Genomic DNA, 111002 nt, shown 5'->3' with positions numbered 1-111002 from the left:
TAGCCGGGGCGCGGACGCCATTTTCATGTGCGCCATGGCTGCCTATGACCGTTGGCCGACTGATTTTTTCCCGATCATGGATGGGGTCACGCACGCAGCCGAGATGGCCGGCGCAAAACTGATCGTTCTGGGAAATCTCTATGGATACGGCGCAAATGCCAAGGGCCAGCTTCGCCCCGATCTGCCGCTTGATCCCACCTCGCGCAAGGGCACCGTGCGAACCATAATGTGGCAGCGAGCCCTTGGCGCCGGTGTTCCCGCCATTGAGGTTCGTTCCAGCGATTACCTTGGATATGGCGCAGTCACCTACTTCTCGATTTTGGCATTGCCTTCTCTGTTGGAGGCGAAACCCGTTACCTTCCTGGGCAATCTTGATGCGGATCATGCCTGGACCTTCACCAAGGACGTGGCCAGAACACTTGTAGCCGCCTCATCCTATGCTGGAGAATGGGGCCGTGCATTTCACGTTCCGTCCCAGCATGCTTCGCCCCGGGACATCATGCGGAAGACCTCGGCGATGCTGGGAAAAAAACTTCCCGAAGTCAGCACCTACTCGCATGCCCAGATGGACGCGTTGGGGATGCACGAACTCGTGGAAATGAGCTACCTCTTCGAAAGTCCGCTGCTAGTCGACTCCTCCGATTCCGAGGCAATCCTCGGAGTGTCGGCGCAAAGTATCGATGTCATGATTGCCGACACCCTTCGCGAACATATCTAGTTGCATGCGGATGATGGCTGGCATGGCTGACCCGTTTCAGGCTGCCACGAGGCGGGCCAGCAGTGACGCGGCATCGGTGCCAGCCACGCCAAGGTCGCGGACGCTGCTCATGTGGTTGGCCGCTGCAAGGGTCGTGCGTGAAACATCCAGTCCTTGTTGCTCCAGGTGGTCCGCATAGATTGCGGCCTGGCTGTGGAAGGGGGGCGTTTCCTCGGCTCCGACCGAGATTTCGACGGCCACCGACGGATCGCAGATTTTGCTGATTGGCGAGAACCGGCGGACCTCTTCGTCTGTGATCGCAATCTCGCTGGCAAGGAATGACGTCTGCAATGGTTTCAGGTCGTAGAGGCCGCCAAGCAGCAGTGCGGCTCTGATGCCGGATGGCCGGCTATCGTCGTCAAAAAGCATCGTTGCCAGATGCGCTCCGGCTGAATGACCGCTAACGGTCAGCCGGCCGGGATCGCCCCCATAGTCCGCGATGTGGGAGCCTATCCACTGTCTGGCGCGGCGTACCTGGTCCACGATCGCCGCCATTCTAACGGCGGGCATGAGGGCGTAGTCGACAATGACCGCGATCGCACCTGCAGAGGTAATGGTCTCGGCGACATAGGAATAGTCGCGTTTGGAGAACATCCTCCAGTAGCCACCATGGATGAACATGTGCACCGGCCGGTGCTCGCGTTTGCCTTTCGGGAAGAACAGATCAACGGTTTCAGTTGCATCAGATCCATAGGCTACTTCTGCGACCATGGGTATGTTCGCCCTGCTTTGTGTGCTGCGGCGAACAATCTCGGCGACGATGGTGTCGAACTCGGCCACGTGATCACGAATGCGGAACGGATCTTTTTGCATCGTATCTGCTCAGATGGTCACGGCGATGTACTTCGCCTCCATGAACTCGGCAACGCCGTGCTTCTGCCCACCTTCGCGGCCCAGTCCGCTCTGCTTGACCCCGCCAAAGGGCGCCGCAGGATCCGACATCAGGCCGCGGTTCAGGGCGATCATGCCCGACTCGATCTTCGATGCCACACGCATTCCCCTGGCCAGGTCGCGCGTATAGATGTAGGCGGCGAGACCGTATTCGGTGTCGTTGGCCTTTGCGATCACTTCCGCCTCGCTGTCGAAGCGCAGAAGCGGAGCCACCGGACCGAATATCTCCTCATGGGCCATGACGGCGTCAGGGGGCACGTCGCGAAGCACTGTCGGCGGGTAGAAGTAGCCCTTGCCTTCGGTGATCGTCCCTCCGCACAGAACCTTGGCGCCACGGGCAACTGCGTCCTGGACGAGCCGATCGATCTTCTCCACGGCCTTCCTGGTAATCATCGGGCCGCATTCGGTTTCCGAGTCTGTGCCGGGGCCTACTTGGAGGGCTGCCATGCGTTTGCGCAATCCATCGGCGAAGGCATCATGGATGCCGGCCTGGACGTAAAACCGGTTGGCGGCCGTGCAGGCTTCGCCGGCATTGCGCATCTTGGCAACCATCGCACCGTCGAGCGCTGCCTCCAGGTCGGCATCGTCGAACACAACGAACGGTGCATTGCCGCCAAGTTCCATCGAACAGGAGATGACGTGTTTTGCGGCTTCGGCCAACAGCACGCGGCCGATGCCGGTCGAGCCGGTGAATGACAGTTTTCGCACTCTTGGGTCGGCAAGCATGGCGGCCGTCACTGGCCCTGGGCTCGAGGTCGTCAGGACGTTGACGACGCCAGGCGGCACGCCGGCTTCCTCATAGAGGGCTGCAAGCGCGTAGGCCGTCAGCGGCGTCTCGCTGGCGGGCTTCAGGATCACCGTGCAGCCTGCCGCGAGCGCCGGCGCGATCTTGCGCGTCGCCATGGCGGCGGGGAAATTCCATGGCGTGATGAGCACGCAAATGCCGATGGGCTGATAGTCGACGACGATCCGGTTCGCGCCCGAGGGGGCGAGGCCGAACTCGCCGCTGATGCGGACCGCCTCCTCGGCGTTCCAGCGAAAAAATTCCGCCGCGTAGGCGACTTCGCCGCGCGCATCGCGCAGCGCCTTGCCGTTTTCCAAAGAGATCAGCGCAGCCAACGTCTCTGCCCGTTCGGTCATCAGTTCGAAGCAACGCCGCAGGATTTCCGAACGCCTGCGTGGCGGGGTTTCGCGCCAACCGACCGCTGCCTCCGCAGCCGCGTCGACGGCGAGGGCAGCATCGGCGAGCGTGGCGTCGGGAACCGCCGCGATCACCGCCTCGGTCGATGGGTCGATCACTTCGATCACACGGCGATCCGACGAGGGCTGCCAGCGGCCACCAATGTAGAGGCCGTGCGAAAACGTGGCGTAGTCGGACATACTTTCATCCTCGTCGAATATGTCTGCGGAAATGTTCATTGGACCAGCTCCTGTTGCATCGTGGCTGCAGACATGTCGCCGTCGTAAGCGGCTCTGATCAGCCGTCGCATCGCGGTGAGGTCGAAGGGGCGGGGATTGTTCTTGATCAGCCGGTCGATGCCGAGCGCCTGCTCGGCCGTCCAGTCGATCCTGTCCTCGGGAAGACCAAGTTCAGCCAATGTCGGCGTGATGCCGATGGCACCGAACAGCCGGCTCACCTCTCCTATGGTGGCATGCGCCAGTGCATCAGGTCCGCTGCTGTTCCGATCGGACAGGCCGAGTGCGGCGCCGACTTCAGCAATCTCCGGAGCTGCTGCCGCAAGATTGTATGTCATCACATAAGGCATCATGGTGGCGACGCCGAGCCCATGCGGCGTGTGGGTGAGTGCACCGACGGGATACTGCGCCGCATGAGCGGCAGCCGTTCCAGCTGTGCCGAAGGCGCAACCTGCTGCCAGCGCTCCCATCATGACGTCGGCGCGCGCATCTTCGTCCGATCCGTCGCGATATGCCCTTTCCAGACTGCGGCCCAGCAATCTGATGGCCAGAAGCGCGAAATGGTCGGTCAGGGCGCTCTTGCCGACGAAGACATGCTGTTGCGGCAAATTCGGATCGGTGCCGCGCTTGGCCGCTGTGAAAGCTTCGATTGCATGCGTCAGTGCGTCGGCACCGGCGATCGCCGTCAGGGAAGGCGGGCACGTGGCCGTCAGATCCGGGTCGCAGAGTGCCACCGCGGCGATAAGATGAGGGCTCGAGATGCCGACTTTCAGCGTTCGCTCCGGATCTGATATCACGGCGACGGGGGTCACCTCCGAGCCGGTGCCAGCCGTTGTCGGCACAGCGATCACGGGAAGAGTAGGGCCTGGCACCTTGAACTCACCATAGTAGTCCTGAAGCCTGCCGCCGTGGCTGAGCAAAAGTGCGGCGCATTTTGCCATGTCGAGGCAGCTGCCGCCGCCGATCCCGATGACCATGTCCGGCTTGTAGTCCATCGCCTCCGCAATGCAGGCGGCGACGCTATCGCGGGGAACATCCGGCAGCGTTCGGTCGTAGACCAGCGTCTCCACCGCGGCGGCGCGCAGGCCGGCAAGAATCTCGGCGAACTCCGTTGTCGTGGCGAAACGCTCATCAGTGCAGACGAACGCACGCCGTCCATACCTGGCGGCAACGGCAGGCAGCACATGGCGCTGGCCTTTGCCGAACAGGATCTCGCGCGGCAGGCGCACGGCTGCGAACAACGTCATGGACAGCATCCTTCGAAGAGAGGATGAGAAGCGCGCCTGCCGGACGCCCCGAACCCGGGGACGATGCCTGGGTGCGCGAGATTTGCTCTCGCGGCGCCTTGAGTTGGTTTCATGGATATCCCCTATAAAATCGTATAGGATATAGTATTGAATTGGCCGAAGCATCATGTTAGTGGGTGCTCCTGTCAAGAGGTAAAACCATGCAGAACCCCGACCTGACGGTTGAGAATGAAGCCCGCCTGAGCGGCCGCATTCAGCGCGCCAACAGCCTGGCTGGCGACGTGTACGAGGCGATCTTCGGGCAATTGATGTCGCTGCGGATTGCTCCGGGATCGCGCATCACCGTCGATAATCTCGTCAAGGAATTCAACGTCTCGCATACTCCCATTCGCGAAGCGCTTGGCCGGTTGGAAGGCGAGGGGCTGGTGGTCAAGACCCACCTGATCGGCTTTCGGGCCGCACCGCAGATCACCCGCCGCCGCTTTGACGAGCTCTATGAACTGCGTCTTCTGCTCGAGCCCGCCGCGGCAGCTAAAGCCACCGCAACGCTCGATGACGAGCGTCTAGCCGTGCTGCAGGAGGCGGCTGGCGTCATGGCCCGGCGTGAGGGGAAGGATGAACGCCTGCGCTATTCGAACTTCGCCCGCCAGGATGCGATCTTCCACGACAAGATTGTGGAGTTCGCTCAGAACGAGCTCATTCGCGAGACCCTGAATCACCAGCATACCCATTTCCACATCTTCCGCCTGATGTACCACTCGCGAGTGACCGAAGATGCGCTCGACGAGCACGAGGCAATTCTCGCCGCCTTTTCCGCGGGTGACCCGGACGCCGCCGAAAAGGCGATGCGTGTGCACATCGAGAATTCGCGGGACCGTCTCCTGCCGGCGTTCGAGTAGCCGTTGCGATGTCCCTTGCCATGCGATTTGAGACAGATACCAGCACCTTGCCGGCGCGGCCTGAACGGCCAGCTGAGCCCGTGCTGCGCGCCGAAGGCCTTTCAAGGAAATACGGCCCGGTCACGGTACTGTCTGATGTGACGCTGGATATCTTCTACCTCGCCGGCGACAATATCGCGGTGGGCACCAACACAGCGAAGTTCATGATCGACAAGCTGGGCGGCAAGGGTGATCTCATCGTGCTGCGCGGAATTCCGACGGTCATCGACGACGAGCGCATCAAGGGCTTCGAGGATACGATCAAGGGCACCGGCCTGAAGGTGCTCGACATTCAATATGCCCATTGGAACAGCGATGAAGCCTTCAAGCTCATGCAGGACTACCTGGCCAAGTATCCGCATATCGACGCGGTCTGGGCCAATGATGACGACATGCTGCTCGGCGTGCTGGAGGCCGTGAAGCAGTCGGGGCGGACGGACATCAAGCTGGCGCTCGGCGGCAACGGCATGAAGGATATCGTCAAGAAAGTGATCGACGGCGATGCAATGACGCCGGTCGAAACGCCAAGCCCGCCGTCGATGATCAAGACGGCAATCTGCATGACCGTCGCCAATCTGATTGGCCAGGCGCCGGTCCGCGGCACGGTCAAGCTTGACGCACCGCTGATCACCCAGGCCAACGCCAAGGAATACTACTTCCCCGACTCCCCTTTCTGATCCCCATTTCGATCCCTTAGGGGCAAGACGCGAGGTGCGCCTTGCCCATCACAAAACCGAGAGGAAAGAGCCATGCCAGGCAAGAAAATCCTGATGCTGACAGGTGAGTTCACCGAGGAATATGAAATCTTCGTCTACCAGCAGGCGATGGAGGCCGTCGGCCACACTGTCCATGTCGTCTGCCCCGACAAAAACGCCGGCGACTTGATCAAAACCTCGCTGCACGACTTCGAAGGCGACCAGACCTACACAGAAAAACCCGGTCACAACGCACTGATCAACAAGACTTTCTCCGAGGCCGAGAAGCAGCTTGATCAGTATCATGCGGTCTACTGCGCCGGCGGGCGCGGACCGGAATACATCCGCACCGACAAGCGCGTGCAGGCGATGGTGCGGCACTTCCACGAGGCGAAAAAACCGATATTTACGATCTGCCACGGCGTCCAGATCCTGGTCGCAGTGGACGGCGTCGTCCGTGGCAAGAAGGTCGGCGCGCTAGGGGCTTGCGAGCCGGAGGTGACGCTTGCTGGCGGCACCTACATCGATCTGTCTCCGACCGATGCCTATGTGGATGGGACGATGGTTTCGGCCAAAGGTTGGACGGCGCTGGCGGCCTTCATTCGCGAATGCCTGAAGGTGCTGGGAACGGAAATACGCCACACGTGAGCCTGGCCCGACGCATTCCTCAGGGGATGCGTCGGTTCCCTCGATGGGCCACGTCGTGGGCCGTCATGAACCCGCCGGGCGCGTTCGCCAATCATGTTCCTGCTTGAACCCCAGGACCTCGCGCAGCTTTCGATTTGAGATTGGCCCCTCGAACACGCCCATGGAGCGCGTAATCGGCGTGCCGGGCGCATGCTTCTTGAGAAACTCCGCCGTTGGCGTGTCCGCGACGATGTTGTCGTTGACGGCGTTGAATACCTGGAACCCCAAACCGTCCTTCTCGATGCACAAATGCACGATCTGGCCCAGATCGCGCGCGTCCATATAGGTCCAGCCGTCGCGCCGCCGCTTTGAGGGCTCCGCCAGGAATTCCGGAAATCGGGCGTAGTCCTGTGGTTCGACAACGCCGCCGATCCTCAGTGCGTAGATATCGCTTCCCGTTCGGGAAGCGAAGGAGCGCGCGATCTTCTCGCCCAGGACTTTTGATAGGCCATAGCTGTCGGTCGGATCGGTGTCGTAGTCCTCTTCCACCGGAAACGATGTGAAGTCGCGTTCGCCTTCGGCAAAGCACACGCCATAGACCGTTTCGCTGGAAGCTGTAACGACCTTGCGGATGCCGAGTTTGGTGGCGGCCTCGATCACATTGTAGGTCGACTGCACATTGGCGGCGAACATGGCGTTGTCCGGCCGCAGTAATATCCGCGGGATCGCCGCGAAATGGACCACAGCGTCGACCGGGCCGCGGCCCTTTCCGCCGAAATATTCCTTGAACCCGAAATGCAGCGTCAGCGCATTGTAGGTCTCGCCGGCATCCGCAAGGTTGGTGATGACAGTGTCCACTCCAGGTACATCGAGAGGCGTCAGGTCGAGGTTCAGAACCTGATGCCCACGTTCGAGCAGGTAGGGTATGACGTGGCGGCCGATCTTGCCGCTGCCACCGGTGAAAACGATCCGCTTGCCCATGGTTTCCTCCCAACGGACCTCATTTCGTCGAGCGGCAGAAACGTGGCCAAAACGCACTTCCGCCTTAGCCGCATGTTGTCCGGTCAGCGCCTATTCAAAGACGCCGTAGCCAGGCACGGCGTATTTGTGCACGCCGTCCATGTTGAGCTCGACACCGATGCCGGGCGTGTCGGGTATGGCGATGTGGCCATCCTCGACGATCGACTTGGCGCCACCGGGCAGGCGCACATAGCTATCCCACGCTTCCCGCTCTTCGAGAGCATGCCACTCCAGCACGAGGAAGTTCGGCACGCTCGCGCACACATGGCATGTCGCCATCGTGCCCAGCGGTGTCGACACAAGATGCGGTGCGAAGGGCACATAATACATTTCAGCGAGGTTCGCGATCTTGCGGCTTTCGGCAAGGCCGCCGCATTTAGGCACGTCGGGCATGATGACGTCGGCGCCGTAATTCTGGAACAGCTCCCGGAAACCCCAGCGCAGGTAGAGATTTTCGCCGACGCAGATTGGCGTCTTGGTTCGCATGCGGATCTGTTTCAGGGCCTCGACGTTCTCAGCCGGAATTGGCTCTTCCAGCCACAGAAGGTTGAACCGCTCCATCTCCGACGCTATGCGGCTGGCGCTGAGTACGTCATAGCGCGCGTGCAGGTCGATGCAGAGGTCTACGTCGGGACCGATCGCGTCGCGCACCGCCGCAACGCGCTCCATCATTGAGCGGAGCTCGGCGCCGTTGATGGTGTGGTTCACCGCATCGAACTTTGCCGGATGACGCACGTTGTCGATGTCGAATTTCACCGCCGTGAAGCCCTCGGCCACCATGCGGCGGGCGCGCGTTTCGCACCCCTGCGGCGATCCCGCTTCGTCATCGCCGTGGCCGCAATCGGCATAAAGCCTTATCCGGTCGCGGAACTTGCCGCCGAACATGCGATAGAGCGGCTGCCCCGCCGCCTTCGCCGCCACGTCCCACAGCGCCATTTCAAGCCCGGTCAGCGCGATGAGAAAGACGCCGGCCTGCGCACCGGAAAAGACATGGTCGCGACGGATCTTGTCCCAGCAATATTCGACGTTGCGGGGATCCTGGCCAATGAGTTCCGACTTCAATTCCGAAATAAGTCCGACGATCGCGGCCGCGCCCGCGTCGGGATTTGCCTCGCCATAGCCGGAGATACCGGCGTCGGTATCGATACGGATCAGGGTCGCCTTGCCGTGATAGGCGACGACCGCCGTCTTGATGTCCACGATCTTCATCGAAGCTCCTCCCGAGGTGGCTCACCCATACCTGTGCACTCACCTTGCGGGTAAGGCCTCAACTTGTCCGATGAGCATATAAGAAGAGAAGATGAAACGTAAACCCCCTTTTCCGACCGTTTTGCCGAATGTGTTTTGGCAGTTGCGCCGGCGCAGCACGGATGGTGGAAATTTCTATCTCCGATCAAAAATAAGGAGCACGCCACGATTGACTTGTCAGACGAGCATATAAGTCTATAAATATAGTGGCAAACTTGGCGACGTGCCAAGACGGGCATGCCGCCGATCAGGAGGAACAAATGCAACAGCGACAGTTAGGATCGTCGTCGGTCAAGGTATCCAAGATTGGCCTGGGTACCTGGGGTATGTCGGGCGCGTTCTGGGGCGCGGCCAATGACAAGGAATCGATACGGGTGATTCAACGCGCCATGGAACTCGGCATTACCTTGATCGACACGGCCGAAGCCTATGGGCATGGCCATGCCGAGCAGGTTGTCGGCAAGGCGCTCGCCGGCAACCGGGAAAAAGCGGTGATCGCGACCAAGGTTGCCCCGAACCATCTCGAACCCGCGGCGCTCGAGGCGGCGCTCGACGGCTCGCTGAGACGGATGCAGACGGACTATGTGGACATCTATTTCGTCCACTGGCCGAACGCGGACTTCCCGATTGGCCCGACCATGGCAATGATGGAACAACTGCGGTCATCCGGGCGGATCAAGGCGGTCGGCGTTTCCAATTTCAGCACTGCTGATATGAACAGCGCACGCCAGTATGGCGTCATCGACGTGCTCCAGCCTCCCTACAACATGCTGTGGCGCGAGGTTGAGGCGGAAACGCTGCCCTATTGCCGCAAGCACAATATCGGCGTTATGCCCTACAGTGGTCTTGCCCAGGGGCTGCTTACCGGCCTGCTCTCGCCGGATACCAAGTTCGTCGAGGGAGACGAGCGGCGCACCACCGTGCTGTTCCAGCCGGGCACCTACGAGCGAGCCGTCGCCGCTGTCGAAGCCCTCAAGCCGATTGCGGCCAGTTACGGCAAGACGGTGCCACAGCTTGCGATCCAGTGGCTTACCAGCAGGCCAGGCGTGAGTTCGCCGCTGGTCGGCGCGCGTACTGTCAGGGAATTGGAGGAAAACATCGAGAGCGTAGGCTGGACGATTTCCGACGCGGACGTCGCCGCCATCGACAAGCATACCGCGCCTATCTGGGCGGAAATCAAGGACAAGGGCGATATGTTTGGTTTTCGCGCCCGGCAGCGCCAGGAGCGGGAAGCGAAAAGGGCTTAAAGCGCGCCGCGTTGAAAGGTTTCAGGCGATGCGCATTTGCATGTCGTTGCCCCAAGACCGGGGCCAGTTCTAGGCGACATGCATTGAATCCGGCCGTGTCCTCCCAACACGCCACGGCGCGGCCAGTGCGTTTGCTGGCCGCGCCGCACCAGGGATGGTCAAACGGCTAATCCTTATACGGTAACCCGACGGCGGTGGTTGCCTTCAGGTGCCGGCGCATCGCTTCTTCCGCACGTTTTGCGTCGCGCGCAACGAGTGCCTCATAGATTGCCCTGTGATCTTCCGTCGCGAAGGTCAGGGCATGAGGCATCTGATTGCTGACGCGCCGGCTCGCCGCCTGCCACCATCGCGACGAGTACATGAAGCGGTCGAGGATCCTGTTTTGGGTAGACCGGCAAATCTCCATGTGGAAGTCGAGGTCTAGCTTCAGATAGGCATCCGGATTGTCCTCGGTCGCGGACATGGCGGCCAGCAGTATGCCAAGACGCTCAAGGGTTTCCTTCGTCATGTGCTTGGCAGCGATGGCGGCGATGGCAGGTTCGATGATAATTCGCGTCGCGTGTGCTTCCGCCAGCAGTTGCCGGATCTGCTCGGGCGGCAGCCAGTCGATGAGCAATGGACTGAGATAGTCCCATTCCTCGGCCGGACGCAGCACCACGCGCCGTCCCTGTGCGATCTCGATCATGTCGAGGGAAGCCAGAATCTTCAACGCCTCGCGTGCCACCGCGCGCGATACCCCGAATTCTTGCAGGATCTGTTGCTCCGACGGTCCTTGGCCCCCGGAAACACCGTCGGTGGCGATGCGACGCGCGAGCACGCCTGCCACCTGCTTGGGCAAAGTTTGAAGCTTGACCTCCATGGCATCCATCATTAAAATCCACTTGTCTGATAAGCTTATAGGCTGATGGCTAGATATGCAGTCAACTATCTCATAAAAATGCTCACTAGCCTATAACTTGTGCCGCGGGAAGGGAGGATTGGAACGTTGGAGATATCCAACCCCGGCCTTCGCCACCCGAGATGAGGATCGATATACTGTCGCTGAACGCGGCGGCCATCGTTGCTCAATCGCCGAGCGGGCTCGCAAGGGTCGCCCGGTTTCCGTGAGGAGAAATGTATGCGCGTAGCAAGGCGCGCCGGAAGAAACGGAACACCGGAAGACCGACAAGAGAATGACAGAACCTCCACCGGAAGGCGGCGAGGGCCATAGGCCCACGGCAGCGCCAAGGTGGTGTCTGCACGGGAGTGATCCAGACAGTCTCCTGGCGGGAGGAGCAAGCCGCCGCGGACTTTGACGGGAATGCTGAACGTCGTCGCTCGACCCAAAGGGCCGACCAATCATGACCAAGGAGGAAATTGTGATGTCCGGAAACTTATCGAGACGCAAATTCCTGGCGGCTGGCGCCACGGTGGCGGCAGGCTCGCTCGCAGCGCCATGGATCGCCAGGGCGCAGGCAAACGAGATTACGGCGCTGCTGATCACGGGCGGCCCGCTCTATCCCAAATATTGGGAGAAGATTGTCCAGGATTTCACGGCGAAGACCGGCATCAAGGTCCGCTATGATCTGCTGGAATTCACACCACTGACATCGAAGGTCGTCACGTTGAGCGCCGCGCGATCGAGCCAATATGACGTCTACAGCACCCACACGGCGCAGATTGACTCCTACTTCAGCCATTTTGCGCCGCTGAACAGCTATTTCAGCGAGTCGGAGTTGGCGGACTTCTATCCGGTCGCGGTCAAATATCTGCGCGATCCCAAGAACGGCAATCTGGCGGCCATTCCGCGCAACATGGATGCGCGCGTTCAATATTACCGCAGCGACATCTATCAGGAGAAAGGCCTGAAGCCGGCCGAGACCTGGGAAGAACTCGTCGACGTCGGCCTGAAACTCACCGGCAACGGCCATTACGGGTTGGTTGTCCCGGGGCAGGGCGATCCGGCCCAGCGTACCTTCAGCGATCTCCTGTGGCAGGCCGGCGGGGATTGGGTCGATCAGGCCAACAAACCTGCCTTCAATTCCGAAGCCGGTATCAAGGCGCTCACATTCTACCGCGACCTCGTCCAGAAACACAAAATCGTCCCCCCGGATGCTGTCGGCTATCAGTGGAACGAAAATTCGACCGAATTCTCGTCTGGAACGGTCTACGCCAATTTTGATTGGCCGGGCGCTTTCGCAACTCTCTCCAATCCCGATACCTCCCGCGTTGTCGGCAAGTGGTCGACCGCGCCCTATGTGCGGGACAAAGCGGCAATTTCCTGCGCCATCTCGCACGCCATGGCCCTCAACGGCCAGTCGGGGCGCAAGGATCCCGCCGTCGAATTCATCAAATTTACGGTCGGCCCTGAGGCGCAGCGCCTGCAGTTCGACCAGTTCACCAACTTCCCCAGCAGTCAGGCGATCGCCAAGGAGGTGATCGCGGCGGCGAAAGGTCCGCAGGCTACATGGCTACAGCAGCTCGAGACGACGATCGCGAACGGCAAGGAATGGCCCAAGCTGCCTGGCTTCTCAAAAGTCTGCACCCTGATGTTCTCGGCCATCGAACAGGCGCTCACCGACCAGGTTTCGCCAAGCGATTCGCTCAATCAAGCGGCCGTGGAAGCGGAAGACGCCATGCGTCGGGCCGGAGCCTACGACTGAGGATGTCGTCCATCCCGCAGGGCCGGGTGTCGGGGCGTCGGCGGCGTTCGCCGCTGCCCTACACCTGGCAGAAGGGGTACCTCCTGGCCGGCCCGGCGTTCGTCGTCATGCTCGCCATCTTCGTCTATCCCTTGGGATACTCGTTTCTCATGAGTTTTTTCCGGTGGGATCTGAGCGGCTCCGCGCCGTTCATCGGGACAGGAAACTACACGGACGAGCTGTTTGGCCGCCAGTTCAACCAGGCCCTTCGAAACCAGATCATCTTTAGCGTCGTCTCGATTACGGTCGAGGTGGTGGCTGGAATGGCGATCGCGGTGCTGGTCAACGGAGAATTGCGGGGCATGCGGCTCGCCCGCACATTGCTGTTGGTGCCACCGATGATCGCTCCCGCCGTCGTCGGCCTCAATTTTCGGTGGCTTTTCAATACGCAATACGGTCTTGTTGATGCATTGCTGCGCATGTTCAACCTGCCCAGCATTCCCTGGCTCAGTGATCCGACCTGGGCACTGGTCTCGGTCATTGTCGCCGATGTCTGGCAGAACACGCCGCTGATGGTGCTGCTGTTCCTGGCCGGCCTGCAATCCTTGCCCCAGGAGCCGCTCGAAGCCGCGACGGTGGACGGCGCCGGGCCGTGGCAGCGCTTCTGGCACATTGTTCTGCCGTTGATGCGTCCGGTCATCATGATCGCGCTGATGCTGCGCATCATAGACACGTTCCGAACCTTCGACGTCGTCTGGCTGATGACGCAGGGCGGGCCGGGGGGCGCTTCCAACCTGCTTACCGTCTACGCCTACCTGCTGGCATTCCAGGCCGTGGATTTTGGGCACGCGGCGGCGGTTTCCTACATTGCTCTGGGGATGTCCCTGGTCGTGCTCGGCCTGCTCTACGGAGTGCCGTGGTTGATCGCAAAGCGGAGGGCCATCTGATGGACACTGCGGCCGTGAGCACGCATCGCAAGCCAAGACGCCGCCGCCGCCGGTTCACAGCCGGCGTTGCCGGACGCTACCTCGCTCTCATCCTGACCATCGCCTTCACCATTTTTCCGTTGGTGTGGCTGTTCCTGACGTCGATCCGCAGCTCGGCCGACATCTTCTCCGTGCCGGTCCACATCATCCCCGTGACCGCGACGTTGACGCAATACGTGTCGGTTTTCCGCGAATATGACACCATGGATTATGTCTGGAACACCGTCATCGTATCGTTCGTGACGGTCATCTTGGTCCATCTGCTGGCCATCCCCTGCGCCTATGCGCTGTCGCGCTTCAGGATGCCGGGCGTCATGCTGATCTTCGGCCTGCTCTTGATCATGCGGATGATCCCGGTCATCGCGCTCGCCATCCCGCTCTTCGCCGTGTTCGCGGCAATCGGCCTCCTGGATTCGGTCTGGGCGCTGATCCTCGCCCATACGGCTGCCAAACTGCCTGTCGCCATCTGGCTTCTGCTGGGCTTCATCCAGGATGTCCCGAGAGAGATCGAGGAAGCTGCCCAGTCAGACGGCGCCGGCACGATGCGCACGCTGGTCCAGATTGTCACGCCGCTGATCGCGCCTGGCATCGGGGCCAGTGCGGTGATCACCTTCCTTTTCACCTGGAACGATTTACTGCTCGCACTGACCCTGACGTCGAGCAAGTCCGCGCAGACCCTGCCGGTCGGGCTCACCAATTTCGTTTCGCAGTTCGGCATCGACTGGGGCGCCATGTCAGCTGCCGGCGTTCTCATGGTCATCCCGACTTTGGTGTTTGTCTGGTTTGCCCAAGGGCTGTTGGTCAAAGGCCTGACCACCGGTGCGGTCCGTGGCTGAGCGGCGGGCAAGGGAGCAATGCGCTCGATGCTTTCGCCGACAGTTGGTTAGGCAAGTGAGACCGGCGCGGTGGATAAAAGTGGTGCTGCGCTAAGGGAGGACGACGAGTGGAAGCGGATCAAATACCGGCGATATCAGACATTTCCCGGCCACCGAAACAATTGGTCGATGCGCTTGCAGCGATCGGTTCGGCGACACTGGCCAGTGAGCTCTATCATAAGATGGGAATTCGTGATCCGCACATCCGGGGCCCGCGGCCGTTGAGGCCCGGTCGCACGGCGGCAGGCCCGGCTCTCACGCTCCAATGCATGCCGAAGCGCGAAGATCTCTATAACGAAACAGAGTATGAGGACCCGGAGCGACAGCTCCATCGTCACGTTCTCTACCCTACGCAGCCGGGCGACATGGTCGTCGTCGATGCGCGCGGCGATCTGGGCAGCGGTATCTTCGGCGAGATGATGCTCACCTATTTCGCCGGTCGCGGCGGGGCCGGGGTGGTCGTCGACGGCTGCATCCGCGATTCCGCCCAGGCCGCAGCCCTGGATATCGGTATCTGGGTAAAGGGGGCGACGCCGAATTTCCACGCCCAGACCAACATTGTCCCCTTCGCCGTCAACGTCCCCATCGCCTGCTCGAATGTGCTCGTCATACCCGGCGACATTATAGTGGCTGACGACGATGGCGTCGTCGTCGTGCCGATCGCACTTGCGCCCAAGCTGGTCGCGCTTGCCGGCGAGCATATCGAGTGGGAAGAATTTACCCGCGCGCGCTTGGCCGAAGGAGGGGATTTGCGGAAATACTACCCATTGAGCCCGGAGGGCGAGACCGAATACCGCGCATGGCGGCACGCTCAGCGAAAATGAGCAGGGCCCGCACGGGAGGAAAATAAGTGTCTGCAATCCAGATAGAACAGCTCGGCAAGAGCTTCGGCGCCGTGGAAGTTCTGCGCGACGTGAACATTGAAATCGCCAGCGGCGAGTTCGTGGTCCTTGTCGGTCCCTCGGGCTGCGGCAAGTCAACTCTGCTGCGCATGATCGCCGGCCTGGAAGAACAGACGACAGGCGAGATCCGCATAGGCGGGCGCGTCGTCGACGAGATGCCCGCCAAGTCGCGCGACATAGCGATGGTCTTCCAGAGCTACGCGCTCTATCCGCATATGAGCGTGGCCGACAATATGAGCTTCGCCCTTCGACTGGCCAAGGTCCCCAGGGAAGAGATCGTCTCGAGGGTGAAGGCAGCCGCCGAAATCCTCGGCTTGCAGGATCTGCTGCGTCGTATGCCGCGCCAGCTGTCTGGCGGCCAGCGCCAGCGTGTCGCCATGGGCCGCGCGATCGTGCGCGACCCGGCAGCCTTCCTGTTTGACGAGCCGCTCAGCAATCTCGATGCAAAGTTGCGCGTCAAGATGCGTGCCGAGATCAAGAAGCTGCACCAACGGCTCGGGCGCACCAGTATCTATGTCACGCACGACCAGACGGAGGCGATGACGCTCGCCGACCGGATAGTGGTGCTGAATCGAGGCCAGGTTGAGCAGATCGGTACCCCTTCCGAGCTCTACGAGAACCCTGCCAACCTGTTCGTTGCGAGCTTTATCGGCTCACCGGAAATGAACCTGATCAAGGGCCGAATTGACAATGGCGCATTCGCCGCCGAGCAGGGCCTGCGCTTGCCCTTGGCCGATGGCGCTCGGATCAGTGACAGGGAAGGGGTGGTATACGGGATTCGCCCACAGCACATCACTGTCGGCGGGACCCACGCAAAGGCAACGGTTCAGGTGGTGGAACCGACCGGCGAGGCCCAGGAACTTACCTTAAACGCGAATGGCGTCGATCTGATTGCCGAAATCCGGGAACAGCCCCTGTTCAAACCTGATCAAGAGGTGAGGTTGGAGATTATGGTGCATAAGGTGCACCTGTTCGACGCCAAGAGCGGCACCAGGATAAACTAGAGCGCTTGTGCGATCGGAACGTCTTGCTAGGCGTTGGTGTCCATCCCATCGAATACAATCAGCGAACGCATCAGTGTTTCCCTTGCCGAAGCCAGATGGGCTCGGCAGGCCCGCTCGATGCGCTCGGAATCGCGGCTTTCGAGCGCATCGATATAGGCGAGATGCTCCAGGATCGCCGCCTGGTTGCGCTGTTTTTCGTCGTGCTTGTTCCACTGATAGTGGTAGTGGAAAATGAAGCTGATGATATCGTAGAAATCGTCGATGAAGCGGTTCGGCGAAGCCTCGTTTATGAGCCGGTGGAACCGGTTGTCGAGACTGGAGAAGTCGTGGAAGCGGCTTTCGATCTGCTTCAACAGTTCGGTATGCGCGCTCTTGAGCACGCCCAGCTTCTCCCACAGGGGAGACGTGTCGGGCTGTCGTGAAAACAGATGCGCTGAGTGCAGCTCGAACATCACCCGGATCTCGAACAGCTCAAGTGCGAAATCTTCCGTAAAGCCCTTGAAAAGCCAGCCCGTATTCGGCCTCTTCTCGAGCAATCCGAACCGGCTGAAGCGGATCAGGAACTCGCGAATTCCATTGGTCGCGACGCCGAACTGCCGCGCAAGTTCGAGTTCGTTGATGCTGGTACCAGGTCTGGTGTCACCCCGCAGCATCCATTCCATGAACTGCTGTTCCACGTGCTTGGCCCGTGAGGTGGTTTCAGCGTCGGGATAGTAATCGCTATCCTCGACCGCACGGCCTGCCGTCCTGACACCGCTGCGCTCGGCGATGAGGTCGCGGTGGGCAAGTTCTCCCAGGACCTTTCGGACAGTCGTGCGGCTGACTCCCATTTTCCGTCTAAGCTCATTTTCGGAAGGGAGCTCCCCGGTCAATTGTCCGTCGCGCAGCATACTGGCGACGCGATTGAAAGCCTTCTTGTAGACAGTGTCTGTTCGCATCGGATCTTCCTCTGAGCAAGACCTTGTCCTTTCTACCATGAACTTTATCCATAAAAAACAACTTGACCAAGTCATGCTGGTTGTTTTTTATCGATAAGAGGGAACTAAAATACAGCATAAGTTTTTGACGACGCGGCTTGCACGGCTGCGGCGGGGAGGAGAACTTTGCCTGAAACGCGAAACACCGGCACCACTGTCGGCGACGCGGCATTGCCAGCACCCAAGAAGCAAGAGGCCGTTCCCGGCCTCGCGCTTGGCCTGGCCCTGCTGAGCGCCGGTCCGGTCGTCATCCTGGTGTTGCTGATCGTCGTTCTCAGTTTTCTGTCCCCCTATTTCCTGACTGGACGCAACCTCAGCAACATCCTCGCCCAGACCGCCGTCATCTCGGTGGTGGCGATGGGCCAGCATCTGGTCATTCTGACACGAGGGATCGACCTCTCCGTCGGCTCGAACCTGGCACTGGCTTCCGTCTTCGGCGCGCTCAGCTTTCATGCCGGCGCTCCCGCCTTCGTGGTGATCGCGGTGATGGTTGGCTGCGGTGCGGCGGTCGGCACCATCAACGGGCTCTTCTACGTCTTCGGCCGGTTGCCGCATCCTTTCATCATCACGCTAGCGACATTGAGCATCGCCAAGGGGTTGGCGCTCCAACTGGCCGACGGGCGCGCCATCCCTGGAATGCCAGATGCCATCGATGCGCTTGGCCGCGAGGCGGTCTGGGGCCTGCCTGGATCGGTTTTTGTGGTTGCGGGCGTTGCCGCGGTCTTTTTCGTCATGGCCAAGACGATGGTCTGGGGGCGCTGGATTTATGCCGTCGGCGGCCGGCCCGACGCTGCCCTGCGCATGGGCATTCCCGTGTCCTGGGTCCTCGTTTCGGTCTATGTGATCTCGGGGCTCTGCGCCGGCATCGGCGCGGTCATCCTTGCCGGCCGCACCGACGCCGGTTCGCCCTTGTTCGGCAATCTGTTGGAACTGGATACGATCGCGGCGGTGATCATCGGCGGTGCCAGTTTTCTCGGCGGCCGCGGCCATCTTGGCCATGCCTTGATTGGCGCCATCATGATCGGCGTCATCCGCAACGCGCTCAACCTGCTCAACGTCAACGTCTTCTTCCAACTCATCGTCATCGGCGTGGTCATCGTCATCGCGGTCGAGTCCGACGTGCTGCGCAATTATCTCGAAGGGCGCATGCGCGTCATGCAGGCCGGGAGGCAGTCATGAGCGCCGTAGCGGCCGACGTCGAACCTGCAGCCACAGTGGATCATCCCGTCCTGGCGGTGCGCGGTGCTACCAAGCGGTTCGGTTCGGTTGTGGCGCTGGACGATGTCAGCATCGAGGTCCGACGCGGCGAGATACTCGGACTTCTCGGCGACAACGGCGCCGGCAAGTCGACGTTGACCAAATGCATCAGCGGGGTGCACCAACTCGATGCCGGCGCGATCCTTCTGGACGGTGCGCCAACGCAGATACGCTCCCCTGCGGACGCGCGCTTCGCCGGCATCGAGACCGTCTATCAGGATCTGGCGCTTTTCGACAATCTGACGCCGGGACAGAACTTCTTTGCCGGTCGCGAGTTGGCCTGGCCGCAATGGCTTCCTCGCGGCATGCGATTTCTCCAACAGCGCAGGATGGATGCCGAAACGCGCATTCTGCTTGCCAATCTGAAGGTCACGTTGCCGAGGCTGGACGCCGTCGTCGCCATGATGTCGGGCGGTCAAAGGCAAGCCATCGCCGTGGCCCGGTCGACCGTGTTTGCCCGCAAGGTTGTGATCCTGGACGAACCGACCGCCGCACTTGGCCTGCGTGAATCGCGGCAAGTGTTGAACCTAGTCGCGACGCTGCGCGACCAGGGCAACGCCGTCATCCTGATCACCCACAACATGGAACACGTCACTGAGCTTGCCGACCGCGCCGTGGTGCTTCGCCAGGGCCGCAAGGTCGGCGAACTGGTGCCGACCAAGGACAACAAGCAGGAGCTGGTCTCCATGATCGTTGGAGCCTGACTCGCTCGAAATTTGGGGACTGTTCCGGTCCGCAAATGCCTGAAGCGACTTCCGCCGGAAGACGCCTCAATCCAAGGGAGGAATGGAATGCCAATGAACCGAAAACTGTTCACCGGGCTGGCGATCGCCGTTGCGTTTGCGATGCCGGCTTCGGCCGCCGACAAGATCAAGATCGGCCTGATTACGAAATTCCCGGTGCCGTTCTACTCGACCATGGAGGATGCAGCCAAGAAATACGCCGCCGCCCATCCCGAGATCGAGCTGGTTACCGGCCAGGGCCAGGCGGCTACCGACATCGAAGGGCAGATCGCGCTGATCGAGTCCATGATCACGCAAGGCGTCAAGGGGCTGGCGATCACTCCAGTCGATCCGACCGTTGCGCCGGCGCTCGACAAGGCGGTCGCCGCCGGCATCAAGGTGGTTCTCGTGGACAACAGCATCCCGGACTGGAAAGGCCAGACAGCTCTGGTTTCGACCAACAATCTCAACGGCGGCAAGATCGCCGGAGAGTACCTCAAGACCGTGCTCAAGAGCGGCGACAAGGTCGGCATCCTGCAAGGTGTTCCCGGAGTGCCTGCACTCGACGACCGGGTAACCGGCATGATGGAGGGCCTCGGCGACGTCAAGATCGATGTCGTCGGCAAGGGTGCAACCAATTGCACGCTCGAACTTGGCACGTCGGTGACCGAAGACATCCTGACCGCCAATCCTGATCTCAAGGCGATCTACTCGGCCTGCGGCCCGCCAATCCCGGGCGCCGTCAAATCGATCAGCAATGCGGGCATCGCCAACGACAAGATCATCCTGGTCGGCTTTGACGCCTGCTGCGGTGAGATCGAAGCGATCAAGTCGGGCGCGGAAGATGCCAGCGTTGCGCAATTTCCAGCAAAAATGGGTGAGCTTGGCATCGACACGGTCGTCAAGGCGATCCGCGGGGAAGCCGTCGAGGCCAACGTGGACACCGGCGCCGGTCTCGTGACGCAGCAGAACGTCAAGGACTTCGAGTGAACCACCAAGTGGTCCGGCGGATTGCACCGCCGGACCACTTCCTGTTTCCGGACTCCAGGAATTACGCCGTTAGCGAAGGGGTGGAATCACGCTTATGGACGCCACCATCAAGATCGTCCGATGCGCCGAGCCCGGCAGGCTGGCGTTCGAGGAACAGGCCGCGCCAGGCGCTCCGCCGGAAGGCTGGGTGCTGGTCAACGTGGCCCATGTCGGCATCTGTGGAACCGATTACCACATCTTCCAGGGCAAGCATCCGTACCTCGCCTACCCACGTGTCATGGGCCATGAGGTTTCTGGAACAATTGCGGCAATCAACGGGCCCGTGGACATGGCGGTCGGGCAACAAGTCGTCGTCAACCCCTATCTTGCCTGCGGCAATTGTCCCGCCTGCCGCCAGGGCAAGCCGAACTGCTGCCTCGCGATCGAGGTGCTCGGCGTGCACCGTGACGGTGCCATGAGCGAGCAGATTCTGGTGCCGGCGCAGAACCTCATTCCAGCGACCGGTCTGTCATTGGTCGAGGCGGCCACGGTCGAGTTCCTGGCCATTGGTGCGCACGCGGTCCGCAGGTCCATGGCCGGGCCGGGCAGCCGCACCTTGGTTATCGGCGCGGGGCCAATCGGCCTCGGTACCGCGCTTTTTGCCCGCATAGCGCGGCAGTGCGTGACCGTCATGGATGTCGATGCCGAGCGGCTGGCTTTTGCCGCACGACAGGGTTTTCTGGTGATCGACGGGTCGAAGGGTTCGATTGTCGAGACGATAGCGGAGCGAACTGCCAGGACAGGTTTCGATGTGGTCTTCGATGCAACGGGAAACAGCCGATCGATGCGGTCTGCCTTCGCCTATGTTGCCCATGGCGGCGTCATGGTGATGGTCAGCGTCGTACAGGACGACATAACCTTCTCCGACCCAGAGTTCCACAAGCGGGAAATGATGCTGATCGGCAGTCGCAACGCGACGCGCGCCGACTTTCAGCACGTCATGGCTTCGATCCGCGCTGGAAAAATACCAATCGACGAACTCGTCACGCATCGTACGACCCTGCGTAACAGCCCTCGCGATATTGCGATCTGGGCGCAGCAGAAGTCCGGTCTGATCAAGGCTGTCATCGACGTGGCGGGATCTGGCTGATCTTGCCAAACACAGCCGTGCAAAAAAGTCTCTCCGGAGCGTGTGAGGCATATGCGAGGAGGACAACCTGACTGGGCAGGACACCCTGGAAAGATTGCTACGGGCTGAGGAGGTCGCCATAGACGGCGACGTGATGCTCGACGAATTCCGGCTTGTTGATCAGGTACTGATCGTCCTTGGGATAGTAGTGGGCCCGCTCAGGTTGTTCGCCCGCATAGGCCTTTACCGCTTCCATATCGGTCCACCAACTCAGAGCGCATATCTCCGTAACGCCGTCGCTGAGGTCGCGCAGCGTGATCTGGTGACCGAGATTGCCTTTGGTGGCGCCAAGCTCGTCGCCACCAGTCCCGGCCACGTAGCGCGCGTATTCGGCAGCCATCTGCGTGCGCACCGTCCCGCACCATCTTCGAAGAATTACCTGCCGGACCACTAACCCTGGCCTCCGCTATCTATTTCCCGTCACCCTTCTTGAGCATCACGTCCGGCGCCGCCATTCTCGGCAATGACCTCGACCCCGGCTGCTGCGAGGGCACGCGGGAATTCGGCCGGGGTTTCACTCTGCCTTCAGTACCTGGTATCTGATCGACCAGTCACGAATGATCAGTCGGACGGCCTCAGGTCGCGAAACATCATGCTCGGCAGCAAATTGATCGACGCCCGCGAGCATGTCCGGTTGAAGGCGGACCATGATTGGCACACCCTTTCCAGTCGGGGCCGGTCCTCGCCGTTTCTTTGATACCACGGTTTCCTGCTTTGCCATGAAAACCGTGATATCAGAATTCTTGTCCTTGCGGAAGCGCTAGATCCTCACACTAAAACTGAATTGGCGAAGATCCGATGCCGAACACTATTGTTCGGGCAGCCGCCGAAGGCCGCCCGCTCTCAACCGCCGCGCTGCTTCAACCGCCGCCGCCGTAGCGGCCGCGCCAACGAACAGGACCGAAGCTGCGTGCAAGGGCGAGTTCATGGCATCGTGCAGGACATCCATAGAATGGAATGACTTTAACCAACGCTCTGACGCCGGGTGGGGAGGGCATTGGCGGCACTGATTTTATTGACAAGGCACTCGGCCCACAGCCCCACCAGCGGCGGGTTTGGTGCACTCGGCAGGGCTCGAACCTGCATCTGCCCGGGAAGGTCCCGCTCTGTCCTAGATTGAGCTACGAGCGCCAATTTTGGCAGGCTAATAGAACGGGCCCATTCGATCAAACTAGCGATTGGGATAGCCGGCACATGCATTGGAAGTAGGTCGAGGTGGGAGGCCGAGCTATCCTCTGTATCGCCCTTTCTCGCACCAATATCGAACAACGACACCCGGTTGCGCCCGAAACAGACTGGCAGCAAGTTGACAATTCTCTCTGTTGTACGCCTCTGCCTCGGTCGCATCGAACGTGGCCACATGGATACGCATTTCGGCGGTAGCGGAGCTTCGGTACAGCGCATAGGTTTTGGAGTCAGCCTGGGGCGCGCAGCCAGCCAAGGCCGAAACCACCGCCAGAGCAAGTAACAACCTCATTTCAGCATCATAGTTGTGGCAAGAAGACGATCTAAGGAATGGAAAGGTCACGTTGCGCGGCGAACCTTTCGATCGCCAACGTGAAAGTGACATGATCTACGCCGGCTATGTGGAGGTGCTCGTTGCATCAGGCCGCGACGCACCGAAAAGCAGCGATGCTTTGGCCGGCGAGTGAAACTTACGGCGGGCATCCTGGTACCGTTCAGCGCTTCGCGAGGTCGTCAAATGTGATCCCGGTGCCATAACCGCTTGGTAGATCGGCGGTTGCCTCCCGGAAACTGCGTTCAACGGCAGCCGTGTACCGGCCGTCATTCGCCAGCCTATCCCAAATGACGAAGGCGACAGCTAAGGCGATGACGACGAGCACCATTCGCATCGGAACCTCCCTCAAAGAGTTCCAGCAGGCATAATACAGCCTGTTGCTAATATGCGCCAGCGTGGACGATGGCGAGGCTCGCGTCGGCCTATGTCCAACCTCGCGGCCAGCGACTTCATTAAGCGTTAGCTAATATAGATGAGCCCGTGTCATCCAATCGAGGGATGGCGCAACTTACCCCGCTGCTCCACTTGTTGGCAAGGCAAAGGGCGGCAATCCGGTTTTGCTGCCCAAGGGGCCTGCTAGCTCTAGGGGGGCTAAATATGAGCAATACGACTCTCATTGCTATCGCCATCCTCGCGATCAGCATCTGCCATGCCGATGCCAAGGACAGTAAGGTGAAGCTGCCGGTTTGCACCGCGTCAAACCACCTCTCCGAAGTCCTGGGTGACAAATGTTTTCTCGTCAAAGGTTCGATGATCTATGGCGACGTCGCCGGTCTTTCCCAGATAGTCACCTGGGCTGGGGGTGGATCTGGCGGTCTGTGAGGTGCGCCCGTAAGTGCCGTCGACGGGGACAGGCTATAGAAAATGCCGCAATGACCGGTGCGCTCACAACCTATGCACCCTCGCGCCGGCCATTTCTTTTTGCGTCTAGCGCTACAGTCGCGTGAATTCGGCAAGCCCTAAGCGTAGCCGCTGGCCCTCTGCATAGGCGAGAGCGAAAGATTCCAGTTCGAATGATCGGGTTAGTTCCTGGTCGTCTTCGACCACGCGGACGAACCATTCTCCGCAGGCTTCGACCACTTCAACGCAAGGGTAAACCTTGCCGTTCGACGTTACGCTATCCATCGCAGCCTCCCTAGAAAGCAATGGGGAACGTCCATTTTTATAAAGCTCGTCCGAGACGAATTTCAATATCAAATGTGGTTGCACTAGCCGACCGGTGGGCCAGCCCGGCGCCCTGTTTTTTACACTGAACAAACCAAAAAGGGCGCCGAGCCTTCACCGGCGGCGCTTTGAGGGAAGCGGCGCCGAGAAGTGAGCATAGCGCTCTCGCTAGAGTTGTCGGAATACAACCTTTAGGATGATGGCCGCTGCTGCCCTACATCCTGATCGAGACATACGACAAAAGGTAAATGATCGCGATGGTCGCCGTAGCGAGTACGACCCATACGCCCAAGCTGCTCATGCTTCCTCACTTTCCGCCGGCGCACCGTTGGGCAGGATGTTGGGATGGAGGACGCCGGCCCAGGCGGAAAAGGTACTACAAGCACAAGCTAATATAATCGAGATGCAGACGCCTATGGTGTGATCGCGGAAGCCTTGGCGTAAGCGCTCCCGTCGGGGTCGCTTTCCTCATCAATCCCGAGCACCTTCCCAAGCCCTTGATGACGGTGCATCGCATCGCCGTCCTGATAGCAGCCTAATCCTCTAAGAACGCCCGCCACTTGCCGCAGGCGCTGAGCAACCGCGACTGGAAACTCTCGCTTAGCTCATTACGATTTGGGTCTTTAGGGCCGGCAAGCCAAGGACTTCAGTCTCAATTGCGCGATTGCTAATGTAATATAGACTTATCACCAGCGGGGGCTTTTCTCGCGATGGCCGGTGCTCGCTTACAACCCCTCGTCGTCTGCACCGGCCATTCCTTCGCGAGGCTACTAGCGGCCCAGCGGCCAAGGGCGGGGGGCTGGGGTTTGACCACCGGGCCTAACCGGCGCGGGGTTGGGGCTCGCCGGCTGGCGAATTATACGCCGTTCCCGCTTAGTCGACCATGTCTCACAGTGACTTCTTGCGTGTCGGAGAGCTCCGCCTTACGTGGCGGGCTTTTTCCCTGGTTCACTCTGAGCCGGTACTGAGTACGGTGTACGACGACGTTGTCACCGCCCCGGAACCGTTACCACGCGTGACGCGCACTGTAGCAGGTCGGCTCTTTACAGGGGCAGGGGTTGCGGTCGAAGCGACTATCCCGATCACGTCCGTGGCGCTGGCGTAGAATAGCTCGCCATTCGGCGAGACGCCCCATCTCGTGATATCATTCTCATCTCTGATCACCTGGCAACGTCCGACCGTTTTTTGACCAGTTTGCGGAACTCTCGATATCTGATCAGCCAGCGCTTCTTCGCATTGCGACGTGGTCGAAAAGATCATGGGCTTTGCGGCCGGCGCTCGGCATAGCATCAAATCGGGGCTGCACGACAACAGCACCATAATGGCAGACGTTACCGTATCCATCGCCCTTCGCCTCCGCCACGCAATATAGCCTCAATGCTGAGACTGCGGAATGGGTTCAAACGATCGAGCCCGCTGCATTACGGTGGCGGGCCAGGACCAAACTTCACAAGCAGCTTGCAGAGCTGAATCGAGCGCTTTCCGGTGGAGGCGGAACGGCGGGCCACAAGAGCATCGTCCAGCCGCTCCTATCGCCTAGCAGCGACCATTGCTGGGCGCTCCAGCGCACCACGAAACGCTATTGAAGACGGTCAAGGACATCACCGGCAAGGATGCGCCGTTCATTCAATGGTTTGGGACCGGACCGGCTCGGTCTCCTATGGCAGGGTAGCACGAGGTTGGGACTTCAGTCTCAGTTGAGCTATCGCTAATATGCCTATAGCTTAGGCAGTGCGGGGACAACCCGAAAACCTAATCCCGCAATGGCCGGTGCGGCTCGCTTACAACCCCAAGCAACCCGCCGGCCATTTCTTTTGCGTCTGGATAGCGCGGCCTGCCAAAAGCTGGATCTCGCGGGGGACATATGCGCAGGTCAGTCAAGATACTCGTGCCGGTCTTGGCCGTCGTTTCGACTGAGGCCATGGCTCACGAATGGTATACGCGGAAGAAGGATCCCTTCACTGGCTTCGACTGCTGCGCAGGGTCAGAGTGCGCACCGATCCCGGAATCTCAAGTCAGAGAAATGCCGGGCGGCTATATCTATCTTCCCACTGGCGAGTTCATCCCGCTTCGTCGCGTGCAACATAGCCATGATCGGCAGTACCACCGCTGCATCTATCACTCGGAATTTCTCAACCTGGATCAGGGACGTTTCAGGAAGGGCGACACACGCTGTTTCTTTGCGCCGCATACCGAGATCGGCGCTGCGTACTAAAGCGGCCCGGTATCCGGCAGCAGCTTCAGTGTGTTTTCGGTCGGTTGCTCATGTAATCCACGGCCACGACCGCGACGAACGCCAAAACGACGATGGCTGTTCCAACTACCCAGATGACAGACATTTCGACTCCCCACGCGCGACCATCCTACGGCCGAGAAGCCATGGTCGCAACGGTGGGTCTTTAGGGCCAGTAAACGAGGGACTTCAGTCTTAATTGCGTGACTTCTAATATAATATAGATTTATCAGCGCGGGGGGCTTTTCCCGCCAAGGTGGCCGGTGCGGCTTCGCTTCCCCAAGCATCCCCTGCGCCGGCCATTCCTTTGCGAGGCTACCAGCGGCCCAGCGGGAGGATGCCATGCGAGATTTGCCCATCGACATCGATGCAGATGCCGTGATTGCAGTCGGCCGGTATCTTGATGATCACGCGAAGACCACCGCAGTTTCAATATCTGAAGCGCTCCGTGTAATCAGGCGTGGCGTCAACAAATCGCGCGTCGGCGATATGTGGCTGGAGGAACTGATTGTCGAAAGCGCCGCAGCCAGAAACCTTGCCATCTTGTTGGACAACCACAACTAAGGCGCGATCCGGCTTGCTTTCGTACACAGTGCGTGCGTGGGCTGCATTTTACCGATGCCTGATAAGCCTGTAACAACCAATAAGGTCAGCGTGTTCGAGAAGCCGCACTGGCGCACCGTGCTAACCACCAAGGACAAAGACAAGGCCTTGGCCATGGCGAAGGAGATCGGCGACAAGGCACGGATCGAGAAGACCACGCCGAAGGGCGCTGACCGCGACAAAATTAGCCGTGCAAACGATAGATTATGAAGCGCGAAGATCCGCAATGCGTGATCGGGAACTACGCCTGACTAGATGCGTTGCATGGAAATGCCTGTTCTTCCTGCAGGCGAGAGCGGGAGGTTTGTATGGATCGGCGATCCTTCTTGACAGCAATGTTTGGCATTGCAGGGGCAGCGGCATTTGCAAGCGCAGTTCGGCCTATCGACGCAGTGGCCGGTGTTCCAGGCGCCAGAAGCGGCATTCTCGATGAACTCGAGGCGCCAGAGGCCGAGACCTTGGACAACGACGGTACCCCGGCAGAAGTGGATCGGGTCCACTACCGCTACCCCCGCCGAGGTTGGAGAAGGGTCTGCCGTAGCTATTGGCGACATGGTCGTTGGCGCGTTCGATGCTACCGCAGGAGTGCTTGGGGTTATTATCCCCGTGGATATTAGCGAGTGGGCTCCGCCCGAATTAGTCCCGGATTGAAAAGCCCGCCACGGGAGCGACCTGCGGCGGGCTTTTGGAGTGGCTACAGAAGCGCTGAGCGGATTTTCACCGGGGCGGCGCCAGCGAGCTTCGAGCGGTGATCGCGGCGATGTAGATCGGAACCACGCCTACATCTTGGTCTTCAGGCTGGGCGCGCTCGGCTTCATGTTGTCCCGCATCATGTCCACGAATGCGCAAGCTCCCTTGGTGAACTGCGAATCCACGCCCACGCCGAGATTCATATCTTCCTTTGTCATCGCGAACACAGCATCGAGTAGTTGATCGTTCAAGACACCACGGTGCGTTAAGATAAGAAAAAGCGATCGGATAAGAGCTGTGTTAGCAATTAATATTTCTGGCGTTGTGTACTCGTGAGATTTTGAGATCATTTTGCCCCTCCACTTTCCCCACGGCCAACATCGCGCCAGTCGAGCGCAAACGCAAGCAGGCTCCCCGAAGGGAGTAGCGCTTAGAGCTCTCCTCTGATGCCTACCCTGTTGATGCTTCCGATTTCAGAAGGCGCTCCGCCAACTTCTTCAACACCACCCGATCAACCTTATCCGTGGCGCTGAGGGGCATCTCATCCAGCAAAAAAACGCTCTCCGGTGCCTTATAGCCAACGCTGGCGCGAGCGAAATGGATAAGCTCCTGCGGGGCTGGCTGCGCGGCGCCTGGCTTGAAAGTTACGAACGCGTGGACATTTTCGCCATGGACGGTGTCAGGGACCCCGACAACTCCGGCGATTGCCACTGCGGGATGGCGCATAAGGGCTTCCTCGACGTCCTGCGGGCTGATGTTCGAGCCATCGTGTACGATGATCTGTTTTCGCCGCCCGCAGAACCAAAGGTATCCGTCCTCGTCTATCTTCATCATATCGCCGGTGTCCAGCCAGCCATCCCTGATGGTGGCACGCGTTGCATCTGCATCACCCCAATAGCCGACCATGTTGCAAGGCGAATTGATCCAAAGGCGCCCCTGAGCGCCGGGAGGCTGTTCATTGCCGTTATCGTCGCGGATGGATATCTGGTAGCCGACAATCTGACGCCCGATCGAACCCGCTTTGTTGAGCCCGTCAGGAGGGTTGATCGTGGCAACTCCAATCTCAGACATGCCGTACAGCTCATTGACGGACAAGCCGCTGAGCGCAGTAACTTCGAGCGCCAGCTCGAGCGGCACTTTATCGCCGCCGGCACAGAGCAGTCTGAATGACGAAAAGTCTTCGCGCCTGGCATTCTTCGCCCGAACCAACCCGAAGAGGACCGAGGGCAAAGCGATGAGTATGGTTGGGCGATGCTCGCGCAGCATCAACAGGAGCCCGGGTCCATCGAAGTTTGGCGGGACGACGACACGAGCGCCGGCTGCGAGTCCCATGAGAGCGTCCAGGAGCGCTCCGATGTGCGACATGGATCCGCTCAGCAGAACGATGTCGTCTGCCGCAGTTTGGCAGCATACTGCCCAGACTTTCGAAACTATGGGCTACTCCCTTTGCCGGGCCGGTACTGCCCGAAGTGAAAAAGATAACCGCAGGATCAGTAGGCGCAGGCATAGGCGAATTTTCTGGCGCGATCGGGCTCTCCAAGAGCGTCGCGAAGTTTGAATGGCGATCGTGCTCCGAGCCGTAGTTGATGACCCCAAGTGGCAAGTCACGCGCGACACTGGAAGCGATGTCTTCCTGACGGTCAGCATGGGCCAATAGCGCCCGAGCGCCGCTCGTCTTGAGTCCATGGTCGATCTCGGGAGGCGTGTATCGGTAGTTCAAGGGTACTGCCACGATCCCCGATTTGAAGCAGCCCAGGTAGTGAATCATCAGCGCAGCGCTATTGGGCATGAGCGACGCAATTCTGTCGCCCGGCTTCAGCCCATAGGCCAGCAAGCCAGCGGAATAGCGCTTGCTGGCGCGCTCGAGTTCTTGCCAGGTCAAGCTGCCCTCGGGGCTAACAAGTGCCAGATCATCTGGCTTTCGTCTTAACCCAACGTCGAGCAGACGTGGAACCCAGATTGGCTCGTCGTGCTTGGCTCGTGACTGAGGCACTTCGTTCCCGCCGTTGGATTGACGGCCGTCGATGGTCCTGACTTGCTGAATTTGGATCGTGCACGGCCTAAGCTGTAGCCATATTATTAGCAGTCGCTCATTTTAGATTGAAGGTCTGGTTCACTCGACCTAACCGGAAAAACGGATGTGGGCCCCCAGGGCGGCCATCAGTAGGCAAGGCAACGACGAGCGGGAAGCCATCGACGAGCGGGAACTCGTCGCCAGCGACTATGACTTTCCCGGCTTTATCGAGGGAGGTCATAGGCCTCTAATCATTCCGCATACGAAACGATCGAGCCCACTGCTTCGGTGGCGGGCTTTTCATTTGGCGGTGGGGACTAGCGGGATTAGCGGGAAAAACGCCGTCGCTTTCGAGTGTCAGCAGATGTGGTAAGGTTGATTGTCGGCGAGTAGCAGAGGCCCAGCAACAATGACTTTGAGGCGAACCAGAGCTTACGGCGCATCCGGCTTGGTTCTAGCGGTTTGCACTGTATTTGCTTGGCAGAACGCCACTGCCGCTCAAAATTGCGACGCAGCCGCGTCGCCTGGCGTCAATTGGCAGGACTGTGACAAAAAGCTTCTCATCCTAAAAGGACAGGACCTGAGCGGGGCGAACCTGTTCGGTGTTGATTTCACTTCGACCGACCTCAGGAATAGCAATCTCCTTGCGGCAAATTTTGAGAAGGCAACGCTTGTGCGTGCTTCCCTGGCCGACTCGACCGCCAAAGGCGCCCGGTTCGACAAAATCGAGGCCTACAGGACCGACTTCAGCCGTATGGACGCGCAGGGCGCTGTGTTTGCAAGCGCGGAAGTGCAGCGCTCGAATTTCCAGGACGCCAATCTGACCAATGTTGATTTCACAAAGGCGGAATTGGGGCGAGCGCAGTTCCACGACGCCGATATCAGCGGTAGCCGCTTTTCGTTTGCCAATCTCGCGCGGGCGGACTTCCGAGGAGCGACGTTCACCGCGCCGATAGACTTTGACCGCGCTTTTTTCTTTCTGACCCGTATCGAGGGCCTCGATCTTTCCAATTCGGCGGGTCTGTCCCAGTGGCAGATCAACATGGCTTGCGGAGACGCCCGGACCGAGTTGCCTTCTGGCTTGACGAGGCCTGAAGATTGGCCCTGTCAATTCCAGCAGGAATAGTTGTCGGCAAGCCGCCTATGATGGCAAGGACGCCGAGGAAGACGAAGACAGCGAGCCGCAACCTACGCGCTTCATCATCGGAAGTTCCAAGCCCGCTGCCTCACCGGTGGCGGGCTTTCTCTTGTGGCAGAAAAGTCACGCAGCTTGAATATGCAGAGCTTCAACCGGAGCGAGCTTATTATCCAATCAAGCGAGACGTACCGTTGCTCACGGGCAAAAGGGGACGCCCGACCTCCTCCCGAACTAGCGCCCGCTGCGGAAACCGTGGTGGGCGTTTTCTTAGTCTGCCTGCTGCCTCACGGCTTCTTTCATACCTGGTGTCGTTTTAAAACTTAATACGGTCGGTTGGCGGCGACCGCCTTACACCATAGGACGCCGAGCCCTGCCATAAGCTTGCCCAGACCTTCAACCGCGATGTCGGCGGCGGTGATTTTGAATATGCCCGCAGCGTAGACGGCGCTGCTGCCGATACCCAGACCGTCAATTATGCCGCTTCATGGACGGTCGACACCGTGTCGATCGGCTCTGACGGTGCCGGTGGGCAGCAGCTCGACCATGTCTATATCAAGTCGATCAAGCTATTCCCGGCAAAAGACCCGGCCGACCTCCCGGCGCTGACGGCATGATCGCCTGGCTTGCCTTCACCCTTGCCGCTGGCGTCGTGCTGGCGCTGGCGGCGTGGCCGTTCTAGCGCCGGCCTTGCCTATAAGGCGCCAAATAAGATCACGGACAGCTCAATTGCCATCCCGTCGAGCGCGCTGGTATCATCGAGGACGGCAAATCCGGCTGTCGCGTGAGTTTTCGGCTATCCGCCCCGGCGGATCTTATGATCGCTACCCGTAACCAAGTGCATTGTCAGGGCAAAGATCAATCCGTCTGGTGACCGAACAGGAGTAAACAGTTGAGCCCCCTTCTAAAGGAGATTCGCGATAGCCCTATGCTATGGTTGCTGATCGCTGTGCCGGTGGTGTTCGCCGCCGCGAAATTCACTCCCGAAGCCCACACGGCGCTCTTTGTCTTGTCTGTGCTTGCCATCGTGCCGCTGGCGGGGTTGCTGAGTCACGCTACCGAATCCGTTGCCGCCAAGACGGGTGATGCCGCCGGCGGGCTACTCAATGCCACCCTGGGAAATCTGACCGAGCTGGTCATCGCACTGGCCGCCCTGCGCGCTGGCGAGTATACGTTGGTGAAGGCATCCATCGCGGGCGCGATCGTCACCAACACGCTTTTCATGCTGGGCGCTTCGTTTCTACTTGGCGGGCTCAAATACCACCTCCAGGAGTTCAACCAGGCAAGCGCGCGTCTTCAGTCAGCTCTGCTTTTCCTGGCCACGATCGCCCTGGTGATGCCTTCGGCGGTCGCCGAGGACTCGGGATCAGCAGTTACCCAGAAGCTCAGCCTCGGCCTGGCCATTCTGCTGATCGTGGGATACGGCCTGGGGCTGTTGTTCACGCTCAGAACGCACCGTGAGGTCTTCTCCGGAGCGGAGCATGGCCAGGAAGGCGAAGAACCGTGGCCGATTGGACTGGCCCTGGCCACGCTGGCGGGTGTCACCATACTCGTGGCGCTGGTCAGCGAGATCTTCGTCGAGTCCGTGCAAAAGGCAGCCGAAGCTTTCGGAATGACCCCGGCCTTTGTCGGTTTCATCGTAGTCGCGCTAGTTGGTGGCGCCGCCGAAATGGCCTCGGCGTTTTCCGGCGCGCGCAAGAACCGGCTCGACTTGAGCGTGGGTATCGCGCTCGGGAGCGCTTCCCAGATCGCGCTGTTCGTGGCGCCTGTTCTGGTCCTGCTGAGCTACGTGCTTGGTCCGTCACCCATGGACCTGCAGTTCTGGCCGGGTGCCGTGGTGATGGTGCTCCTCGCGACCCTCACCGCGATGTTCGTCACCAATAGCGGGCGGTCGGCATGGTTCGTCGGCGTATTGTTGTTGATGGTCTATATGATCTTCGCCATGACGCTGTACATCCTGCCGCCGAAGGCGCCCTAGAAAACTTCGCCATGGCCGGCGGAACAAATTTCTGAAGCTGTCGTTTAATGCATCGGCCGGATCTCCCAAGCCCATTCCGACCGGCCAGTCCTGTGTCAAAAGCCCGCCGCCTATCGGAACGCATGTCATCCTTTGGCGAGGCCAAAGGCAGAGGGCTTTTCATATCGGTTGGCCAAGTCTACACCATCGGTCGGGCGAAAACGCTGGTGGGGCGCCATGAAACCGATCGCGATTGCAATTCCGTTACTCTTCCTCGCGGTGCAGGCTCAAGCGCAAGAGCGCAGGGATATCGCCGGCCTGAGTTGCGCCGAAGTTCAGGCACTACTGAAGCAGGACGGCACCACCGTCATTCGCTACCGCTCCATATTCAACCTCAGCCTGACGCGCTACGACCTCTATGTCAGCGGGCAGAAGCAATGCGGTCCTGGCGAGGTGGCTACTGGCGCAGGCGTGCCGACGACCGACACAGATTATTGCCCGGTCCATAAATGCATTGCGAGCAATCTCTTCGTGGCAAGGTAGCCGGCCAGGTCGAGCACTGCGCCGAAAGGTGGCCGGGAGAGCGCCCGGGCAGTCACATGGAGTGCGACGACCGCGAACTGGACAACTGCGACGATGAGGACGGCCACGACGCGGAGCCGGATCAATGCGACGGCGAGACGCTGACATGGGAGAACGACCCGCAGTCGCAGGAAGTGCTGGTGTCGCTGTAACGGCGGCAAACTTTTCCGCTGCTCAAGCCCGCTGCCTCACGGTGGCGGGCTTTTTTTGGACCGCAGAGCAGTCACCTAGTGGTTGTGCGACTGCTGGAAGCCGGCCACGTCGTACTGAGATACGCTCTTAGGATTGTTGGAGTTCTGCGGCTGGGTACCTGCGTATTTTGAGTCCGCAACTCCATCCGGATTGAAGGCTGAACCTGGAGCGGTGCTGGCGTGGCCAGGGGTGGCACTTCCTGTCTGATCAGTGCCTATCGTTTGGTTGGGCTGACCAGTCGTGCCCGTAACCGTATGGACATTGCCCGCCAAGGCCATGCCGATTGTGGAGGCTACGAATAGGCCAGCAGCCGTCATCGACGCGAGGAAATACTTCATGGGTATTCTCCTAAAAGTATCCGGGTTTCAGGAGGGCGCTCGGGTTTGCGAGCACCCGGCATGAAAGCACAAACGCTTTTCAGACCATCGTTCATCCCGAATATCGCGGATTCGTGATGGCGAGACTCCCTGGCTGCTTCGGTGGCGGGCTTTCTCTTGTGGCAGAAAAGTCACGCAGCTTGAATATGCAGAGCTTCAACCGGAGCGAGCTTATTATCCAACTAAGCGAGGCGTACCGTTGTTCACGGGCAAAGGGGACGCCCGACCTCCTCCCGAACTAGCGCCCGCTGCCTCACGGTGGCGGGCTCATTCTTGGGGCATGTAACCGTTCGTAACGCAGTCTTGCCTGATGGCTGTGCGCCTTCATTAACGCCTTGCGCTTTGGACCTGCGAAACCTCTTCCTCCGTTGTTGGCTTTAAGGTTCCCAGGGTTCTTCCGGCAGCTTTGCATGAAAGCGGGGTTGGGCCCTTTTCCTGCAGCTCTGATTTTAGTTCTGCAGATTCTAATTGCGGCCTGTTGATCTGGGGTGAGGTTGCCAAATTGCTCTGGTGTCAGCCCTATGTGGTCGGTGTTGGTTTTGGCGGCGTTGGCCGGAAGGCAGAGCACAGAGAGTACTATCATCGCTACAAGGGACATCGAGATTTTCATAACGGCCTCCGTCCGTGTCAGTGTCCCCGACAAACCTTCTACCACGCTTAGAGACCGCTGCCTCACGGTGGCGGGCTTTTACTGTTCGGGAGAATAATCTTCGGGGCGCATCAGTTTGGGCGAGGAGAACCACAGATCCTTGAAGGCGATCATCGTTGGCGTCCAGGGCTCCCACTTGTCCATCGCCCGCAAGATGAACAAGCCGGCTTCGAATGCGACCAAAGCCCTGGTTTCTTCGGGTCTGTCATGCTTGAGCCAGTCGCGCGTCTCGTTGAGACGCCTGATCCAATCCTTGTTTCTCTCGACTGGCCGAGTTGGGTTGTCCCGAATGCTGACCCAAAGGCCGCCCTCTTTCTCAGGCCCCATATCTTCCGCAGCACCGGCCAAAGTTATGGTGAGAGCGAATTGGCCCGCGTGGAAGGCAGCTATTGCTGCCTCTATCTGTTGAACCGCTGCCTCCCGTTTGGTCAAGGTGAATACACGATAGAAAGGGCGCATCTCTCTCATAGCGGAATGGCCTGTGTGTCAAATGTAGCCCTAGGTGTAGCCCAAAGGGAATTTGCCACCAGAATGGCGGTAGAGCGATTTCGGGTAAGTGCTTGAAAAGATTTGGCTCCCCGGGCCGGATTCGAACCAGCGACCAACCGGTTAACAGCCGGTTGCTCTACCACTGAGCTACCGGGGAACAGAGGCTCTCATGTGAGTGGCGCAGCCTATAGCAAACCCTTTTCCGCTTTGCAAAGAAGCATTTCGCATTTTTCCGAGGCTTTTTCGCTCAGGGGTTTCTCGCAATCGTTCGCGGATGCCCTCATATTAGCCGTCTTGCTGGGGATATGGAACCGAAAGCGCGGTTGCGGCTTAGATTCAACGATGCTCCTGAACGGTCAAAAGGGTTAATCTTTCGAGACGATGACAGCACAAGACAACCAGATGCCAGCGCGGAAAATCTCGGTTTTCGGGCGTGAGTTCAAAATGCCGCGCTCGCGCGGGCTCAGAATCACCATCGGTATCGTGCTGACCATCGGCGGCATTCTCGGTTTCCTCCCGATCCTCGGCTTCTGGATGGTTCCGCTTGGATTGCTGGTGCTGTCCTATGAATTCGCCATGGTCCGACGCCACAGGCGCCGCTTCGTTGTCTGGTGGGAACGGCGCCGCCGACCGGATTGAGGTCGACAGCGCGCGGCCTCAGAGGCCGGCGTGCTCTTCCAGCGCTTCGCGGATCTGCTTGAGAATCGCAGCCGCCGAGGCGAGCTTTGCCCGGTCATGCGGCAACAGGCTGCTCGCGCTCCCGATACACAGGCGGTCAATGGCGTAGCGCAAGAGCTCTTCGCACTGCGGCAGCGACAGGCCGGACGCCGCATTATTCTTGTCCTCTGCCTTGCCTTTTGCTGCCGTTGTCCGACGCATGGCATGTCTCCCGCCGTGTTCAACGTATGGGCTGCTGAATGAGTTTCTTCCGGCGTCGAGCCATGCTTAACGAGCAGCTAACGTATGGTCGTGAGGCCCGGGCCTGGGATTTGGCGGGATGCTGCCCAAACCGGCGAGAGGAAACCGTTCGGAATGCACGGGTGGCCGCTTGACGGCATTTTCGCCGCAACCTATTGGAACCGGGTGGAACGCCGGGAGCAATGAGGCCTCGTGGCGGAGTGGTTACGCAGAGGACTGCAAATCCTTGCACCCCGGTTCGATTCCGGGCGAGGCCTCCAATGCCCGGGCCCCCGCGCACCAGCGCTGGGGCCTGAAGTTCCGATCGTAATGAACCGCGGTTCTGGCGCGGCAAGCGGATTGGTTGGAACATGAGCGCTGATTTCTCCGAGCTTCGCGTCAAGATGGTCGACGGCCAGGTTCGCACCACCGATGTGACCAGCGCGCCATTGCTCGAAGCGATGCTCGTCGTGCCAAGGGAGCTCTTTGTCGGCGCCGAACAGCGCGATCTCGCCTATATCGACGAGGACATCCGCATTGCCGCCGGCGCGGACGGCGCGCGCTATCTCATGGAAGCCTCGCCGCTGGCCAAGCTCATGCAACTGGCCGAGATCAGCCCGGCCGATTCGGCGCTCGATGTCGGCTGCGGCACCGGCTACGCCTCGGCTATCCTGTCTCGGCTCGCGAAGTCCGTGGTGGCGCTCGAAAGCGATTCGGCGCTGGCCGAGACCGCCAGATCGACGCTTTCATCGCTGGGCTGCGGCAATGTGACCGTTGTCCAGGGGGCGTTGCCGCAAGGACATGCCGCCCGCGCGCCCTATGACGTCATCTTCATTGGCGGCAGCGTCGCGGACGTGCCGGCGCCGCTGCTGGACCAGCTTGCCGAAGGCGGCCGACTCGTCGCCGTCGAAGGCCAGGGCAATTCCGGCGTGGCCCGGCTTTTTTTTAGAGCGGGGGGGGTTGTAACCGGAAGACGCGCATTTAATGCGGCAATTAAGCCACTACCGGGATTTGAACGTATTCGCGCCTTCGAATTCTGAATGATTTTGCCTTGCAGGATAGGCGTTGTCATGGTCGCTTGTGTTTGAAATCGTTGCTGGTCCACAAAACTGGGGGCACTTTGGGGCTGAGCAGCAGGGAACATTGAACACGCGGCGCCGGCTGCTCAAGAAGGAGAAGCCGGTGTGGCGTGGTTCCCATGGACAACGAATGAGGGATACATGGTCCTGCCTATACGCAAGAGTCTTTTCGCCGCCGTCCTCGTTTCCGCGACCGCGCTTTCTCCATTCTCGGCCTCGGCGGAATCGATCCTTGGTGCGCTGGCAAAGGCCTATCAGTACAACTCTTCGCTGAATTCGGCCCGGGCCGGCGTCCGCGTCACCGACGAGAGCGTCGCCATCGCCAAGTCGGGATGGCGCCCGACCATCAACGGGTCGGCGGACATCGACTATTCCAGCAGCCATCTCAACGGAACGAACTCAAGCGTGCGGCTGACCACCGGCAATTTTGGCGTCCAGATCAATCAGACGCTGTTCGACGGTTTTCAGACCAGGAACAATGTCGCCGCCGCCGAAGCGCAGGTCCGCGCTTCTGTCGAAACCCTGCGCAACACCGAAGAGAACACGCTGTTCAGCGCGGCCCAGGCGTATATGAACGTGATTCGCGACCGCCAGATCGCCGTGTTGACCGAGCAGAACCTGCAATTCCTGACCGAGACGGCGCGCGCGGCGCGTTCGCGTTTTGAGGTTGGTGAAGGCACGCGTACCGACGTCGCGCAGGCCGACGCTTCGCGGGCCGCCGCCGTGGCATCGTTGAGCGCCGCCCGTGCGCAAGCGTTGTCCAGTGCCGCAAGCTATCGCCAGATCGTCGGCGACGAACCGGGCAAGCTCAAAGCCGCTTCCCCGGTGGCAAAACTGTTGCCGTCGAGCCTCGCAGCTGCCGTCGAGGTGGCCGCGAACGAGCACCCGGCCATCCTTGCCACCCAGCATCTGGTCGACGCGGCCGCGTTTTCGGTGAAGTCGGCCGAAGGCGCGCTGCTGCCGCAGCTGACTGCAAGCGCGGGTGTTTCGAGCGATTATCGCAATACTGTACCGGGCGCCTTCGCGTCGCAGGACGGCACCACCAATTCGGCCAACATCGGGGCCACGCTGAGCATCCCGATCTATTCCGGTGGCCGTAAATCGGCGATTGTGCGCCAGGACAAGGAATCGCTCAGCCAGGCCCGCATCGAGGTCGACGTCAGTCGCGACCAGGTGCGCCAGGCCGTCACCGCCGCCTGGACCGAGTACACTGCCGCGCAGCAACAGCTCACGGCCAACAAGCAGGTGATCGAGGCCGCGAAGCTAGCACTGAGCGGCGTCATCGAAGAACGCAATGTCGGCCAGCGCACCACGCTCGATGTCCTCAACGCACAGGCGACGGTCATCACCGCGGAGATCAACCAGGCTGGCTTTGAACATGATGTGGTGGTGGCGAGCTATGCCATCCTGCAGGCGACCGGCCGCCTGTCCGTCGACCGCCTTGGCTTGCAGGTGACGAAGTACAGACCTGAAGAGCACTACAACGCGGTCAAGGACAAATGGTTCGGCCTGCGTACGCCGGACGGCCGCTGAGAGGTTCGGCTCGGACTTTTCGGTCCCTCCTGCCTGAGCTTGGTCTTTGGCCTCGCTGCCCATCGGTTCGGGATCTGGTCTAATCTGTTGAAATCCCACAAGTCCCCAGATTGGGGATTCTCGTGCGGCGATCCGTCGGTTACGCTGTCGTCATGATTCGATCCGGCCTTGCCGGAGCGGAAATCTGCAACGGGTCACAAGGGCGGCGGATGTGACGATGGCAACGGCAAGCAGCGCACAGCGCGAACCTTCCATGGAAGAGATACTGGCTTCCATCAGGAGGATCATCGAGGACAGCGACGGCGGCCGCAAGCAGCCGGGTGACGCCGATGAGCTGCGCCAGGATCTGGAGCCGGCGGCGAGCGCTGGTGCAGTTGCCGACGTCGAGGCATTCCGAGCCGACCTGCAGGCCGCCCCAGAGATCAAGAAGCCGGTGACGCTGGCGGAAGTCCAGGCACAATTGCCGGCAGTCGAGCCCGTGATCGCGCGGATGGAAACGCCGATGCGCCCGGAGCCAACCCCGGCAAAGCCATCGATGACACTTGCTGAAGTCAGCGCCCGGGTCGCCGCCGAGCCGACGCCGCCGGTCATGGCCGACTCGCCAGCAGTGCGTCCTGTCGCCGACGCCCCCGTTGCCGATTGGCGGCGCGGGACCGCCGCTGTCGGTGAGCGGGCCAAAGCGGTGCCGGACAAAGGCGAGGCCCTTAAGCCGGTCGTCCAACCGCCGGTGGAGGCTCCGAGGGACGAGCCGACTGCCGAAGCAGCCCCCCAGCCGTCTCATCCAGGCGCAAGCGTGGTGCGACCGGCGGTGGCCAGCGATGCGCCGCGTCCGGCCATCGTTTCCGAGCACACGGGCCGGCAGGTTGCCGCCGCCTTTGGCGAGCTATCCGATGCGTTTGCCAGCCGCAGCAAGAAGACATTCGACGAGATGGCCGAAGAGATGCTGCGGCCGATGCTGCAGGATTGGCTGGACAACAATCTGCCGACACTGGTCGAGCGGCTGGTGCGCGAGGAGATCGAGCGCGTGGCGCGCGGGGCGCAGTAGTCTCAATTGCCATCACCCTCGAAACGTCGCCCGCGAGGCGGCGTTTTTGTCGATGAGGTCAGCCCGCGCTGGTCGCGAAGCAAATGAGGTTGTCGTCGGGATCCCTGACGATGAACGTGCGGGCACCCCATGGTTCGGTTCTCAATGTCTGGTGGAAGGGAGCCTCGGCTGCCTGAAACTCCAGGAACAGCGCCTTGATGTTGTCGAGTATGATCGTCGCCGCCAGCAGGTCATCGGCCGAATTGGCGGCTAATGGCGGCTTGTCGACATGGCGCAGGTTGAGCCTTGCAGCATCGCGGATGATCTGGGCGTAGAAGGGTGGCTCGCCCAGGTGAAGCGCGTTTCGAAGCCGAGCTTTTGCCGGTAGAAATCACAGGCCGCTGCGATGTCGCAGACAAAGAGCTGTGGCTCGGCAAAGGCGAGATGCGGTTTTGCTGCGTCTGGTGCTGCACGATGGGTCACGGTTTGAAGGCCTTCCTTCAGCGCCTGCCAGCTCTCGAAACCTGACTTCCTGGCGACGAGTTCCTGGGCATCGGCAAGCTTGAAGCCGTGATCGAGGATCTCGCTGTCGCTGAGATCGCGAAAACGCGGCAAGAGCCATTCAATCACAGCCGCGACGGGATAGTACCGCTCGCGATGCCATTTGAGATAGAGCTTGGCCTGTTTCTTGTGGTGTTCGAGGGTCGGCATGGGCGCGTTGCAGGGTTGAGGTGGCGTAGGCGGGCAATGCCCCTCCGGCCGGAAGCCGATGCGCCCTACAGCAGCGTTGGCAGCGTATTGCGGCGGCACCTGCCGGTCAAGGCGTGGCGCGCTGCGGCTTTCCCCGAGGAACAGGCCCTGCCAATCTGATCGATGGAATGGAAGTGGGTCTCCTTGACCTGATCCAGGCCGTATCTAATTGACGTTGAGGGTCCGAGGCAGCCCCTGCGGTTGACTTGGCCAAAACCTTCCGATTTACACCGGACCAGCAAAACTCCCGACAGCGCGGACCATTTTCCCATGCTTGAAAAGACCTACGACGCAAAAACCGTCGAGCCGAAGATCGCCAAAGTCTGGGAAGACGCCGACGCGTTCCGCGCCGGCGCCGGGGCCGAGGAGGGGGCGGAAGCCTTCACCATCGTCATCCCGCCGCCGAACGTGACCGGCTCGCTGCATATGGGCCACGCGCTCAACAACACGCTGCAGGACATATTGGTGCGCTTCGAGCGCATGCGCGGCAAGAACGTGCTGTGGCAGCCGGGCATGGACCATGCCGGCATCGCCACGCAGATGGTGGTCGAGCGCCAGCTGATGGAAAAGCAGATCCACCGCCGCGACCTGACGCGCGAGCAGTTCATCGAAAAAGTGTGGGAGTGGAAGGACGAATCGGGCGGGGCGATCTTCAACCAGCTGAAGCGGCTCGGCGCCTCGGCCGACTGGTCGCGCGAACGCTTCACCATGGACGAGGGCCTGTCCAAGGCGGTGCTCGAAGTGTTCGTCACGCTCTACAAGGAGGGGCTGATCTACAAGGACAAGCGCCTTGTGAATTGGGATCCCAAGCTGCTCACCGCGATCTCCGATCTCGAGGTCGAGCAGCACGAGGTCAACGGCAATCTCTGGCACTTCCGCTATCCCATCGAGGGCCAGGTCTTCGACCCGGAAAATCCGAAAACCTTCATCACCGTGGCGACGACGCGCCCCGAGACAATGCTGGGCGACACGGCCGTTGCCGTTCACCCCGACGACGAGCGTTTCCGGCATCTGGTCGGCAAGAACATCGTCCTGCCGATCGTCGGCCGCAAGATCCCGGTGGTGGCGGATGAGTACTCCGACCCGGAGAAGGGCTCGGGCGCGGTCAAGATCACGCCGGCGCACGACTTCAACGATTTCGAGGTCGGCAAGCGCCACAAGCTGCCGGCGATCAACATCCTCACCGTCGCGGCGGCGATAAGCCTCAAGGACAATGAGGATTTTCTCGCCGGTCTCGAGGTGACGCCGGAGCGTCAGGCGGTCTGGGATGAACTCAACGGCCTCGACCGCTTCGTCGCGCGCAAGAAGGTCGTCGAGCTGATGGAAGAAGGCGGCTTCCTGGAAAAGGTCGAACCGCATCGCCATGCGGTGCCCCATGGCGACCGCGGCGGCGTGCCGATCGAGCCGTTCCTGACCGAGCAATGGTATGCCAACGCGGCGGAACTGGCCAAGCCGGCGATCGCCTCGGTGCGCGAGGGGCGAACCAATTTCGTGCCGAAGAACTGGGAGAAGACCTATTTCGACTGGATGGAAAACATCCAGCCCTGGTGCATCTCGCGCCAGCTGTGGTGGGGTCACCAGATTCCGGCCTGGTATGGTCCGGACGGGCGCGTCTTCGTCGAGAAGACCGAAGAAGAGGCGCTGGGTGCGGCGATCGAATATTATCTGGCGCTGGAAGGGCCGTGGAAGGCCTGGGTCGAAGACAAGCTCGAGAACTTCAAGCCGGGCGAGATCCTGATCCGCGACGAGGATGTGCTCGACACCTGGTTCTCGTCGGCGCTGTGGCCGTTCTCGACGTTGGGCTGGCCCGGTGAGACGCCCGAGCTGAAGACCTACTACCAGACGGACGTGCTGGTCACCGGCTTCGACATCATCTTCTTCTGGGTCGCCCGCATGATGATGATGGGCCTGCATTTCATGGACGAGGAGCCGTTCCACACGGTCTATGTCCATGCGCTGGTGCGCGACAAGAACGGGCAGAAGATGTCGAAGTCGAAAGGCAACGTCATCGATCCGCTCGACCTCATCGACGAATACGGCGCCGACGCGTTGCGTTTCACGCTGACGGTGATGGCGGCGCAAGGCCGTGACGTGAAGCTCGATCCGGCGCGCATCGCCGGCTATCGCAATTTCGGCACCAAGCTGTGGAACGCGACGCGCTTTGCCGAGATGAACGAAGTCGCGCGCAACGACGATTTCTGGTTGAACGATGCCAAGCTTGCGGTCAACCGCTGGATCCTCACCGAACTGACGCGGGCGGCGCGCGAGATCACCGACGGCATCACCTCATACCGCTTCAACGAGGCGGCTGGGTCGGCCTACCGGTTCGTCTGGAACCTGTTCTGCGACTGGTACCTGGAACTCCTGAAGCCGGTGTTCATGGGCACGGACGAGGCGGCCAAGGCCGAAAGCCGCGCCTGCGTCGCCTTCGTGCTCGACGAGATCTACAAGCTCTTGCATCCGATGATGCCGTTCATGACCGAGGAACTGTGGGCGCAGACCGCTGGCGAAGGCAAGGAACGCGCCTCGCTGCTGTGCCATGCGGCGTGGCCGTCGCCGGACTTCGAGGACGCAGAGGCTGCCGCCGACATCAACTGGCTGGTCGATCTCGTCTCGGGCATCCGCTCGGTGCGCTCGGAGATGAACGTGCCGCCGGCGGCGATCGCGCCGCTGGTCGTGGTCGGCGCCAACGAAGTGACCCGCGAACGGCTTGTTCGCGAAGACTCGGCGATCAAGCGGCTGGCGCGGGTCGGCGACATCTCGCTGGCCGATGTCGCCCCAAAAGGCTCGGCGCAGATCGTGCTCAACGAGGCGACGATCTGCCTGCCGCTTGGCAGCCTGATCGATCTCGCCGCCGAAGCGGCACGGCTGCAGAAGGAACTGGCCAAGGTGACCGAGGAAATCGCGCGCCTGCACAAGAAGCTGTCGAACGAGAGATTCGTCGCCAGCGCGCCGGCCGAGATCGTCGATGCCGAGCGCGAAAAGCTCGCTGAGTACCGCGACACGCAGGACAAGCTTTCGGTGGCGTTGACGAGGGTTCGCGACGCTGGTTGAGGGCAGATTCGTGGCGCCTCGGCGGCTTCGAAATCAGACCTTCTTGCCTCGAAAATAGGCATTCCGCTGCGTTAATGTTGACGTAAACGGAAAGTTTTGGCCCCATTGTTGCCATAATGTAACAATGGGGCCCTGGATCCCCAAAAACATATATTTTTGAGCCTTTTGGGCGGATTTTTCTCGCGTTTTGAGGGCGACACACACTCCGGAAGCGGTTTTTTGGGCTAACGGCAGTGGCTTGTTTTGTGTCGAAAATGCGCTTGGCGAACATGTACATGTACGCCCCAGGAATTCGTTATTGCAGCGTTAACCTGAATTGGCTCTAGCTTGGCGCACTCGAATTCGGGGAGGACATTCATGACTATTTTGCGACATAAAGCACTGCTGGGGGCGGGGTGCTTTTCGCTGGCTTTGATCGGGACGGCGATGAACTCGGCGCATGCTGGCGGCCTGGAGCGCGGCGGCTACGACATCGACTTGCTGTTCGATCCGGCGCAGGTCACAGGCGAGCTTTCCGGCACCTATGTGATGCCGCAGCGGGACCTGAAGAATGCAACGGATACGGATCCAACCGACGGTAATCTCAATGCGCTGGGCAAATCCAGCACGGCGCGCGATACCGAAAGCTATTGGGTGCCCTACGGCGGCATCAAGATCGGCATGGGACCGGTCGATTGCCTGGGCGACTATTCCCAGCCGATCGGTGCCTTCAGCAATCCTGGTGCGAACTGGGCGGGTGCACAAAGCAATGTCGAGACGAAGGTAGAAAGCAAAGCCTTTAGCGCGACCTGTTCTTACAAAATGGACCTCAGCAAAGGTCAGTTTCGCTTCATCGGCGGCGTGTTCCATGAAGATGTTTCGGGTTTCAAGGAACAGTTGGTTGCTCCCATTCCCGCCTTTCTCGGCACAGGCATTGGCCGCCTTGATCTCGAAGGAGATGGATGGGGATGGCGTGCTGGTGTCGCCTATGAGATCCCGGACATCGCTTTGCGCGCCAGCCTGGTCTACAATTCGTCCGTCAAGCTCGACAATTTGAGCGGAACGCTTGATTTGACCCAGGTGCCTGGGCTTATCAATCCCGCAAATCCGCTACTTGGCAACGTCACTGACGTCTATGGTTCTTCGCAGGTTCCGGACTCTGTTGAACTCAAGCTTCAGTCAGGCATCGCTCCCGGCTGGTTGGCTTTTGGATCCATCAAGTGGGTGAATTGGAGCGATCTGCAGAGCATTCCGTTCTGCCCGACCTCGACCCAGGGGCTCATTGCCTGCGCGACGACCAGCCCTGTGCGCGCCACCTCGCTTGATTTGCTCTATCGCGATGGTTGGACGGTTTCCGGCGGCATCGGCCATAAATTCAACGATCAGTGGAGCGGGGCGGCGGTTCTCACCTGGGATCGTGGTACGACCACCGGCCTGAGCGCGCAGACCGACACCTGGACGGTGAGCGGCGGCGTGGCCTACACGCCGACCCAGAACATCGAAGTTCGTCTCGGTGGCGCGCTGGGCGTGCTTACCAGCGGATCGATCCATTCGGTCGTCGGCAGTGACGGCGTTACCTACGGTACCGAATACACGGCAGACTTTGGCAATGATCTTGTTTCGGCGATCTCCACTTCCTTGAAGGTCAAGTGGTAACCATCTGAAGTGAAAAGAAAAAAGGCCGGGCATTGCCCGGCTTTTTTTTGTTTGGGCGGCGCCGTTTGGGACCTGGCATCCACGCTGGGTTGCAGATAAGCCGCAGCGCTTTCGCCTCGTGCGATTGTGACGTTTTGGCAACACTTTCTGAACAACCCCTGCGCTAAAAGTCAGGCTAGGGAAATTGCCCATTTCCCGCCATAAACCCGGCGCACCTCGATCTTGTCTCGGGACACGCGCTAAAAGGCTCGGCGATGGGGCAGGCCGCACCGCCCGCGGCAAGGAAGAGTATGGACGCCAAAGTTATTTCCAAGGCCAAGCTCCCGAGCCGCCATGTGACCGTCGGTCCGGCGCGTGCGCCGCACCGGTCCTATCTCTATGCGATGGGATTGTCGGCGGCCGAGATTGCGCAGCCGCTGGTCGGCGTCGCGTCCTGCTGGAACGAGGCCGCGCCCTGCAACATTTCGCTGATGCGCCAGGCTCAAGTGGTCAAGAAGGGCGTCGCGGCCGCCAACGGCACGCCGCGCGAATTCTGCACCATCACCGTCACCGACGGCATCGCCATGGGCCACCAGGGCATGAAGTCGTCGCTGGTGTCGCGCGAGGTCATCGCCGATTCGGTCGAACTCACCATGCGCGGCCACTGCTACGACGCGCTGGTTGGCCTGGCCGGCTGCGACAAGTCGCTGCCCGGCATGATGATGGCCATGGTGCGTCTCAACGTGCCGTCGATCTTCATCTATGGCGGCTCGATCCTGCCCGGCAGCTATCGCGGCCGCCAGATCACCGTGCAGGACGTGTTCGAGGCGGTCGGCCAGCATTCGGTCGGCGCGATCAGTGACACCGAGCTGCTTGAAATCGAGCAGGTCGCCTGTCCCTCGGCCGGCTCCTGCGGCGCCCAGTTCACCGCCAACACCATGGCCACCGTCGCCGAGGCGATCGGCCTGGCGCTGCCCTATTCCTGCGGCGCGCCAGCGCCTTACGAGATGCGCGACCGTTTCAATTTCGCCTCGGGCGAAAAGATTATGGAACTGATTGCCAAGAACATCCGGCCGCGCGACATCGTCACGTTGAAGGCGCTGGAAAATGCGGCGACCGTGGTTTCGGCCACCGGCGGCTCGACCAACGCAGCACTTCACCTGCCGGCGATCGCCCACGAGGCCGGCATCAAGTTCGACCTGTTTGACGTGGCGAAAATCTTCGAGAGGACGCCCTACATCGCCGACCTCAAGCCGGGCGGCAAATATGTAGCCAAGGACATGTTCGAGGCCGGCGGCATTCCGCTCCTGATGAAGACGCTGCTCGACCACGGCTATTTGCATGGCGACTGCATGACGGTGACCGGCCGCACTTTGGCCGAAAATATGGAGCACGTTGCCTGGAATGAACATCAGGATGTGGTCCGCCCGGCCAACACACCCATTACCCAAACCGGCGGTGTCGTGGGGTTGAAGGGAAACCTCGCCCCTGAAGGCGCGATCGTGAAGGTCGCAGGCATGTCGGAGCTGAAGTTCTCCGGCCCGGCGCGCTGCTTCGATTCGGAAGAAGAATGTTTCGAAGCGGTGACGAAGCGCAATTACAGGGAAGGCGAGGTGCTCGTCATCCGTTACGAGGGGCCGCGCGGCGGCCCAGGCATGCGCGAGATGCTGTCGACGACGGCGGCCCTCTACGGCCAGGGCATGGGCGGCAAGGTTGCGCTGATCACCGACGGGCGCTTTTCGGGCGCGACGCGCGGTTTCTGCATCGGCCATGTCGGACCCGAGGCAGCCGTGGGCGGCCCGATCGGGCTGCTCCGGAATGGCGACGTGATCTCGATCGACGCGGTGAACGGCACGATCGACGTGGCGTTGCCCGATAGCGAACTGGCGGCGAGGGCAAAGACCTGGAAGGCGCGCACGACCGACTATCAGTCGGGCGCGATATGGAAATATGCACAGACGGTAGGGCCGGCGCGCGATGGCGCGGTCACCCATCCGGGCGGTGCGAAAGAAACACATTGTTATGCGGACATCTGAGTTGTTGAGGTCGTCTGTCTTTTCGGCACTGGTCGTGTTCGCCACTTTTGGCGCGACCTTTGGCGCCGTGGGCCAGGCTATGGCCTTTGACGACAAGGTGTTCGACGACAAGACCGGCGTGAAGCCGCAATCCAGCCCATGGGCGGTGTTCCAATTCGGCTTTTCCGCCTACAAGAACGGCCACAAGGAACAGGCCGCCGAGGCCTATAAATACGCCGCCGAGAACGGCCAGATCGGCGCCACCTGGAAGCTTGCCCGCATGTATGCCGAGGGCGACGGCGTGGCGCGCGACGACTATGAGGCGTTCAAGTTCTTCTCGGAGATCGTCGACCAGGACGTCGAGCCCGGCTCGCCCGAGGAAAGCTATGTCTCGGACGCGCTGGTGGCGCTTGGCGATTATCTGCGCAAGGGCATTCCAGGCAGCCCGGTCACCGAGAACGAGGTGGCGGCCCAGGAATATTACATGCGCGCCGCCGCCAACTACCGCAATCCGAACGCGCAGTTCGAGATGGGTCAGATGTTCCTGAAGGGCGAGGGCGGCGTGAAGGCCAGCGTCAAGCAGGCCGGGCGCTGGTTCCAGCTTGCCGCCGAGAAGGGCCATGCCGGCGCCCAGGCGACGCTCGGCCATTTGTTGTTCCAGAGCGGCAAGATCGTTCGCGGCCTGGCGATGATGACGGCTGCGCTTGAACGCGCTTCGCCGGCCGACCAGCCGTGGATCCGCGGCATGCAGGAAGAGGCATTTGCCACCGCCGGCGAAGCCGACCGCCGCACCGCGATCTCGCTGGCCGATGACATCCTCACCAAGGGCGGCAGCGCGGACCAGTAGTCTCGCGGCTGCGCTGGCCTTACCGGAAGCGCTCGATTTTGATCAATTCTCGGTCGGTTCCGTCGGCACCATGCTGGGGGCCGGCGTTGAGATCGGCGTCACATGGAGATGCGGCGCCATCGTGTTTTCAGGACAGCTGTCCCCGACCTTGGTCCACGACGTGTTGTTGAGCACCATGTCGCAGCGGGCCAGATGGCTCTGGTCGGCGACCGTCAGGCAGGCGACCTGACCGACCGGATACGATTTTCCATTGGCAAGACATTCGGGGGCGGCGAAAGCCGGCACGACCGCGGCCATGGCAAATGCCAAGCCGATCGGACAAAGAGCAATTCGAATGGTCATGGGAACCCCGGCCGCCATGATGATCCCCCATCATGCGCCGGAATGTGGCTATATGAGGTCAAACGCCTTGCGTGCCCGGCGTTAGGGCCTCCTGGACAGGGGTTCTCCTGTCAGGCCGGCTGCAGCGCGAGATCGATCGCCACCGGCACGTGGTCGGACGGCTTTTCCCAGGCACGCACATGCTTTTCGATCGAGGCCGCCGAAAAGCGGTTGGCGGCTTCCGGCGACAGCAGCAGATGGTCGATGCGGATGCCGTTGTTCTTCTGCCAGGCGCCGGCCTGATAGTCCCAGAACGTGTAGGTGTCGGGCCTGTCGGTGACCGCGCGGACCGCCTCGGTGAAACCAAGATTGAGCAACCGGCGGAAAGCCTGCCGCGTCTGCGGCTGGAACAGCGCATCGCCCAGCCAGTTCTCCGGAAACCTGGCGTCGATCGGCTCGGGAATGACGTTGTAATCGCCGGCCAGAACCAGGGCCTCTTCCAGCCTCAGCCGCTCCTGTGCCCAGCGCTCCAGCCGCTCCATCCAGGATAATTTGTAGGGGAACTTCTTATCGTCGTCGATCGGATTGCCGTTCGGCAGATAGAGCGAGGCGATGCGCAGCGCGCCCTTGTCGGTCGAGAAGACGCCTTCGATGAAACGCGCCTGCTCGTCGGCATCGTCGCCGGGCAGACCTCTGGTGACCTCGTCGAAGCGCGGTTTCGACAGAATGGCGACACCGTTGAAGCCCTTTTGGCCGTGGGTCTCGACATTATAGCCAAGCGCCTCGATCTCGGCGCGCGGGAACTGGTCGTCGAGCGTCTTGATCTCCTGCAGGCAGACGATGTCGGGCGCGCTCTCGGTCAGCCAGTGGGTCAGGTTGCCGATGCGGGCGCGCACGCCGTTGATGTTCCAGGTGACGATTTTCATGACGGTCTCGATGCTGTTCAGTGGGGTTCTTGCGGCGGATGGCGTTCGACCAGGCCGATCGTATTGCCTGCCGGGTCCTTTAGAAAGGCCATCCATTCGCTTTCCCCCGCCGGACCGAACTGACCTTCGGTGTCGTTGTGCACAAGCGTCGGCGGCGCTGTGAAGGGGACGCCCGCGGCCTTTGCCTCGGCATGGAAACGGTCGAGGCCCGACATGTCGAGATAGACGGTTCCCGCCGGTACGCCGTCGGTGAACAGCAAGCGCACGTCGCCGGCCATGATGAAGGCGATGCCCGGCGGATCGAAGCGCGCGTGCAGGTTCATGCCGAGCACATCGCGCCAGAATGCCAGCGTTACGTCGAGGTCACGTCCTGCCGACAGCGCGATCTGGCGGACCGCACCGATCGCAGACATTTCTATATGGAAAAGCTCGTGCCGCAGCCGCAGGAGGCGACGGCGTTCGGGTTCCGGATCTGGAACGACTGGCCCATCAGGTCGTCGACGAAGTCGATCACCGAGCCGCCCATATAGACCAGCGACAGATCATCGATCAGCACCGTGGCGCCATCCTTCTCGATGGCGACGTCGTCGTCGTTGCGCGTGTCGACCAGGTCGAACTTGTAGGAAAAGCCAGAACAACCACCGCCTTCGACCGAAACGCGCAGCGCCGTCTTGCCAGCTTCGCCAGAGACAATCTTGGCGATCCGCCTGGCGGCGGCCTCGGTCATGTCGACTTTCATGGCAGTCTTGGCATCCGCGCCCATGGGCGTCACCTTGCTTTCGGTTTCACATGATAGGTATGAAGCGCGAGCGGCCAAGTCAACTAGACCAATCAATTGCGGCATCGATCATGACCAACGAGTTGGGCGACATCGGATTCGGCTATCGGCCACGCGCCGCCTATGCCTGCGATCCGGCAAAGTCGCGCGGGCGGCTTTTCGATGAGGTCGAAAGCCCGACCCGCACGCCGTTCCAGCGCGATCGCGACCGCATTATTCATTCGACGGCGTTCCGGCGGCTGAAACACAAGACGCAGGTCTTCATCGCGCATGAAGGCGACCACTATCGCACCCGTCTCACCCACTCGATCGAAGTGGCGCAGATCGCGCGTGCGCTGGCGCGGGCGTTGCGCGGCGACGAGGATCTCGCCGAAGCCGTGGCGCTGGTGCATGATTTCGGCCACACGCCCTTCGGCCACACCGGCGAGGACGCGCTGAACGAGAAGATGGCCGCCTGGGGCGGCTTCGACCACAATGCGCAATCGCTGCGCATCGTGACGAGGCTGGAGGCGCGCTACGCCGAATTCGACGGGCTCAACCTGACCTGGGAAACGCTGGAAGGCCTGGTCAAGCACAATGGACCGCTGACCAATGGCGATGGCCAAGGCCTGAAAGGGCCGGTGCCGCAGGCGATCCGCGATTATTCGGAGCTGCACGATCTCGAGCTGGACCGGTTTGCCGGCATCGAGGCGCAATGCGCGGCGATCGCCGACGATATCGCCTACAACACGCATGACATCGACGATGGTTTGCGCGCAGGGGTGCTGACGCTGGACATGCTGGAGACGGTCTCGCTGCCAGGAACGATCCTCAAGGGCGTGCGCGCCCGCTATCCGGCGCTCGATGACGTGCGCACCGGCCACGAGCTGATGCGGCGCCAGATCACCGCCATGGTCGAGGATGTCATTGTTTCGACCACTGCCAATCTGGACCGGATCAAGCCGCAGAGCGCGGACGCGGTGAGGGCAGCCGGGGAGACGATGGTGACTTTTTCGACTGAAATGGCTGCGTTCGAGAAAGAACTAAAGGCCTTCCTCTACAAGCACCTCTACCGGCATGCTGAGGTGATGCGGGTGCGCGCCGACGCCGAGCAGATCGTCAGGGATCTGTTCGACGTCTATTTCGCCGACCCGCGCGCCATGCCGGACGGCTGGCGCGAGGGGCTCGACCGGGCCGACGATCGCATCAAGGCGCGCAGCGTGGCCGACTTCCTGGCCGGCATGACCGACACCTACGCGCTCAAGGAACATCGGCGTTTGTTTGACCGCACCCCGGATTTGAGCTAGGGCGGGCTCGATTTTGCCGGCCAACGAGCCGGATTCGCTACAAAGCCGCCAGAGTCAGTCCCCAGAGTACAACAAATGAACATCTTCGCCGATTTCACCGCGCGAATCATAAAAGCCGTCGAAGCGCTTGATCTAAAAGACAATGACGGCGTTTCGCCGGACCTGTCGCGCATTGCCGTCGAGCCTCCGCGCGATGCCAGCCATGGCGACTTGGCGACCAATGCTGCGATGGTGCTGGCCAAGCCGACCGGCCAGAATCCGCGCGCGCTGGCCGAAAGACTGGTGCAGGCGCTGCGTGGGGACAAGGACGTTGCCGCCGCAGAGGTCGCGGGGCCCGGCTTCGTCAATCTCAGGCTAAGGGACGGTTTCTGGCAGGCGCATCTGACCGCGCTGCTTGGCGAAGGCCGCAACTATGGCCGCTCGACGGTTGGCGGTGGCAGGAAAACCAATGTCGAATATGTCTCGGCCAATCCGACGGGCCCGATGCATGTCGGCCATTGCCGGGGCGCGGTGGTTGGCGACGCGCTTGCCAACCTGATGGCCTTCGCCGGCTATGACGTGACCAAGGAATACGTCATCAACGACGCCGGCTCGCAGATCGACGTGCTCGGCCGTTCGGTCATGCTGCGCTACCGCGAGGCGCTTGGCGACGATATTGGCGAGATCCCGGCAGGGCTTTACCCCGGCGATTACCTGGTTCCTGTCGGCGAGGCACTGGCCAAGGAGTTTGGCCGGTCGTTGGTGGAGATGCCGGATGACGAGGCGCTGGCCATCGTCAAGGACCGCACCATCGATGCGATGATGGCGATGATCCGGGAGGATCTGGCGATGCTCAACGTGCATCACGACGTGTTCTTCTCGGAACGTACGCTGCACGCCGACAACGCCAAGAAGATCCGCTCGGCGATCAGCGACCTGACGTTGAAGGGTCACATCTACAAGGGCAAGCTGCCGCCACCCAAGGGCGAGAAGCCCGACGATTGGGAGGATCGCGAGCAGACGCTGTTCCGTTCGACCGCCGTCGGCGACGACATGGACCGGGCGCTGGTCAAGTCCGATGGCTCGTTCACCTATTTCGCCGCCGACGTCGCCTACCTCAAAGACAAGATCGATCGCGGCTTCGTCGACCTGATCTATGTGCTCGGCGCCGACCATGGTGGTTATGTCAAGCGGCTGGAGGCCTTGGCGCGCGCGATTGCCGGCGACAGGGTGAAGCTTACCGTGCTGCTTTGCCAGTTGGTGAAGCTGTTTCGCGAGGGCGAACCCGTGCGCATGTCGAAGCGGTCGGGTGACTTCGTGACGCTGCGCGAAGTGGTGGAGGAGGTTGGCCGCGACGCGATCCGCTTCATGATGCTCTACCGCAAGAACGATGCGCCGCTCGATTTCGACTTCGCCAAGGTGACCGAGCAGTCCAAGGACAATCCGGTGTTTTATGTGCAGTACGCCTCGGCGCGCTGCCATTCTGTGTTCCGGCAGGCGAGCGAGCAACTGGGCGAGGTCAATTTCGACCGCAACAGCCTGGCGTCTGCGGTCGCTATGCTCGCCGACGAGGGCGAGATCGGCCTGATCCGCAAGCTTGCAGAATATCCTCGTTTGATCGAGTCGGCGGCACTTGCGCTCGAGCCCCACAGGCTGGCATTTTACCTTTATGATCTGGCTTCTAGTTTCCACGGACACTGGAACCGTGGCACAGATAATCCAGACTTACGTTTTGTTAAGGTTAACGACCGACAATTGACGCATGCCAGACTAGGGCTGGTGCAGGCTGTCTCGGACGTTCTGACGTCCGGCCTGACGTTGATCGGAGCCGCTGCGCCCACCGAAATGCGTTAGGTTTGACTAAAAAACCTGTCACCTTTTGCCCACATTGCGCTGGTAAGGGCCAACCCTACGCGACGTCCATGGCGTCCGAATGAGTGCGAGTTCGGGAACAATAATGGCAGACAGAACCCAGCTGAGAGTAGCCGACAACAACGACATCGTTGATGACGATCCGTTCGCGGAACTGACCAGGATCATGGGATTCGACCCGCGCCAGCCGGTCAAGCCGCAAGCGCCCGTCCAGCCGAAAGCGCCCGTCGCCGACCAGCCGGCGCAAGTGGACGATTTCGAGATCGATCTCGAGAAGGAACTGATGGGCGAGTTCGGCGCTGACGACAGCGACGCCGCTCCGGTCGTCGAGGCACATGCGCCGACGTTCGAAACGGCCGAGGCCGGCGCGGTGGACGACGACCTTGCGATGTCGCTCGACGACGATTTCCACCTGGACATGGCGGATCTCGACGACCACGCACCCGTCGCCAGCCATGCGGATGTCACCAGCCATGCGGATTTGGACACTGCCGAAACCGCGCCAGCGGTAGAGCCGGCTTTCGATTCTGATTTCGACAATGCCGCCGCCAGTTCGCTCGAAGACGTTTCGCCCTTCGAGGACGACCAGCCGATAGAGGACGAGCTTGCCGCGTCGCTCGATCAGGACTTCCGCGTTGACGACGAAGCCGACGAAGTCCGGCACGCCGCGGCCATCGCCGACACGCCTGCGGCTGTCGAGCCAGCCTCCGATCCTGAGTTCGACGATGCGGTTGCGATCTCGCTCGAAGACGAGATGATGCTCGACGACCATTGGGCGGCGGAGCAGTCCGACGCGGCTGCGGAACCGGCGGCTTCGGAACCGGTCGAGTACCCCATGCCGGCGCAAGCGACCGTGCGTAACGCCCAGGCAATCTCGAGCGAGGATTTTGCCGACCATTTCGACGACGCCATGGCCGATGTCGATATGGATTTTGCCAGTCGTGCCGATGAGCCGGTCGCCTATGAGGATCGTGCGGATGAGCCGGTCGCCTATGAGGAGCCGGAAGCGCAGGATGTGCTTGCGGATATTGCGGAGGCGAAGGGCGAGATTTCCAGCCCTGAAGGCACGCCGGACGATGGGTTCGACCTGAGCCTGGACGACTCGTTTGCCGAAACGGCCGAAGAGCCGGTCACCGAGGTTGCCGCCGCTGCGGTCCAGCCGATGGCGCCAGCCGCCGTTGCGGCTGAGCCGTTGGATTCGCCGATCGCGGATGAACGAAGCCTGGAAGACGAGTTGAATGCGCTGCTGGGTGCCATGACCGCGCGCCCGATGCCGGTGGCCAGGGAGCCCGTCGCGGCTCAGCCGGCTGTCGCCGCTCAACCGCCCGTCGCCGCAGTTGCAAAGACCAATGAGGAGCCGGCCGATCTCGCCGACCTCGAATGGGATATCGACGGACACACGCCTGAGGAGCAGCACCGCCTTGAAGCTGTCCAGGCCGCCGATGCGGACCTCGACGTTCTGCAACTTGATGACCTTCAGGAGCAGGATCAGCGCTCGCATGTCGCCGCGCAAGGCGATGTCGATTTCGACGATGATGCGTTCGACGCGGCTTTGGCAAACAGCCTGGATTCGCGCGACGCGGTCGCTTCCCAGCACGATCAGGGCGATTCTCTCGATTGGCTGGCGGAACGCTCCGAGCCGACGGAGCCGACCCGTTCGTGGAGCCGCGTGACGCCGGTTCCGCAGCAGCCGGCGTTTAATGCTCAGCCGACCGCTTCGATAACACCGCACGCCGCGGCGCAGGCAGCCGCCGCAGTGCCGTCCTACCGCTCGAGCGAGCCGGTCGAGACCGTCGCCCCTGCTGCTCCGGTATCGGTGCTGCAACCGCGACAGTCCTCGCACTACGAAGACATGCCCGACGTCGAGACAGTCGACGTGCCCGAGCGTGTCGTGGCGCTGGCGGACGATCTCGACATCCCGGAACTGCACTTCGAGGAAGACAAGCCGGCGACGCCTGCCTATGACGATCTCGACGCGGAATTCTCCAGCCTTCTCACCGAGATGAATTCGGTGGAGGTAGCTCCTGCTCCCGCAAGCAGCGCCGCTTATAGCGATGAATCCCACAATGCCGGCTATGAGGACCCCAAGTCGGCCTATGACGCCATCAAGTCGGGCTATGACGGTGTCAAGCCGGGCTATGACGGGGTCAAGCCGGCCTATCAGCCGGAAGCGCGGACCTATGCCGCGAGGCCGGCCGAAATGCCTGCCCGCGCGACAGCTTCGGCCGGCTATGCGGATGCCGCTGGCTTCGACCTCAACAATCTGCCCGGCAGCCAGCCGGTTTCACAGGCGGACGATTTCACCGTCGACGAACTCGACTACGATCCCGATCTGGATGAGGCGATGGCTGTCCCGGGTCTCGGCGAGCGGGAGGCCGCAAGGCCCTCGCGCCGACGTGGCCTGTTCATTGCCGCTGTTGTCGGCGCGGTAGCGGTGGCTGGCGGCCTCGGCGCCTTTGCGCTGTCTTTCGGCGGCAAGGGCGGCAGCGAAGCACCGGTGATCGTCAAGGCCGACAACGCACCGATCAAGGTCAAGCCGGAAAATCCGGGCGGCACCGTGGTGCCGAACCAGGACAACAAGGTCTACGACGCAGTGGTCAAGGGGACCAAGCCGGCCGAGCCTGTCCAGGAAAAACTGGTCACCAACGTCGAAGAGCCGGTGGATGTCCAGGCCAAGGATCCTGCCCGCGCCATCGATCTTTCCGCTGACCAGAACGCCGCGGCAGGTGGAGCAGACGACGGTAACGCCGCGCCGGTCGCGAACGCCGCGCCGGCCGCCAGCGCAGCGCCGGCCGATAACGCGGCGCCGGCACCGAAATCCGAAGATCGCATCGCGCAGGTGCTGCAGGAGGCCGACAAGGGCACCAACGCCGATGTCGTCGCCGTTGCGCCGCGCAAGGTGAGGACCATGGTGGTCAAGTCAGACGGTTCGCTGGTGCCGCGTGAGGATCCGGCGCCCGCGGCACCGCAAGTGGCGGCCGCTGAGCCGGCCGACCCGGCGCCGCAGCAAGTTACCCCGTCGTCCCAGGCCGATGCGGACCAGACCGGCACCGTGACGCCCGCCACCGCCCCGGCAGACGACGAGCCGGCCCTCAAGCCGGCAGCCAAACCGGCCGCGGCGCCCAAGGCCGAGGCAAAGGCCCAATCGGCAAACACGCCTGCCAAGGTTCCGGTCGCGCCGCAACGCCCGTCCGACCAGCCGGTTGACGTCGTCGGCGAGGTCAAGCCCGACCAGGTAGCATCCATCGATCCGGGATCGACCGCGACCGGCGGTGGTTCGTGGTCGATGCAGATCGCTTCGCAGCCGACGGTCGAAAGCGCCCAGTCCAGCTACCAGGATCTGCAGCGCCGCTACGGCAGCGTGCTTTCCGGCCGCACCGCCAACATCGTCAAGGCGGAGATTGCCGGCAAGGGCACGTTCTACCGTGTGCGCGTTCCGGCGAAGTCGCGCAACGACGCGATCAATCTGTGCACCAGCTACAAGGCTGCCGGCGGCAATTGCTTCGTCTCGCGCTAGCAACTGAAGTCAACCAATCAAAGCCGGCGCGGTCTCAGACCGCGCCGGCTTTTTCGTGTGGAAGAGATCTGTCTTCAAGCGCATGCGGCGGGGGACGATTCCCTTTGACCGCGCGAAGCCCTAAACTCCCGTCATGACCGAATCAAAATCCATGATCCTCGGCTGCGCCGGGAAATCGCTCACTCGCGAAGAAATCAATTTCTATCGCAACGAATGCCCGTGGGCCTTCATCCTGTTTGCGCGCAACATCGGCGAGACCGAGCAGATCCGCGATCTGGTCGCCGAGATGCGCGACTGTGTCGGGCGTCCGGACGCGCTGGTGTTCATCGACCAGGAAGGCGGCCGGGTGCAACGCCTGCGGCCGCCATTGGCGCCGAACTATCCGGCCGGCGGCGCGCTTGGCGCGCTGTGGCGCGACGATCACGATGCCGGCGCCCGCGCGGCCTGGCTGATGGCGCGGCTGCATGCGTTCGACCTGCTGCGCTTCGGCATCACGGCGGATTGCCTGCCGGTGCTCGACGTGCCGATCGAAGGCGCCAGCGACGTCATCGGCGCGCGTGCCTATGGCAAGGAGCCACAACCGGTGATCGAACTCGGCCGTGCTGCCGCCGAAGGGCTGATGTCGGGCGGCGTGCTGCCTGTGATGAAGCATATTCCCGGCCATGGGCGCGCCCTTGCCGATACGCATTTCGAATTGCCGACGGTGAATGCGTCGCTCAGCGATCTGCAACGGCATGATTTCGCCCCGTTCCGGGAACTCAACCATCTGCCTATGGCGATGACGGCGCATGTCGTCTACAGCGCCATCGACCCGAAGAACCCGGCGACGACCTCCGGCAAGGTCATCGACGAGATCATCCGTCGCGAAATCGGCTTTGACGGGCTGCTGATGAGCGACGACACCTCGATGAAGGCACTTTCTGGGGATTTCCCGACAAAGGCGGCGTCGATCCTTGCGGCGGGCTGCGATCTGGTCCTTCACTGCAATGGCGTTTTCGAGGAAATGGCCGGCATCGCGTCGCGCACCACGGGACTTGAGGGCAAGTCGCTGGAGCGCGCAAAACGGGCGCTGACCTATATTAGGAAACACGACGCGGCTGAAGAAACCGAGATACGCGCAGAATTCGCCACCTATTTCGATGCGGTGGCCTGACAAAGGAAGCGAGAGAAAGTGGCGGAAACATTGGAAAGCAAGGCCGCGAAGGCCGCACCGATGGACCGTCTGTGGGCCGAGAACGACGATTCACGCGTCACCGGCGATCCGTCGCTGGTCGTCGATGTGGCCGGTTTCGAAGGCCCTCTCGATCTCCTGCTGCATCTTGCCCGCACCCAGAAGGTCGATCTGGCGCGGATTTCGATCCTGGCGCTGGTCGAGCAATATCTGACCTTTGTCGAGACGGCGAGGGCGCTCAGGCTCGAGCTTGCCGCAGACTATCTGGTGATGGCGGCGTGGCTGGCCTTCCTCAAGTCGAAGCTGCTCATCCCCAAGCAGCCTGGCGACGAGGGCGAGAGCGGCGAGGAGCTGGCGGCGGTGCTGCAGTTCCGGCTGAAGCGGCTGGAGGCAATGCGCGACGCCTCGGCGCGCCTGGTCAATCGCAACCGGCTCGGCCGCGACGTGTTCGCGCGCGGCATGCCGGAAATGGTCATCGTCGAAAAGCGCAACGCCTATTCGGCCTCGCTCTACGATCTTTTGACCGCCTATGCCCAGCAGCGGCAGAAGCAGGCGATCAACAATGTGACGATCGCCAGGCGCGGTGTCTGGTCGCTCAAGGACGCCCGCGACATCCTGACCCGGCTGGTCGGCGCGGTGCGCGACTGGACGGCGCTCGAGAGTTTTCTGATCGAATACATGACCAGCCCCGAGGAGCGGCGCACGGCGATCGCCAGTTCGTTCGCGGCCACGCTGGAATTGGTGCGCGAAGGCAAGATGGACATGCGGCAGGACGACGTGTTCGCGCCGATCTACCTGCGCGGCCGCGCACAGGCAATCAAGGCAGTCGAGGTGGCATCATGAGCGAACGCGCCAACGCTTCGGTTATCCCTTTTAAGGTCGATGACGAAACGGAAGGGGAGATGTTTCCGCAGGAACCGGCCGAGCAGGTCCAGAACCCGGCCGAGCGCCTCTATATGGCGGAAGCCGTGCGCATGGCCGAAGCGATCGTGTTCGCCAGTGCTGAGCCGGTCAGCGAAAAGCAGCTGGCGGCACGCCTTCCAGATGGAATCAACATCGCCTTGGCGATGGCCGACCTGCAGCAGATCTATGCGCGGCGCGGTGTCAATCTGGTGCGCGTCGGCGACGCCTGGGCGTTCCGCACCGCCGGCGACCTGGCCTTCCTGATGAGCCGCGACACGGTGCAGCAGCGCAAGCTGTCGCGCGCCGCACTCGAGGTGCTGGCGATCATCGCCTACCACCAGCCGGTGACGCGCGCCGAGATCGAGGACATCAGGGGCGTCGAAACTTCGAAAGGCACGCTCGACACGCTGCTGGAAACGGAATGGGTGCGCATGCGCGGCCGGCGCAAAACGCCGGGACGCCCTGTCACCTATGGCACGACCGAGACCTTCCTCGACCATTTCGCGCTGGAGGAAATCCGCGATCTTCCCGGCATGGAGGAACTGAAAGGGGCAGGCCTGCTTTCGGGCCGCATGCCGTCGAATTTCTCTATTCCGCAGCCGCCGGCCGATCCCGATGCACTGGCCGACGACGAGGATGCGCTGACCGACATCGACCTCGAGGAACTCGGCCTGCTGACGCCGCGCGTCACGGAAGATTGACTGGCAATCGCGGCCAATCTGTCGAGGATGCGCGGATTCGTAGCGGGCCATCACGCCGAAAATGCGTGACATCCGCCACCCTTTCATAAACTCTGTCGCAGTTGTGTTTGAATCCCAACGCGAAAACGCATAGATCATCGCCAGGGAAAACATTCGAGAGAGATTTGCTATGGGTTCGTTTTCGATTTGGCACTGGATGATCGTGCTCGTGATCGTGCTGCTTGTGTTCGGCCGCGGCAAGATCCCCGAGCTGATGGGTGACATGGCCAAGGGCATCAAGAGCTTCAAGAAGGGCATGGCGGACGACGACGTTGCCGAAGACAAGCGCACCGTCGAGCACCGCGCCGACGAGACCGTTTCGGCCGCGAAGGAAAAAGCCAGCAAGAGCTGAGCCAAAGGTTCTAGTCGGAACAGAGTGCCATGTTTGAAGTCGGCTGGACCGAAATGCTGGTCATCGCGATCGTCATGATCGTGGTCGTCGGGCCCAAGGATTTGCCCAATATGCTGCGCACCTTCGGCCGCACGACGGCCAAGCTGCGCGCCATGGCGGCCGACTTCCAGAAGCAATTCAACGAGGCGCTGAAGGAAGCCGAGCTCGACGACGTCAAGAAGTCGGTCGACGAGCTCAGGGGCCTCAGCCCGATGTCCGAGATCAGGAAGCAGCTCAATCCGTTCGAGCAGGCCGCGGCCGATGTGCGCTCCGGCGTCGACGCGGTGATGCAACCTAAGCCGGCAGATGATCCGACAGCGCCAGCCGCTTCGACGCCGCAGGCGGCCGAGCCGTTGAAGAACGGCGCGACGACCATGCCTGGCGTCAGCGGGCCGGAAGCAGCACCAGCAGCGCCGATTTTCCCGGCAATGACCGATGAATCGGTCGTGACGGCATCAGTGCCGGCCGAACCGGTTGTGGCGAAGACGTCGGCAGTGAAGAAAGTGGCGAAGGCTGCGCCGGCGAAAGCAGTTGCCAAGGCGTCGGGTAATGGCACGATGGCTCCGCCGCCGGCCAAAGCGGCGACCGCCAAGGCCACGCCTGCATCCAAGGCGACGGCAAAGCCTGAAAAAGCTGCGAAGCCCGCTGCGGCCAAGATGGTCGCGACCAAGCCGATCGTGACCAAGCCAATCGTGTCCAAGACGGGGACGAAAGCCGAACCGAAGCCTGCCGCGGCGAAGAAGCCTGCGGCCAAGAAGACGGCTGGAGCCGCCAAGTGAGCGTTTCGGACAAGGAAAGAGACGAGATCGAGAAATCGTCGGCGCCGCTGATGGAGCATCTGATCGAGCTGCGCCGGCGGCTGATCTGGTCGCTGGGCGGCTTCTTCGTTGCCTTCCTGGTCTGCTTCTTCTTCGCCAAGAGGCTTTTCAACCTTCTGGTCGTTCCATTCAAATGGGCGACGAAATGGGCCGGGCTCGATCCGCACAAGGTCGAGCTGATCTACACCGCGCCGCAGGAATTCTTCTTCACGCAGGTCAAGCTCGCCATGTTCGGCGGCATGGTCATCGCCTTTCCGCTGATCGCCACGCAGATCTACAAGTTCATCGCGCCCGGCCTCTACAAGAACGAACGCAACGCCTTCCTGCCGTTCCTGATCGCATCGCCGGTCCTGTTCCTGATGGGCGCCTCGCTGGTCTATTTTTTCTTCACGCCGATGGTGATGTGGTTCTTCCTCGCCATGCAGCAGGCCGGCACCGACGATCAGGTGCAGATCTCGCTGCTGCCGAAAGTGTCGGAATATCTCAGCCTGATCATGACGCTGATCTTTTCCTTCGGCCTGGTGTTCCAGCTGCCGGTGGTGACCAGCCTGATGACACGTGTCGGCATGCTGTCGTCGAAGGCGCTGGCCGAGAAGCGCAAATGGGCGATCGTCATCGCCTTCGTCGTCGCGGCGGTGCTGACGCCGCCCGACCCGATGAGCCAGATCGGCTTGGCCATTCCGACGATCCTGCTCTACGAGGTCTCCATCTGGGCCGCGCGGCTGATCGAGCGCGATCAGGAAAAGCAGCGGGTGGCGCGCGAGAAGCAGGACGCGGCGGAAGAGGTGGCCGAAAAGTCCTCCACATAGGCTATGGCGCGGCGCCCTCTCCGGGGGGCAGCGGGCTCGGAATCGATTGCCTTGTGACGGCAATTATGCTATCGATTCAGGTATGGTGCTGTTTTGCGCCAGCGACCCGCCGCAAGGCGGGTTTTTCATTTCAGGCTCTCGCGCCATCCCCGACAAAGCGCTCGAAAGCGAGCTCGCAGCCCTGGCTTCATCATGCCCGATCTTGCATCGATCAACGATGCGGTTTACGCCCTCTGGCTGAAACGCATCGCCATCAAAGCGATGCGTTTCAGTTTTTGTTTTAAGCAGGTCGTTAACCCAAAACCGCTGCGCACTTTTGGGCGACATGCTACCCAGGAGCGTTCAAACCATGCTTGACATCAAATGGATTCGCGACAACCCGAAGGCCCTTGTCGAGGCGCTGGTGAAGCGCTCGTGGTCGGCCGGTGAGGCGCAGTCCACGGTCGACGGGCTGATCGCCTCGGACGAAGCGCGGCGCGAACACGTGACCGAGCTGCAGACCAAGCAGGAGCGCCGCAACGCCGCCTCGAAGGAGATCGGCAACGCCATGCGTTCGGGAGATGCGGCGCTTGCCGAAAGACTGAAAGCCGAAGTCGGCGAGATCAAGATTTTCATCCAGAATGGCGAGGCGCGGGAACGCGAGCTCGACAAGGCGCTCAACGATGCGCTGGCGGTGCTGCCCAACGTGCCGTTCGACGATGTGCCGGTCGGCAAGGACGAGCACGACAATGTCGTCAAGCACATCGTCGGCAAGCTGCCGACGCGTCCGAACTGGGTGAAGGAGCATTTCGAGATCGGCGAAGCGCTCGGCATGATGGATTTCGAGCGCGCCGCGAAGCTGTCGGGCTCGCGCTTCACGGTGCTGAAGAGCGGGCTGGCGCGGATGGAACGGGCGCTCGGCCAGTTCATGCTCGACCTGCACACGACCGAGCATGGCTATGAGGAAATCATCCCGCCATTGATGGTCAAGGACGACGTTCTTTTCGGCACCAACCAGCTGCCGAAGTTCGAGGAGGATCTGTTCTTCGCGCCGCACGGGGAAGGCAGGCTTGGCCTGATCCCCACCGCCGAGGTCCCGCTCACCAATCTCGTGCGCGAAGAAATCACCGCGCATGAAAAACTGCCGCTGCGCTATACCGCGCTGACGCCGTGCTTCCGGTCGGAGGCAGGTTCCGCCGGGCGCGACACGCGCGGCATGCTGCGCCAGCACCAGTTCAACAAGGTCGAGCTGGTGTCGATCACCGACCAGGAATCGTCGCTCGCCGAACACGAGCGGATGACCCAATGCGCCGAGGAAGTGCTGAAGCGGCTTGAACTGCCGTTCCGCACCATGACGCTGTGCACCGGCGACATGGGTTTTGGCGCGCGCAAGACCTACGACATCGAGGTCTGGCTGCCTGGCCAGAACGCCTATCGCGAGATCTCGTCCTGTTCGGTGTGCGGCGATTTCCAGGCGCGCCGCATGGACGCCCGCTACAAGGACAAGGATGGCAAGGGCAACCGCTTCGTCCATACGCTCAACGGTTCGGGCACCGCGGTCGGCCGCGCGCTCATAGCCGTCATCGAAAACTACCAGAATGAGGATGGCAGCGTAACCATTCCTGAAGTGCTGCGGCCTTACATGGGCGGCCGGGAAAAGATCGAATCGAAATAATGCGCATCCTCCTGACCAATGACGACGGCATTCATGCCGAGGGCCTGGCCTCGCTTGAACGGGTTGCGCGCACGCTGTCCGACGATGTCTGGGTGGTGGCGCCGGAGCAGGATCAGTCCGGTTATGCGCATTCGCTCTCGATCTCGGAGCCGCTGCGGCTGCGCAAGATCGGCGAGAAGCATTTTGCGGTGCGCGGCACGCCGACCGATTGCGTCATCATGGGCGTCAAGAAGATCCTGCCCGGTGCCCCCGACCTGATCCTGTCCGGCATCAATTCCGGGGCCAACATCGCCGACGACGTCACCTATTCGGGAACCGTCGCCGGCGCCATGGAAGGCGCGCTGCTCGGCATCCGCTCGATCGCGCTCAGTCAGGGCTACAGCTATGTCGGCGAGGATCGGGTTGTCCCCTACGAGACGACCGAAGCGCTGGCGCCGGCACTGCTGCAGAAACTGGTGGCGACACCGCTGCCGGACGGCGTGCTGCTCAACGTCAATTTTCCGAACTGCCTGCCCGAAGAAGTCGCCGGCACGGTGGTGACCTCGCAAGGCAAGCTCGTGCACAGCCTGTGGGTCGACGAGCGCCGCGACGGGCGCGGCCTGCCTTACTACTGGCTGCGCTTCGGCCGTGAGCCGGTCGAAGGCAAGCAAGGCACCGACCTCCATGCCTTGCGCAACAGGCTGGTGTCGGTGACGCCATTGCAGCTCGACCTTACCGCGCATGAAATCCGTGACCAACTGAGCAAGGCGCTTGCATGAACCAGGGCCTCACAATCGACGACCGCGAAGGTTTTGCCGCCTTTCTGCTGCGTTTGCGCGGCCGGGGGACGGTGCCGAAGGCGCTGATCGCGGCCTTCGAGGCGACACCGCGGCGCGGTTTCCTTGGCGCACAGTTCCATCCGATCTCCTGGTCGGACCGCATGCTGCCGATCGAATGCGGCGAGGCGATCGAAGGCGCCGACCTGCAGGCGGCGGTGATCTCGGCCCTTGCCATCGAGCAAGGCAACCGCGTGCTCGAGATCGGCACCGGCTCCGGCTACACGGCGGCGGTGATGTCGCGGCTGGCGGCGCGGGTCGTCACCGCCGACCGCTACAAGACGCTTGTCGAGCAGGCCAGGCAGCGCTTCGAGGCGCTGGGCATAGGCAATGTCATCGTGCGCCAGGCGGACGGATCCGGCGGCCTGCCGAACGAAGGGCCGTTCGATCGCATCGTCGCCTGGGCGGCCTTCGACAGCCTGCCGCGCTTCCTGCTCGACCAATTGTCGAGCGGCGGCATCGTCATCGCCCCGATCGGCCCCGAAGAGGGCGAACAGGTGCTGGCCAAGCTGACAAAGGTCGGCAGCCGGTTCGAACGCGAGGACATCGGCCTCGTGCGCCTGCAGCCGATCCTGCGCAGCGTCGCTGCCGTCATTTAGAGTGATCTTCGGTGCCGGCCTGCGAATTGTGAGCCCGGAAAGACCGCTGCATCCGGTTCGGCGAGTCGACTTAGCCAACCCGGGCTGAGCATAGCTTCGGCACTCTGCAAGCGATCTCAAATATTTTAAGAAAATTCGCATCGGATTCTATGGGGTTAACCGACGAGTAACATTAACGCGCTTTAATCATGCCTAGTTTGTACCGGGTATGTGCGGGTCAGTGCGATGCAACTCAGTGTTTTGAAGACAAACGGACGCAACCTGATGCGTGGTTGCGCCGTACTCATGGTCGCAGGCGCTGCGGCAGGATGCAGCTCCCAGGCCTCGCGCTTCAACAGCGTCGATGACGTCTTTACCTCGTCGACCAACAATCAGCGCGCCATTATCAACAAGCAGGACGCCGTGCAGCCCTATCCGGGCGATGTCGCGGCCGCTCCGGTCGACGGCAGCCATACGCAATCGGTCAGCCGCTCCAGTCTCGAACCGGTCTCGACGCGGCCGCTGCCTCCGCCCGTTGCCCAGGCGCAGCCGGCTCCGGCTTTGGCGCCTGCCGCAAAGCCGGTACGCACCGCATTGGCCCCGGCGCCGCATGTCGACCGGACCACGACTGGCACCGTCGCTCCGGCGGCATCGCCGTTCAAGGTCGCGCAGCCCGACGCGCCGCGCGTCGCCGCGGCCGGAACGCCGCATGCAACCGAGATCGTCGTCAGGGATGGCGAAACGATTTCCGCCCTGGCGCAGCACTACAAGGTTCCGGCCGACGTGATCATGAAGGTCAACGGGTTGAGCCCGACCAAGGGGCTGAAGACCGGCCAGAAGCTGGTCATCCCGGCCTATGCCTACTCCAGCAAATCGGAACCGAAAGTCGCCGACGCCAAGCCTGCGAAAAACGGCAAGCACGACCTGCCGGCCACCGCGCCGGACAAGGTCGCCGTTCTGCCGCAGCAGCCGAAGCTTAAGGAGGGCAAGTCCGCCGCCCAGGTCGATGCTTCGGCCGCCACAAGCCAGCCCAAGGAGCCCAAGCAGCAGGTGGCGGCCAAGGCGACAGGCGCTGCCGGCACCTACACGGTCCAGTCAGGCGACACGCTTTCTTCGATCGCCAGGAAGACCGGTGTCGGCACCGTTGCGCTGAAGCAGGCCAACGGCATGAAGGACGGCTTGCTCAAGATCGGCCAGACCTTGAAGGTGCCGGCCGGCGGAACCGCGACCGTCGCCAGCGCCAAGCCGGCGAAGGTCGATCCGGTGACGACGGCCACCACGCAGCCCGCGGCAAAGACGACGCCGTCGGAAACGCTGGCGTCCTACACGCCGCCGAAGAAAGATTCGAAGGTCATCCAGCAGGCCGAGGACGACGACGCGGTTGCACCGGATGCAACCGGCATCGGCAAGATGCGCTGGCCGGTGCGCGGCCGCGTGATCTCCGGTTTCGGCTCCGGCAAGGACGGTGTCGACATCGCGGTGCCGACGGGAACGCCGGTCAAGGCGGCCGAGAACGGCGTCGTCATCTATGCCGGCGATGGCCTCAAGGAATTTGGCAACACGGTGCTGGTGCGGCACGAGAACGGCCTGGTCACCGTCTACGGCCATGCCAGCTCGATCGAGGTGCAGCGCGGCCAGAAGGTCAAGCGCGGCCAGGAAATCGCACTGTCGGGCATGAGCGGCACGACGGACTCGCCGAAGCTGCACTTCGAAGTGCGCAAGAACTCCGCCCCGGTCGACCCCTCTGGCTATCTCGAATAGTCGGGCTGTCTCGAATAGAACAAGAAAGCGATTTTGCGGGCCGTCTGACCTCCAGTCCGGCCCGCCGGCTCAGCCCGCCCCGCAAGGAGCGGGCTTTTTCAGTGGGTTTTCTCCGACCCTAATCCTTGAGCGGCTTGCCGAGCCGCCCCGCCAGGTCCTGGGTGAACTGCCAGGCGACACGGCCCGAGCGGCTGCCACGCGTCGTCGCCCATTCCAGCGCTTCGGCGCGCAACGTCTCGGGATCGACGGAAAGATCATGATGGCGGACATAGCCGTCGATCATGTCGAGATACTCGTCCTGCGAACATTTGTGGAAGCCGAGCCACAGGCCGAACCGGTCGGAGAGCGAGACCTTTTCCTCGACCGCTTCGGACGGGTTGATGGCGGTCGAGCGCTCATTGTCGATCATGTCGCGCGGCAACAGATGACGGCGGTTCGAGGTGGCGTAGAAGATGACATTGGCCGGGCGGCCCTCGACGCCGCCTTCGAGCGCTGCCTTAAGCGACTTGTAGGAGGTGTCGTCGTGGTCGAAGGAGAGGTCGTCGCAAAACAGGATGAAGCGGAAGGGGGCTGACTTCAGCAGCCCCATCAGCTTCGGCAGCGTGTCGATGTCCTCGCGGTGGATTTCGATCAGCTTCAGCGGCAGGTCGGACTTGGCCCTGGCGTTGATCTCCGCATGCACGGCCTTGACCAGCGACGATTTGCCCATGCCGCGCGCGCCCCACAACAACACGTTGTTGGCTGCGTAGCCGGCAGCGAAGCGTTCGGTGTTGTCGACAAGGATATCGCGGACGCGGTCGACGCCACGGATCAGGCCGATGTCGACGCGGTTAACCTTGCGCACCGGCTCCAGATAGCCGGGATCGGCCTGCCAGACGAAGCAGTCGGCCTCGCCGATGTCCGTTTCAGGCACCGGCGGCGGGGCGAGGCGGCTAACCGCTTCGATCAGGCTGTCGAGCTTCTTGTTGAGGGCGTCAATGCTGCTGTCGGTCATGTCGGTCTTTTGTTTTTCGCGTTTTGAAGTGGGGAGCGTGCCGATTCCGTCGGGTTCGAAACCGGTTGCAACCTTTTGTTCGAGCGTGATCTTTTCCGAAAACCGGCTCGTGCTGTTCGCGATCATGCTCTAACACGGCTCAACAGGCCGGAAAAGCAGCCGATTTGGCCGGCCACGCAGTTGCATTGGCAACTTTACCGACTATATTCCGGCCAAATTTCAAGGGGCCGCCAAACTCCACAAGGACGGGTGGCGGCTGTTTTCAAAATTCAGGAGTACCTCGATGTTCGTGACACCGGCATACGCCCAAGGCGTTGGGGCTTCTCCCGACATGTTCATCAGCATTTTGCCGTTTGTCCTGATTTTCGTGATCATGTATTTTCTGATCATCCGGCCGCAGCGCACGCAGCTGAAGAAGCGCGGCGAGATGCTGGCCGCGGTTCGTCGCGGCGACACGGTCGTCACTGGCGGCGGCTTCGTCGGCAAGGTGACCAAGGTGATCGACGACAACGAACTCGAGATCGACCTCGGCGGTGGCACCAAGGTGACCGCGCTACGTTCGACGATCGCCGATGTGCGCGTCAAGGGCGAGCCTGTGGCGAACCAGAACGCCAAGAAATAACCGAATTTCAGGCGGAGCGATCCGCGGACACGCTCTGACGGACGACGCCATATGCTTTATTTTTCGCGCTTCAAGATGATCCTGATCTGGGTGGCCGTAGCCATCACAGTGATCCTCGCCGCGCCCAATCTGTTCTCCGCCAGCACGCTGGCCCAACTCCCCAGTTGGGTGCCGAAGCGCCAGATGACGCTCGGCCTCGATCTGCAGGGCGGCTCGCACATCCTGCTGGAGATGAATCAGAACGACCTGATCAAGGACCGGCTGGAGACGACGCGCGACGAAATCCGCACACTGCTGCGCGACGCCAAGATTGGCTACACCGGGCTTGCCGGCACGGGGCGGACCTTGCAGGTCCGCATCACCGATCCTGCCCAGCTCGATGCCGCCAAGAAAGCGTTGAAGTCGCTGACCGATCCGGTCGCAGCTGGCTTGTTCACCGGCGGCTCCATCCAGGAAATGACGCTCGATGATTCCGAGCCCGGCCTGCTCAAGTTCAACGTCACCGATGCCGGCATCAAATATCGCACATCGACAGCTTTGACGCAGTCGATCGAGGTGGTCGAGCGCCGCGTCAACGAGCTCGGCACGACTGAACCAATTGTGCAGCGGCAGGGCGACGACCGCATCCTTGTCCAGGTGCCGGGTCTTCAGGACCCGCAAAGGCTGAAGGAGATCCTCGGCCAGACCGCCAAGCTGACCTTCCAGATGGTCGACCAGTCGATGCCGGTGCAGGACGCGCTCAACGGCCGCCCGCCCGCCGGCTCTTCGGTGCTCTATTCCCAGGACGATCCGCCGGTTCCCTATCTGATCGAAAACCGTGTCATTGTTTCGGGCGAAAATCTCGTCGATGCCCAGGCGACATACAATTCGCAGAACAACGAGCCGGTGGTTTCGTTCCGCTTCGATTCGAAAGGTGCGGCGCGCTTCGGCCAGGCCACTGCGCAGAATGTCGGCAAGCTATTTGCCATCATCCTCGACAATCAGGTGATTTCGGCACCGCAGATCCGCGAGCCGATCCTCGGCGGCACCGGCCAGATCTCGGGTAATTTCACCGCCCAGAGCGCCAACGATCTTGCCGTGCTGCTGCGCGCCGGCGCATTGCCCGCGACGCTGACGGTGATCGAAGAGCGTACCGTTGGTCCGGGGCTCGGCCAGGATTCCATCCATGCCGGCAAGGTCGCCGGCATCATCGGCTCGATCCTCGTCGTGGCCTTCATGTTCGTTGCCTACGGCTTCCTCGGCTTCCTCGCCAACATCGCGCTGGCGGTGCACGTGGCGATGATCGTCGGCCTGTTGTCGCTGCTTGGCGCAACGCTGACCTTGCCCGGTATCGCCGGTATCGTGCTGACCATCGGCATGGCGGTCGATTCCAACGTGCTGATCTACGAACGTATCCGCGAGGAGCGACGAAACGGCCGCTCCGTGATCCAGGCGATCGACACCGGCTTCTCGAAGGCTCTGGCGACCATCGTCGATTCCAACGTCACCTCGCTGATCGCCACGGTGGTGCTGTTCTATCTCGGCACCGGGCCGGTGAAGGGCTTTGCAATCACCTACGCCATCGGCATCCTGACCACCGTCTTCACCGCCTTCACCTTCACCCGCCTGCTGGTCTCGATCTGGCTGCGCCGGGCGCGCCCGAAGGAGTTGCCGAAGGCGCCGGTGACCTTCATTCCGCCCGGCACCAAGATCCCCTTCATGGGCATTCGCCGCTGGACGTTTGCGCTGTCGAGCATCCTGTCGGTGCTGTCTGTGGTGCTGTTCATGACCGTCGACATCAACTACGGCATCGACTTCAAGGGCGGTTCGATGATCGAGGTGCAGGCCAAGACCGGCAACGCCGATCTTGCCGATATCAGAGGCAGATTGACGGAACTCAACATCGGCGAAGTGCAGGTGCAGCAGTTCGGAGCGCCGAACGACGTGCTGATACGTGTCGGGACTCAGGATGGCGGCGAGAATGCCGAGCAGACGGTCATCGACAAGGTGCGCGGCGAACTGCAGGACCAGTATGATTTCCGCCGTGTCGAAGTGGTGGGCCCGACGGTTTCCGGCGAGTTGGCCAAGCAAGGCACCATCGCGATGCTGGTCGCGCTGGTTGGTATCCTGGTCTATGTCTGGTTCCGTTTCGAGTGGCAGTTCGCGGTCGGCGCCATCGTCGCGACGGTGCACGATGTGGTCATGACGCTCGGCTTCTTCGTCATCACCGGGCTTGAATTCAACCAGTCGTCGCTGGCGGCGATCCTGACCATCATCGGCTATTCGCTGAACGATACGATCGTGGTCTATGACCGCGTTCGCGAGGATCTGCGAAAATACAAGCGAATGCCGCTGCCGCAACTCCTGAACAACGCCATCAACGAGACGCTGTCGAGAACGACGCTGACCTCGGTGACGACGATCCTGGCGCTGCTGGCGCTGGTGCTGTTCGGCGGCGAGGTGATCCGGTCGTTCACCATGGCCATGCTGTTCGGCGTCGTGTTCGGCACCTATTCGTCGATCTTCATCGCGGCACCGCTGCTGATCCTGTTCAAGCTGCGGCCGCAGGCTGAAAGCGACGAGCAGAAGCCGGTCGGCGGCAGCAAGGCGGTCGCGACCTGACGCGCGGTCCCGAAGGGGTGACAGAACGGTGACCGGCAAAGGCATCGTCATCCGCGAGGCGCATTTCCCCGGCCGCGCGCCGATCGAGGCCTATGGCAATGGCGGGTTCCGCTTCGCCGACATGTCGCATCGCGGCTCGCTGCTCTGCCTGCCATCCGGCATCCATGGCTGGGAGCCGGCGGATCCCCTGGCACTGACGGTGGCGGATTTCGACAGGCTGCTGGCCGAAGCCGACAAGGTCGAGATCCTGCTGGTCGGCATGGGCAGGGAACTCAGGCCTTTGCCGGCAGCACTGCGGGCCGCGCTGAAGGCGGCAGGCATTGCGTCCGATCCGATGTCGACGGGTGCCGCGGTGCGGACCTACAATGTCCTGCTGGCGGAAGACCGCGCCGTGGCCGCCGCGCTGATCGCCGTCGATTGACATGTCTCAGAATGCCAAAATCGTCATGGATGCGGTGCGCACCGCCGACCAGGACCGCTATCTCACCGTGCTCTACGCGCCGGCCGACAAGCGCGATGCGCTGTTTTCGCTCTACGCCTTCAATGCCGAGATCGCCGGCATTCGCGACCGCATCCACGAAGCGCTGCCTGGCGAGGTGCGGTTGCAATGGTGGCGCGATGTCGTTGCCGCTGAAGATGACGGCGCAAGCATCGGCCACCCCGTTGCCGACGCACTGAAGGCGACGATTTCCGCTTACCGGCTGCCGAAGCCAGCCTTCGACAACATGCTCGAAGCGCGTATTTTCGACCTCTACGACGATCCGATGCCGTCGCGCACCGATCTGGAAGGGTATTGCGGCGAGACGGCAGCCGCACTCATCCAGCTTGCGGCGATGGTGCTCGATCCCGTCGCGGCGCCACGGTATGCCGAGCTTTCGGGCAGGGCAGGCTGTGCGCAGGCGATGACCGGCCTGCTGCTTCTGCTGCCGCTGCACCGCAAACGCGGACAGTGTTTTATCCCGGCCGATATCCTGGCGGCGGCTGGATCGTCACCGGAAGAGTTTGTTGCCGGCGATGGTGGCCCTGGAGCCAAACGTGCGGTGGCAGCGATGATGGCGCTGGCGCGCGACCACCTTTCCGCCTTCGAACAGGGCGCATCGGGTCTGCCGGTGTCGCTGCGTCCGGCATTTCTGCCGCTGGCCCTGTCGCGTGCCTATCTTGCGAAAATGGAGAATGGCTCGCCGCTTCACGGCGTGGCGAGTCTGTCGGCCTTGCGCCGGCATTGGCTGCTGCTGCGGCGCGCGAGCAAGGGCTGGCCGGCACTTTGACGTAAACGTCAATCATGCTAAGGAGTCTCCCGGCCAAAACTGTTGCCATAGACGACAGATTGGCCGGAGGAGATACCTATCCATGAGCTTGCCTTTGCTGGTCGCGATCGTCGCTCTTGGCATTGCGCTGTCGGTCGCCGCCGTACATTTCACCGGTGGCAGCAAGACGGCCACACTTGCTGGCACGGACCAGGCGCTGAGCCGTTTCGCCGAGGATTTTCCCGACGCGGTGGCCACGACAGTTCGCTTGACGACGGATGCCAGGACGGCGTTCCTCGATCTCGGGCGCGGGCGCATCGGCATCGTTCACAGCATTGGCGACTGTTTTTTGAGCCGCATCGTCGCGTCGCGGGACGTCACGGTTTTGACTGCCGCCGACGCAAACACGGTCTCGTTTCGGCTTGCCGATTTCACCTGGAAGGGCGGCCGCTTCCACTTTGCCAGCGCAACAGATGCGCAAGGCTTGCTGAAAGCGCTTGAGCCGCGACGTTCGAATTCCACTGGGGAGGCGGCGTGATGGATAGCTACAACTTTCCGCAGGTCACCCAGCTGGCCATTCCGTTCTTCGTTGCCGCGATCCTGATCGAGCTCTGGCTGGTGCGCACCGGCCGAGCCAAGGGCTCTTTCGAGACGCGCGACACCTTGACCAGCCTGATGATGGGCACCGGCAATGTCGTCGCCGGGCTGCTGCTTGGCGTGGTGTCCTACTGGGCGCTGCTGTGGCTGTGGCAGTTCCGCGTCTTCGATCTCGGCCTGTCGGTCTGGGTGTTCCTGGCCGCCTTCCTGCTCGATGATTTGCGCTACTACGTCTACCACCGCATTGCGCATCGGGTGCGCTGGGTGTGGGCCGAACACGTCAACCACCATTCCAGCCAGCACTACAATCTGTCGACGGCGCTGAGGCAAAGCTGGACCAGCCTGTTCACCTTCATGTTCGTGCTGCAGGCCCCGCTTGTGCTGCTTGGCTTCCATCCGGCGGTGATTGCCTTCACCTTCGGCTTCAACCTGGTCTGGCAGTTCTGGATCCACACCGAGACGATCGGCAGGATGTGGGGCTGGTTTGAATTCGTCTTCAACACGCCGTCGCATCACCGTGTCCACCACGCCACCAATCCGCGTTATCTCGACGCCAACTATGCCGGCACTCTGATCATCTGGGATCGCTTGTTCGGCAGCTTCGTCGAAGAGCTGGAAGAGGACCGGCCGCGCTACGGGATCGTCAAGAACCTTGGCACCTTCAACCCGCTGAAAGTGGCGTTCCACGAATGGATCGGCATGTTCAGGGATGCCTTTGCACCGGGGCTGAGCTTGAGCGATCGGCTGAACTACCTGATCAAGCCGCCGGGCTGGAGCCATGACGGCTCGCGCGAAACCTCGGAGGGCCTGAAGGCCGCCTATGTCAGGCGAAATCCGGGTGAAGCGGGCAAGCCCGGGCTGCCGGCGGCGAGTGCCGAGCCAGCCGAATAGTGAAGTAAATTGCCACCTGGCGTCAATTTGACAGCATGATGGCTTGGTACTATTTTTGACATCTCAGTATTTGTGGGGTGGTGACCATGCTTCGTCTTGTATCCACTTTCTTTTTTCTGTTTGCCACAACATTGACTTACGCTGCGCCAGCCATCGACTGGCGGGTCAAGCATCCTTTCCGGTATTTCACCGAAACCACTGATTTTGATATGCAGCGGGAAGCCATGGCCGAAGTCATGACAACCCATGGCGGCGCCTTCACAGCTAATGCGGTTTCCGATCTCGAACGGCTGCTCAACGATCCGCGCTGGCTGCGAGAGTGGTACAAACAGGACGCCACGCTCTATCCGAATCCCAAGGGCGCGGGTCGGCCCGAACGCGGCTGGGCGAACCCTGTCAATCGCCGCCGCTCCACCTGCTGGGACGCCCGAGAACAGTGGCATTCGTCCTGCGCCAGCGACAGTTTCGGAACCGCGCTTCGTACCGACTACGTGCGCCCGCAAGGGCACACCGTCGTCTTCAGCTTGACGGATGCACCGGCCGGCATTTGCCGATGGCAAGCCGCGCGGCCGATTTTCATTGCCGGCCGTGGCCGGCTTTCGGCGACGGCGGAACAGCCCTGCGCGGCGCTCTTTGAAGCGCGCATTCCCTTTGAACCAGATATCCCTGAAGCAGCGCGCGGTGTCGATGTGTCTGTGACCTTGCCGAACGGCACGGTGGTTTCGCAACCTGCCATCTGGGTCCGCGACCGGCTCATCGCCGGTATCGGCGACAGTTTTTCGTCGGGCGAAGGCAATCCCGATACGCCGGTCGAAATCGATCCGCTGTCAAGACGGAGACTTCTCAACATCTCCTTCGTCTATGACCCCGACACTCAAGCTATCAAATCGGTACCAGCCTATTCGTTGCCGGTCCGCTATCAGAATGCGCCGGCTGGCTGGCTCGACCGCAAATGCCATCGTTCGGCCTATAGCTATCATCTGCGCACCGCCTTGCAGGTCGCTCTTGCCGATCCCAAGCACAGTTCGGTGACGTTTCTCGGCTTTGCCTGCTCAGGGGCCGAAGTGACGGAAGGGCTGCTTTTTCCCTATGCCGGGGTTGAGACAGTCAACAATTCCTATTTTTCGTCGGGCGGCAAACTGCGTCGTGACTTGCCGCAGATCGATCGCCTGATGATCGAACTGTGCCGCGATGATCTGCTGCGCACCCATGCAACCCGAACGGTGACTTTCGACACGCCGCTAACCGACGAGCAAGGCCGCGCATTGCGCAGCGCCAAACTCCTTGACTGCAAATCGGGGCGGTTCCTGCGGACGATCGACATGCTGATCGTGTCCATCGGTGGAAACGATGTCGGCTTCACACCGCTCATCGTGGAAGCGCTGACCAAGACAAGGCCTCCATACGCAAACGTCAACAGCAGGTTGCGCGCCGACGCCCTCGGCGCGTCAGTCATTCGAACTGTGGCGCGGATCGCCAAGGCGCATAATGTCGCCACGGCGCGAATCCGCGCAAAGGAGTTGCCGGCGCGCTTTGCCGCCTTGCGAAAGGCGCTGGCGCCGCTGCCCATCGCCAGCAACGGTGGAATGCCCAACATTGTGCTGACCGCGTTTCCCAAGATCGAGTTCAACCAGGACGGAAGGCTCTGTGGCGAAGCCACGCCGCGTGAAAGGCTGGAAGGCTTCAACGTCGGCGGCGTGCTGTCGATCGACGTGCCGACGCTGCGTCCCATCAGCGATTTCGCCAACAATGTGCTTTACCCGGCGACGCGCGACGCCGCCCACGCGGGAAACTGGCATTTTGTCGATGCCCAGCGTGCCGCGTTCGCCAAGCATGGGATCTGTGCGCAAAAGAGCTTGTCGAGCGGCGTCACGGCTGCCGAGAGCCTGATGCTGCCCTATTACCATGCGGACGGGCCGCGACCGGACAAATGGTCGGAATTCGAGCCTTTTTCCGCTTATCGCGATGCCGATTTCAAGGCGTCTCGCGATACGCGTGCCTACGCGCCGCGCGAGCGCTGGTTCCGCACCATCAACGATATCTGCCTTTTCGTGCAGTCCAAGGCGAGCGGCACGCCACCGCCGCCGCAAGATTGGGCGTTGCTCGATCTGGTCGAGGTTTGCCTGGGCGGTCCGTTCCATCCGACCGCGGAAGGCCATGCCCACATCGCCGACGCGGTGTTCGCGGCAGCAACCACGATGCTCAACTTGCCACGGCCAACGGTCTCGGAAGTGCGGCCGCACTGAAGGGAAGAGCAGGGCTACTCGGCGGCTTCCGATTGGGATGCCAGCCCCAGCCATTGCCGGCAATCGGCGCGCGCACGTGCGGTTATCCGCTGCCGCTTGGCGACGGTCTTGTCCTTGCCGCGCAGGCGCTTGCCTTCTGACTTCGGTGCTTCCATTGGCGGGAAGAGGCCGAAATTGACGTTCATCGGCTGGAAGGAGCGTTTTCCCGGTTCGTCATCGGACACGATGTGGCCACCGGTGATGTGGTTGAGCAACGCGCCGAAGGCCGTGGTGAGCGGTGGCAGCGACGGTGCCTGGCCAAGCCTTTCGGCGGCCGCGAAGCGTCCGGCGAGCAGGCCGATCGCGGCACTTTCGACATAGCCCTCGCAGCCGGTGATCTGACCGGCGAAGCGCAGGCCGGGGCGCGACTTCAGCTGCAGCGAGGTGTCGAGCAAGGTCGGCGAGTTGATGTAGGTGTTGCGGTGCAGGCCGCCGAGGCGGGCGAAATCGGCATTTTCCAGGCCCGGTATGGTGCGGAACACGCGCACCTGCTCGGCATGCTTCAGCTTGGTCTGAAAACCGACCATGTTGTAGAGCGTGCCCAGCGCATTGTCCTGCCGCAGCTGGACGACGGCATAGGCCTTGACCGTCGGATTGTGCGCATTGGTCAGCCCCATCGGCTTCATCGGCCCATAGCGCAGCGTCTCGACGCCGCGTTCGGCCATGATCTCGATCGGCAGGCAGCCGTCGAAATAGGGCGTGCCTTCCCATTGCTTGAATTCGGTCTTTTGGCCGTCGACCAGCGCCGCAACGAAGGCGAGATATTGCTCCTTGTCCATCGGGCAATTGATGTAGTCCTTGCCGGTGCCGCCCGGTCCGACCTTGTCGTAGCGCGACTGGAACCAGCAGATGTCCATGTCGATCGTGTCGAAGTGGACGATCGGCGCGATGGCGTCGAAGAAAGCCAGCGCATCGGCGCCGGTCGCCTCCGCGATCGACTGGGCAAGCGAAGGCGCGGTCAACGGACCCGTGGCGATGATCGCCTGGTCCCAGTCCGCCGGCGGCAGGCCCGGCACTTCCTCGCGCTCGATGGTGATCAGCGGATGGCCTTCGAGCTTTTTCGTCACGGCCTCGGAGAAACCGTCGCGGTCGACGGCAAGCGCACCGCCGGCCGGCACCTGGTTGGCGTCGCCGGCGCTCATGATCAGCGAGCCGGCCAGCCGCATTTCGGCATGCAGCAGGCCGACGGCGTTGTTTTCAGCGTCGTCGGAGCGGAAGGAATTGGAGCAGACCAGCTCGGCCAGGCTGTCGGTCTTATGCGCATCGGTGCCGCGAACGGGCCGCATTTCGTGCAGGATGACCGGCACGCCCGCCTCGGCTGCCTGCCAGGCGGCTTCCGAACCGGCGAGGCCGCCGCCGATGATGTGGATGGGATTTCTGCTCATGAGCGCCGGAATAATCGCTTGGAGCCGTGATTGCAATTGCCGTGCGTGGAGTAGGGCAAACGGCTGCGGGCGCGACCAAACCCTGAAAACAACAACACCCGCCGGGGGAGGAGGTCCGGCGGGTGTCGTTTTTGGGGTCGACCCTCGGGAGGAGGTGAAGGCCGACCGTATTCGTCATCGCCGGGGAGGAGGTCGGCTTTGACGAAATCTCTTTCGCCATTTTAAAAAGGGGCGAAACCTCTGGGGCAAAATTCGTTTGCCCCGGGGGAACAACGCCCGCCGCGGGAGGAGGTGCGGCGGGCGCCGTTTTTGTGGTCAACCTTCGGGAGGAGGTGAAGGTCGACCGGATCCGTCAGGGTCGGGGAGGAGGTCGACCCTGGCGAAATTCTGGTAGTTAGATCGCCCGGCGGGCGACGATCTTGATTTCGTCGCGGACGATACCGAGATCATGGAGCTGGCGGTTCGAAAGGCGACCCAGCTCGCTAACCGTCTCGCGATAAACGCGCCAGTTACGATAGTTGCGGATCAGGTTCATTGTCGTTCTCTTTTTCAAAACTTGTTCGGACCATTCGCGGTCCGAAGAATTAGACCGCCTTGCGAGCGACGTAAGGAATGTCGCTACGGCTGATGCCGAGGTCGGTCAGTTCACGGTTGCTCAGGCGGCTCAGCTCGGACACGGTGTCCCTGTAGCGGCGCCAGTTGCGGTAGTTGCGGATCAGGTTCATGGTATTTCTCGTTTCGTCTTTCTTCCGGATCATTCCGTCTTTGTGTACGAACCATAGATAGGCGGCCCTATATCGATTTAAAAGCGCTATGGCTGCATGGCAGCAATGCAAATTGTGCAATGCAGCATTAACGGGCGTTCACGGACCTGACACAAAGAAACCCGAATCGGAAAATGCCGTTGCGTCAACGGTTTGACCGGGTCGGCTGAAAAAAAGACCAAACGGGGGGAGAAGCAGAATGGCGGGCTATTCGACACGAGTAAGGTCGGATATTGCGCGCTGGCAACAAACCGGCCTCATCGACGCCGCGATCGCCGAATCCCTGGCGCGCGATGTCGAGGCCAACGAGCGCAAGTCGCTCAGCTTCGGCTCGATCCTGGCGATGATGGCTGCCTTGCTGTTCGGCGCCGCCATCCTGATTTTCGTCGCCGCCAACTGGGACGCGATCCCGCGGCTGGCGCGCGTGGCGGCACTCTTTGCCATCATCCTTGGCGGCTATGTCGGCGGTGCGCTGCTGAAGACGCGCGACCATGCGGCCATCGGCGAGGCGCTGTGGATCGTGGCCGCGGCGGCCTTCGGCGGCTCGATCGCGCTGATCGGCCAGATGTATCATCTCTCCGGCGACGAGGCGTCGGCCCTGGTCACCTGGGGCGCGGGCACGGCATTGGCGGCGGTCGCGCTGCGTTCGAACCCGCTGACCGTGGCTGCGGTCGGCATCGCCGATGCCTGGCTGTTCCTGAAAGGCTTCGGCTACTACAGCCGCAGCGAATTTCCGCGTCTCTTCGTGGTCATGGCGATCGTGCTGTTTGCCGTCTCGTTCTGGACCCGCAGCCAGCCAGCGCGGCACCTGATCATGCTGTCGCTGCTCTTCTACCTCGTGCTGTTTGCCATGGATCACGCCACGCTGCAGGTGGCTATTCCCCTGGTCATCGTCTCGGCGCTGCTGTTCGCGGCCTCCGTCTTTGCGCCAGATCCGGTCGACAAGATCGTGCAGCTCGGCGGCCGCTTGCCCTTGCACGCGCTGCTCGGCTTCCTCACCGGCCTGGCAATAGTCCAGTTCGAACTGGCCGACGAAAGCACCTACAACAGTGGGTTCGCCATCGCTTCGGTGATCGCGTTGGCCGGCATCGTCGCTGCAATCGTGCTGGCGGGGCGGGAGAGCCGCGGGTTGCGCTGGCTTGCCTATATCGGTTTCGCCTTCGAAATCGCCGTCATCTATGTGGTGATGTTGCAATCGATGCTCGATACGGCCGGCTTCTTCCTTGCCGCCGCGGTGCTGCTCGGCATCCTTGCGATCGTCATCATCCGCATCGAAAAACGCATGAACAGCCCAGTCGCGAAGGGAGCCACGACATGATGACCGGAAAGCGGCTGATCATATCGGCGCTGGTGCTCGCACTCGTCCAGATAGGCTTCCTGAGCTGGATCATCGCCGGCCGGGCAGCGATCCTGCGCAGCGGCAAGGAGGTGCTGCTGAAGGTCGAACCCATCGATCCGCGCGATCTCCTGCGCGGGGACTATATTATCCTCGGCTACGCGATTTCGCGGATACCGGTGAAAATGATCGCTGACATTCCGGCCGACAAATTTTCGAGCGACGACACGCCGATCGTCGTCCGCTTGAAGAAGGGTGCCGACGGCTACTGGCAGCCGACCATAGCCTGGTTCGGCAAGGCACCGGCGCCGGCCACCGCTGACGAGGCCGACATATCAGGCCATGTCGCCGAGGGCTGGGATCTTCGCGGCGAAGGCATGACCATCGCGCCGGACTACGGCATCGAGCGCTTCTATTTGCCGGAAGGCGAGGGGACGGCGATCCAGAACGATATGCGGGTGCGCCCGTTCGGCATCCGCCTTGCGCTCGCCGGCGACGGCACCGCGCAGATCAAGGCGCTGGTGGATGGTGACAAGACGCTGTTCGAGGAACCGCTCTATTAGAGGGACGGCCAGAATGGGCGCTCATCGAAACGAAATTCACTTCATCCACCTGTTAAGGGGCGTCGCTCCGCTGCCTGTGATGTGGGTGCATCTCTCGGGCTTGACCGTCTGGCATTACCACGCCGACTGGACGCCCTTGAGGTATTTCGAACGCCTGTTGGGGACACCGCTTGGGCTGTACCAAAGTGGCGCCCACCTGGGCGTGGTGATCTTCTTCCTGATCAGCGGCTTCATCATCAGCTATGTGGTCGAGGAAGAGACCCGGATGTCTTTCGCCATCAAGCGCGTGTTTCGCTTGTGGCCGCCTATCTTGTTCGCCCTTATCGCGACCGCGATCGGGACCTATGTCGGGACGGTCGTGCCCATTCCGTTCTCATTCGCCGACTATGCGAGGACGTTCTTTCTGGTGGATCAGTTCGCAGGGATCGGGAGGCACGTCTTGCCCGTGACCTGGACGCTTTTCCCCGAGGTTGTATTCTATATTCTGGTCTGGTGCATCGCGCCCATGATAAGGCGCAAACCACTCAAGTCCACGCTCATACTGACCGCTGCATCTTATGCGATCATGGCTGGCGCGAACATCAATGGAACCCCTGCCGTGCAATTCTCGCCGCTTGGGTATCTGCCACTGTTCTTGATCGGCCGCCTCTTCTTCCTGTTTCGTGAGAAGCGTATCAGCGGCCAGATGGCGATGGCTCTGGGGACTGCTGAAGTCTTTTTGTTCTGTGCGGTGCGGGTGGGCATCTGGTGGGGCATCTGGCGGCCCCAGGTTCTGCTCGACGATTCGTTGTTCCCGATTTTGGCAACATATCCGTTGGCCATCATCGTGTTCTGGCTGTGCATGCAATGGACACCAAAGACCGTTCCTCAACCCTTTCGCTTCTTTGGCGACATCAGCTATTCGCTCTATCTGCTGCACATGCCGGTTGGGTTCGCCGTCATCTACAACCTCTACCCGGCCTTGAACTTCTCACTGGCCTTCGCCGCCGCAGTCGTTGCAACGCTTCTGGTCTCGTGGCTGAGTTTCAGATTTGTTGAAGAGCCCAGCCGGCGCTTCTGCCGGCAGCTCATCGCAAGACAAAATGTTACGCGCGAGACTGCTTTGGCTGGAGCGCAGGTATAGCCGACAGACGCCCTCGGCGGTCTCCCACTTGGACGGTAAGAAGCATGCCAATCACCCTGTCGGCGCGTGAAGACATCAACCTCGACACGGTTTTTCGCGTCGCCTGGAAGAAGGAGACGGTGCAGATCGGCGAGAGGGCCTTGCAGCGCATCGCCGAATGCCGAACCGCGTTCCTCAGGCTCATCGAATCCGACCCTCCGCCGGTCATTTATGGCGTAACCACCGCCATGGGGGAGTTGGCGAGCCGCAAGCTCGAACTTGACGAGCGGGATCGCCATGCGCGCATCAAGGCGTTCGCCGCCGCCACCTCGTTCGGCGATCCCTTGCCCGATCGGGTGGTCCGGGCGATCGTGCTTGCTCGGCTGACGAACTTCATCGAGGGCAACGCAGCCACCACGCCGCGCATCGCGCTCGCCGTTGCCGCGATGCTCGACGGCGGCCCGATGCCAACCGTACCGGCCTCCGGCCAGAGCGGCGCCGGCGAGATCCTGGCGCTCTATCCGCTGTTCGCCGGGCTCTCGGCGCGCTTCGACCTCGAGGTCAAGGAGCGGGGCTCGCTGATCAACGGCTCGCCTTGCGCCGCCGCGCTGGTGGCCGACGCAGCGCTCGCGGCACGCCGCCGCATCCGCATGGCGCACAAGGTGTTCGCACTGTCGATCGAAGCGTTTCGCGCCCCGCTCGAGCACTACGACGCGGCGCTCGATACGCTCTGGGGTGACGACCATGAAGCCGCGGCCCTCCAGGGGTTGCGGGAATTCCTGGTCGGCGCCGGAGACGGCCGGCGCAATTATCAGGCGCCGGTCAGCTATCGCATCGTGCCGCGCGTCCTCGGCCATGCGCATCGTGCGCTGTCGTCCGCCGAGCGGGCGGCCACCGTCTCGCTGGCCGCGATATCCGACAATCCGGTCTATATCCCGCCGGACGACGCACATCCGCTCGGCCGCTGCATTAGCACCGGCGGCTATCACAATGCCATGGCAACACCGGCGCTGGACGATCTGGCGGCGATATGGGCCGACATCTGCTTGCTCTGCGACCGCCATGCCTCCAAGCTTTTGAACGGCAAGGTGTCGCTGCTGCCCGATCTTCTGATGATCGGGCGGCATTGGGCCGACAGCGATGGCCACGGCAGTGTCGGCTATGTACCGATGGCGATCACCGGCTATCTCGAGCAGGCCAAGCTCGCCGCGCAACGCACCTTCATTCCGGGAACGGAATCGGCCGGTGCCGGACAGGACGACGTCGCCACCACGGCGTTCTTCGCATGGACCAAGGAGGCGACCGCCGGCCGCTGCGTCGATGCCGCAATGGCGATGCTGGCGATGATGGCCTCGCAGGCGCTGCACGTCACCGAGCGCGCGCCGCCGCCGGCGCTGCAGCCATTTGTCGATGACATCAGGGGTATCGTGCCGCCCGTCGGCGACGATCGCGTGCTGGGGCCTGAACTGGCGAACCTGGCCGCATGGTTCACAGGGAGAGCGTTCGAGGCGTAGGCACCGATGCCGGGAAGGAGTCGTGGCCGGTGAATTGGTGCGGATGACTCGGCCCCCCACGCCTTTCGGCACTGGAACCTAATCCACTACCGGGTGGGACGTGGTGCGGGTAGAGGGACTCGAACCCCCACGATCTCTCGCCAGAACCTAAATCTGGTGCGTCTACCAGTTCCGCCATACCCGCATGGAACCGGCAATCCCACGTAGCCATCATTCTGTCAATGTCAGGAACAAGGTTGGGGTCAGGAACAAGTCCGGGTCAGGGCCAAAATGTTGGTTGTTCGCCGAAATGCGAAGATGGTTGAAAAATAGCCCCGCCTGTGACAAAAGGCGTGTCGAATGTGACGGGACGCGACGATCCGCTTCTGCAAAATGTGATAAGAAGTAGGAAAAACAAGAACTTATTCACATTTTGGAACGCAGTTTGGGAGAGTTTGAGCCGTATTTTCGGTCAAATCGCCAGGTTCCGTACCAAAAGCCATTCCCGGCAAGATTATACCGGCAGGCTGTGAGCGGCAGAGGCCGTGGCAGTCTCATTGGTGAAAACAAAGGTTTTACGATGCAGGTCACCGAAACACTCAACTCCGGTCTCAAGCGCGAGATCAAGGTCACCGTGCCGGCCGGTGACATGGAAGCCAAGCTGATGGCGCGGCTTTCGGACGCCAGGAACAAGGTCCGCATCAACGGCTTCCGCCCCGGCAAGGTGCCGGTGCAGCACCTGCGCAAGGTCTACGGCAAGTCGTTCATGGCCGAGGTGGTCAACGAAATCCTCAATGATTCGACCCGCACGATCATTACCGGGCGCGGCGAAAAGGCTGCCATGCAGCCCGAAGTCATCATGACCGAGGACGAGAAGGAGGCCGAGAAGATCCTGGCCGGCGGCGCCGACTTCGAGTTCCGCCTCAACTACGAGATCATTCCGGCGATCGAGATCAAGGATTTCTCCGACATCAAGGTGACGCGCCAGGTGTTCGACGTGCCGGACACCGAGATCGACGAGCAGGTCCAGCGCGTTGCCGAATCGGCACGCAGCTATGAGCCGAAGACCGGCAAGGCCGCCAATGGCGACCGCGTCACCATCGACTATGTCGGCAAGATCGACGGCGAGGCCTTCAATGGCGGCGCCGGCACCGATCAGCCGCTGGTGCTGGGTTCGAAGGAGTTTATCCCGGGCTTCGAGGATCAACTGGTCGGCGCCAAGGCCGGCGACGAAAAGCAGATCACCGTAACCTTCCCTGACAACTACCAGGCGGCGCATCTTGCGGGCAAGGAAGCGACCTTCGACGTCACCGTCAAGGAAGTGTCCCAGCCCGGCGAACTGGAAATCAACGACGAGACGGCCAAGAACCTTGGCCTGGAGTCGCTGGAGCGCCTGCGCGACGTCGTGCGTGGCCAGATCGAAAACCAGTTCGGCGCCATGACGCGCCAGAAGGTCAAGCGCCAGCTGCTCGACCAGCTCGACGCGTCCTACTCGTTCGAGGCGCCGTCGAAGCTCGTCGACGCCGAGTTCAACAATATCTGGGCCCAGGTCAATCGCGACCTGGAAGCGGCGGGCCGCACCTTCGCAGACGAAGAGACGACGGAAGAAGAGGCGCGTGCCGAATATCTGCGTCTTGCCGAGCGCCGCGTGCGTCTTGGCCTGGTGCTGGCTGAAATCGGCGAGAAGGCCGGCGTCACGGTATCGGACGAGGAGTTGCAGCGCGGGCTGTTCGAGCAGGTGCGCCGCTATCCGGGCAACCAGCAGCAGGAAGTCTTCGAGTTCTACCGCAACAACCCGGAAGCGTTGAACACGCTGCGGGCGCCGATGTTCGAGGAGAAGGTGGTCGACCATCTGCTCGGCCAGATCTCGGTCACCGATGTCAAGGTCAGCAAGGAAGAACTGATGGCCGACGACGAGGAGGCCGATACCGCCGTCAAGGCCAAGCCGGCGAAGAAGGCCGCCGCCAAGAAGGCTGACGACAAGAAGGCCGACGACGCGGAAGAGCCCAAGAAGAAGGCCGCGCCGAAAAAGAAGGCTGCCAAGGACGCCGAATAAGCCCGGCACTTTCCGTGGAATTGACGAAGGCCGCCCTTTGAGGCGGCCTTTTTTCGTTGCTAAACTGCAACAGCCGGAAGACTTCGCGGGTGGTGGCCAGTGGCGATACGAAGCTTTGATAATTATCTTCTATCGCAAGCCGCTTGGGATGTCGGAGACGCGCGTTGAGACTGTTCGTCGAAGTGGGACACGCCTCGGCAGTGGCGCTGGTCCTCGTTTCGGTTTGCGGCATTGCCCGCGCCGAGACGGTGCTTGAGAATTGGCGGTTCGAAACGGCCGAAGACGGCCTCGTCACGGCGTCGCTCTATGCCACCAACAAGCTGATCACCGGAGGCGGTGCGTTGAGCTACAGTCCGATCCTGACCATTGGTTGCCGGGCCAACAGCGAACCGCGTTGGACCGAATGGCTGCAACTGAACGACACCGTCTCGGCCAGCCGCAAGATCACCGTGTCGGTCACGCTCGACCAGGGCGGCAAGTTCGATGAAAGCTGGTCCGTCGGGCCGCGCGGCCGCAGGCTGATGCGCGACGGCGCCGACGGCATCAAACGGCTCGGCGCCGCGAACCGGCTCCAGCTTTCCTGGCGGTTCGGGTTGCTGTCGGGGCGAGGGGAGGCCGATTTCGACCTCGCGGGGTTCGATGAAGCCGTCAGCCAGGTTGCCGGCAGCTGCAACACGAATGTACCCTGAGCCGCAGCTGACTGCCTAAACCTTTGTTCGTCCGACCTCTTCTACCCGCCGGCCAGAATCCGTGGTACATAGGTGCCGCAATTCCATTTGGGGGAGATTCCGATAATCTGTTCTGCCGTGCAAGGCGCGTTGCTGGCGGCCCCGGTATGCGCAGATTATCTCAGGCACATTTGACGATCAGGGAGGAAAAGTCATGCGTTTGGTCGCGTTTTTCGCCGTCGTTTCTGTCGCAACCTTCGTTGCCAATCCATCGCAGGCTCAGGATGCTGCGGCTGGCGAGAAGGTCTTCACCAAATGCAAGGTCTGCCACATCGCGGACGAGGACAAGAACAAGATCGGTCCATCGCTGTATGGCGTCATCGGCCGCGTTGCCGGCACGCATCCGGATTTCAAATATTCCGATGCCATGATCGCGGCCGGCAAATCCGGCGTCAAATGGGACGAACCAACACTGACCACCTATCTTCACGATCCCAAGGCCATGGTCAAAGGGACCAAGATGGCGTTTCCCGGCCTCAAGAACGATGCAGACGTGGCCAACGTCATTGCCTATCTGAAAACGTTCTCGAAGTGACCTGGCTCGCCCGCGCGCTTCCATCGGTCTGAGATGTCGACTAGGGAAAACCGCCTCAAGGATACCGGCATCCGTCTCTCGGAAGCGACGGCGGGTGACTTCTTTGCGCTTTTGAAGCCCCGGGTCATGGCGCTTGCCGTATTCACTGCCTTCGTTGGCCTGATGGCGGCGCCTGGCGCGATGAACCCGGTCATCGCCGTGATTGCAATCGGTGCGATTGCGATCGGAGCAGGAGCGGCCGGGGCCCTTAACATGTGGTACGACGCGGACATCGACGCGCTGATGTCGCGCACATCAAAGCGGCCGGTGCCGTCGGGCCGCGTCACGCCGGGCGAAGCTCTCGGCTTCGGCCTGGTGCTCTCCGCGCTTTCGGTGATGACGCTCGGCGTGCTGGTGGACTGGCTTGCCGCATCGCTGCTGGCCTTCACCATCTTCTTCTACGTCGTCATCTATACGATGTGGCTGAAGCGCTCGACGCCGCAGAACATCGTCATCGGCGGCGCGGCGGGTGCCCTTCCTCCTGTCATTGGCTGGGCGGCCGCAACCGGCGCCGTCAGCGCTGAAAGCGTCATCCTGTTTCTAATCATCTTTCTGTGGACGCCGCCGCATTTCTGGGCGCTCGCGCTGTTCAAGGTCGGCGACTACGCCGCTGCAGGCATCCCGATGATGCCGAACGTGGCCGGTCAGGCTTCGACCAGAAAACAGATGTTCGCCTATTCACTGCTGCTGGCGCCAATCGGCGTGCTGCCCTGGGCGTTCGGATTCGCGAGCGGGATTTATGGAGTTGCCTCAGCCGCATTGGGCGCGGGATTCATCTGGCACGCCTGGAAGGTTCTGGTCGTTCCAGACAAGGAGATGAAGCCTGCAAAGGCTTTGTTTGCCTTCTCGATTTTTTATCTTTTCGCGATCTTTGCCATACTGCTTGCCGACACCATCGCAACGCGAGCGTTCATGTCAGCCGGAGGTTGACGGCATAAAGGAAACCCGCCGGATCGATATGGCCGAACTGTAATTGGTGCATTGAAGACGTTGCAGACCAGGGCCTGGTCGAACATCACGATGGTATTGCGCAGAATCCCAGGATCAGCAGGGCGACTATGCCAAGGCCGAGTATGAGAAGCGTCCTTCCGTCCATGACCTTCAACCTTTGCGCGGCCAAAAAGGGCGCGCGGCGCTGTATGAGAATAGCGAAAAAAGACCACCAGAGCTAGCCGGACAGCCGGAGGTCTTCTGACAAAGGGCGACAAGTCCCTGGCAAGAGAGTATGTTGATTCCGGTGCAGGTCGCGGTTTTGCGTGGCCAGTCTCGCAGAACGACGGCACCGCAAAACCGCGACCTTACCGGACCTGGTCTGGAGGGAAATGGTCATGGCAAGCTTTCATGTGATCGCAGGCGCCAGCGAGACGCTGGAACATACCAAAATTCGAAAAATCAGTGTTTCCGACCTTTTCGACGCGCTCAAACGGGGCGTCGACGATTTCATGGTCAAACCATCGCACATCGTCTTTCTCTGCCTGATCTATCCGCTCGTAGGCGTCGTGCTGGCCGCCTGGACTTCGGGCGCCAATGCGTTGCCGTTGCTGTTTCCGCTGGTCTCCGGGTTTGCGCTGATTGGCCCGTTCGCGGCGATCGGCCTCTATGAAATCAGCCGCAGGCGGGAAGCCGGACTCGACACTTCCTGGAGGCACGCTTTCGAGGTCAGGAATTCTCCGGCGCTGCCGGCCATCGCGGCGGTTGGAATCATGCTGTTTGCGATCTTCATCGCCTGGCTTTTGACCGCGCAGATGTTCTACGAATATCTTTTCGGCCCGGCGCCGCCAGAATCGATATCCGGCTTCATCAATGAAATATTTGCCACCGGCCGCGGCTGGACGCTGATCATCCTTGGGCACGTCATCGGCTTCGTCTTCGCCGTGGTGGTGTTGTGCACAACGGTCGTCGCCTTCCCATTGTTGCTCGACCGCGACGTCGGCGCCTACGAAGCCATCCACACTTCGGTGCGTGCGGTGCTGGCGAACCCGATCACCATGGCTGTCTGGGGACTGATCGTGGCCGTTGCCCTGATCATCGGCTCGCTGCCGGTGTTCGCCGGGTTGGCCGTCGTGCTGCCGATCCTCGGTCACGCCACTTGGCATGTCTACCGAAAGGTCGTGGAGCCGCCGGCCAGACAGGCGAGTTGAGAGGCAGGTTCTGCCGGACTGCACCGGCGAAGGGCCGGTGCAGTCCGATCGAAACCGTCAGTAGGCCGGGTGACTGAAGCTGGCTTGGTATGCGCCCATGGTCAGGTTGCGGAAATCCTTGCCGCTGACATGCACCAGCGTCCTATGGTCGCCGCCTTCGAAGTAGATATCCGCGGCATCGCCAAGGCTTTCATCGACAATGACCGGCACGTCATAGGCTGCGCCGATCGGCGGGATGGCGCCGGTGTCGCAATCATCGAAGAGCGAAATCACTTCGTCCTCGGAGGCGAGTCCGAGACGCCTGTCCATGACGTCCTGCAACCTGCCAAGTTCGATCCTGTGGGTGCTTGGAACCACGGCCAGCGTATAGCCAAGCTCGTGGTGAACGACCACGGATTTCGCCATGATGCTGCCGGGGACATGCGCGGCTATGGCCGACTGCCGGCTTGTTGATGTGCGATGATGAGCGACGGTGTCGTAGGAAATGCCCTTGCCGTCGATGAAGTCCTTCAGCCTGTTTGCGATCGTCATCTTGGCCTCCTTGCCGGAGTTCGCGACGCGCGGGTTTGCGCGTCAGTGCCCGGATCCGAAAAACGCCAGCCTGGTGAAAAGGGTGTAGTCGGCTTCGAAGACCATCATTGTCGTGAACACCAGCACCAGTATCGGCGGCAGGATGATCGCATAGGCCAGAGCCAGCCGTTCCCAGGCCATGTGCATGAAGACGGCGACGATCAGCCCTGCCTTGAGGATCATGAAGATCAGGATCAGCGACCATCTGAGATAGCCTTGCAGGCCGAAATAATCGACCAGGTAGGAGCAGGTGCTGAGGATGAACAGCCAAGCCCAGACCACCAGATAGAGCTTGATGGGATGTTCCTGATGCTCGTCGGCGTGGGCGACGGCCGCCGGCGCCTCATGTGCATGACCAGCATGTAGCGCGTGTTGTCCGAGGCCGTTTGCGGTTGCTTCTGCCATGTCTGCCTCTCACCAAAGATAGAAGAATGCGAAGATGAACACCCAGACCAGGTCGACGAAGTGCCAGTACAGCCCCATGATCTCGACGTTCTCGTAGCGACCCGTACGGCTGGTGAAGAAGCCGCGCCGTCCGGTGTCGAAATCGCCGCGCCAGACCTTTCGCGCCACGATGATCAGGAAGATCACCCCGATCGTCACATGAGTGCCGTGGAAACCGGTGATCATGAAGAAAGACGCACCGAATTGTGCAGCGCCCCAGGGATTGCCCCAGGGCCGCACCCCTTCAGTGATCAGCTTGGTCCATTCGAAGGCCTGCATGCCGACAAAGGTCGCGCCGAGTGCCGCAGTCAGAAGCATGAGGATTGCCGTCTTGCGGCGGTCGCGGCGATAGCCGAAATTGACCGCCATGGCCATCGTTCCGCTGCTTGAGATCAGCACGAAGGTCATGATGGCGATGAGGATCAGCGGGATATCCGAGCCGCCGATGCGAAGCGCAAAGACTTCGCTCGGATTGGGCCACGGCACGCGTGTCGACATACGCGCTGTCATGTAGGAGAGCAGGAAGCAGCCGAAGATGAAGGTGTCGCTGAGCAGGAAGATCCACATCATGGCCTTGCCCCAGGACACGTTCTTGAACGCACGCTGATCCGAGGACCAGTCAGCGGCAATGCCTTGCCAGCCTGAGGGCCGTGGCTCCGTCTTGCCGATATGCGTCAGTGTCTCTGCCATCCGCTTGATCCCTTCAGGTCAGCAACTGTCGGCAAATGTCGATGAACGTAGCCGCCCAACCGGCCAGCAGCGCAAAGATGGCGAGCCAGACGAAGAGCAGGAAATGCCAGTACATGGCGCACAGTTCGACGCCGAGCCGAAGCCGCTCGGGTCGTGCTCCGTTCCATGCACCGACGGTTGTTCTCCCGAGCCCCACCAGCCCGCCCAGTATGTGCAGGCCATGCATGCCGGTGATCAGGTAGAAAAAGCTGTTGGCCGGATTGGAGCTCAGCAGATAGCCATCGTCGGTCATCTGCCGCCATGCCATGAGTTGTCCGACCAGGAAGGCAAGTGCCGTGAGCCCGGCCGTCGCAAGGCCAAGCCTGACCATGTCGATCTGACCCTGGCGTGCCGCCACCACGGCGCATTGCAGCGCGATGCTGCTCAGGACCAGCACACCCGTGTTCAGCCAGAGCAGGCGCGGCAGCGGCAGAGGCCGCCAGTCCGACAGGCCCATGCGCATGAAGTAGGCGCTGGTGAACAGCGAAAACAGGCAGCCGACGACGGCGAGGAAGACGCCGAGGCCGATCTTGGCGGTGGGCAACGCCGACCGGTCGAGGCCGACAAAATCGCCGGCCAGACCTTGTTCGAGCCATGGCTTGGTCGTCAGCCTCTGGTGCGAAAGCCACCATCCGGCAAAACAGGCGATGACGAGCAGGAAGACCAGGATGACGCTCATGCCGGCTCCCTCGAGGGGCCGAAGGAGCCCGGCATGTTCTGCGGGATGAAATCCTCCTTGGCGCCCGGTACGCTGTAGTCATAGGGCCAGCGATAGACGATCGGCAGATCCTTGCCGAAATTGCCGTGCGTCGGCGGTGTATGCGGCGTCTGCCATTCGAGGGTCGTGGCCCGCCACGGATTGCCGCCGGCCTCGCGGCCATGACGGATGCTCCAGATCAGATTGAACAGGAACACCATTTGGGCAAAGCCGACGATGAAGGCCATGATGCTGATGAACGAGTTCAGGTGGTGGGCCGACTCCGTCATGATGGTCATGTCGGTCAGTTCGGCGTAGCGGCGCGGCACACCCATCAGGCCGAGGTAGTGCATGGGGAAGAAAATCAGGTAGGCGCCGAGGAACGTGACCCAGAAATGGAACCGGCCCAACATCTCGTCGAGCATCCGGCCGGTGACCTTCGGGTACCAATGGTAGATCGCGCCAAAAACCACGAGGATCGGAGCGACACCCATGACCATATGGAAATGGGCGACGACGAACATCGTGTCGGACAGCGGAACATCGACGACGACATTGCCGAGAAACAACCCGGTCAGCCCGCCGTTCACAAAGGTGACGATGAAGGCCAGGGCAAAGAGCATGGGTATGGTGAGATGGATGTCGCCCCGCCATAGGGTCAGCACCCAATTGTAGACCTTGATGGCGGTCGGAACGGCGATGATCAGCGTCGTGGTGGCGAAGAAGAAGCCAAAATAGGGGTCCATGCCGCTGACATACATGTGGTGCGCCCAGACAACGAAGCTCAGCGCCCCAATGCCGACGATGGCCCAGACCATCATCCGGTAGCCGAAGATGTTCTTGCGTGCATGCGTGCTGATCAGGTCGGATACGATGCCGAACGCCGGCAGCGCCACGATGTAGACCTCGGGATGGCCGAAGAACCAGAACAGGTGCTGGAACAGGATCGGGCTGCCGCCATTGTGCTGCAGTTGCTCGCCCATCTCGGAGATCGCTGGCATGAAGAAGCTGGTGCCGAGGGCGCGGTCGAGCAGCATCATCACGCAGGCGACGAACAGCGCCGGAAAGGCGAGCAGGGCCATGACGGTCGCGGTGAAGATGCCCCAGACGGTCAGCGGCAGGCGCATCATTGTCATGCCGCGCGTACGGCCCTGCAGCACCGTCACCACATAGTTCAGGCCGCCCATCGTGAAGCCGATGATGAACAGGATCAGCGAGGACAGCATCAGGATGATGCCCCAGTCCTGGCCGCCTGGTGTGCCGCTCATGATGGCTTGCGGCGGGTAGAGCGTCCAGCCGGCCCCCGTCGGTCCGCCGGGCGCAAAGAAGCTCGACACCAGAACCAGCACGGCGAGCAGGTAGATCCAGTAGCTCAGCATGTTGACATAGGGAAAGACCATGTCACGCGCGCCGACCATCAATGGGATCAGATAGTTGCCAAATCCGCCGAGGAAGAGGGCGGTGAGCAGGTAGATCACCATGATCATGCCGTGCATGGTGATGAACTGGTAGTAGGCTTCCGGGGTGATGAAGTCGAACGTACCGGGGAAGCCGAGCTGCAGCCGCATCAGCCAGGACAGCACCAGGGCGACGAGGCCTATTCCCGTCGCCGTCGCCGAATACTGGATGGCGATGACCTTGGCGTCCTGCGAGAAGACGTATTTCGTCCACCAACTGTGCGGATGATAAAGTTCCACCTCCGCGACTTCGGCCGGCGGGATGCCATCTGCAGGCGTGATGTCGACCATAGGAACACCTCCGTGTCCTTTTCAGCGAGACCCGACCGTTTCGAGCTTTGCTGCAATTTTCAAACCTGACGCCGTCGTTTTGCCCGGCGCCTGGTCTGCCGAGCCCGTTTGCTGGGGTGCCGACAACTGGGCGAAAGTCTGCTGCTGGCCAAGCCAGGCCAAGTAGTCTTGCTGGGTGTCGACCATGACCACACCATGCATCAAAGGATGGCCTTGGCCGCAAAGTTCGGCGCACAGGACCTGAAAGGTTCCGGTCTTGGTCGGGGTGAACCAGAAATAGGTGACCGAACCCGGGATCATGTCCATCTTGGCGCGGAATTCCGGCACATAGAAATCGTGCAGCACATCGATCGAGCGGAGCAGCATCTTGACCGGCTTGCCGACCGGCAGATGCAGGTCAGCCGCCTCGACCACGACATCGTCCTGGCCATTGGGATCGCTGGCGATCACGCCCAGCGGATTGTCAGCGGTGACGTCGCGGGTGTCGGATGTGCCAAGCTTGCCGTCCTTGCCGGGCAGGCGGAAACTCCACTGCCACTGCTGGCCGACGACTTCGACGTCGGTTGCGTCGCTCGGGACGTTGACAAACCGGCTCCAGACGAACAGGCCGGGAACCAGCAACGCCGTGACCCCAACCGCGGTGACGATCGTCAGCCACGATTCGAGCCGTTTGTTCTCCGGTTCGTAGGCAGCCCGGTTTCCTTCCCGATGACGGAAGCGGAAGACGCAATAGGCCATGAATAGAACCACGGCGGCGAAGACGACGCCGGTGATCCAGAAGGTGATGATGATGGTGTTGTCGATATAGCTCCAGTTGGAGGCAATCGGCGTCCACCACCATGGGCTCAGGAGGTGAAACAACACCGAGCCCACGACGACCAAAACGAGTACAAGCGCTACGGCCATGTCCCGTCCTCCCGGCATTCGAGGGCGCGCGAAGCTGTCCCGGCGAATGCCAAGGTCATCATGCTTGATTTGCGATCGAAATTCCAGAGCCGACTATCTTGACGGGAAAAATGCCGCCTTCTGTCGCCGCGACCCTTCGAAAAGGCCGTTTCCGGATCAGCTGCAGGCCCTCATGCTGGAGGACCCTTTCCGCCTGGTGGTTGTCGGCAGTTGCGACACCGATTCGCCCTGATCCGTAGCGCTCGCGTGAATGACGCTCAAATCAGTTGCAGCGCGGTAGGCTCAAAGTTCTGCCAAACCGCGGGGATACAAGCCGAGTATCGATCATGCGCCGACAGCAATCTCCTGGATGAAATCCAGAAGCGCCCGGACCTTCGCCGGCGGGAGGTGGCGCGAGGGATGATAGGCATAGAGCGGATAGAGTTCCTCCGACCATTCCGGCAGGATCTGAACAAGCTCGCCTCGCGACAGCAGAGGCGCCAAGCCGATCGCGAGGCTCTGGAAAATGCCTTGACCGGCCAGGCAAGCGGATATCGCGACCGAAGGGTCATCCATCACCAGGCGACTGGAGACCTCGACATCCTTGACCTCCCGGCCGCGCCGGAACTCCCAGGGAAAGGGCAGGCCGGTCTGGGGATCGCGGAACAAAAGCGCTTCGTGATTGACGAGATCATCGGGTGATCGCGGCTCGCCGTGCTTTTCCAGATAGGCCGGAGCGGCGACCGTCAGGATGCGGGTCTCCAGCAGCTTGCGCACGATGAGGGATGACTCATCGGGAGGCCCGAAGCGCACCGCCACGTCGACGCCGGCCATCATCTCCTGGCGATAGTTGCTGGTTAGGAAATCGACGGACAGCAGAGGATAGCGGACCAGAAACGCCTGCAGCTTCGACGCCAGCACCATACGCGCGAACCACGGGTCGACGGAGATGCGCAGCCGACCGCGCACGACCGCCGCCGCGCCCGCGGCCTCGGCGGCCGCCTCATCCAGACCAGCCAGAAGCGGCATCACCTGCGCGTGGAAGCGGCGGCCTTCCTCGGTAAGGCTGGCCTCGCGTGGATTGCGATCGAAAAGCCGAACACCGACCCGCGCTTCCAGGCGCGCGACGGCCCGGCTCACCGCTGACGGCGTCAGGCCGAGCATCTCCGCGGCGCGGGCGAAATTCCCTGCCTCCGTTACCGCTGCCAGGACACCGACACCGGTCAGAAGCCGTGTATCGAAAACCATTCGATCTCCCTTCGCCCTGCAGGTCTCCGCCGGAGCCAACTCGAGCAGTGAATCTGAGTCACTATAGCACTGATCCTTATGCGCGTGAATCACGTCATGGCGCGACTTACAAGGGTGGCGTCCCTGGCAACGCCGGGGCGAGCGGCCGAGCAAATCGGATTTCCTTCGATCCGGAAAGGAGTAGCCAATGGACCTCCTCACACGCAGGACGATGCTTCAGCGCGGCGGAATGCTGGGAGCCATTCTGGCTCTCGATACGGTCAGCCCCGCTTTGGCCAGAACAACGGCGGCCGGTTCGTCCGTGCGGTTCAAGGCGATCGACGCCGCCTTGCGGGAAGGCGTCTCAAAGAACGACGTGGCCGGTGTCATTGCCGTCGCGGCGACGCCGAAAGGCATCGTCTATGAGGGCGCCTTCGGCAAGGCGAACGTCGTAACGGGCGCACCGATGACGCTCGACACGGTGTTCTGGCTGCTGTCGATGACCAAGGCCTTCACCGCGGCCGCCTGCATGCAGTTGATCGAGCAGGGCCGCCTGCATCTGGATGACGACGCGGCGAAATACCTGCCTGAATTGGGCTCGCCGCAGGTCCTCGACGGCTTTGCCGAGGACGGAACGCCGCGACTGCGGCCGGCCAGGCGCGCGATCAAGGTGCGCCATCTGCTGACGCATACCTCCGGCTATACCTACTCGATCTGGAGCGAGGCTCTGACCCGCTACGAGAAGGCGACGGGCATGCCCGACATCGCGACCTGCAAAAATGCTGCCTTCACGGCTCCGCTTGAATTCGAGCCTGGCGAGCGGTGGCAATACGGCATCAGCATGGACTGGGTCGGCAAGCTGGTCGAGGCGGTGTCGGATCAGTCGCTCGAGATCTACTTTCGCGAGAACATCTTCGTGCCGCTCGGCATGAAGGATTCAGGCTTTCTGATCGGGGCCGGACAGAAGCGGCGCGTCGCCACTTTCCACAATCGCCGCGCCGATGGGGCGCTGGAGCCGGCGCCCTTCGAGATGCCGCAGCGGCCGGAGTTCTTCATGGGCGGCGGCGGTGCCTTCTCGACGCCGCGGGACTATTTGGCGTTCCTGCAAGCGCTGCTGAACGGAGGCACGCTCGATGGCGTCCGAATCCTGCATCCGCAGACGGTCGCGATGATGATGCAGAACCAGATCGGCGATTTGAACGTCCAGGCGATGCGCTCGGCGCAGCCGGCCTATTCCCGCAGCTTCGACCAGTTCCCGGGACAGCCGCATAAATGGGGCCTGTCTTTCGATATCAACATGCCGGGACCGAACGGGCGCTCCGCCGGCAGCATCGCCTGGGCAGGCCTGCTCAACTGCTACTTCTGGCTCGACCCGGTGAAGCACGTCACCGGCGCGCTGTTCACCCAGGTCCTGCCCTTTTTCGACAAGCGGATCGTCGCGCTCTACGGCAAATTCGAGCGCGGTCTCTATCACGGGCTCGATCGCACCTGATCCGCTGCCCCACACAAACGAGAGATTGGAAAACGAAGATGTATGCCATCACCGGAATTACTGGAAAAGTCGGCGGCGCGCTCGGCCACGCCTTGCTGGATGAGGGCCGGCCTGTCCGCGCCGTGGTCAGGGACGCCAACAAAGGCGAAGAATGGGCGGCGCGCGGCTGCGAGGTCGCGCTTGCCGGACTTGAGGACGCCGCGGCTCTGACGGCTGCGTTCGCCGGCACTGACGGGGTCTTCATCCTGCCGCCATCGGAGTTCGACCCTGAGCCCGGCTATCCCGAGGCGCGCAAGGTCATCGACGCCATCGTCGAAGGGCTGAGGGCCGCGAAGCCGGGCAGAGTGCTTTGCCTGTCGACGATCGGAGCCGATGCAGCGCAGGACAATCTCTTGTCGCAGCGCACGATGCTGGAAGAGGCACTCTCGGCATTGCCGCTGCCGGTGACCTTCCTGAGACCGGGCTGGTTCCTCGAAAACGCAATGTGGGATGTCGCCTCCGCACGCGACACGGGTGTGATCTCGAGCTTCCTGATGCCTGCCGACAAGCCGTTCGCGATGGTCGCGACGAGCGATGTGGGGCGGGTTGCGGCGGAACTGATCCAGGAACATTGGACGGGCAGGCGGGTGGTCGAACTCGAAGGCCCGCGCCGTGTCTCGCCCAACGACCTGGCGATCGCCTTCACCAAGGCATTGGGACGGCCGGTGCGGGTCGAAACGGTACCCCGGGACATTTGGGAGGGCCTGTTCGTCTCTCAAGGCATGAAAAATCCGGGGCCGCGCATGCGGATGCTGGATGGCTTCAACGAGGGTTGGATCGACTTCGCCGATGAAGGCGCAAATGCCGTCAAGGGACGCATTGGCCCCGAAGAAATTATCGCGACGCTTTGTTCAACGTGAGAGTCGAGACCGGGAAACAGCAACGCCGCCAGGCCAGGCCCGGCGGCATCTTCCTAGACTGCTGTTTTTGGGTCGCGTTCCCTACGGTGTCCCCGCCTTTTGGAGCGCGTCGGCCATTTGGTCGATCTTGCCGGCAAGGACGCCCTCGGCCCAATCCGTGACATCGGCGTCGACCGGCTTGTTGGCCATGTCCGTCAGCGCCGCGTCGAGCGATGCCTGATCGGTGCCGACCGTTGCCGCGTCAGCCGCCGCCTGGGCCTGGGCGGCCGTCGCGTTGTCGGCGGCGACAACGGCCTGCTGAGCAGCGATCTGATCGTTAAGGTCCTGGATTTGTTCAGGCGTGGCGGACGGGTCCGCCTGCAGCGTGGTCATCTGCGCATTCAGGGCATTCAGCTTATCCTGGGCGTCGGCCGCTGCGGCGGCCGCCTCGTCGGCCGCGATCTGGGCGTTCTTGGCTATCGCGGACTGCGTCACGAAGGCCTGAATGCCGGCGAACTTCTTGCTCTTGGAGTTCATGTAGGCGTTGATGTTGCGCTGCAGCGAGTTCAGCCGGCCAAGCTTGGCATGGATGTTCTTGTCCTTGTGCACGGACTTCGTATTGACCGTGGTGTCGGTCGTTGTGTCCGTTACCGCCTTGGCCGCCCGCCCCGGAGCCGACGCAGACTTGCCATGCGAAGCCCCGCTCTTGCCGTTGCCGCCGGCGTGGCCGTGCCCGTTGCCGTTGCCTCCACCATTGCCGCCAGCGTTGCCACCGCCGTTGCCGTGCCCGTTTCCGAGCGCCGGAGACGCCAGAAGCGCCAATGCGGCGAGCGCCGCGAACAGAGTTTTTCGGTTTGTCATGATATCTCCTCCTTGAGGAACCTCCGCCCAACCGCTAGAACAGCGTCATAAGAGGATTCACTAATCGTGCGCAATAAACTTTAGACAAATACGGTTTCAATGCGCGAGCCTGACAGCCAACGAACCCCATAACCATTTGATATTCCAATATAAATCAACGCTGTGAGACCGTCGCGGCACTGAAGTCCCATACCGGCCAGACCATGGTCCTAGTCTGCCCACCAGCGGCACGGTAACAGTCGTCGAGTGGTTGTCGGAAAGGCGTTCAAACAAGGGAAGTCGGTGGGTGCGATCCAGTGCGGCGCCACCCGACGCGTCACGCGCGAACGCCTAGCTTTCTCGCTGCGTACACGACTTCGCCAGCGTACAGGTCATCGCGTTAGATCAGCAGCAGGCCCTTCATGCTGGAATAGCCTTTGCGCCCGATGATGATGTGGTCATGCACGGCGATGCCCAGCCGCTTGGCCGCGTCGACGATCTCCTTCGTCATCTCGATGTCGGCGCGCGATGGCGTCGGATCGCCTGACGGATGGTTGTGCACCAGAATGATCGCGGTCGCCGAGAGGTCGAGCGCGCGCTTGATCACCTCGCGTGGGTAGACAGGCGTGTGGTCGACGGTGCCGACCTGTTGCACCTCGTCGGCGATCAGCGCGTTCTTCTTGTCGAGAAACAGGATGCGGAACTGCTCGCGCTCCTCGAAGGCCATTGCCGAGCGGCAATAGTCGAGAAGCTGCGTCCATGAGGAGAGCACCTCGCGGCCATGGACCTCGCCGCGCGCCATTCGCTGCGCGGTCGCCGCGACGACCTTCAGGTCGAGCGCCACCGCGGGGCCGATGCCCTTGACCTCCTGCAGCAATGCAATCGGCGCGCCAAGCACTTCGGCCAGCGTGCCGAAGCGCGCCAGCAGCGCCTTGGCGACCGGTTTGGTGTCGGCGCGGGGGATCAGGCGAAAGAGCAGAAGTTCCAGCAGTTCGTAGTCGGGCAGGGCGTCCGGACCGGCCGCGGCAAAGCGCTCGCGCAAGCGGTCGCGATGGCCGAGATAGTGGGGCTTTTCCTCGCTCGGCTCTTCCTTGCTCGACTTGGCCTTCGCATGAGGCTGGATCGGCCTTTGCGGAAAGAACCCTCGCTCGTCGTCACTTGCCTTCCCCATATGCCGCCCACACTCCTTTGGCGCGGACATTAAAACGGTTCTGGCTCGGATTGAAACCGTTCTGTTCCGCAAGTGTGGAACGACCCACGGCGACATTCCGCGACACGGTGTGCCCCGTAGGCCTCAGGTGCTGCTACCCCTTGGTCGCGGGTGCTGGAGGCACTGGCAAAATGATCTCGGAGGCGACCTTCCAGTCCTTCGCGACTTTTATCCAATTGATAGTCATTAGGAATGGCTTGGATGTTCCGTCCTGCCCGGCATAGGAGACCGTGATATTCATGGGGACATAGGACTCCGCAACATCTCGCGTCAGACCGACGACCTTCAGCTTCGAATAGTCAGGCTGGAGCACGACGGGGCCGGAGGTGCCGATGTCGTGCAGCTTCTGATCAATCGCCTCGTTGCCCCAGAAGCCTGCCCAGTTTCCCTCAGAGGGGGTGGCGCTTTTGGCGACAAGGAGGGCCGAGGGAGATTGCCAGAACATCTCGTGCAGAGCCTTGAAGTCGTGCCGGTTGGCCAGATCCATGAGCTTGCCGAACTCTGATTTGATCGTGTTCAAGGTCTGCGCGTTGAGCGGCTCCCCTTCGGCGTTGGGAGCAGCCGCGAGAGATCCGCCGGAAACGGTCAAGGCGATGGCCGCGGCGAACAATGTCTTGCGCATCTTGGCATTCCTTTGTGGGTTCGATGTCGGTGTCGTCGGGTGCAGTGATTTTACGGGTGCTTTTTGGCAGTGTTGGCCGCACCCCACAGCGAGCCCGGGTTGACGTGATTGGGATAGAGTTCGAGCATCGCGTCGTAGAGCTGCCGCGCGGTCGTCGTGGCAGCGTTCAGCCGATCGAAATCGCGCAGATATTGTCGCGTCTCGGCGATGATGCGAGGATTATCGTCGTTCTCCGGCACCTTGTGCCCGGCGATCACTGCGCTCGGCTTCAGCGCTTCCAGCTTGTCAAGGGTTTCGATCCACTCGATCCGGCTCTGTGCGTCGGTCTCGCCAAGATATGGATGGATGCCGTTGTATACGGCATCCCCGCCGACGATGAGGCCGATTGAAGGGACGTGTAGGCAGGTTGAGTGGGCGGTGTCGGTCCGCCCAGCATTCACCACGACGAGTTTGTGTCCCTCCAGTTGCAGTTCGTTGTTTTCGAGCGGCTCGGCGACGAGCAGGCGCTCGGGAATCTCGCCTGGGAAAAGCCGCCTCCAGAAGTCATCCAGCCAGGCCGGCGAGAGATTGTCGTGCATGGCCGTGACCACCTCGGGCACCGCGAGAGCTCTTGCCTGAGGGAAGCGCTCCAGAAGCGGTGCGAGGCCGAAGAAATGGTCGCCGTGCCCATGCGTCACATAAATGGCAGTGAGGTTCTTGCCGCTCGCCACCACCCAGTCCAACAAGATCTGTGACTGCTCGGTCGTGAGAAAGGTATCCACCAGGACGGCGTCTCGTTCGCCGGAGATCAGCGTCGACGAATTCGCGACCCACATCAGGTTTTCCTTGCCGGGCGGCAGACCGCGACCGAGGCCAGGACGCTTTATGGTAAGGGTTTTCCATTGAAGCTTGGAGGGGGTGCCTGTTGCTTTCATCATTGGAGCTTTCTCATGGTTGTGAGGTTGCGACAAAGGCCTGCGCAAAACGTTCGATCCCAAGCGAGCAATCCAAACAGTTCGCTTGACATAATGCCCTCGCCCAATCACAATTAACACTGACCGGTCAGAATTAATTAGTCAATAGGGTTTGCACATGGAATCTCGCCCAGCCGCCAGAAGGGGCCCAAAGCCGAACCCGGCCACTCGCCGCAATCTCGTCGAGGCGGGCCTGCGAATGATTCATGCCGAGGGATATGCTGCTACAGGCGTGCAGGGGATCGTCGAGAGCGCCAATGTTCCCAAGGGCTCGTTCTACAATCATTTTCCCAGCAAGGAGGCGTTCGGCGCGGAGGTGATCGACGCCTACTTCGATCGCAACGAGAACAAGTTGCTCGCCACCTTCGGCAACGCGGGCGCTGCGCCGCTGGCGCGCTTAGAAGCCTATTTCGACGACCGGATCGAAGCGTTTAGAACTCTCGGTTACTCGAAGGGATGCCTGCTCGGAAATCTCAGCGCCGAGGTGGCTGACCATAGCCCGGTCGTGCGGGAGCGCCTTGCCGGCTATTTCGATGCCTGGAGCCGATTCCTAGAGAAGTGCATTGCCGAAGCACAGGAACAGGGAGCCGTCGCCAGCGCGATTCCGGCGGCCGTGCTGGGGCGCTTCGTTCTAAACAGCTGGGAGGGCGCACTGCTGCGTATGCGCGCCGAAAAGAGCGACGCTCCCTTGATCGAGTTCAAGCAGGTCGTCTTTGGCAGACTTCTCAGCTGATGCGGCCGTGATTAACACACTCGACCGGACCGATGGACGCGGCTCCTAGGCCGGCAGGCCGGGGCGGTCGAGCTTGTTGGGCGACAGGGTGAAAATCTCGCAGCCGGTGTCGGTGACGCCGATCGTGTGTTCGTACTGCGCCGACAGCGAGCGGTCGCGCGTTACCGCCGTCCAGCCATCCGACAGCACCTTCACATGCGGCCGGCCGAGATTGATCATCGGCTCGACGGTGAAGATCATGCCGGGACGCATCTCAACGCCCTCATTGGCGCTGCCATAGTGCAGGATGTTCGGCGCGTCGTGGAAGAGCTGGCCGACGCCGTGGCCGCAGAAGTCGCGCACCACCGAGCAGCGCTCGGCCTCGGCATAAGTCTGGATGGCGGCGCCGATGGCGCCGGTGCGGGCGCCGGGCCTAATCGCCGCAATGCCGCGCATCAGGCATTCATGGGTGACCTCGAGCAAACGCTCGGCGGCGCGCTTGATCGTGCCGACCGGGTACATGCGCGAGGAATCACCGTGCCAGCCGTCGAGGATGTAGGTGACGTCGATGTTGACGATGTCGCCATCCTTGAGCGGCTTGTTGTCGGGAATGCCATGGCAGACGACATGGTTTATCGAGGTGCAGGACGATTTCGTGTAGCCGCGATAGTTGAGCGTTGCCGGCAGCGCGCCGTGATCCATGCCGAATTCGAAGACGAAGCGGTCGATGGTTTCGGTGGTGACGCCGGGCTCGACCATCGGCACCAGTTCGTCGAGGCAGCGCGCGGTGAGATCGCATGCCTTGCGCATGCCGGCAAAGCCTTCCTCGCCATAGAGGCGGATCTGGCCGGTGTTCCTGAGTGGTGCGGTGGCGGCGTCGAGATAGGTGACCATTTTGTCCGTATAGCCGGGTAGGCCCTGCAGAGGCCGACGTGAAAATCTCCCCAGATTTGGCACTTGGTGGCAAAAGGTTCAAGGACGAACTGCTCGAGGTAGCGGCACAGCTCGGGATATTGGCCTTGTATGGGGTGATGTCTTGCCGGTTTTTGCCCGGCTTGCTTTCCTTTCCGGCCATCGTGCGTTAGGGCGGGTGATGTTTTCGAGACCGGGTCCCTTCATGGCGGCCAAGCGCACCAGATTGCTCGAAGCGCCGCTGACGACAGCCTGCTCATGCCTGATGGGCACGGTGCTGCTGGCGATGCTGTGCCTCAGCCGCCCGGACGTGCCAACCTTCGCGGGTGCCGCATCGGGCGGCGCCAGCATCGGCCTGGAGCGGTCCGGAGAAGCAGCGGCGCTGCTGCGTGTCACCGGCAAGGCGCATGCGCTGGAGGTTCGCGCCGGGCGGCCGGCTGTGGCCAAGTTCGCCAGCGGCCATTCCGCTTTGCCGGTTGTCGACGCCGTCTTTGCTTGGCTTGAGCGAGCTTCGCCGAAAGCGGCTGTTTCGGAATACGAGGCGCCCCCGAGCCCCAGGGCAAATGCCCATCAGCCGCGCGCACCGCCGGCCATTGCGGCCTGAGCGGTCCAGGACCGCAGCTTCACCCCAGACCTTCCCTGTTCGCGTCGTGGCCGTGCGGCGGCTGCCGGCCGTGCACCGGTCGCGCGGCGCGTCGTTTCCGGACCCATTTCAATGCAACAACGCATCAAGACCTTCAAAACCCCGTCGCGCGCTTTCTCGGCTGCCGCGTTTCTCTCCGTCCAGGCGCTCATCTGCATCGGAACCGTCTATTGGGCGGTTGCCGAGACGCTCGGCCTGTCGGCAATGGCGGCACTTGGTCTGGGCGGCATCTTCGCCGTGCCGACCGTATTTGTGCTGACCACCGCCACCCGCATGGCTTTCGACGCGGAGACAGATCCGGCGAACCAGTAGGCCTGGCGGCCCCTGGCGCGGGTCGCGGCCCCAAAGGGGTCGCGACCGCAGTGACGACACATTTATGCGCCAAAGGCGGTCGAAGCAACTTTTGACGACGAACAGCGTTGGGACGCCGGTTCGGGAGATAGGGACATGGACAGACTGCAATTCGAGGTTCCGGTGCGCATAGCACCCGCGCCCGGCCTGCCAGTCGAGGAGATCTACAGCGTCGAACAGGCGCTCGATATTCTTCAGGGCTGGCCTGTGCGCCGTCAGGGCCCGATCTATCAGAAGGCGTTCAACGCCTGCTTTGGCGCCACGGTGGACGTGGTCAAGACCGAAGACGCCTGCCGGGCGTTCATGGCGTTTTGTCGTGCAAGCGGACTGATGGCTAAGGACATGATGATGCCGCGCAAGCGTGGCGGCGAGGCGAGAACGCTGCAGGCTTGAGGGCCGTCCACCGTTTTCACCTGCCCCGATTGAAATGCCGACGATCGCGTTTGAACGGACACGGCGAAACCGTGGGCGGATCTGGACGCGTCAATGCCAGCGCCGTTAAGCTTCCGTTTCCACATTCGCGGCTACGCCATTGCTTGGTCAGCAATGGTTGATTCGTTGCGTCAGTTCATGGTTCGGAAAATGTCCCCAGAAAAAGTCCGCGCATTCCCGATTGATCGTCAAACAGTGTTGGTGAGGGAAGTCGCCGCCAAACTCGACAACCTGCATGGCGATACTGCCACTTCGTTCTGGAGGGCCAAGGCGTCGGAGTTGCTCGATCTCGTTGTCGGATCCGGCAGAGACAAAATAGCGGCCAGCGATGAAGTGCGCAGATTCTTCCTTGCCGTACAGCGCGAGATGTCGGCCAGAGCGGCCGCTGGGTCGACACCAATTTTATCCGTTTGAAGTCCGGGCCATCCGGCAAGCAGGGGCACGTGTAACTCGCTGCGCAGTTGCCCAGTTAGCAAATGGTAAACTATCTCCGGGCGCGAGCTTTTTGCTCACCGAGCTGTTCCGTGCGCGTTGATTAGCCAACAAACAGCTTGTTTTGGAAGCCAATAGATCACTGCTCAAAAATGAACCGAACTTTTTAGCCCTTCGTTCATATATGCATGTTTTCTAATCTATTTCATGACCCTCAGTTGCTTTACCCGAGTTCGGCTTAGAGTGAACGGCTTTTGCCGGGGTACGACCGCAAACGTCGCCACCATCTTCGCCCTGACCTTGCCGATCGTCGTCGGTGCTGCAGGCTTCGGGGTGGAAACCTCCTACTGGTACTACAACAGCCTGAGGCTGCAGGCGACCGCCGATGCCGCTGCCTATGCCGGCGCGCTCGAACAGATCTCAGGTTCCGACAAGCCGACGATCGTCGCGGCCGCAACCCAGTCGGCCGCATCAAATGGGCTGGGCTTCGGTACGATCGTTGTCAATACGCCGCCAGCATCCGGGCCGAACACGGCGAAGAAGGCGGTCGAGGTCATCGTCGGCCAGAACCTCGACCGGATGTTCACCTCGCTCTTCACGCAGGGCCAGGTTCCCGAACAGGCGAGGGCGGTGGCCCTCATCACCGATGCTTCGAAGGCCTGCATGACCGCGCTCGATCAGACCGCCTCGCAGGCTGTACTGTTTTCCGGCAACACCAGCGTGAAGGTCACCGGCTGCGTGATCATGTCCGATTCTAACGCCCCGGACGCCATCCAGCTTCAGGGCTCGGCGAGCCTCCAGGTCGATTGCCTGATATCGGCGGGCGGCGTCTCTCTCAGCAATCCCGTCACCACTGTCTGCGCGGCCCCGATCACCCAGGCGCTGCCTGCCGCCGATCCATTTGCCGACCTGCCGACGCCTGCGGCCAGTAACCCGTGCAAGAATGTTAACGGCAACAAAACGACGCAGACAATCCAGCCCGGGACCTACTGCAGTGGTATGAACCTCAACGGCAATGTCACGCTTTCTCCCGGCGTCTATGTCGTTCAGGGCGATCTCAAGATAAACGCCAACGCGGCCATCATCGGCAGCGGTGTGACCATCTTCATGTCGGGCAGTTCGACCGTCAGCATGAATGGCAACGCCTCCGTGAAGCTCAGCGCGCCGACCTCGGGCAACTATTCCGGTGTGCTGTTCTACGGCGACAGGACCGGCAACAGCGCAACCAGCACATTCAATGGCACGGCGGATTCGCTGCTAACCGGGGCCATCTACTTCCCCAAACAGCAAGTGAATTATCTAGGCAACTTCTCGGGCAACAGCGGCTGCACCCAGGTCGTCGCCAATACGATTCAATGGTCCGGCAGCACAACCATCAACCAGGATTGCACGAGCCTCGGAATGCGCGACATTCCGGCGGCGCAGTCCGTGGCGCTGGTCGAGTAACCTTCCATGGAGCGCCGATCGACGCCGATGCTGCGTGATGATGCGGGTGTTGCCGCGGTCGAGTTCGCGATGGTCCTGCCCTTCCTGTGCGTGGCGCTGCTCGGCATCGTCGACGGCTGGTCCTATATGACGAGCTCGCTGTCGATGCGCGCTGGCGTGAAGACTGCCGCGAACCTGATCATGGCGGGATCGACCAATGATACGGCGACCCAGGCCGTTGCCATTTCGAGCTGGGAGAACCGGCCGGCGGATGGCCAGGTCACGCTAAGCCGGATTTACAAGTGCGGGACGACCGTGGTCGACGCTTCCACCTTGTGCAGTGGACCGAAGGTGCCATCGGTCTATGTTCAGATCCAGGCATCGGCCACCTGGGTGCCGCCTTTCACCTTCGGCGCCTTTGCCGGCCCCAGTGTCATTGGCCACCTGGAGATGATCCGTGTCCGCTAGGGCAAGCGCATTCAGGCGGGATCGATCGGGCGGGGCCGGGTTGGAATTCGCGCTGATCGCGCCCTTTCTCATCATGCTGCTGTTCGGGATCTTCGCCTTCGGCTGGTCGATGAACTCCGTGTCCAGCGTCCGCTATGTGTTGGAGACGTCATCACGCTCGCTGCAGCTTCAGAACACGCTGACCCAGGCCGACATCCAATCCATCGCCACACAGAAATTGCAGGCCTTGGGTATGAAGGATGTGAACGTCACGATCGCCATCGATCCGGCGAGCGGTGGCTTCCGCATGGCGCATCTGACCGCGACCTATGCCTTCGTCATCAACTTCCCCTACTTCAGCGATTTCCCGATCAACTACGCGACCACGGTTACAGTGCCGCTGGTCGGCAGTTAGGCGAGTAGTCTGCCTGGCTATGGGCTTTTGGCGTGACGCAAGACGGGTACGATTCTCGGGGCTATTGCGTCAAGGCGCACGCGATTGATTGGTGTCACAGCGGCGAGCAGCACGATACCGACTTCAACGAGCAGCAGACGACAAACATACGCCTTGCGCAGCAGATCGTTCAAACGCTGCAGGTGATCTGATCAAAATTCCCGATGAGAATATCTGGTGGCGGGCCTTCCGCGTGGTAAGTCTCGCAACAGCCATGGCAGATACCATCATGTCCTCACCAAAGGAGGGAGCTATGGTTTCGGCTATTGCAAGTCAGCATCGGCAGGTACCTGACACTCAACTGAAAGCGACAAAGCCAGAAACAGGCGAAGGATTCGCGCCAGGCAAGAGCGCCGGCAGCGTAGGACATCGCGCCAAGGCAATGATTGCCGAAACAGGCGACACAGATTCTAACGCGCAGGGTGGCGCTGCATCGAGGATCGCCAGAATGGACATCACCGTGTTGACACCGCCGCCCGAAGAAACGCTTGCAGAGTAAAACTAGGCTGGGGGCGGCCCACCATCATGCCGGTTGCCTGCCTCACTGTGGCGGGCTTTCTGGCTGGGGCCGGATCATTCCCCAAACCTACAAGTCGCCGCCGGTAAGCTCAAACACGATTGGTTCGCCCCGGAAATCAGAGTAGCGGATCCAGCGGGGCAGAATTGTGAATAGTTGTGCCCCTTGCTTCAGAAACTCTGCTTCAAGCGGACAGTTCGCTATGTGAACATCCCTTAACCGCTGTTCTTCGTCAGCCTTGGCAGGCCGGGCCCGGCCCTCAATTTGAACGGTGACGTTTTCGTCCCAACCGATCACGATGGCGATCCGGCTGTCTCGTTCGATATTTGCCAGCTTCCGACTTCCAGGAAAACTGTCGAACACGATGTTGAGATCCTCGCCCAACGTCACCTGTATGACGGCCGCCTCTGGAGACCCATCCGGATTTACAGTGCTGATAGCCCCGAGTTTATGCCTAGCCAGAAAATCGCGAACAAGTTGCCATCGATCGTCCCTGTGCATTTTGACACGTCCTCCGCGCGAATGGCCGCGACCCTATCATTGGCACCCAAGCCATAATAGCTGCGCGCCCGCTGCCTCACGGTGGCGGGCTTTGGCTTTACACGAGGCCAAAGGCAGAGGGCTTTTCATATCGGTTGGCCAAGTCTACACCATCGGTCGGGCGAAAACGCTGGTGGGGCGCCATGAAACCGATCGCGATTGCAATTCCGTTACTCTTCCTCGTGGTGCAGGCTCAAGCGCAAGAGCGCAGGGATATCGCCGGCCTGAGTTGCGCCGAAGTTCAGGCACTACTGAAGCAGGACGGCACCACCGTCATTCGATACCGCTCCATATTTAACCTCAGCCTGACGCGCTACGACCTCTATGTCAGCGGGCAGAAGCAATGCGGTCCTGGCGAGGTGGCTACTGGCGCAGGCGTGCCGACGACCGACACAGATTATTGCCCGGTCCATAAATGCATTGCGAACAATCTCTTCGTGGCAAGGTAGCCGGCCAGGTCGAGCACTGCGCCGAAAGGTGGCCGGGGCTTTTCTTTGACAAATCCTTGGCGACCCGATCCGCCAACCGAGGCGACCGCCGGGCCAAGGCTGAGTACTTGTTGACTGTTGAGGCGCGGGGAGAACTCGATCTGGAAGTGCACATGCAGGCTGTCTTGTACTCCATAATGCCAGGGCTGATTGGTGCGGGTTGATCCGCGCCTGGCTACGGGCATGTGACGCACCGGGGTCGGCGGTGCGTCCTCTAGCTGGCGGCCGATACTCATCCCGGCTTCAAGCCGGGACCTGATACGGGCCACAGGGTCCGCTTCAGTTGGTATCCGTCGCGGGCTTCATGGCGTCGGCTCCGGGCTTCATCGCGTTCGCTAACAACGGTGGCGGCGCATCGACCAAGCTGGACCATGTGCACATACTTCGCCTGCAAAGTACGTGCGCGTTGGCAAAGCGGATGGTCCGTTGAACGTTTGCCGTTCTATTGGTCTACTTCGCGGCATCCTCGATCACGCGAGCGACCGCGGCCGGCTGGGAGATGAAGACAGCGTGGCTTCCGGCCACTTCGGTAACCTTGGCGCCCGAGCGTTGATACATCCAACGCTGCAGTTCCGGGCTCACGACGTGATCCTGGGTAGTGAGGATGGCGAAGCTGGGTTTGGTTTTCCATGCCGCCACGGAAACAGGCGCTGCCAGAGCTTTCTCCGCGAGTTGCTGCTGTGAATCCGCCAGGAACTGAGCGTCCGATGCCGGGACGTCTTGGGCGTACGTCGCAGCAAACTGAGCCGGCTGCATGAAGAAATACTTGCCCGTGGCAGCGACGGGCGCCGGGGTGGCGCGCATGGCATCGTTGGGGGCGGCGAATTTCGACAGAAGCTGCCCGCTCGCTTCCCCGACATCGGGCTGGAGTGCGGCCACATAGACGAGTGCACTGACCTTCGGGTCGGCGCCTGCCTCCGTGATCACCGAACCGGCATAGCTGTGACCGACCAGCACGACAGGCCCCGTCTGCTGATCAACGATGCGCTTGGTGGCATCGACATCCTCTCCCAGACCTGTGAGCGGCTCCTGCACGATAGTGACATGGAAACCATCCCTGGACAGAATGTCATAGACGGCCCGCCAGCCCGAGCCATCAACCAGGGCGCCGTGGACAATGACGATATCTTTCGCGGCCGGCTTTGTGTCGGCGTGAGCAATGGTGCCGCTCATGGCTATCACGAGGGCAATGGCAAAGCTGTTTCGTAGTGTGGACATGTTGGTCTCCTGTGTTTTCAAGTTGCCCGTCGTTTCGCGTGGCCATCTTGGTGACGGGCATCTATCGATCGGTGATGGCCAAGGGTCTTCGCTGGTCGAATTCGCGCGCCGGCACACGGGGTCCGCGCTCATCGTTGGTGTCGAAAAATAGTCCTCCTCTTGCCGGCCAATCGCTGTCTGAACTGGATCACCGCGGCTTGCGCGCGTTCTCGAGGCGAGGATCGAATGCAAACTCGATCCGTACGCCGCTGGGCTCGCGCACGATGAAATGGATCTTGGGGCCGGTGCCCGAGGGTTCCGGGCCAAACTCGACGACGACGCCAGGCCAACTCGACACGCGGTCATAGAGAGTATCGAGGCCGATCCGATCGACGACAGCAAGGGCCAGATGATGCAACCCGACGTTTGCACGCCGATCGAACGGGATCGCTTTGCTCGGCGTTTCGACCTGCCACAGCGTCACGACGTCGTGTCCGTCCGATACGAACACCGCTGGATAGTCCGCCCGCCCGCCGACGATCCGCCATCCGAGACAATCACAAAAGAATCCTCGCGTCCCCTCGAGGTCGCGGACGCTTAATCCGATGTGGTCGACACCGCATGTGCTGGCTTCATCCGCCATATGCCCTTCGGTGCTCACGCCGGATCCTCCTGGCCCGCGCCGAGGAAATCGCTCGCATAGGCGTAGAGGCCGGGGATTCCGCCCGTCATGATGAAGAGGACGTTGTCGCCGGCCGCATAGCGTCCGGCCGAGATGTCGGCCAGCAAGCCGGCGAAGGCTTTGCCGCCATAGACGGGGTCCAGCAGCAAGCCCTCCCGGCTCGCCATCAGCCGAACTGCCTCGACCATGGCGGGGGTTGAAACGCCATAGCCTGCGCCCAGTTGGTCTCCCGAGATGCTGACGTCGTTCGAACCCAGAGATGCCTCAAACCCCAGGAGGGTCAGAGCGGCATTGGCCCTCTCAACCGTCGTCGAGATGGCGTTGGCGACGGGCGCAAGCACTGAGCAAGCTCGCACCCGCGTGGTATCAAGCCCGAGCGCCCGATACCCCGCAACCAATCCGGCGTGTGTTCCTGAACTTCCATTCGGGACCACGACCGCGGCAAAATCGATATCGAGATCCTTGGCCTGCGCCTGGATTTCGAGCGCGCAGGCCGCGTAGCCAAGGCTTCCAACCGGCGAGGAGCCGCCGAGCGTGGCCATATAGGCGGTGCGGCCGGCCAGACGCAGTTCCTCGAACCGCTGCTGCGCGAACCCCGTCGAATTGACGCCGGCCGGCAGATGGTGGGTGCGAGCGCCGAAAAGATCGTCGAGCAGAATATTGCCGTTCCGATCATATTCGTCCCCGCCACGCGGAACCAAGGGTGAGAGAACCACTTCGCATGCCAGGCCGAGCCTCGCGGCCGCGGCAGCCGCCAGGCGCGTAAAGTTCGATTGCCGGCCGCCTGTGGCGACGATCGTGTCGGCGCCTGCTGCGGCGGCATCGCCGAGCAGGAATTCAAGCTTGCGCAGCTTGTTGCCGCCGCCGCCCAGCGACATCAGATCGTCGCGCTTGGCGTAGATTCGAAGACCATTCAACGACGAGCCCAAAGCGTCCTCGATACGATGGAGGCGCTGTATGGGAGTCGGCCCCTCCAACAAATCGCGACGCGGCATGAGTTTCAGGGCATCGGAAAGAGACATGACTACACCTCGGAAATGAGCAACAACACGCTCGCCTCGTTGCCTATTCTTTGAACTCGGCCGTGGACCGATTGAGGTGGCTCTCGAGCTCGCCAGACTGACCCAGCCCCCTTTCGATGAGCGCTTTCACGCGCGCCTGCGCCCCGGGTCGCTGCACGGAGGTGATGAAGGTGTCCCATCCCGTCTGACTTTCCGCATCCGGCGGCAGGCTGGCGATGTCGACCAGGTGCTTGGTGTCGGCGATTGTCTGCCGGTCGAACGACGCGATGCGGGTCGCCAGGGCGTCGACAAAGCCATCCAGCTCGGCATCGGGCAGTGCCCGATTGACATAGCCGTAGCGCTCCGCCAGTTCGCCATTGAATTCGTCAGCGCCAATCAGGATCTCCATGGCGCGGCCACGACCGACCAGGCGCGGCAACCGGGCCATTGGCCCGCCGCCCGGGGCAAATCCCGCGCCGACTTCGAATTGCGAAATAATTGCCTTTTCGCGGCTGGCGAAACGCATGTCCGCAGCGAGTGCCAGTTCACTGCCGATACCGCTGGCTCGGCCGCGGATGGAAACGATCGTCACGGCCTTGAGACGGCTGAGACGCACCATGAAGTCCGGCACGGGATGCATGCCGGTGGGGCCTGGCTTCATGTCCGTCGAGTCGTTGAGCGGCTTCAGGAGATCGTAGTGCGCCATGAAGTAATTGGGCACCGCACTGTCGAAGACGACGACCTTGACCTTCGGATCGGCTTCGATCCCGT

At 61.5% G+C, this 111002-nt stretch carries 111 protein-coding genes, 4 tRNA genes and 3 pseudogenes (2 of these 118 only partly in view); 73 read left to right on the top strand and 45 right to left on the bottom strand.

Features of this window, described 5'->3' with window-relative positions; genetic code table 11:
- On the top strand, nucleotides 1-718 hold the 3' portion of the coding sequence (locus AC0ZT5_RS05610; protein ID WP_488495597.1) for an NAD-dependent epimerase/dehydratase family protein. 173 nt of this gene lie to the left of the window's left edge; 718 of the gene's 891 nt are visible here — the last part of the coding sequence; its start codon lies beyond the left edge, outside the window; its stop codon occupies nucleotides 716-718.
- A gap of 36 nt (nucleotides 719-754) precedes the next feature.
- Here AC0ZT5_RS05610 and AC0ZT5_RS05605 read toward each other — a convergent pair whose 3' ends face one another.
- From AC0ZT5_RS05605 to AC0ZT5_RS05595, 3 genes are read right to left on the bottom strand one after another with little or no spacing between them, the layout of a single operon-like run.
- On the bottom strand, nucleotides 755-1570 hold the full coding sequence (locus AC0ZT5_RS05605) for an alpha/beta hydrolase (protein ID WP_488495596.1): 816 nt from the start codon (nucleotides 1568-1570) through the stop codon (nucleotides 755-757).
- Nucleotides 1571-1579: 9 nt separating this feature from the next.
- Nucleotides 1580-3067 (bottom strand): NAD-dependent succinate-semialdehyde dehydrogenase, encoded by a 1488-nt coding sequence (locus AC0ZT5_RS05600; RefSeq protein ID WP_488495595.1) that lies wholly within the window; start codon nucleotides 3065-3067, stop codon nucleotides 1580-1582.
- Nucleotides 3064-4311: an iron-containing alcohol dehydrogenase gene (locus AC0ZT5_RS05595; protein WP_488495594.1), complete on the bottom strand. Its 1248-nt coding sequence runs from the start codon at nucleotides 4309-4311 to the stop codon at nucleotides 3064-3066. Before AC0ZT5_RS05595 ends, AC0ZT5_RS05600 begins: the two co-directional genes overlap by 4 nt.
- A gap of 200 nt (nucleotides 4312-4511) precedes the next feature.
- On the opposite strand from AC0ZT5_RS05595, the gene AC0ZT5_RS05590 reads away from it, so the two are divergent.
- From AC0ZT5_RS05590 to AC0ZT5_RS05580, 3 genes and pseudogenes are all read left to right on the top strand, one after another.
- A complete protein-coding gene (locus AC0ZT5_RS05590) occupies nucleotides 4512-5210 on the top strand; it encodes a GntR family transcriptional regulator (protein WP_488495593.1) in 699 nt (232 codons plus the stop codon).
- A 149-nt stretch (nucleotides 5211-5359) separates the two neighbouring features.
- Nucleotides 5360-5926, top strand: a pseudogene (locus tag AC0ZT5_RS05585) (substrate-binding domain-containing protein); the annotation flags it as partial.
- Between the two features lie 72 nt (nucleotides 5927-5998).
- Nucleotides 5999-6592, top strand: coding sequence for a DJ-1/PfpI family protein (locus AC0ZT5_RS05580; protein WP_457154763.1), 594 nt, complete (start codon nucleotides 5999-6001; stop codon nucleotides 6590-6592).
- Nucleotides 6593-6655: 63 nt separating this feature from the next.
- Here the strand turns inward: AC0ZT5_RS05580 and AC0ZT5_RS05575 are convergent, their stop codons facing one another.
- Nucleotides 6656-7552 carry an NAD-dependent epimerase/dehydratase family protein gene (locus tag AC0ZT5_RS05575; protein ID WP_488495592.1) on the bottom strand — a complete coding sequence of 299 codons (897 nt, stop codon included), beginning with the start codon at nucleotides 7550-7552 and terminating at the stop codon, nucleotides 6656-6658.
- A 90-nt stretch (nucleotides 7553-7642) separates the two neighbouring features.
- Complete coding sequence (locus AC0ZT5_RS05570) at nucleotides 7643-8800, bottom strand: mandelate racemase/muconate lactonizing enzyme family protein (protein ID WP_488495591.1); 1158 nt, start codon at nucleotides 8798-8800, stop codon at nucleotides 7643-7645.
- A 245-nt stretch (nucleotides 8801-9045) separates the two neighbouring features.
- On the opposite strand from AC0ZT5_RS05570, the gene AC0ZT5_RS05565 reads away from it, so the two are divergent.
- Nucleotides 9046-10086, top strand: coding sequence for an aldo/keto reductase (locus tag AC0ZT5_RS05565; RefSeq protein ID WP_488495590.1), 1041 nt, complete (start codon nucleotides 9046-9048; stop codon nucleotides 10084-10086).
- A gap of 166 nt (nucleotides 10087-10252) precedes the next feature.
- Here the strand turns inward: AC0ZT5_RS05565 and AC0ZT5_RS05560 are convergent, their stop codons facing one another.
- Nucleotides 10253-10954, bottom strand: coding sequence for a FadR/GntR family transcriptional regulator (locus AC0ZT5_RS05560; RefSeq protein WP_246461609.1), 702 nt, complete (start codon nucleotides 10952-10954; stop codon nucleotides 10253-10255).
- Between the two features lie 493 nt (nucleotides 10955-11447).
- On the opposite strand from AC0ZT5_RS05560, the gene AC0ZT5_RS05555 reads away from it, so the two are divergent.
- The 5 genes from AC0ZT5_RS05555 (at nucleotide 11448) to AC0ZT5_RS05535 (ending at nucleotide 16474) form a co-directional block, all read left to right on the top strand.
- Nucleotides 11448-12728, top strand: a complete 1281-nt coding sequence (locus AC0ZT5_RS05555; RefSeq protein WP_488495589.1) for an ABC transporter substrate-binding protein — start codon at nucleotides 11448-11450, stop codon at nucleotides 12726-12728.
- A 2-nt stretch (nucleotides 12729-12730) separates the two neighbouring features.
- Entirely contained in the window at nucleotides 12731-13654 is a 924-nt protein-coding gene (locus AC0ZT5_RS05550; protein ID WP_477288170.1) for a carbohydrate ABC transporter permease, read from the top strand.
- Entirely contained in the window at nucleotides 13654-14529 is an 876-nt protein-coding gene (locus AC0ZT5_RS05545; protein ID WP_477288172.1) for a carbohydrate ABC transporter permease, read from the top strand. The genes AC0ZT5_RS05550 and AC0ZT5_RS05545 overlap by 1 nt, the downstream gene beginning before the upstream one ends.
- Nucleotides 14530-14651: 122 nt before the next feature.
- Entirely contained in the window at nucleotides 14652-15392 is a 741-nt protein-coding gene (locus AC0ZT5_RS05540) for an RraA family protein (protein ID WP_488495701.1), read from the top strand.
- Between the two features lie 26 nt (nucleotides 15393-15418).
- On the top strand, nucleotides 15419-16474 hold the full coding sequence (locus AC0ZT5_RS05535; protein ID WP_488495588.1) for an ABC transporter ATP-binding protein: 1056 nt from the start codon (nucleotides 15419-15421) through the stop codon (nucleotides 16472-16474).
- 26 nt (nucleotides 16475-16500) lie between these two features.
- On the opposite strand, the gene AC0ZT5_RS05530 is transcribed toward AC0ZT5_RS05535, so the two are convergent.
- Nucleotides 16501-17412: a GntR family transcriptional regulator gene (locus AC0ZT5_RS05530; protein WP_488495587.1), complete on the bottom strand. Its 912-nt coding sequence runs from the start codon at nucleotides 17410-17412 to the stop codon at nucleotides 16501-16503.
- A 165-nt stretch (nucleotides 17413-17577) separates the two neighbouring features.
- Here AC0ZT5_RS05530 and AC0ZT5_RS05525 point away from each other — a divergent pair, with 165 nt between their 5' ends.
- From AC0ZT5_RS05525 to AC0ZT5_RS05510, 4 genes are all read left to right on the top strand, one after another.
- Nucleotides 17578-18630: an ABC transporter permease gene (locus AC0ZT5_RS05525; RefSeq protein WP_488495586.1), complete on the top strand. Its 1053-nt coding sequence runs from the start codon at nucleotides 17578-17580 to the stop codon at nucleotides 18628-18630.
- A complete protein-coding gene (locus AC0ZT5_RS05520; RefSeq protein ID WP_488495585.1) occupies nucleotides 18627-19412 on the top strand; it encodes an ATP-binding cassette domain-containing protein in 786 nt (261 codons plus the stop codon). Before AC0ZT5_RS05525 ends, AC0ZT5_RS05520 begins: the two co-directional genes overlap by 4 nt.
- A 93-nt stretch (nucleotides 19413-19505) precedes the next feature.
- On the top strand, nucleotides 19506-20420 hold the full coding sequence (locus AC0ZT5_RS05515; RefSeq protein ID WP_488495584.1) for a sugar ABC transporter substrate-binding protein: 915 nt from the start codon (nucleotides 19506-19508) through the stop codon (nucleotides 20418-20420).
- Nucleotides 20421-20526: 106 nt separating this feature from the next.
- On the top strand, nucleotides 20527-21549 hold the full coding sequence (locus tag AC0ZT5_RS05510) for a zinc-binding alcohol dehydrogenase family protein (protein WP_488495700.1): 1023 nt from the start codon (nucleotides 20527-20529) through the stop codon (nucleotides 21547-21549).
- Nucleotides 21550-21646: 97 nt separating this feature from the next.
- Here the strand turns inward: AC0ZT5_RS05510 and AC0ZT5_RS05505 are convergent, their stop codons facing one another.
- Entirely contained in the window at nucleotides 21647-21940 is a 294-nt protein-coding gene (locus AC0ZT5_RS05505) for a hypothetical protein (RefSeq protein ID WP_488495583.1), read from the bottom strand.
- A gap of 704 nt (nucleotides 21941-22644) precedes the next feature.
- Nucleotides 22645-22719 (bottom strand) — tRNA-Gly (locus AC0ZT5_RS05500).
- Between the two features lie 398 nt (nucleotides 22720-23117).
- Between AC0ZT5_RS05500 and AC0ZT5_RS05495 the strand changes: the two genes are divergently transcribed.
- On the top strand, nucleotides 23118-23240 hold the full coding sequence (locus tag AC0ZT5_RS05495) for a hypothetical protein (protein ID WP_488495582.1): 123 nt from the start codon (nucleotides 23118-23120) through the stop codon (nucleotides 23238-23240).
- A 27-nt stretch (nucleotides 23241-23267) separates the two neighbouring features.
- On the opposite strand, the gene AC0ZT5_RS05490 is transcribed toward AC0ZT5_RS05495, so the two are convergent.
- Nucleotides 23268-23435, bottom strand: a complete 168-nt coding sequence (locus AC0ZT5_RS05490) for a hypothetical protein (protein ID WP_167392195.1) — start codon at nucleotides 23433-23435, stop codon at nucleotides 23268-23270.
- A gap of 269 nt (nucleotides 23436-23704) precedes the next feature.
- On the opposite strand from AC0ZT5_RS05490, the gene AC0ZT5_RS05485 reads away from it, so the two are divergent.
- Nucleotides 23705-23929 carry a hypothetical protein gene (locus AC0ZT5_RS05485; protein WP_488495581.1) on the top strand — a complete coding sequence of 75 codons (225 nt, stop codon included), beginning with the start codon at nucleotides 23705-23707 and terminating at the stop codon, nucleotides 23927-23929.
- 111 nt (nucleotides 23930-24040) lie between these two features.
- Here the strand turns inward: AC0ZT5_RS05485 and AC0ZT5_RS05480 are convergent, their stop codons facing one another.
- Nucleotides 24041-24232, bottom strand: a complete 192-nt coding sequence (locus tag AC0ZT5_RS05480) for a hypothetical protein (RefSeq protein ID WP_477288192.1) — start codon at nucleotides 24230-24232, stop codon at nucleotides 24041-24043.
- A 2614-nt stretch (nucleotides 24233-26846) separates the two neighbouring features.
- Here AC0ZT5_RS05480 and AC0ZT5_RS05475 point away from each other — a divergent pair.
- Both AC0ZT5_RS05475 and AC0ZT5_RS05470 read left to right on the top strand, forming a co-directional pair.
- Nucleotides 26847-27068, top strand: a complete 222-nt coding sequence (locus AC0ZT5_RS05475) for a hypothetical protein (protein WP_488495580.1) — start codon at nucleotides 26847-26849, stop codon at nucleotides 27066-27068.
- Nucleotides 27069-27122: 54 nt separating this feature from the next.
- On the top strand, nucleotides 27123-27317 hold the full coding sequence (locus tag AC0ZT5_RS05470; protein ID WP_488495579.1) for a hypothetical protein: 195 nt from the start codon (nucleotides 27123-27125) through the stop codon (nucleotides 27315-27317).
- A 569-nt stretch (nucleotides 27318-27886) separates the two neighbouring features.
- Here AC0ZT5_RS05470 and AC0ZT5_RS05465 read toward each other — a convergent pair.
- From AC0ZT5_RS05465 to AC0ZT5_RS05455, 3 genes and pseudogenes are all read right to left on the bottom strand, one after another.
- Nucleotides 27887-28147 carry a hypothetical protein gene (locus AC0ZT5_RS05465; protein WP_477288202.1) on the bottom strand — a complete coding sequence of 87 codons (261 nt, stop codon included), beginning with the start codon at nucleotides 28145-28147 and terminating at the stop codon, nucleotides 27887-27889.
- Between the two features lie 100 nt (nucleotides 28148-28247).
- Nucleotides 28248-28628, bottom strand: coding sequence for an AMP-binding enzyme (locus AC0ZT5_RS05460; RefSeq protein WP_477288204.1), 381 nt, complete (start codon nucleotides 28626-28628; stop codon nucleotides 28248-28250).
- A 120-nt stretch (nucleotides 28629-28748) separates the two neighbouring features.
- Nucleotides 28749-29790: pseudogene (locus AC0ZT5_RS05455) on the bottom strand (class I adenylate-forming enzyme family protein); the annotation flags it as partial.
- A gap of 430 nt (nucleotides 29791-30220) precedes the next feature.
- Here AC0ZT5_RS05455 and AC0ZT5_RS05450 point away from each other — a divergent pair.
- The 4 genes from AC0ZT5_RS05450 to AC0ZT5_RS05435 all read left to right on the top strand — a co-directional run bounded on the left by AC0ZT5_RS05450 (nucleotide 30221) and on the right by AC0ZT5_RS05435 (nucleotide 33637).
- Complete coding sequence (locus AC0ZT5_RS05450) at nucleotides 30221-30937, top strand: pentapeptide repeat-containing protein (protein ID WP_488495578.1); 717 nt, start codon at nucleotides 30221-30223, stop codon at nucleotides 30935-30937.
- A gap of 901 nt (nucleotides 30938-31838) precedes the next feature.
- Nucleotides 31839-32924 carry a calcium/proton exchanger gene (cax, locus tag AC0ZT5_RS05445; RefSeq protein ID WP_488495577.1) on the top strand — a complete coding sequence of 362 codons (1086 nt, stop codon included), beginning with the start codon at nucleotides 31839-31841 and terminating at the stop codon, nucleotides 32922-32924.
- A 216-nt stretch (nucleotides 32925-33140) separates the two neighbouring features.
- Complete coding sequence (locus AC0ZT5_RS05440) at nucleotides 33141-33446, top strand: hypothetical protein (protein ID WP_488495576.1); 306 nt, start codon at nucleotides 33141-33143, stop codon at nucleotides 33444-33446.
- Between the two features lie 56 nt (nucleotides 33447-33502).
- Nucleotides 33503-33637 (top strand): hypothetical protein, encoded by a 135-nt coding sequence (locus AC0ZT5_RS05435; protein WP_488495575.1) that lies wholly within the window; start codon nucleotides 33503-33505, stop codon nucleotides 33635-33637.
- Nucleotides 33638-33712: 75 nt separating this feature from the next.
- Here AC0ZT5_RS05435 and AC0ZT5_RS05430 read toward each other — a convergent pair whose 3' ends face one another.
- From AC0ZT5_RS05430 to AC0ZT5_RS05420, 3 genes are all read right to left on the bottom strand, one after another.
- Nucleotides 33713-34015: an adenylate cyclase gene (locus AC0ZT5_RS05430; RefSeq protein ID WP_488495574.1), complete on the bottom strand. Its 303-nt coding sequence runs from the start codon at nucleotides 34013-34015 to the stop codon at nucleotides 33713-33715.
- A 727-nt stretch (nucleotides 34016-34742) separates the two neighbouring features.
- A complete protein-coding gene (locus AC0ZT5_RS05425; RefSeq protein ID WP_488495573.1) occupies nucleotides 34743-35171 on the bottom strand; it encodes a hypothetical protein in 429 nt (142 codons plus the stop codon).
- 103 nt (nucleotides 35172-35274) lie between these two features.
- Nucleotides 35275-35349, bottom strand: a tRNA-Asn gene (locus AC0ZT5_RS05420).
- A 224-nt stretch (nucleotides 35350-35573) separates the two neighbouring features.
- Here AC0ZT5_RS05420 and AC0ZT5_RS05415 point away from each other — a divergent pair.
- Entirely contained in the window at nucleotides 35574-35831 is a 258-nt protein-coding gene (locus AC0ZT5_RS05415; RefSeq protein WP_184873729.1) for a hypothetical protein, read from the top strand.
- Between the two features lie 18 nt (nucleotides 35832-35849).
- Here AC0ZT5_RS05415 and AC0ZT5_RS05410 read toward each other — a convergent pair whose 3' ends face one another.
- A complete protein-coding gene (locus tag AC0ZT5_RS05410; protein ID WP_477289219.1) occupies nucleotides 35850-36071 on the bottom strand; it encodes a hypothetical protein in 222 nt (73 codons plus the stop codon).
- 225 nt (nucleotides 36072-36296) lie between these two features.
- Here AC0ZT5_RS05410 and AC0ZT5_RS05405 point away from each other — a divergent pair.
- The 4 genes from AC0ZT5_RS05405 (at nucleotide 36297) to AC0ZT5_RS05390 (ending at nucleotide 39746) form a co-directional block, all read left to right on the top strand.
- Nucleotides 36297-36370 (top strand) — tRNA-Cys (locus AC0ZT5_RS05405).
- 90 nt (nucleotides 36371-36460) lie between these two features.
- Nucleotides 36461-37129 carry a protein-L-isoaspartate O-methyltransferase family protein gene (locus AC0ZT5_RS05400; protein ID WP_488495572.1) on the top strand — a complete coding sequence of 223 codons (669 nt, stop codon included), beginning with the start codon at nucleotides 36461-36463 and terminating at the stop codon, nucleotides 37127-37129.
- A 180-nt stretch (nucleotides 37130-37309) separates the two neighbouring features.
- Entirely contained in the window at nucleotides 37310-38701 is a 1392-nt protein-coding gene (locus AC0ZT5_RS05395; protein ID WP_477227427.1) for a TolC family outer membrane protein, read from the top strand.
- A 217-nt stretch (nucleotides 38702-38918) separates the two neighbouring features.
- Complete coding sequence (locus AC0ZT5_RS05390; RefSeq protein ID WP_488495571.1) at nucleotides 38919-39746, top strand: PopZ family protein; 828 nt, start codon at nucleotides 38919-38921, stop codon at nucleotides 39744-39746.
- Nucleotides 39747-39804: 58 nt separating this feature from the next.
- On the opposite strand, the pseudogene AC0ZT5_RS05385 reads toward AC0ZT5_RS05390, so the two are convergent.
- Nucleotides 39805-40436, bottom strand: a pseudogene (locus AC0ZT5_RS05385) (bleomycin resistance protein).
- 309 nt (nucleotides 40437-40745) lie between these two features.
- Between AC0ZT5_RS05385 and AC0ZT5_RS05380 the strand changes: the two are divergent.
- The 4 genes from AC0ZT5_RS05380 to AC0ZT5_RS05365 all read left to right on the top strand — a co-directional run bounded on the left by AC0ZT5_RS05380 (nucleotide 40746) and on the right by AC0ZT5_RS05365 (nucleotide 48005).
- Nucleotides 40746-43529, top strand: a complete 2784-nt coding sequence (locus tag AC0ZT5_RS05380; protein WP_488495570.1) for a valine--tRNA ligase — start codon at nucleotides 40746-40748, stop codon at nucleotides 43527-43529.
- A gap of 357 nt (nucleotides 43530-43886) precedes the next feature.
- Entirely contained in the window at nucleotides 43887-45164 is a 1278-nt protein-coding gene (locus AC0ZT5_RS05375) for an OmpP1/FadL family transporter (protein ID WP_488495569.1), read from the top strand.
- A 290-nt stretch (nucleotides 45165-45454) separates the two neighbouring features.
- Nucleotides 45455-47179 carry a dihydroxy-acid dehydratase gene (ilvD, locus tag AC0ZT5_RS05370; protein ID WP_488495568.1) on the top strand — a complete coding sequence of 575 codons (1725 nt, stop codon included), beginning with the start codon at nucleotides 45455-45457 and terminating at the stop codon, nucleotides 47177-47179.
- Nucleotides 47166-48005, top strand: a complete 840-nt coding sequence (locus AC0ZT5_RS05365; protein ID WP_095087686.1) for a tetratricopeptide repeat protein — start codon at nucleotides 47166-47168, stop codon at nucleotides 48003-48005. The genes ilvD and AC0ZT5_RS05365 overlap by 14 nt, the downstream gene beginning before the upstream one ends.
- A gap of 42 nt (nucleotides 48006-48047) precedes the next feature.
- Here the strand turns inward: AC0ZT5_RS05365 and AC0ZT5_RS05360 are convergent, their stop codons facing one another.
- The 4 genes from AC0ZT5_RS05360 to erpA form a co-directional block, all read right to left on the bottom strand.
- Entirely contained in the window at nucleotides 48048-48365 is a 318-nt protein-coding gene (locus AC0ZT5_RS05360) for a hypothetical protein (RefSeq protein ID WP_488495567.1), read from the bottom strand.
- Nucleotides 48366-48457: 92 nt separating this feature from the next.
- A complete protein-coding gene (gene xth / locus AC0ZT5_RS05355; RefSeq protein WP_488495566.1) occupies nucleotides 48458-49252 on the bottom strand; it encodes an exodeoxyribonuclease III in 795 nt (264 codons plus the stop codon).
- A gap of 17 nt (nucleotides 49253-49269) precedes the next feature.
- Nucleotides 49270-49665, bottom strand: a complete 396-nt coding sequence (locus AC0ZT5_RS05350; RefSeq protein ID WP_488495565.1) for a VOC family protein — start codon at nucleotides 49663-49665, stop codon at nucleotides 49270-49272.
- A 2-nt stretch (nucleotides 49666-49667) separates the two neighbouring features.
- Complete coding sequence (gene erpA / locus AC0ZT5_RS05345) at nucleotides 49668-50015, bottom strand: iron-sulfur cluster insertion protein ErpA (protein WP_027024881.1); 348 nt, start codon at nucleotides 50013-50015, stop codon at nucleotides 49668-49670.
- A gap of 86 nt (nucleotides 50016-50101) precedes the next feature.
- Between erpA and AC0ZT5_RS05340 the strand changes: the two genes are divergently transcribed.
- The 14 genes from AC0ZT5_RS05340 (at nucleotide 50102) to AC0ZT5_RS05275 (ending at nucleotide 66324) form a co-directional block, all read left to right on the top strand.
- Nucleotides 50102-51316 (top strand): deoxyguanosinetriphosphate triphosphohydrolase, encoded by a 1215-nt coding sequence (locus tag AC0ZT5_RS05340; RefSeq protein WP_488495564.1) that lies wholly within the window; start codon nucleotides 50102-50104, stop codon nucleotides 51314-51316.
- Between the two features lie 75 nt (nucleotides 51317-51391).
- Nucleotides 51392-53149 (top strand): arginine--tRNA ligase, encoded by a 1758-nt coding sequence (gene argS, locus AC0ZT5_RS05335; RefSeq protein ID WP_488495563.1) that lies wholly within the window; start codon nucleotides 51392-51394, stop codon nucleotides 53147-53149.
- 103 nt (nucleotides 53150-53252) lie between these two features.
- On the top strand, nucleotides 53253-56684 hold the full coding sequence (locus AC0ZT5_RS05330; RefSeq protein ID WP_488495562.1) for an SPOR domain-containing protein: 3432 nt from the start codon (nucleotides 53253-53255) through the stop codon (nucleotides 56682-56684).
- Between the two features lie 133 nt (nucleotides 56685-56817).
- Nucleotides 56818-57837, top strand: coding sequence for a beta-N-acetylhexosaminidase (gene nagZ / locus AC0ZT5_RS05325; RefSeq protein ID WP_488495561.1), 1020 nt, complete (start codon nucleotides 56818-56820; stop codon nucleotides 57835-57837).
- Nucleotides 57838-57897: 60 nt separating this feature from the next.
- Nucleotides 57898-58698, top strand: coding sequence for a segregation and condensation protein A (locus AC0ZT5_RS05320; RefSeq protein WP_095088090.1), 801 nt, complete (start codon nucleotides 57898-57900; stop codon nucleotides 58696-58698).
- Nucleotides 58695-59459, top strand: a complete 765-nt coding sequence (gene scpB / locus AC0ZT5_RS05315; protein ID WP_488495560.1) for an SMC-Scp complex subunit ScpB — start codon at nucleotides 58695-58697, stop codon at nucleotides 59457-59459. The genes AC0ZT5_RS05320 and scpB overlap by 4 nt, the downstream gene beginning before the upstream one ends.
- Before the next feature lie 169 nt (nucleotides 59460-59628).
- Complete coding sequence (locus AC0ZT5_RS05310) at nucleotides 59629-59850, top strand: twin-arginine translocase TatA/TatE family subunit (RefSeq protein ID WP_095087696.1); 222 nt, start codon at nucleotides 59629-59631, stop codon at nucleotides 59848-59850.
- 29 nt (nucleotides 59851-59879) lie between these two features.
- Entirely contained in the window at nucleotides 59880-60668 is a 789-nt protein-coding gene (gene tatB, locus AC0ZT5_RS05305; protein WP_488495559.1) for a Sec-independent protein translocase protein TatB, read from the top strand.
- Nucleotides 60665-61516, top strand: coding sequence for a twin-arginine translocase subunit TatC (tatC, locus tag AC0ZT5_RS05300; protein WP_184873748.1), 852 nt, complete (start codon nucleotides 60665-60667; stop codon nucleotides 61514-61516). The genes tatB and tatC overlap by 4 nt, the downstream gene beginning before the upstream one ends.
- 192 nt (nucleotides 61517-61708) lie before the next feature.
- Nucleotides 61709-61873: a hypothetical protein gene (locus tag AC0ZT5_RS05295; protein WP_488495558.1), complete on the top strand. Its 165-nt coding sequence runs from the start codon at nucleotides 61709-61711 to the stop codon at nucleotides 61871-61873.
- Entirely contained in the window at nucleotides 61866-63170 is a 1305-nt protein-coding gene (serS, locus tag AC0ZT5_RS05290) for a serine--tRNA ligase (protein WP_488495557.1), read from the top strand. Before AC0ZT5_RS05295 ends, serS begins: the two co-directional genes overlap by 8 nt.
- Nucleotides 63170-63928 carry a 5'/3'-nucleotidase SurE gene (gene surE, locus AC0ZT5_RS05285; RefSeq protein WP_477289184.1) on the top strand — a complete coding sequence of 253 codons (759 nt, stop codon included), beginning with the start codon at nucleotides 63170-63172 and terminating at the stop codon, nucleotides 63926-63928. The genes serS and surE overlap by 1 nt, the downstream gene beginning before the upstream one ends.
- Nucleotides 63925-64584 carry a protein-L-isoaspartate(D-aspartate) O-methyltransferase gene (locus tag AC0ZT5_RS05280; RefSeq protein WP_488495556.1) on the top strand — a complete coding sequence of 220 codons (660 nt, stop codon included), beginning with the start codon at nucleotides 63925-63927 and terminating at the stop codon, nucleotides 64582-64584. The genes surE and AC0ZT5_RS05280 overlap by 4 nt, the downstream gene beginning before the upstream one ends.
- Nucleotides 64585-64809: 225 nt before the next feature.
- Nucleotides 64810-66324, top strand: a complete 1515-nt coding sequence (locus AC0ZT5_RS05275; RefSeq protein WP_488495555.1) for a peptidoglycan DD-metalloendopeptidase family protein — start codon at nucleotides 64810-64812, stop codon at nucleotides 66322-66324.
- Between the two features lie 118 nt (nucleotides 66325-66442).
- Here AC0ZT5_RS05275 and AC0ZT5_RS05270 read toward each other — a convergent pair whose 3' ends face one another.
- A complete protein-coding gene (locus tag AC0ZT5_RS05270; RefSeq protein ID WP_477289178.1) occupies nucleotides 66443-67318 on the bottom strand; it encodes an ATP-binding protein in 876 nt (291 codons plus the stop codon).
- Nucleotides 67319-67601: 283 nt separating this feature from the next.
- Between AC0ZT5_RS05270 and yajC the strand changes: the two genes are divergently transcribed.
- The 7 genes from yajC to AC0ZT5_RS05235 all read left to right on the top strand — a co-directional run bounded on the left by yajC (nucleotide 67602) and on the right by AC0ZT5_RS05235 (nucleotide 75522).
- Complete coding sequence (yajC, locus tag AC0ZT5_RS05265) at nucleotides 67602-67940, top strand: preprotein translocase subunit YajC (RefSeq protein WP_008876289.1); 339 nt, start codon at nucleotides 67602-67604, stop codon at nucleotides 67938-67940.
- A 51-nt stretch (nucleotides 67941-67991) separates the two neighbouring features.
- Nucleotides 67992-70541, top strand: a complete 2550-nt coding sequence (secDF, locus tag AC0ZT5_RS05260) for a protein translocase subunit SecDF (RefSeq protein WP_477303913.1) — start codon at nucleotides 67992-67994, stop codon at nucleotides 70539-70541.
- 28 nt (nucleotides 70542-70569) lie between these two features.
- A complete protein-coding gene (locus AC0ZT5_RS05255; protein ID WP_477289174.1) occupies nucleotides 70570-70962 on the top strand; it encodes an Mth938-like domain-containing protein in 393 nt (130 codons plus the stop codon).
- Between the two features lies 1 nt (nucleotide 70963).
- Nucleotides 70964-71809 (top strand): phytoene/squalene synthase family protein, encoded by an 846-nt coding sequence (locus tag AC0ZT5_RS05250; RefSeq protein WP_488495554.1) that lies wholly within the window; start codon nucleotides 70964-70966, stop codon nucleotides 71807-71809.
- 82 nt (nucleotides 71810-71891) lie between these two features.
- Nucleotides 71892-72326 carry a hypothetical protein gene (locus AC0ZT5_RS05245; protein WP_488495553.1) on the top strand — a complete coding sequence of 145 codons (435 nt, stop codon included), beginning with the start codon at nucleotides 71892-71894 and terminating at the stop codon, nucleotides 72324-72326.
- The gene (locus AC0ZT5_RS05240; RefSeq protein WP_488495552.1) at nucleotides 72326-73276 is read left to right on the top strand and encodes a sterol desaturase family protein; all 951 of its coding nucleotides are present in this window, start codon (nucleotides 72326-72328) and stop codon (nucleotides 73274-73276) included. Before AC0ZT5_RS05245 ends, AC0ZT5_RS05240 begins: the two co-directional genes overlap by 1 nt.
- A 224-nt stretch (nucleotides 73277-73500) precedes the next feature.
- Complete coding sequence (locus tag AC0ZT5_RS05235) at nucleotides 73501-75522, top strand: SGNH/GDSL hydrolase family protein (RefSeq protein ID WP_488495551.1); 2022 nt, start codon at nucleotides 73501-73503, stop codon at nucleotides 75520-75522.
- A gap of 14 nt (nucleotides 75523-75536) precedes the next feature.
- On the opposite strand, the gene trmFO is transcribed toward AC0ZT5_RS05235, so the two are convergent.
- The 3 genes from trmFO to AC0ZT5_RS05220 form a co-directional block, all read right to left on the bottom strand.
- Nucleotides 75537-76946, bottom strand: coding sequence for a methylenetetrahydrofolate--tRNA-(uracil(54)-C(5))-methyltransferase (FADH(2)-oxidizing) TrmFO (trmFO, locus tag AC0ZT5_RS05230; protein ID WP_488495550.1), 1410 nt, complete (start codon nucleotides 76944-76946; stop codon nucleotides 75537-75539).
- A gap of 394 nt (nucleotides 76947-77340) precedes the next feature.
- Entirely contained in the window at nucleotides 77341-77481 is a 141-nt protein-coding gene (locus AC0ZT5_RS05225; RefSeq protein WP_082525239.1) for a DUF1127 domain-containing protein, read from the bottom strand.
- Nucleotides 77482-77530: 49 nt separating this feature from the next.
- Nucleotides 77531-77671, bottom strand: a complete 141-nt coding sequence (locus AC0ZT5_RS05220; RefSeq protein WP_013531315.1) for a DUF1127 domain-containing protein — start codon at nucleotides 77669-77671, stop codon at nucleotides 77531-77533.
- A 238-nt stretch (nucleotides 77672-77909) separates the two neighbouring features.
- Between AC0ZT5_RS05220 and AC0ZT5_RS05215 the strand changes: the two genes are divergently transcribed.
- The 4 genes from AC0ZT5_RS05215 to AC0ZT5_RS05200 are packed head-to-tail and all read left to right on the top strand — an operon-like array spanning nucleotide 77910 to nucleotide 82225.
- Nucleotides 77910-79028, top strand: coding sequence for a DUF2157 domain-containing protein (locus AC0ZT5_RS05215; protein ID WP_488495549.1), 1119 nt, complete (start codon nucleotides 77910-77912; stop codon nucleotides 79026-79028).
- Complete coding sequence (locus AC0ZT5_RS05210) at nucleotides 79025-79609, top strand: GDYXXLXY domain-containing protein (RefSeq protein WP_488495548.1); 585 nt, start codon at nucleotides 79025-79027, stop codon at nucleotides 79607-79609. The genes AC0ZT5_RS05215 and AC0ZT5_RS05210 overlap by 4 nt, the downstream gene beginning before the upstream one ends.
- Before the next feature lie 13 nt (nucleotides 79610-79622).
- Nucleotides 79623-80732 carry an acyltransferase family protein gene (locus AC0ZT5_RS05205; protein ID WP_488495547.1) on the top strand — a complete coding sequence of 370 codons (1110 nt, stop codon included), beginning with the start codon at nucleotides 79623-79625 and terminating at the stop codon, nucleotides 80730-80732.
- 44 nt (nucleotides 80733-80776) lie between these two features.
- Nucleotides 80777-82225 (top strand): aromatic amino acid lyase, encoded by a 1449-nt coding sequence (locus AC0ZT5_RS05200; RefSeq protein ID WP_488495546.1) that lies wholly within the window; start codon nucleotides 80777-80779, stop codon nucleotides 82223-82225.
- 101 nt (nucleotides 82226-82326) lie between these two features.
- On the opposite strand, the gene AC0ZT5_RS05195 is transcribed toward AC0ZT5_RS05200, so the two are convergent.
- A tRNA-Leu gene (locus AC0ZT5_RS05195) sits at nucleotides 82327-82409 on the bottom strand.
- A 375-nt stretch (nucleotides 82410-82784) separates the two neighbouring features.
- Between AC0ZT5_RS05195 and tig the strand changes: the two genes are divergently transcribed.
- The 5 genes from tig (at nucleotide 82785) to AC0ZT5_RS05170 (ending at nucleotide 87703) form a co-directional block, all read left to right on the top strand.
- Nucleotides 82785-84260, top strand: coding sequence for a trigger factor (gene tig, locus AC0ZT5_RS05190; protein ID WP_488495545.1), 1476 nt, complete (start codon nucleotides 82785-82787; stop codon nucleotides 84258-84260).
- A gap of 164 nt (nucleotides 84261-84424) precedes the next feature.
- The gene (locus tag AC0ZT5_RS05185) at nucleotides 84425-84949 is read left to right on the top strand and encodes a hypothetical protein (RefSeq protein WP_488495544.1); all 525 of its coding nucleotides are present in this window, start codon (nucleotides 84425-84427) and stop codon (nucleotides 84947-84949) included.
- 193 nt (nucleotides 84950-85142) lie between these two features.
- Nucleotides 85143-85523, top strand: a complete 381-nt coding sequence (locus AC0ZT5_RS05180; RefSeq protein ID WP_488495543.1) for a c-type cytochrome — start codon at nucleotides 85143-85145, stop codon at nucleotides 85521-85523.
- Nucleotides 85524-85556: 33 nt separating this feature from the next.
- Nucleotides 85557-86492 (top strand): heme o synthase, encoded by a 936-nt coding sequence (locus AC0ZT5_RS05175; protein ID WP_488495542.1) that lies wholly within the window; start codon nucleotides 85557-85559, stop codon nucleotides 86490-86492.
- 398 nt (nucleotides 86493-86890) lie between these two features.
- Nucleotides 86891-87703, top strand: coding sequence for a DUF2189 domain-containing protein (locus tag AC0ZT5_RS05170; protein ID WP_488495541.1), 813 nt, complete (start codon nucleotides 86891-86893; stop codon nucleotides 87701-87703).
- A gap of 57 nt (nucleotides 87704-87760) precedes the next feature.
- On the opposite strand, the gene AC0ZT5_RS05165 is transcribed toward AC0ZT5_RS05170, so the two are convergent.
- From AC0ZT5_RS05165 to AC0ZT5_RS05135, 7 genes are all read right to left on the bottom strand, one after another.
- Nucleotides 87761-88234 carry an aminoacyl-tRNA deacylase gene (locus AC0ZT5_RS05165; RefSeq protein WP_488495540.1) on the bottom strand — a complete coding sequence of 158 codons (474 nt, stop codon included), beginning with the start codon at nucleotides 88232-88234 and terminating at the stop codon, nucleotides 87761-87763.
- A gap of 42 nt (nucleotides 88235-88276) precedes the next feature.
- Entirely contained in the window at nucleotides 88277-88678 is a 402-nt protein-coding gene (locus tag AC0ZT5_RS05160) for a cytochrome C oxidase subunit IV family protein (protein WP_477227394.1), read from the bottom strand.
- Between the two features lie 9 nt (nucleotides 88679-88687).
- Nucleotides 88688-89407: a heme-copper oxidase subunit III family protein gene (locus tag AC0ZT5_RS05155; protein ID WP_488495539.1), complete on the bottom strand. Its 720-nt coding sequence runs from the start codon at nucleotides 89405-89407 to the stop codon at nucleotides 88688-88690.
- 13 nt (nucleotides 89408-89420) lie between these two features.
- Nucleotides 89421-90125, bottom strand: coding sequence for a cytochrome c oxidase subunit 3 (locus tag AC0ZT5_RS05150; protein ID WP_488495538.1), 705 nt, complete (start codon nucleotides 90123-90125; stop codon nucleotides 89421-89423).
- Nucleotides 90122-91891 carry a cytochrome c oxidase subunit I gene (ctaD, locus tag AC0ZT5_RS05145; protein WP_477417121.1) on the bottom strand — a complete coding sequence of 590 codons (1770 nt, stop codon included), beginning with the start codon at nucleotides 91889-91891 and terminating at the stop codon, nucleotides 90122-90124. Before ctaD ends, AC0ZT5_RS05150 begins: the two co-directional genes overlap by 4 nt.
- A 21-nt stretch (nucleotides 91892-91912) precedes the next feature.
- Nucleotides 91913-92797, bottom strand: a complete 885-nt coding sequence (locus AC0ZT5_RS05140) for a cytochrome c oxidase subunit II (protein ID WP_488495537.1) — start codon at nucleotides 92795-92797, stop codon at nucleotides 91913-91915.
- Between the two features lie 324 nt (nucleotides 92798-93121).
- Complete coding sequence (locus tag AC0ZT5_RS05135) at nucleotides 93122-94024, bottom strand: LysR family transcriptional regulator (RefSeq protein ID WP_488495536.1); 903 nt, start codon at nucleotides 94022-94024, stop codon at nucleotides 93122-93124.
- A gap of 187 nt (nucleotides 94025-94211) precedes the next feature.
- Between AC0ZT5_RS05135 and AC0ZT5_RS05130 the strand changes: the two genes are divergently transcribed.
- Both AC0ZT5_RS05130 and AC0ZT5_RS05125 read left to right on the top strand, forming a co-directional pair.
- Complete coding sequence (locus tag AC0ZT5_RS05130) at nucleotides 94212-95495, top strand: serine hydrolase domain-containing protein (RefSeq protein WP_488495535.1); 1284 nt, start codon at nucleotides 94212-94214, stop codon at nucleotides 95493-95495.
- Nucleotides 95496-95533: 38 nt separating this feature from the next.
- Nucleotides 95534-96394 (top strand): NmrA family NAD(P)-binding protein, encoded by an 861-nt coding sequence (locus AC0ZT5_RS05125; protein ID WP_488495534.1) that lies wholly within the window; start codon nucleotides 95534-95536, stop codon nucleotides 96392-96394.
- 81 nt (nucleotides 96395-96475) lie between these two features.
- Here the strand turns inward: AC0ZT5_RS05125 and AC0ZT5_RS05120 are convergent, their stop codons facing one another.
- The 4 genes from AC0ZT5_RS05120 to AC0ZT5_RS05105 form a co-directional block, all read right to left on the bottom strand.
- Nucleotides 96476-97234 carry a hypothetical protein gene (locus tag AC0ZT5_RS05120; protein ID WP_488495533.1) on the bottom strand — a complete coding sequence of 253 codons (759 nt, stop codon included), beginning with the start codon at nucleotides 97232-97234 and terminating at the stop codon, nucleotides 96476-96478.
- Between the two features lie 379 nt (nucleotides 97235-97613).
- The gene (gene radC, locus AC0ZT5_RS05115; RefSeq protein WP_488495532.1) at nucleotides 97614-98384 is read right to left on the bottom strand and encodes a RadC family protein; all 771 of its coding nucleotides are present in this window, start codon (nucleotides 98382-98384) and stop codon (nucleotides 97614-97616) included.
- Nucleotides 98385-98517: 133 nt separating this feature from the next.
- A complete protein-coding gene (locus AC0ZT5_RS05110; RefSeq protein WP_488495531.1) occupies nucleotides 98518-99045 on the bottom strand; it encodes a hypothetical protein in 528 nt (175 codons plus the stop codon).
- Nucleotides 99046-99095: 50 nt separating this feature from the next.
- A complete protein-coding gene (locus AC0ZT5_RS05105) occupies nucleotides 99096-99962 on the bottom strand; it encodes an MBL fold metallo-hydrolase (RefSeq protein ID WP_488495530.1) in 867 nt (288 codons plus the stop codon).
- A 154-nt stretch (nucleotides 99963-100116) separates the two neighbouring features.
- Between AC0ZT5_RS05105 and AC0ZT5_RS05100 the strand changes: the two genes are divergently transcribed.
- Nucleotides 100117-100731 carry a TetR/AcrR family transcriptional regulator gene (locus AC0ZT5_RS05100; protein WP_488495529.1) on the top strand — a complete coding sequence of 205 codons (615 nt, stop codon included), beginning with the start codon at nucleotides 100117-100119 and terminating at the stop codon, nucleotides 100729-100731.
- Between the two features lie 45 nt (nucleotides 100732-100776).
- On the opposite strand, the gene map is transcribed toward AC0ZT5_RS05100, so the two are convergent.
- Nucleotides 100777-101604 (bottom strand): type I methionyl aminopeptidase, encoded by an 828-nt coding sequence (gene map / locus AC0ZT5_RS05095; RefSeq protein WP_184873795.1) that lies wholly within the window; start codon nucleotides 101602-101604, stop codon nucleotides 100777-100779.
- A 199-nt stretch (nucleotides 101605-101803) separates the two neighbouring features.
- Between map and AC0ZT5_RS05090 the strand changes: the two genes are divergently transcribed.
- The 8 genes from AC0ZT5_RS05090 to AC0ZT5_RS05055 all read left to right on the top strand — a co-directional run bounded on the left by AC0ZT5_RS05090 (nucleotide 101804) and on the right by AC0ZT5_RS05055 (nucleotide 106305).
- Nucleotides 101804-102226: a hypothetical protein gene (locus AC0ZT5_RS05090; RefSeq protein WP_488495528.1), complete on the top strand. Its 423-nt coding sequence runs from the start codon at nucleotides 101804-101806 to the stop codon at nucleotides 102224-102226.
- A gap of 111 nt (nucleotides 102227-102337) precedes the next feature.
- On the top strand, nucleotides 102338-102577 hold the full coding sequence (locus AC0ZT5_RS05085) for a hypothetical protein (RefSeq protein ID WP_488495527.1): 240 nt from the start codon (nucleotides 102338-102340) through the stop codon (nucleotides 102575-102577).
- Nucleotides 102578-102712: 135 nt separating this feature from the next.
- Nucleotides 102713-103009: a DUF982 domain-containing protein gene (locus AC0ZT5_RS05080; protein ID WP_457155586.1), complete on the top strand. Its 297-nt coding sequence runs from the start codon at nucleotides 102713-102715 to the stop codon at nucleotides 103007-103009.
- Nucleotides 103010-103102: 93 nt separating this feature from the next.
- Complete coding sequence (locus AC0ZT5_RS05075; protein WP_488495526.1) at nucleotides 103103-103462, top strand: DUF6074 family protein; 360 nt, start codon at nucleotides 103103-103105, stop codon at nucleotides 103460-103462.
- Between the two features lie 225 nt (nucleotides 103463-103687).
- Entirely contained in the window at nucleotides 103688-104926 is a 1239-nt protein-coding gene (locus tag AC0ZT5_RS05070) for a pilus assembly protein TadG-related protein (RefSeq protein WP_488495525.1), read from the top strand.
- Between the two features lie 6 nt (nucleotides 104927-104932).
- Nucleotides 104933-105373, top strand: a complete 441-nt coding sequence (locus AC0ZT5_RS05065) for a TadE/TadG family type IV pilus assembly protein (RefSeq protein WP_488495524.1) — start codon at nucleotides 104933-104935, stop codon at nucleotides 105371-105373.
- The gene (locus AC0ZT5_RS05060) at nucleotides 105363-105767 is read left to right on the top strand and encodes a TadE/TadG family type IV pilus assembly protein (RefSeq protein ID WP_488495523.1); all 405 of its coding nucleotides are present in this window, start codon (nucleotides 105363-105365) and stop codon (nucleotides 105765-105767) included. The genes AC0ZT5_RS05065 and AC0ZT5_RS05060 overlap by 11 nt, the downstream gene beginning before the upstream one ends.
- A gap of 253 nt (nucleotides 105768-106020) precedes the next feature.
- Nucleotides 106021-106305, top strand: a complete 285-nt coding sequence (locus AC0ZT5_RS05055; protein WP_488495522.1) for a hypothetical protein — start codon at nucleotides 106021-106023, stop codon at nucleotides 106303-106305.
- Between the two features lie 87 nt (nucleotides 106306-106392).
- On the opposite strand, the gene AC0ZT5_RS05050 is transcribed toward AC0ZT5_RS05055, so the two are convergent.
- Nucleotides 106393-106824: a pyridoxamine 5'-phosphate oxidase family protein gene (locus AC0ZT5_RS05050; protein ID WP_488495521.1), complete on the bottom strand. Its 432-nt coding sequence runs from the start codon at nucleotides 106822-106824 to the stop codon at nucleotides 106393-106395.
- A gap of 182 nt (nucleotides 106825-107006) precedes the next feature.
- Here AC0ZT5_RS05050 and AC0ZT5_RS05045 point away from each other — a divergent pair, with 182 nt between their 5' ends.
- On the top strand, nucleotides 107007-107312 hold the full coding sequence (locus tag AC0ZT5_RS05045; protein WP_488495520.1) for a hypothetical protein: 306 nt from the start codon (nucleotides 107007-107009) through the stop codon (nucleotides 107310-107312).
- Nucleotides 107313-107801: 489 nt separating this feature from the next.
- On the opposite strand, the gene AC0ZT5_RS05040 is transcribed toward AC0ZT5_RS05045, so the two are convergent.
- The 4 genes from AC0ZT5_RS05040 to AC0ZT5_RS05025 form a co-directional block, all read right to left on the bottom strand.
- On the bottom strand, nucleotides 107802-108569 hold the full coding sequence (locus tag AC0ZT5_RS05040; RefSeq protein ID WP_488495519.1) for an alpha/beta fold hydrolase: 768 nt from the start codon (nucleotides 108567-108569) through the stop codon (nucleotides 107802-107804).
- Between the two features lie 187 nt (nucleotides 108570-108756).
- Nucleotides 108757-109209, bottom strand: coding sequence for a VOC family protein (locus AC0ZT5_RS05035; protein ID WP_488495518.1), 453 nt, complete (start codon nucleotides 109207-109209; stop codon nucleotides 108757-108759).
- Nucleotides 109206-110252, bottom strand: a complete 1047-nt coding sequence (locus AC0ZT5_RS05030; RefSeq protein ID WP_488495517.1) for a D-cysteine desulfhydrase family protein — start codon at nucleotides 110250-110252, stop codon at nucleotides 109206-109208. The genes AC0ZT5_RS05035 and AC0ZT5_RS05030 overlap by 4 nt, the downstream gene beginning before the upstream one ends.
- A 43-nt stretch (nucleotides 110253-110295) precedes the next feature.
- Nucleotides 110296-111002, bottom strand: the 3' portion of a protein-coding gene (locus AC0ZT5_RS05025) for an enoyl-CoA hydratase/isomerase family protein (protein ID WP_488495516.1). It continues 127 nt past the right edge of the window; the window shows 707 of its 834 coding nt (coding positions 128-834); the start codon falls outside the window, past its right edge — the gene reads right to left on this strand; the stop codon is at nucleotides 110296-110298.

It is taken from the genome of Mesorhizobium sp. CNPSo 4670, assembly GCF_057784235.1.
Note: the sequence above shows the minus strand (reverse complement) of the source record. Positions and strands in the feature narration are given on the sequence as shown.

Bases quoted from the DNA above. Each gene is read 5' to 3' on its own strand.
- AC0ZT5_RS05605 (WP_488495596.1), bottom strand. From the start codon at position 1,570: ATGCAAAAAGATCCGTTCCGCATTCGTGATCACGTGGCCGAGTTCGAC.
- AC0ZT5_RS05600 (WP_488495595.1), bottom strand. From the start codon at position 3,067: ATGAACATTTCCGCAGACATATTCGACGAGGATGAAAGTATGTCCGAC.
- AC0ZT5_RS05595 (WP_488495594.1), bottom strand. From the start codon at position 4,311: ATGACGTTGTTCGCAGCCGTGCGCCTGCCGCGCGAGATCCTGTTCGGC.
- AC0ZT5_RS05590 (WP_488495593.1), top strand. From the start codon at position 4,512: ATGCAGAACCCCGACCTGACGGTTGAGAATGAAGCCCGCCTGAGCGGC.
- AC0ZT5_RS05580 (WP_457154763.1), top strand. From the start codon at position 5,999: ATGCCAGGCAAGAAAATCCTGATGCTGACAGGTGAGTTCACCGAGGAA.
- AC0ZT5_RS05575 (WP_488495592.1), bottom strand. From the start codon at position 7,552: ATGGGCAAGCGGATCGTTTTCACCGGTGGCAGCGGCAAGATCGGCCGC.
- AC0ZT5_RS05570 (WP_488495591.1), bottom strand. From the start codon at position 8,800: ATGAAGATCGTGGACATCAAGACGGCGGTCGTCGCCTATCACGGCAAG.
- AC0ZT5_RS05560 (WP_246461609.1), bottom strand. From the start codon at position 10,954: ATGGATGCCATGGAGGTCAAGCTTCAAACTTTGCCCAAGCAGGTGGCA.
- AC0ZT5_RS05555 (WP_488495589.1), top strand. From the start codon at position 11,448: ATGTCCGGAAACTTATCGAGACGCAAATTCCTGGCGGCTGGCGCCACG.
- AC0ZT5_RS05550 (WP_477288170.1), top strand. From the start codon at position 12,731: ATGTCGTCCATCCCGCAGGGCCGGGTGTCGGGGCGTCGGCGGCGTTCG.
- AC0ZT5_RS05545 (WP_477288172.1), top strand. From the start codon at position 13,654: ATGGACACTGCGGCCGTGAGCACGCATCGCAAGCCAAGACGCCGCCGC.
- AC0ZT5_RS05530 (WP_488495587.1), bottom strand. From the start codon at position 17,412: ATGCGAACAGACACTGTCTACAAGAAGGCTTTCAATCGCGTCGCCAGT.
- AC0ZT5_RS05520 (WP_488495585.1), top strand. From the start codon at position 18,627: ATGAGCGCCGTAGCGGCCGACGTCGAACCTGCAGCCACAGTGGATCAT.
- AC0ZT5_RS05515 (WP_488495584.1), top strand. From the start codon at position 19,506: ATGAACCGAAAACTGTTCACCGGGCTGGCGATCGCCGTTGCGTTTGCG.
- AC0ZT5_RS05490 (WP_167392195.1), bottom strand. From the start codon at position 23,435: ATGGTGCTCGTCGTCATCGCCTTAGCTGTCGCCTTCGTCATTTGGGAT.
- AC0ZT5_RS05485 (WP_488495581.1), top strand. From the start codon at position 23,705: ATGAGCAATACGACTCTCATTGCTATCGCCATCCTCGCGATCAGCATC.
- AC0ZT5_RS05480 (WP_477288192.1), bottom strand. From the start codon at position 24,232: ATGGATAGCGTAACGTCGAACGGCAAGGTTTACCCTTGCGTTGAAGTG.
- AC0ZT5_RS05475 (WP_488495580.1), top strand. From the start codon at position 26,847: ATGCGAGATTTGCCCATCGACATCGATGCAGATGCCGTGATTGCAGTC.
- AC0ZT5_RS05470 (WP_488495579.1), top strand. From the start codon at position 27,123: ATGCCTGATAAGCCTGTAACAACCAATAAGGTCAGCGTGTTCGAGAAG.
- AC0ZT5_RS05465 (WP_477288202.1), bottom strand. From the start codon at position 28,147: ATGATCTCAAAATCTCACGAGTACACAACGCCAGAAATATTAATTGCT.
- AC0ZT5_RS05460 (WP_477288204.1), bottom strand. From the start codon at position 28,628: ATGAAGATAGACGAGGACGGATACCTTTGGTTCTGCGGGCGGCGAAAA.
- AC0ZT5_RS05450 (WP_488495578.1), top strand. From the start codon at position 30,221: ATGACTTTGAGGCGAACCAGAGCTTACGGCGCATCCGGCTTGGTTCTA.
- AC0ZT5_RS05440 (WP_488495576.1), top strand. From the start codon at position 33,141: ATGAAACCGATCGCGATTGCAATTCCGTTACTCTTCCTCGCGGTGCAG.
- AC0ZT5_RS05435 (WP_488495575.1), top strand. From the start codon at position 33,503: ATGGAGTGCGACGACCGCGAACTGGACAACTGCGACGATGAGGACGGC.
- AC0ZT5_RS05430 (WP_488495574.1), bottom strand. From the start codon at position 34,015: ATGAAGTATTTCCTCGCGTCGATGACGGCTGCTGGCCTATTCGTAGCC.
- AC0ZT5_RS05425 (WP_488495573.1), bottom strand. From the start codon at position 35,171: ATGAGAGAGATGCGCCCTTTCTATCGTGTATTCACCTTGACCAAACGG.
- AC0ZT5_RS05415 (WP_184873729.1), top strand. From the start codon at position 35,574: ATGACAGCACAAGACAACCAGATGCCAGCGCGGAAAATCTCGGTTTTC.
- AC0ZT5_RS05410 (WP_477289219.1), bottom strand. From the start codon at position 36,071: ATGCGTCGGACAACGGCAGCAAAAGGCAAGGCAGAGGACAAGAATAAT.
- AC0ZT5_RS05400 (WP_488495572.1), top strand. From the start codon at position 36,461: ATGAGCGCTGATTTCTCCGAGCTTCGCGTCAAGATGGTCGACGGCCAG.
- AC0ZT5_RS05395 (WP_477227427.1), top strand. From the start codon at position 37,310: ATGGTCCTGCCTATACGCAAGAGTCTTTTCGCCGCCGTCCTCGTTTCC.
- AC0ZT5_RS05390 (WP_488495571.1), top strand. From the start codon at position 38,919: ATGGCAACGGCAAGCAGCGCACAGCGCGAACCTTCCATGGAAGAGATA.
- AC0ZT5_RS05380 (WP_488495570.1), top strand. From the start codon at position 40,746: ATGCTTGAAAAGACCTACGACGCAAAAACCGTCGAGCCGAAGATCGCC.
- AC0ZT5_RS05375 (WP_488495569.1), top strand. From the start codon at position 43,887: ATGACTATTTTGCGACATAAAGCACTGCTGGGGGCGGGGTGCTTTTCG.
- ilvD (WP_488495568.1), top strand. From the start codon at position 45,455: ATGGACGCCAAAGTTATTTCCAAGGCCAAGCTCCCGAGCCGCCATGTG.
- AC0ZT5_RS05365 (WP_095087686.1), top strand. From the start codon at position 47,166: ATGCGGACATCTGAGTTGTTGAGGTCGTCTGTCTTTTCGGCACTGGTC.
- AC0ZT5_RS05360 (WP_488495567.1), bottom strand. From the start codon at position 48,365: ATGGCGGCCGGGGTTCCCATGACCATTCGAATTGCTCTTTGTCCGATC.
- xth (WP_488495566.1), bottom strand. From the start codon at position 49,252: ATGAAAATCGTCACCTGGAACATCAACGGCGTGCGCGCCCGCATCGGC.
- AC0ZT5_RS05350 (WP_488495565.1), bottom strand. From the start codon at position 49,665: ATGTCTGCGATCGGTGCGGTCCGCCAGATCGCGCTGTCGGCAGGACGT.
- erpA (WP_027024881.1), bottom strand. From the start codon at position 50,015: ATGGGCGCGGATGCCAAGACTGCCATGAAAGTCGACATGACCGAGGCC.
- AC0ZT5_RS05340 (WP_488495564.1), top strand. From the start codon at position 50,102: ATGACCAACGAGTTGGGCGACATCGGATTCGGCTATCGGCCACGCGCC.
- argS (WP_488495563.1), top strand. From the start codon at position 51,392: ATGAACATCTTCGCCGATTTCACCGCGCGAATCATAAAAGCCGTCGAA.
- AC0ZT5_RS05330 (WP_488495562.1), top strand. From the start codon at position 53,253: ATGGCAGACAGAACCCAGCTGAGAGTAGCCGACAACAACGACATCGTT.
- nagZ (WP_488495561.1), top strand. From the start codon at position 56,818: ATGACCGAATCAAAATCCATGATCCTCGGCTGCGCCGGGAAATCGCTC.
- AC0ZT5_RS05320 (WP_095088090.1), top strand. From the start codon at position 57,898: ATGGACCGTCTGTGGGCCGAGAACGACGATTCACGCGTCACCGGCGAT.
- scpB (WP_488495560.1), top strand. From the start codon at position 58,695: ATGAGCGAACGCGCCAACGCTTCGGTTATCCCTTTTAAGGTCGATGAC.
- AC0ZT5_RS05310 (WP_095087696.1), top strand. From the start codon at position 59,629: ATGGGTTCGTTTTCGATTTGGCACTGGATGATCGTGCTCGTGATCGTG.
- tatB (WP_488495559.1), top strand. From the start codon at position 59,880: ATGTTTGAAGTCGGCTGGACCGAAATGCTGGTCATCGCGATCGTCATG.
- AC0ZT5_RS05295 (WP_488495558.1), top strand. From the start codon at position 61,709: ATGCCCGATCTTGCATCGATCAACGATGCGGTTTACGCCCTCTGGCTG.
- serS (WP_488495557.1), top strand. From the start codon at position 61,866: ATGCTTGACATCAAATGGATTCGCGACAACCCGAAGGCCCTTGTCGAG.
- surE (WP_477289184.1), top strand. From the start codon at position 63,170: ATGCGCATCCTCCTGACCAATGACGACGGCATTCATGCCGAGGGCCTG.
- AC0ZT5_RS05280 (WP_488495556.1), top strand. From the start codon at position 63,925: ATGAACCAGGGCCTCACAATCGACGACCGCGAAGGTTTTGCCGCCTTT.
- AC0ZT5_RS05275 (WP_488495555.1), top strand. From the start codon at position 64,810: ATGCAACTCAGTGTTTTGAAGACAAACGGACGCAACCTGATGCGTGGT.
- AC0ZT5_RS05270 (WP_477289178.1), bottom strand. From the start codon at position 67,318: ATGACCGACAGCAGCATTGACGCCCTCAACAAGAAGCTCGACAGCCTG.
- yajC (WP_008876289.1), top strand. From the start codon at position 67,602: ATGTTCGTGACACCGGCATACGCCCAAGGCGTTGGGGCTTCTCCCGAC.
- secDF (WP_477303913.1), top strand. From the start codon at position 67,992: ATGCTTTATTTTTCGCGCTTCAAGATGATCCTGATCTGGGTGGCCGTA.
- AC0ZT5_RS05250 (WP_488495554.1), top strand. From the start codon at position 70,964: ATGTCTCAGAATGCCAAAATCGTCATGGATGCGGTGCGCACCGCCGAC.
- AC0ZT5_RS05245 (WP_488495553.1), top strand. From the start codon at position 71,892: ATGAGCTTGCCTTTGCTGGTCGCGATCGTCGCTCTTGGCATTGCGCTG.
- AC0ZT5_RS05240 (WP_488495552.1), top strand. From the start codon at position 72,326: ATGGATAGCTACAACTTTCCGCAGGTCACCCAGCTGGCCATTCCGTTC.
- AC0ZT5_RS05235 (WP_488495551.1), top strand. From the start codon at position 73,501: ATGGCCGAAGTCATGACAACCCATGGCGGCGCCTTCACAGCTAATGCG.
- trmFO (WP_488495550.1), bottom strand. From the start codon at position 76,946: ATGAGCAGAAATCCCATCCACATCATCGGCGGCGGCCTCGCCGGTTCG.
- AC0ZT5_RS05225 (WP_082525239.1), bottom strand. From the start codon at position 77,481: ATGAACCTGATCCGCAACTATCGTAACTGGCGCGTTTATCGCGAGACG.
- AC0ZT5_RS05220 (WP_013531315.1), bottom strand. From the start codon at position 77,671: ATGAACCTGATCCGCAACTACCGCAACTGGCGCCGCTACAGGGACACC.
- AC0ZT5_RS05215 (WP_488495549.1), top strand. From the start codon at position 77,910: ATGGCGGGCTATTCGACACGAGTAAGGTCGGATATTGCGCGCTGGCAA.
- AC0ZT5_RS05210 (WP_488495548.1), top strand. From the start codon at position 79,025: ATGATGACCGGAAAGCGGCTGATCATATCGGCGCTGGTGCTCGCACTC.
- AC0ZT5_RS05205 (WP_488495547.1), top strand. From the start codon at position 79,623: ATGGGCGCTCATCGAAACGAAATTCACTTCATCCACCTGTTAAGGGGC.
- AC0ZT5_RS05200 (WP_488495546.1), top strand. From the start codon at position 80,777: ATGCCAATCACCCTGTCGGCGCGTGAAGACATCAACCTCGACACGGTT.
- tig (WP_488495545.1), top strand. From the start codon at position 82,785: ATGCAGGTCACCGAAACACTCAACTCCGGTCTCAAGCGCGAGATCAAG.
- AC0ZT5_RS05180 (WP_488495543.1), top strand. From the start codon at position 85,143: ATGCGTTTGGTCGCGTTTTTCGCCGTCGTTTCTGTCGCAACCTTCGTT.
- AC0ZT5_RS05175 (WP_488495542.1), top strand. From the start codon at position 85,557: ATGTCGACTAGGGAAAACCGCCTCAAGGATACCGGCATCCGTCTCTCG.
- AC0ZT5_RS05170 (WP_488495541.1), top strand. From the start codon at position 86,891: ATGGCAAGCTTTCATGTGATCGCAGGCGCCAGCGAGACGCTGGAACAT.
- AC0ZT5_RS05165 (WP_488495540.1), bottom strand. From the start codon at position 88,234: ATGACGATCGCAAACAGGCTGAAGGACTTCATCGACGGCAAGGGCATT.
- AC0ZT5_RS05160 (WP_477227394.1), bottom strand. From the start codon at position 88,678: ATGGCAGAAGCAACCGCAAACGGCCTCGGACAACACGCGCTACATGCT.
- AC0ZT5_RS05155 (WP_488495539.1), bottom strand. From the start codon at position 89,407: ATGGCAGAGACACTGACGCATATCGGCAAGACGGAGCCACGGCCCTCA.
- AC0ZT5_RS05150 (WP_488495538.1), bottom strand. From the start codon at position 90,125: ATGAGCGTCATCCTGGTCTTCCTGCTCGTCATCGCCTGTTTTGCCGGA.
- ctaD (WP_477417121.1), bottom strand. From the start codon at position 91,891: ATGGTCGACATCACGCCTGCAGATGGCATCCCGCCGGCCGAAGTCGCG.
- AC0ZT5_RS05140 (WP_488495537.1), bottom strand. From the start codon at position 92,797: ATGGCCGTAGCGCTTGTACTCGTTTTGGTCGTCGTGGGCTCGGTGTTG.
- AC0ZT5_RS05135 (WP_488495536.1), bottom strand. From the start codon at position 94,024: ATGGTTTTCGATACACGGCTTCTGACCGGTGTCGGTGTCCTGGCAGCG.
- AC0ZT5_RS05130 (WP_488495535.1), top strand. From the start codon at position 94,212: ATGGACCTCCTCACACGCAGGACGATGCTTCAGCGCGGCGGAATGCTG.
- AC0ZT5_RS05125 (WP_488495534.1), top strand. From the start codon at position 95,534: ATGTATGCCATCACCGGAATTACTGGAAAAGTCGGCGGCGCGCTCGGC.
- AC0ZT5_RS05120 (WP_488495533.1), bottom strand. From the start codon at position 97,234: ATGACAAACCGAAAAACTCTGTTCGCGGCGCTCGCCGCATTGGCGCTT.
- radC (WP_488495532.1), bottom strand. From the start codon at position 98,384: ATGGGGAAGGCAAGTGACGACGAGCGAGGGTTCTTTCCGCAAAGGCCG.
- AC0ZT5_RS05110 (WP_488495531.1), bottom strand. From the start codon at position 99,045: ATGCGCAAGACATTGTTCGCCGCGGCCATCGCCTTGACCGTTTCCGGC.
- AC0ZT5_RS05105 (WP_488495530.1), bottom strand. From the start codon at position 99,962: ATGATGAAAGCAACAGGCACCCCCTCCAAGCTTCAATGGAAAACCCTT.
- AC0ZT5_RS05100 (WP_488495529.1), top strand. From the start codon at position 100,117: ATGGAATCTCGCCCAGCCGCCAGAAGGGGCCCAAAGCCGAACCCGGCC.
- map (WP_184873795.1), bottom strand. From the start codon at position 101,604: ATGGTCACCTATCTCGACGCCGCCACCGCACCACTCAGGAACACCGGC.
- AC0ZT5_RS05090 (WP_488495528.1), top strand. From the start codon at position 101,804: ATGTTTTCGAGACCGGGTCCCTTCATGGCGGCCAAGCGCACCAGATTG.
- AC0ZT5_RS05085 (WP_488495527.1), top strand. From the start codon at position 102,338: ATGCAACAACGCATCAAGACCTTCAAAACCCCGTCGCGCGCTTTCTCG.
- AC0ZT5_RS05080 (WP_457155586.1), top strand. From the start codon at position 102,713: ATGGACAGACTGCAATTCGAGGTTCCGGTGCGCATAGCACCCGCGCCC.
- AC0ZT5_RS05075 (WP_488495526.1), top strand. From the start codon at position 103,103: ATGCCAGCGCCGTTAAGCTTCCGTTTCCACATTCGCGGCTACGCCATT.
- AC0ZT5_RS05070 (WP_488495525.1), top strand. From the start codon at position 103,688: ATGACCCTCAGTTGCTTTACCCGAGTTCGGCTTAGAGTGAACGGCTTT.
- AC0ZT5_RS05065 (WP_488495524.1), top strand. From the start codon at position 104,933: ATGGAGCGCCGATCGACGCCGATGCTGCGTGATGATGCGGGTGTTGCC.
- AC0ZT5_RS05055 (WP_488495522.1), top strand. From the start codon at position 106,021: ATGGCAGATACCATCATGTCCTCACCAAAGGAGGGAGCTATGGTTTCG.
- AC0ZT5_RS05050 (WP_488495521.1), bottom strand. From the start codon at position 106,824: ATGCACAGGGACGATCGATGGCAACTTGTTCGCGATTTTCTGGCTAGG.
- AC0ZT5_RS05045 (WP_488495520.1), top strand. From the start codon at position 107,007: ATGAAACCGATCGCGATTGCAATTCCGTTACTCTTCCTCGTGGTGCAG.
- AC0ZT5_RS05040 (WP_488495519.1), bottom strand. From the start codon at position 108,569: ATGTCCACACTACGAAACAGCTTTGCCATTGCCCTCGTGATAGCCATG.
- AC0ZT5_RS05030 (WP_488495517.1), bottom strand. From the start codon at position 110,252: ATGTCTCTTTCCGATGCCCTGAAACTCATGCCGCGTCGCGATTTGTTG.